We start from the raw sequence: 115,343 nt of genomic DNA, 5'->3' as shown, positions 1-115,343 counted from the left end.
ATCCCTTTTGCGTCAGAGTTATATTACAGACACTAAAATGGTTTAATGTTCAAGCAATGACTTTTGGTACACACTTGTTAAATTAGAGCATCCAAAAGAAAAATTTTTGAAGACTATTTAGCTAGGCTCTCTGTTATCAAGGTGGCGGTTTCTTCAATCGACTTGTTCGAAACATTAATAACAAGACATCCTAATTTTTTATACAAATTGTTTGCATATTCCAACTCAGCTTCAATATTATCTACATTAGAGTAGTTGGTATCCGGATTCAGACCGTATGTCAGCATACGTTCACGTCTGATATTATTAAGGATTTTGGGATCATTAGTAAGACCAATTATTTTTTGACGATCGACTTTCCAGAGTTCATCGGGCACCTTAGCTTTAGGGACAAGTGGAAGATTGGCTACCAAAAAGTTCTTATTGGCAAGATACAATGACAAGGGTGTTTTTGAGGTGCGCGAAACACCTAAAAGCACAATATCTGCTTTTAAATAACCCGACGGATCTTTACCATCATCGTAAGTGACTGCAAATTCGAGAGCTTTAATTCGATTAAAATACGTTTCATTAAGGTTGTGGTTTAGTCCGGCTTGTCCCAGTGGTTCTAAACCGGTTTTTTCTTTGATCGTATTGAGCAGAGGAGACAATGCATCTAAGACACCAAGACCATTAGTTTCGCAAAAGGAAGTAACGTATTCCGAAAGTTGAGGATCAACAAAAGTATGGATAATCAGTGCGTCAGCACGTTTGGCTTTAGCAAGAATACCACCTAAAAGCGAAATTGTTTTAGTCAGCGGAAAACGATGAAGCTTAAAATCGATATCAGGAAATTGGACAGCTGCCGCCTGAGCGAGACTATAGCCTGTTTCTCCCAAAGAATCGGAAATTATAAAGATAGATATTTGCTTAGTATTCGACATTTTTTTCCCCCACCTATTGAAATTAAAAACGCTTTATTCACCATATGTATATAATATAATGAATTATCATTTAAAACAATCAGCATTAAATTCTTTTTCCTGATTATTTTTTGAATACCGGTAAAGTTATATTGACGACTGCTTAAGGTTTGGGTATAATAATATAGAACTGTTAAAAGTTTGTGTGTTTATGCAGAATATAACGGTTACATTTTAAGCTCGGAGGGAGGGAAACAAAATGTCAAAGACAGTCGTTCGTAAAAACGAATCTCTTGATGACGCTCTTCGTCGCTTCAAACGTACCGTTTCAAAAACAGGTACTTTACAAGAATATCGTAAACGTGAATTCTACGAGAAGCCTAGTGTGAAACGCAAGAAAAAATCTGAAGCAGCAAGGAAGCGTAAGAACAAGCGTCGTTTCTAATTCCTAAGGAGGGATAGAACTGATGAGCTTACTTGATTCATTAAATAATGATTTGAAAGCTGCGATGAAGGCTCATGATAAGGAAACTTTGAGTACTGTTCGTATGTTAAAGTCCGCTGCGACAAATGAACAGATTAAAGTGGGCCATGCTTTAACTTCTGATGAAGAAATAGCTGTTCTGTCACGCGAGTTAAAACAACGCAAGGATTCTGTTGCTGAGTTTTCAGATGCTGGACGTGCCGATTTGGTTCCTAGTCTGGAAAACGAAATTAAAGTTGTTCAGCGCTATCTGCCGAAACAGCTTGGCGAAGATGAGGTAAAGACTATTGTTCAAGAAACGATGCAACGAGTTGGAGCATCATCGAAAGCTGATTTTGGTAAAGTGATGGGTGCAGTTATGCCTCAAGTCAAGGGACAAGCTGATGGAAAACTGGTAAATTCAGTTGTAAAATCATTGTTGAAATAATATTTTTGATTCAATAGCAGTATGTATTGGATTGTTAATGCAAAAGACGGATTGTCTGTGATAGACGATTCGTCTTTTGTTTTTGCAGAGGAATATTATTAAAGCCTTAGCTTTTGTTAAAGCGCCTTTTATGCTATGATTTAACCATATAATGCTTAATTAAAGGAGCAAAATGGATTGACGGAAAAACAGTTGGTTGAAAAAGAGTTCAAATTAACCGATTCTCAACAAGGTGTTGCTTTGCTGGGAACCCATGATAAATATGTTGAATTACTTGAAGAAGGCGAGAATATTGTCATTCGTCCTTTCGGAGATACGATAAGAATTACCGGAGAAGAGAACGCAGTTGCGCGCGCTTTGAAAATCCTGCAGCAGCTATCCAACTTGCTTGCACAGAATATTACAATAGGCAGTTCTGATGTCTTGTCTGCAATAAAGATGGCAGACAAAGGGACCTTGGACTATTTTCAAGATTTATATACAGATGTGCTGCTTAAAGATCAAAAAGGGAAACCAATCCGCGTAAAAAACTTCGGACAACGTCAATATGTCCAAGCTATAAAAAATAGTGATCTTGTTTTTGGAATAGGTCCCGCCGGAACCGGCAAGACCTTTTTGGCTGTTGTCATGGCGGTCGCTGCTCTAAAAAAAAATATAGTAGAGCGAATAATTCTTACCAGACCTGCTGTGGAGGCTGGTGAGTCTTTAGGCTTTCTGCCAGGAGATTTAAAGGAGAAAGTAGATCCTTACCTGCGCCCAGTATATGATGCCTTGCATGCCGTTTTGGGAAAAGAACACACTGAACGTTTACTGGATCGGGGTGTGATTGAAATTGCGCCGTTAGCATATATGCGCGGGAGAACGCTTGACAACGCTTTTGTCATATTAGATGAAGCTCAGAATACAACTAGAGCGCAAATGAAAATGTTTCTAACACGCCTTGGGTTTGGTTCCAAAATGGTTGTTAACGGCGATAAGACGCAAATTGATTTGCCTCGCGGACATAAACAAAGCGGATTAGTTGATGCAGAGAATATTTTAAAGAATCTAGCTCATGTAGAATTTGTTAATTTTGACGCAGCAGATGTTGTACGGCATCCGGTTGTCGCTGAAATTATTCAAGCTTATGCAAATGAAACTGAAAAAGAGGGGCAAAAATAGTGGATTTAGAAATCTATGATGAAACTAAACAGGTAAGTCAAGAATGGATCGAGTTAATAACAAACTTGTTGAATTTCGCTGGAAATTATATTGACTTGCCAGAAAATACTGAGATGTCGGTAACACTAATGGATAATGAAAAAATACACGCAATCAATAAGAAATATCGCGGCGTTGACAAGGCCACTGATGTTATTAGTTTTGCAATCGAAGAACAGAGTGATGACGATGTTCCAATTATCATGCCGGAAGATAGTGACTTTGTGGAACCAAAAAATATTGGAGATATTATGGTGTCAATTGAGAAGGTGAAAGAACAGGCGGCGTATCTTGGACATTCAGAAGAAAGAGAACTTGGCTTTTTGACAGTTCATGGTTTTTTGCATCTTAACGGATATGATCATATGCGCCATGAAGATGAGACGGTTATGTTTAATTTACAACGTGAGATTTTGGATGCTTATGGACTTAAAAAATAAAAAAAAGAGATGGAAACATACTAAATTTAAGCAATCATTTTATCATGCTTGTCAGGGGCTGAAAACAATGATGGGTGAAGAGCGCAATTTGCGCTTTCATTTTCTCGCAGCTGCTGCAGCTCTTATACTAGGGTGGTTTTTAAAATTAACTGCAGGTGAGTGGTTATGGCTGTGTTTAAGTATTTCATTTGTGATCATCAATGAGATTTGGAATACAGTTGCGGAGAATATTGTTGACTTGGTAACCGATTACCAATATAATCTACTCGCAAAAAAAGCGAAAGACATGGCCGCAGGCGCAGTCTTGCTGTCAGCGCTTTTTGCGCTTATTGTCGCGCTTATTATTTTTGTTCCGAAATTGTGTAATTTATTTTAGATTAAGAGGGTAGAAAATGGAGATAAAAAAACATTCAGGTTTTGTTGCTATTATTGGACGTCCTAACGTAGGCAAATCAACTTTTTTAAATCGTGCGGTTGGACAAAAAGTTGCCATTATGAGTGACAAAGCACAAACAACACGTAACAAGATTCAGGGAATATATACAACTGAGACAACACAGATTGTATTTATTGATACACCTGGAATCCATAAACCGCATAGTAGGCTTGGGGATTTTATGGTTAAAGCAGCATTATCAACTTTGAATGAAGTGGATGCTGTTTTATTTATGGTTAATGCTACACAAAAGCGGGGACGCGGAGACGATTTTATTATTAAACGCTTAAAAGAAGTCAAGAAGCCTATCTTTTTAGTGATAAATAAGATTGATCAGATACATCCAGATCAGCTTCTAGAAATTGTGGATGATTATCGTAAGGAATTGGATTTTCAGGAAGTTTATCCGATTTCTGCACTCCAGGGAAACAACTGTGAAGAATTAATAGCAGCAATCAGCACTATTTTGCCTGAAGGACCTCAATTTTATCCAGAAGATCAAGTTACGGATCATCCAGAACGTTTTATTGCAGGTGAATTAATCCGTGAAAAGGTCCTAGAGCTGACACGAGAAGAGGTTCCACATTCGGTAGCTGTAATTGTTGAACGTGTCAAAAGAGAAGATGAAGAAAAGATTCTTGTTCAAGCGACAATCATTGTTGAGCGGTCCTCTCAAAAGGGGATTTTGATTGGAAAAGGCGGGAAAATGCTGAAGACGATTGGAACAAAGGCACGCAAAGATATTGAATTGCTCTTGGGTGATAAAGTTTATTTAGAGTTATGGGTAAAAGTTCAAAACAATTGGCGAGATAAACAAACTGATTTAAAAGCTTTAGGTTACAGACAAGATGATTATTAAAATAAGCTGACGCAAAAGCAAGGCTACAACGCTGATTTTTTTGATTGCGAAAAGAAACCAGCAAAGGAGTGATAGTTTTGGGAACAACGAAAATGGCTGAGTTTTCGGGAATCGTTGTATATCGTAAGGACTATCGTGAACGTGATATGCTGGTTAAAATTTTGACTGATCGTTTTGGATTTAAGATGTTTTTCGTGCGTGGTGCTCGTAAAAAAGGTTTTCGTTTAAGTGCTGCTATTCTTCCATTTACGAAAGCAACTTACATTGGAACGATCAATGATGAGGGGTTGTCATTCATCAGTGCAGTTAAGGAAGCCAGCCAGTATCAGGCCATCTGCCAAGACATTATTTTGAACGCCTACGTTGCGTATATCTTGGGGCTTGCAGAGGCGGCCTTTAATGATAATCACCCCTTAAATGAGTGGTATATCAAGATTGAAAAGGCAATTTCATTGATCAACAATGGTCTGGATGCTGCAATTGTGACAAATATTGTTGAAATTCAGTTATTAGGGAGATTTGGAGTTAAGCCTAATTTGAGGAATTGTGTCATTTGTCATGATAATACTGGAATCTGTGATTTTTCAGAAAGCTATGGGGGCCTTTTGTGCCAAAAGCATTGGCATTTAGATCCAAACCGGCTTCGACTGGATCGTCGCACAATTTATTTTCTTCGCTTTTTTTCGCAAGTTGATATTATGAGGCTCGGGTCAATAAATGTCAAAGAGGAAACAAAAGACAAATTACGGTTAACTTTAAACCAAATTTACAATAATGATGTCGGAGTCAACATTAAAGCAAAAAAATTTCTTGATGATATAAAAAAATGGCCGCATATTGTTTTAAATGATGATAGGTAATTGACAAATAGTGTTATCTCGCTTATTCTTAATTTGATATGATAGGCAATGATGGAAAAGGGTATATTTCTGCAGTTGCAGCGAGTCTGGATAATTGGTGAGAGCAGGCACAAATGGAATATATTGGCGTTTTCGGAGTCTAGTTTAATTAAGTAGCTAGTTAATAATTACTAGAAGTAGGGTGGAACCGCGGTTAGATAAAGATCGTCCCTATGTGACTGTTCATTTGTGGTCGCATAGGTTTTTTTATGTTTCCATAAGTGAAGATTCATTCGCTAATTATGAGGAGGAAAACAATGTCGGAAAAATTGTCTTTGCAAGATATTATCTTAACGCTGCAGCATTTTTGGTCAAAACAAGGCTGTATGTTGATGCAGTCATATGATACTGAAAAAGGTGCCGGAACAATGAGTCCGTATACCTTTTTACGTGCAATTGGTCCTGAGCCTTGGAATGCAGCTTACGTAGAACCTTCAAGACGACCAGCGGATGGGCGTTACGGTGAAAATCCTAACCGCCTTTATCAGCATCACCAGTTTCAAGTCATCATGAAACCATCTCCAGCAAATATTCAAGATCTATATTTAGATAGCTTACGTGCGCTGGGTATCGATCCTAATGAACATGATATTAGGTTTGTTGAAGATAACTGGGAGAATCCATCTATGGGTTGTGCTGGTGTTGGCTGGGAAGTCTGGTTAGATGGAATGGAAATTACACAGTTTACATATTTCCAGCAGGTTGGAGGCCTGGAAGTCAAACCTGTCGCATCAGAAGTTACATATGGACTGGAACGTTTATCATCGTATATTCAAGATGTTAATTCTGTCTTTGATTTAGAATGGGCAGCAGGAGTCAAGTATGGTGATATTTTTGGTGAACCAGAGTATGAACATTCCAAATATTCGTTTGAAGAAAGCAATCAGGAAATGTTATTTAATCTGTTTGATACTTATGAACAAGAAGCAAAAAAACAGATTAAAAATGGTTTAGTTCATCCAGCCTATGACTATGTTTTAAAATGTAGCCATACGTTTAATTTGTTGGATGCGCGTGGTGCGGTATCTGTCACCGAAAGAGCTGGTTATTTAGCGAGGATTCGTAATATGGCCAAGTCTGTTGCTAAGGTTTTCGTAGCTGAACGAAAGAAATTAGGTTTCCCTTTACTAAAAGATGAAAAATTGCGGAATAAGTTATTAAAGGAGGACAAATAGGTATGAGCCATACATTCTTACTTGAAGTAGGGTTAGAAGAGATCCCTGCGCATGTTGTAACTCCGAGTGCTCGCCAATTAAAAGAGCGTGTTGAAACTTTCTTGAAAGATCAGCGTTTAGTTTTTAATAAGATAGACACTTTTTCAACACCACGCAGATTAGCTGTTAAAATTACCGGGTTGGCTGACAAGCAAAATGACATTGAAGAAGAAGCTAAAGGGCCAGCTAAGAAGATAGCGCTTGATAAGGACGGGAACTGGTCTAAAGCTGCGATCGGATTTTCACGTGGTCAAGGAATGTCCCCAGATGATATCTTTTTCAAGGAACTCAAGGGTACTGAGTATGCATATGTTAAAAAGTTTATTGTAGGCAAAACGGCAGCAGAAGTTTTGGTAGGAATTAAAGAAGCAGTTACTTCAATGATTTTTCCAACTATGATGCGTTGGGGAAATAATGATTTTAAGTATGTACGTCCTATCCGTTGGTTGGTAGCACTTTTAGATAAACAAGTGATTCCATTCAGTGTTTTAAATGTTCAAACAAACCGTGTTACGCAAGGACATCGTTTCTTGGGCAATGAAGTGGTATTGGAGAGTGCAGAGGACTATCCCCAAGCATTAGTCACGCAAAAAGTTATTGCGGATGCCGCTGAGCGTAAGCAAATGATTAAAATGCAGATAGAAAAATTAGCAGCACAAAACAATTGGAAGATTGTTGTCGATTCTGATTTACTTGAAGAAGTCAACAATTTGGTTGAATTCCCAACTGTATTTGCTGGAAGCTTTGCTGAGAAGTATCTAGATATTCCAGATGAAGTTTTGATAACTTCAATGAAAGATCATCAACGCTTTTTCTATGTTCTGGATCAGTCAGATAATTTACTACCTAATTTTGTTTCAGTGCGCAATGGTAATGATGAACATTTGGAAAATGTTGTGGCTGGAAATGAAAAAGTTTTGACGGCAAGACTTGAAGATGCGGCCTTTTTCTACCATGAGGATCAGCAAAAAACGATTGAAGACTATGCTAATCGACTCAAAAAAGTTATGTTTCATGACAAAATTGGTACAGTGTACGAAAAAATGGAACGTGTCCGTTCTTTATGCAAGCTTTTAGCTGCAGCTCTGGACAAAGAAAATAAATTGAGCAAATCTGAAGAAAAAGCATTGGATCGAGCCGCACAGATTTATAAGTTTGATTTAGTTACAGGCATGGTCGGTGAATTTTCTGAACTTCAAGGTGTGATGGGCGAAAAATATGCTCTGTTAATGGGAGAACTTCCGGAGGTTGCGACTGCGATTCGTGAGCACTATCTGCCTAATTCTTCAGATGGCGTGTTGCCAGAGTCCAAAGTCGGAGCTTTGCTAGCTATTGCTGACAAGATTGACAGTATTGGAGCATTCTTTGCATCTGGGATGATACCAACAGGATCAAATGATCCGTATGCCTTGAGAAGGCAGGCCTTAGGGATTGTTCGAATTACACTTGCACGAAATTGGAATTTTTCGGCTGATTCACTGCAAAAAATAATAGTGCAAAACTATGAAAACGAACCGATACTGTATAAGAATATTAAACCTACAGAGAACTATGATGAAATGGGTGCCTTCATAGTTGAACGTGTAAAGAAATTACTCAGTGAAAGTAAATTCGGCTTTGACGTAATTGAAACTGCTTCTGGAGTTTCGAACAATTCATTTGTTGAAATGCGTGAAGCAGCAAATATTCTGAAAAGTCATCAAAATGATAATGATTTTAAGGAAAACATCGAAGCTTTAACGCGTGTCTTGCATTTAGCTAAAAAGGCCCCAAATGATGCAACACAAAAAATCGATACGTCATTATTTGAAAACGAAGCAGAAAAGGATCTGTTTGAGGCGGTTTCAAAGATTAAAGTTAGTGGAGCTGCTACTAATTCACTTGAACAGTTATATGCTGCTCTGGGTTCGTTGCGTCCGCTAATTGATAACTATTTTGAAAAAACGATGATTATGGTTGAGGATGAAAAAGTCCGTGCTAATCGTTTAGCTCAGCTTTTAGAGCTTTCGAAATTAACACAGCGATTGGGTAAACTGGATAAGCTAAATGTTAAGTAAGTTTGAAAACTTTGATTGAAACCGCTAAAGATATGCACAGTGGTTCGGGCTTGTTGTCACTAGGGGGATTCTAGTTAGCGACAAAGCCTTTTTTGATTGAAAATTAAGGATTCCGTGATAAACTTGCAGTGATAGTTGGTTTATTTTAAGACACAATTTAATTATTTGCTTTTTGAAAACTGATATTGTATTATGAATATGATTGTAATTTTTCTGAAAAGTCGCACGTTAGCGTGCGACTTTTGTAAACATAACAACTATTAGACAAATGGGGTGATATAGTGTGAGTCGGCGAATTCCAGAAGAAGTTATCGAGACTGTACGCTCTAGTGTCAATATTGTTGATATAGTTGGGCAGTATGTCCAACTTAGAAAATCAGGGAAAAATTATTTTGGACTTTGTCCTTTTCACGAAGAAAAAACACCATCGTTTTCTGTGACAGAAGAAAAACAGATTTTTCACTGTTTCTCCTGTCATCGTGGGGGCAATGTTTTTAAATTCATTATGGAAGTTGAAAACATGTCATTTCCGGATGCTGTTGTGCGTGTCGCTGAATTAGGAAATGTACAGTTGGACAAAGAAATCACACAGAATTTATCAAGTGATAATGTTTCTGAATCATCTGAAACTACAAAACTTAAAAAGATGTATAACGATGCTGCTCACTTGTTTAATCATATTCTAGTGAATACATCGATGGGGGAACAAGCGTTAGATTATTTGCATAAACGTGGTTTAGATGATGCCATGATTGAGGAATTTAATTTGGGGTATGCACCATCTAAAGAGCTATTAGAAGCCTTCTTTAAAGAAAAAGGATTGGATCATCAACTTTTGCGTAAGTCGGGTCTTTTTGTGGAGATGCAAGATGGTTCTTTTAAAGAACGCTTTCAAAATCGAGTTCTTTTTCCAATCCGCGATCCTCGTGGTGAAACAATCGCTTTTTCTGGAAGGCTTTTGCTTAAAGATGATAAGAAACCCAAATATTTAAACAGCCCAGAAACAGTAATTTTTAATAAACGCAAGGTGCTTTTTAATTTTGACAAGGCGAAAAGTAAAATTCGCCAGTACAAGTCGGCTATCTTGTTTGAAGGATTTATGGATGTTTTAGCTGCTTATCGGGCGGGAGTTGAAAATGGACTTGCTTCAATGGGGACAAGCTTAACGAATGAACAAATTTACTTGCTTGAACGAATAACTGACCGGCTGGATATCTGCTATGATGGTGATGATCCAGGGCAGCATGCGACAGCACGAGCTTTGACTCTTTTAGAGCCCTTAACTAAAATGAAACTCGGAGTTTTGCATATTCCCGAAAAAATGGATCCAGACGAGTATGTTAAAAAATACGGTGAAGAAAAATTTAAGCAGCTAGCACAAAGTTCACATGAAACTGTCATTGCTTTTTATATGCGCTATTATGAACAGGAGCGCAACTTAGCAAACGAAGCGGATCAATTAGCTTATTTGGCTGATATTTTGCAACAGTTGGCAAAAGTCCAATCGCCAGTTGAAAGAGATATATATTTAAATCAGCTCGCTAAACGTTTTGGAATCGAGAAAATAAATCTTGAATCCCAATTGCAAACATATGTTAATAAACTAGGGCAAAATAATAGTAAACAGAAAAATAATTCGAATGAAGTACTGCGAAAAGACCGTATCGTTAAGTCTAAAAATAATCAAAGACATATCGACCGTGTGGAAAAAGCGGAGCGTTTGTTATTGTATCGTCTGTTGCATGACCATAGTGTTTGGTTGAAACTGAGAGAAATAAGCGGCTTTACTTTTGTGCATGATGTGTACCAAACGATTTATATGATCGCTGAAGGCTATTTTAACGCATATGATGAATATGATACAGCGCGTTTCCTTGATTATCTAGAAGATGAAGCTTTACGCCAAATTTTAATAGAGCTAGCTTTAGGTGCTTATGCGAAAGAAACAAGCGAAGAGGAGGTCGATGATTGTATTGACTTGATTATGCATCAATCTCCATTGGAAAATAAAATAAAAGACATTAGAAAACAGCTTTCCGATGCTAAAAGGATGAATAACAATGATTTAGTGACTGATTTGACAGTCAAGTTAGTCAGTCTATTACGCCAACAACAGGTAGAAAAGTCGACATCATTATAAGGAGGACCTCCCATGGCAGAAAATAAAAAAAGCAACGCATTGAATAAGGTAGCATATACTAAGGCTTTACGTGAACTCATTAGAAAATATAAAGCGAAAAAACAGATTAATTACGATGATTTAACAAAGAAACTTGTAACACCATTTGGTTTAGAAGCGAAACAGATGGAATCAATGATTCAAAAGGTTGAGGATTCAGGCATTTCAGTTGTTGATGAAAAAGGCGAACCTAGCGAACATAGTTTAAAGGCTGCTTCAAGCGAGGCAGAAAAAGCAACTAAAGACAGAGATGTTTCGGCGCCTGCTGGTGTTAAGATTAATGACCCGGTTAGAATGTATCTTAAGGAAATCGGTCGTGTGAATTTATTAACTGCCGATGAAGAAGTTGCTTTAGCTTTAAGAATTGAAGAAGGCGATGATGAAGCTAAACAAAGACTTGCTGAAGCCAACTTGCGTCTTGTTGTTTCGATTGCTAAACGTTATGTTGGACGCGGAATGTCATTTCTTGATTTAATCCAAGAGGGAAATATGGGATTAATGAAAGCAGTTGAGAAATTTGATTATCGTAAAGGATTTAAGTTTTCGACTTATGCAACTTGGTGGATTAGACAAGCGATTACGCGTGCAATAGCTGATCAAGCGAGAACAATCAGAATTCCTGTGCATATGGTGGAAACAATCAATAAGTTGATCAGAATTCAGCGTCAAATGTTACAAGATTTGGGTAGAGAACCTATGCCTGAAGAAATCGGTGCTGAGATGGATATGCCGACAGATAAGGTACGTGAGATTCTAAAAATTGCACAAGAACCAGTTTCGCTTGAAACACCAATAGGTGAAGAGGATGATTCACATCTGGGAGATTTCATTGAAGATCATGATGCGACTAGTCCGGCTGATCATGCAGCTTATGAGCTACTCAAAGAACAGTTGGAAAGTGTACTTGACACTTTAACTGATCGTGAAGAGAATGTCTTGCGTTTGCGCTTTGGGCTTGACGATGGCCGTACAAGGACCTTAGAAGAAGTTGGGAAAGTTTTTGGCGTCACCCGTGAACGAATTCGGCAAATTGAAGCAAAAGCTCTTCGGAAGTTACGGCACCCATCACGTTCAAAACAGCTTAAAGACTTTTTAGAATAAGTTGTGAGAAAGAAGAAGCTGATTTTTTTGGAGAGATCGCTTGATTTTTTTAATTGAATAGAGTATTCTAATCGAAAAGAAGAGGAGGAAAAAGAATGGCTGACTTTAGCATGAAAACCGCATACAACTCATGTTGCTGTCGTATTCCGCGTTTTAGCGTTGGAAATACGGCTGTTTTGAGGTATGCTGGTTTCATGTTATAGCTTGTTGAACATGAAATTGTTTGGACACAGCTGATCATTTTCTTACGTATAGGGCGCGAATCTTAAATAGATTCGCGCCCTTTTTCTTTTTTCTAAGAGGAGGTAATAAAAAGTGATATACAAAATGGTTGAAGAACTCGTCGGCAACACACCACTGATGCAGTTGAAAATTTCCACGCCAAATGGTTCACATATATTTGCCAAACTGGAAATGTTTAATCCTGGTGGGAGTATCAAAGATCGCCTTGGAAAATACATGCTGCATCAAGCTCAGAGAGAAGGATTAGTTAAAGAAGGTACAACGATAATTGAACCAACTGCAGGCAACACCGGGATCGGAATAGCTCTAGCAGCCGGACGATTAGGCCTTAAGACTATTTTAGTGGTTCCAGAGAAATTTAGTCAAGAAAAGCAAACTTTAATGAAAGCTTTGGGAGCACAACTAGTGCATACTCCTAGTGAAGAAGGCATAGTTGGAGCGATCAAAAAAGCACGTGCGCTGTCAGCTGAAATAAAAAACAGTTATGTTCCAATGCAGTTTGATAATTTAGATAACCCAGATGCTTATTATCTGTCAATTGCTCCCGAAATCGAGCACGAGATGAAGGCAAATAATCTGTCAATTGATGGTTTTGTAGCAGGAGTCGGCAGTGGTGGAACTTTTGTTGGAATGGCACGTTATTTTAAAGAACACATGACCCATATTAAAACAGCGATCGTGGAACCAGAAGGATCTATTCTTAACGGTGGAGTAGAGCATGCTCATCGAATTGAGGGTATAGGCGTGGAATTTGTACCACCATTTTTAGATAAGAAAAATGTTGATCGCATTTATACGATTAGTGATGCTGCTGCTTTTTCTTTGGTTAAGCAGATGGCCCAAGCGGAAGGGCTAATGATTGGCAGTTCCAGTGGAGCGGCTCTAGCAGCTAGTCTGAAATTGGCTGCTGAATTAGAACCAAATAGTAATATTGTTACTGTTTTTCCAGACAGCAGTGAGCGTTACCTAAGTCAAAATATTTATTCATGAAAAGGGGAAATTTATAATGAAATTTAATACAAAATTGATTCATGCAGGAATTAGTCGAGATAAGGCAACGGGTGCTGTAAATGTGCCTATTTATCAAACTTCAACTTACGCTCAGAGTGAACTTGGCGGTAAAGTTGAATACGAGTACTCAAGGACGGGAAATCCAACACGTAGAGCAGTTGAGGACTTAATCAAGGATCTCGAAAATGGTGTTGCTGGTTTTGCTTTTGCCTCAGGCTCAGCAGCTATTCACAATGTATTCTCGCTTTTTTCTGCAGGTGACCATATTATTGTCGGAAATGATGTTTACGGCGGAACGTTTCGGCTAATTAATACGGTGTTGAAACGTCAGGGCCTTGAGTTTACAGTTGTTGATACGCGTAATTTGGATGAAGTTAAGGGAGCCATTAAATACAATACTAAGGCGATCTACCTTGAGACGCCTACAAATCCATTAATGCGGATAACTGATATTACAGCAATATCTGAAATAGCTCATGAAATTGATCTACTGACAATCGTTGATAATACATTTGCAACACCTTATATTCAGCAGCCACTTAATTTAGGAGCAGATATTGTGTTGCATAGTGCATCTAAGTATTTAGGCGGGCATAGTGATTTAGTTGCTGGATTAGTTGTGGTAAAGGATTCGAAGTTAGGTGATAAAATCGGTTACCTTCAGAATGCAATTGGAGGTATTTTAGGACCGCAAGATAGCTGGTTATTGCAACGAGGTATTAAAACGCTGGCAGTCAGAATGCAGGCACATGAAAGCAATGCACGAAAAATCTTTGCTTTTCTGAATGAAAATGAAAATGTCGCTAAAATTTACTATCCCGGCGATCCAGATGCAAGGGATTTTGAAATTGTAAAAAAACAGATGAATGGTTTTGGTGGAATGTTGTCATTTGAACTTGCGAAAGGACATTCAGTTAAAAAATTTATTGAATCTTTAAAGATCATCACCTTAGCTGAAAGTTTGGGAGCAGTCGAAAGTTTGGTTGAGGTCCCTGCCATCATGACACATGGTTCTATCCCGGAAAAAATAAGATTGAAAAATGGTATTTCCAATGAATTGATTCGTTTGTCAGTTGGAATTGAACAGAGCGAAGACTTGATTGAGGATTTAGAAAAAGCATTATCTAGGGCATAGAAATAAAATTAGGAATTTGTTGTATTATTAAATAAAAATTAAAAGTTGGGATGTGACGGTCGACTTTCCTGCAAACTTAAGGTAAAAAGCATTAACTTAGGTAGAATGCGACTCAGAGTTTATCTCAACTTTTTTGTGTGCTGTTTTAAAGACTAAGGTTAGTATTCTAAAAATTTGCAATTTATTTTTAGTGTCTTGGGCTTTTTTTGTCTTTCAGAGTTAGTTATACTTGAATGTGTCCTATATTGATAAGGAGTTGTTGTGCTTTAATGGATGCAAAACATTTATCGACACGTTTATTAGCGGTGGCTAAGTATGTTCCAAGGGGAGCCCGCCTGGCAGATATTGGCTCGGATCATGCTTATTTACCTGCGTATTTGGGATTGAATAACGAACTTGATTACGCAGTTGCAGGTGAGGTAGTAAAGGGACCATATCTGAATGCTCTTCACGAAATAAAAAAAGAAGGTCTTGAAAAAAAAATCATGGTTCGCCTAGCTGATGGATTAGCCGCGGTAACAGAAAAAGATGCAATTGACACGATCACGATATGCGGAATGGGTGGTCCGCTGATATGCCATATTTTGGATGAAGGTAAAATTAAATTAAAAAAAAGGCCTAAATTGATTTTGCAGCCCAATGTTGGAGAATGGCAAGTCAGAAAATGGCTGAACGAAAACAATTACCAGATTGTAACTGAAGAGATTATTGATGAAAATGATCATATTTATGAAATAATTGTTGCTGAATGGAAGGCTGAAAAAGATGATCTGACTGATGAAGACTATCTTTTCGGTCCCATTTTAAAGAAAGAGAAAAACTCAATTTTTATAAAAAAATGGGAGCGGGAGCGGGAAAAACTGCTGCATTTGTTGAGTGAAATTAAAAAGGCCCGAAAGGTTCCGTTGGAACAAAAAAAAGCATTAGAAAATAAAATTAGAAAGATTGGCGGGGTGTTGAATGGTTAAAGTAAAAGACATTGTGAATCGTTTTGCGGAACTTGCGCCTTCTTTTATGGCGGAAGAAGGCGATCCAATAGGATTGCAACTTGGCAGCTTTGATGCTGAAGTCAAAAGAATGATGGTGACTTTGGATGTGCGTCCAGAAGTAGTGCAGGAAGCCATTGAAAAGAATATTGATTTTATTTTCGCACATCATCCAGCAATGTTCAGACCAATTAAGCGCTTCGATCTAGCTGATCCGCAAAATAAAATGTACTCTGAACTGTTAAAAAATAATATCACTGTTTTTGCTGCACATACAAATTTAGACAACGCAAATGGTGGGATGAATGATTGGCTTGCTGAAAAGATGGGTCTTAAAGAGACTTCAATTCTGTTACCTGCTCGACAAGAACAAATGTTCAAATTAGCTGTTTTCGTTCCTCAAGAAGCTGCTTCTGAAATGCGAATAGCTTTGGGAAATGCGGGTGCGGGCCAAATTGGAAATTATGATAACTGTTCTTATTCACTTAATGGTATTGGACGTTTTCGTCCAAATGATCAGGCGCATCCAACGATTGGGGAAAATGGCAAGATAACAGAAGTCAAAGAGGAGAAAGTTGAAGTTGTTTTCCCAGCTCGAAAAAAAGAGGCGATCCTTAAAACGATGCTTGCAAAGCATCCTTATGAAGAACCGGCTTTTGATTTGTTTAAGATTGAAGAAATAGGGCAGAAATATGGAATGGGACGTGTCGGATTTTTAGAGCATCCTCAAACCGTCAGAGAATACGCCAAATTTTGCAAGAAAGTTTTCAAGCTTCAATCTTTACGCATGGTTTCCAATGATCCAAATAGAAAAATCGAGCGCGTTGCTGTTCTAGGAGGCAGTGGTGGCAATTTTTATCCCGAAGCCAAACTGCAAAAAGCCCAGTTGTATGTAACAGGAGATATTTCATATCATACGGGACATGACATTTTAGCTGCTGGTTTATCGGCACTTGATCCAGGACATCACATTGAAAGTATCTGCAAGGAACAATTACATAAGTTGTTCACGAAATGGAATACTGAAAATGACTGGGGATTATCAATAGTTGAATCTAAGCTCAACACAGATCCATTTACATTTATCTAATTTTAGTTAAAGGAGTTTTTATGATGACAAAATATCCGAATCTAACTTCTCGTTTCATCAAATATGTAAAAAAAGAAACACGTTCAGATGAAAATTCTACTACAATTCCTTCAACTGAATCACAAGTTGAGTTTGCTGCTGCATTAGTTGAAGAACTGAAAGTCATAGGATTACAGGATGTGCGTCTTTCTTCTACAAGCGGTTATGTTTTTGCAACACTGCCAGGAAATCTGCCAGAGAATAAAGAAGTTAAAAAAATTGGTTTGATAGCACATATGGACACGGCTGATTTTAATGCTCGAAATATTAATCCGCAATTTGTGAGGGACTATGATGGCAAATCTGATATTACTTTAGGAGATAGTCAGTATAAATTATCCCCGAGCGAGTTTCCAAGTCTGAAAAAATATGCTGGACATGATCTTGTTACAACAGATGGCAAAACTCTTTTAGGGGCAGATGACAAAGCAGGAATTGCTGAAATTATCACAGCGGTTGAGTATTTAATTGAACATCCAGAGATAAAGCACGGTGAGTTAAGAATAGGCATCGGGCCTGATGAAGAGATAGGAACCGGGGCCGATAATTTTGATGTTGCCGATTTTGGAGCTGATATTGCTTATACGGTTGATGGTGGTCCGTTAGGTGAATTGGAATACGAAACATTTAATGCGGCTCAGGCTAAAATAGAACTAATCGGTAAAAATGTTCATCCAGCCACAGCTAAAGGCGTAATGATTAACGCGCTTCAGATTGCTTTTGATTTTCATGCTCAGCTTCCAAAAAGAGAAGTACCAGAGAAAACAGCTGGGCGGGAAGGGTTCTTTCATTTGGTGGAAATGGCTGGAAGTGTTGATAAAGCTAAGATGGTATATATTATTCGCGACCATAATCGACAAAAATTTGAAGCACGCAAATGTTTATTCCAAGAGATCGTTGCTGAGATGAATGCCAGTTACGGCACTAAAAGAGTTATACTTGATTTGAAAGATCAATATTATAACATGCGTGAAGTGATCGAAAAAGATATGACAGTTGTTGACATAGCTGAAAAGGCAATGAAAAATCTTGAGATTGAACCGGTTATTTATCCTGTACGTGGTGGAACAGATGGTTCAAAAATCTCATTTATGGGTCTACCGACACCTAACTTGTTTGCTGGCGGTGAAAATATGCACTCGCGTTTTGAATATATTTCTGTCCAAGTGATGGAACAGGCTACTTCTGTAATTTTAGAGATTGTTGCGGAAGTCGCAGGAACAAATTAGTTAACACAAACGTATGTTCATCTTATAATAGAATCGTTAAATGAGATTTAAACTGCTATTTAAGCGAAAGAAATCTTGTTTAGCGGTTTTTGACTAGAATTTTTAAATGACTGTCAACTTGATCATACTGACTGTAGTGATTAAATTATGGTGCAGCAGAGTGTAAATATGGTGGTTTTATCTTTGAAAAGCAGTTAGTTGAAAACTGACTAATAAAATGATGAAGGAGATAAAAATGCAAGAAGACAAGTTAACAAGCGCTGTGCAAGAAGCTCTTGCAGAAGCGCAACAAATCGCAGTAACGAGACATCAGCAAGAAATAGATATTCCCCAACTATTTAAGTTTTTACTTCAACCAGGAGAATTTGGAGCGGAGATCTTAAAAAAAACGGAATTAGATATTCCAGAGATCGAAAGTGAGGTTGATAAAGAGATTGATCAATTGGCGACTGTAGAGGGACAAGTGAATTACGGGCAAACACTGAGCCAGAATCTTTTCAAATTGCTGCAAGAAGCGGATAAATTACGTGAAAATTTTGGGGACGAGTATGTAGCAATCGAGACACTTTTCTTGGCATTGTTTAAATTAAAATATCATCCTTTGACCAATTATTTAAAATCAAAGGGACTTACAGAGAAAAAAATGACAAAGATTGTTAAGGATCTTCGTGGAGGTGAGCGTGTGACATCCAAAAATCAAGAGAAACAATATAAAGCATTAGAAAAGTATGGTATAGATCTGATCAAACAAGTCCGCAGTGGAAAACAGGATCCGGTAATTGGACGTGATGAAGAAATTCGGGATGTAATTCGAATTCTTTCACGTAAAACTAAAAATAATCCGGTACTGATAGGAGAACCTGGAGTTGGAAAGACGGCAATAGTCGAAGGGTTGGCCCAGCGGATAGTACGCAAGGATGTTCCTGATAACTTGAAAGATAAAACACTTTTTTCCTTAGATATGGGATCGTTAATTGCAGGTGCAAAATATCGTGGTGAATTTGAGGAACGTCTTAAAGCTGTTTTGAAGGAAATTACAAAAAGTGAAGGAAAAATCATTCTTTTTATTGATGAGATACACAATATTGTTGGAGCTGGAAAAACAGAAGGCAGTATGGATGCTGGAAATATCTTGAAACCAATGCTCGCACGCGGCGAGTTACATTTAATTGGTGCAACGACTTTGGATGAATATCGTGAATATATGGAGAAAGATAAAGCCCTTGAACGGCGATTCCAGAGGGTCCTTGTGCAGGAACCAAGTGTTGAAGATACAATTTCAATTTTGCGTGGTCTAAAAGAACGCTTTGAAATCCATCATGGGGTTAGAATTCATGATAACGCGATTGTTGCAGCGGCAACACTTTCTAATCGTTATATAACTGATCGTTTCTTGCCGGATAAAGCGATTGATTTAATAGATGAAGCGTGTGCGACAATCAGAGTTGAGATGAATTCGATGCCGACTGAGCTTGACCAAGTTACCCGCCAACTTATGCGCCAGGAAGTTGAGGAAGCAGCCTTGAAAAAGGAAAGCGACCCGGCTTCGAAGAAGAGACTCAGTGAACTACAATCTGAATTAGCCGAATCACGTCAGAAAACAAATGCTCTCAAAATGCGGTGGGAAAATGAGAAAGCGGATATTCAGAAATTAAGTTCTAAAAAAGCTGAGCTTGATCAGGCAAAACATGCTTTAGAAGAAGCAGAAAATAATTATGATCTTGAGAAAGCAGCTAAATTGCAGCATGCAACTATTCCAGCATTAGAAAGAGAGCTATCCGAGCTTGAGCATGCTGAGCGCCCAGATAACTGGTTAGTGGAAGAGTCAGTAACTGAAAATGAAATTGCACAGGTGGTCAGTCGTTCTACTGGGATACCAGTTGCGAAACTAGTTCAGGGTGAACGCGAAAAACTGCTGCATCTACCTGAAAGTCTGCACAAGCGGGTCATTGGACAGGAAGAAGCGGTCGATTCAGTTGCAAACGCAGTTATTCGTGCGCGCGCAGGTCTACAGGATCCTAATCAGCCCTTAGGAACTTTTTTGTTCCTCGGACCAACTGGAGTGGGGAAAACTGAGCTAGCTAAGGCCCTTGCCGAGAACCTATTTGATTCGGAAAAGCATATGGTGCGCATTGATATGAGTGAGTATATGGAAAAACAGTCTGTCTCGCGTTTAGTTGGAGCAGCCCCAGGCTACGTTGGATATGAAGAAGGCGGTCAACTGACAGAGGCTGTCAGAAGAAACCCATATACAATTGTTTTATTGGATGAGGTTGAAAAAGCGCATCCGGATGTCTTTAATATTCTATTGCAAGTCTTTGATGATGGACGGCTGACAGATGGTCAAGGTCGGACTGTTGATTTTAAAAATACAATTATTATTATGACTTCTAATTTAGGATCAAGCATTTTATTGGATAACGCTGCAACCAGTGGAAAGATTACAGATGAGACGCGTGAACAAGTCATGAATTTGGCACAAACACATTTCAAGCCTGAATTTTTGAATCGAATTGACGACATTATTATGTTTGCGCCCTTAAATATTCAAGCAATAACGCAAATTGTTGACAAATTTATTAGTCTTTTGTCTGCTCGTTTGTCTGAACAAGAAATCGAGCTTGAAATAACGTCAACGGCTAAAGAATGGATTGCACATGAAGGTTATGATCCTGCTTATGGAGCACGTCCGTTGCAGCGCTTCATTACGAATCATGTTGAAACACCCTTAGCCAAACAGATTATTGCGGGTAAAATCATGCCGCATTCTGTTGTTACAATCGATTTAGGAAGTCACAATGAGCTTATTTTCAAAGCTGAAGAAAGAAGTGAAGAGGTTTAGTTTAATAGAATAGCAAACGAAAAGCGGCTAGTTTTGTTGACTAGCCGCTTTTTGTTATTTGTTTGTTTTGGGTGTTTTTACGAAAAAGCTAAGGGCATTGATAGCAATGAAACCAACGATCATTGCAGTAAGACCACTGGATACTACGGAAAATTCTGTGCCTGACAAGGCTGAACTTATATAACCGATAACTTCACCATAAATAAACCCCCAAAACAAGATAGTTAATTGTTTTGACATATGAACAACACCTCGCAATACAACAGTAGTTTAGCATATTTTTTGTGTTTTTTGAACAATTTTTGAAAGTGATTGAACAGATTATTGTTTTTTTTAGCAGAAAAGTGTTGCTATAATATAAGCGTATATAAATAGAAAGGTGGGGTCAGCAGTGTTTGGAGCTTTGCAGGTCATCAGTAGCTTTAGTTTGCTTCAAAGTACAATCAAAATCCCACAATTAGTATGTGAAGCAAAGAAAAGGGGGTACTCGGCCCTAGCTCTGACAGATCTAAACGTTATGTATGGAGCAATTGACTTTTACCATGAATGCTTAGCTGCTGGTATTAAACCGATAGTAGGACTGACTTTAGAACTAGGAGCTGACGATCAGCTTTTGTTGCTTGCAAAAAATGAGCATGGTTATCAAAATTTAATGCGGATTTCCACAAGAAAAATGTTGGCCTTAGCCAAGGGCGAGAAGACTTTAAAGATAGATGATAAAAAGGAATTACAAGATCTGGCAATAATCGTACCACCTCAAAAAAATTATGTTGTCACAGCGGTCTCAAATGGTCAGTTATCAAATGCAATGAAATATCTTAAAAAATTGTGTGAAATAGTTGGAGATCCTCAAAATGTTTTTATAGGTATTAGCCTTGAGATGGAAACCGCTCTGTATTCAACACTCAATAAATTAGCTGAAGAGTCTCAGCTAAAAACCATTGCTGTTGAACCAGTAAATTATTTGAATCAAAGTGATTATTTTGAGCTACAAGTGCTTGAAGCAATAAAAAGCGGCAATCAACTGAGTTCGGAGCAGTTAAGGGCAGCCAGTAAAGTTAAGGGACCTTCATGGCTGCAGCCAGTTCCGGAACTAAAAATTGCATATCAACAGCGTGATTTACAGAGACCCTTGAGTGTGATGCAGAAACTTTGCCGAGAAATTGATTTAAAACTGCATTTTTCTGCACCTCAGCTACCGCATTTCAAAACGTTTGGAGATAAAAACCCGCAACAATTTTTGCGTGAATTATGTGAAAAAGGTTTAGCAAAAAGGCTAAAGGGAACTGATGAAAAAAAGGCAGCTGCTTATCAAAAAAGATTGGACTATGAGCTTAACGTTATTCATCGCATGGGTTTTGACGATTATTTTCTAATCGTTTGGGATGTAACTAATTATGCACATCAAGCCAAAATTATTACCGGCCCAGGACGCGGTTCTGCAGCGGGCTCGCTTGTGGCCTATTCTCTGTTCATTACGGATGTTGACCCACTTCATTATGATTTACTTTTTGAACGCTTCTTAAATGAGGAGCGAGCTCAAATGCCTGATATTGATTTGGACATTCCTGATAATCGGCGTCAACAAATTATCGAATATGTGCATCAAAGATATGGAACGGATCATATGGCCCAAATCATAACTTTTGGAACTCTTGGTGCAAAGCAGGTTTTACGTGACGTGGGACGTGTTTTAGGTGTGCCGCAGTTCGAAATGAATGTCTGGAGCAAAGCCATTCCAGCAACTTTGCATATTACATTGGTAGATGCTTATAAGAACTCACCTCGTTTGCGTGATTTGGTGGCAGATAGCGAAAAAAACAGGCTTCTTTTTAAGACGGCTCATAGTCTTGAAGGCTTACCACGTCATTTTTCGATTCATGCAGCGGGTATCATTTTAAGTGATAAGAACCTAGTGGATGTTGTTCCACTTCAAGTTGGCAATGATGAAATTCGCTTGACGCAGTTTACTAAAGATACTGTAGAAGAGCTGGGCTTGTTGAAAATTGATTTCTTAGGATTACGAAACTTGAGTATTTTAGATAATGCAACCAAGTTGGTTCAGAACGGTTATGGGCAAGTCCTTGATGTGCATAAGATTTCGTTAGATGATGTGGAAACATTGAAACTTTTTCAAAAAGCTGACACGACAGGTGTGTTCCAATTTGAATCGGCTGGAATAAAGAATGTGCTGCGGCGCTTGCAGCCTAAGTCATTCGAAGATATTGCTGCCGTCAATGCATTATATCGGCCTGGTCCGATGGAAAATATTGACCATTTTATTCGGCGGAGGCATGGTATAGAACAGAGCATCTATCCAGCTGAGTCTTTAAAACCAATTTTGGAAAAGACATATGGTATTCTTGTATACCAGGAACAAGTGATGCAAGTAGCTTCTGCAATGGGAGGATTCACCCTTGGACAAGCTGATATATTGCGACGCGCAATGAGCAAGAAAAAAGGCGCTGTAATTGAGCAGATGAAGACACAGTTTGTTTCAGGGGCTGAAGAAAAGGGATTCACCGCTGATGCAGCAGAACAGGTTTATGCGTATATTGAAAAATTTGCTGGTTATGGTTTTAATCGATCACATGCTGTTGCGTATACCAAAATGGCCTTTCAACTTGCTTACATCAAATGCCATTATCCAGCTGCTTTTTTTGCTGCCGTACTTAATACAGTGATCGGAAATAACGGTAAAATGAAAGATTATTTGTTAGAGGCAAAACAGCACAATGTAAAAATTCATGCTCCGGATGTAAATGAAAGTCAGCTTTTATTTATTTTACGTAAGCATCACATATATTTCGGATTGCAAAATATCAAAACGATTAGAAGCGATTTTGCGAAACACATTATTTCGGAAAGACATCTGCATGGAAAGTTTCGCAATTTTCAATCTTTCTTACAAAGAATAGATAACCGTTATTTGAAAAAAGAATACCTTGAGGCATTGATTTACGCAGGTGCATTTGATGGAATGACACAAAATAGAGCGACACTTTTGAAAAATCTACCAAAAATGCTTAGTAATATTGAGTTGAGTGGCAGTAATATTGAATTGTTTGAGGCTTTGGCACCGAGATATGATGCTTTCACGGAGATAGGGCTGGAAGAACGCCTGAGAAACGAAGAAAAGTATCTGGGAGTCTACCTTTCAGCACATCCCGTAGAAGAGTTCAGTAGTTTGGTAACTCCTCAAAAAGTTACCGTGATTTCAAGAATACAAGAGCAAGAGAAACCTATACACTTATTGGTTTATATTAAAAAGATAAAAGTTATCCGGACAAAAAAAGGCCAACAAATGGCGTTTATAACTGGGGAGGATCAGACTGGTCAAATTGACATCACTGTTTTTTCGGATCTTTTCAAAAAGGCTGCCAATATGCTGGAGGAAAAAAGGGTGATGCTAGTCAGTGGTGAATCAGAACAGACGAAACGAGGGCTGCAAGTAATAGCACGTCAAATAATACCAGCAAGTGAAATCCAGCAAAAGCCGCATAATGTTTATTATGTAAGGGTGCCTAAAGGAACAGCTAGGTCGGTTCAGCAAAAACTGCTTAAATTAATGCTCCAATATCATGGGGAAACACCGGTTATTTTATTTGAGGAAAATGCTGCTAAAAAAATGATGCTCCATCGTCGATATTGGCTCAAGAATGATCCCAAAGTTATTGTAGCGTTATCAAATTTGTTAGGCCAAGAGAATGTCGTTTTAAAGAATGAAAACAAATGAAAACATATTGTGATAAAGTGAATTAATTTCTATTTTTGCAAGACATACACTTATAAAAGTGATAAGATAAGCAATGGAGAATGTGTTGTTCCATAATATTTACTTGAGGTGAAAAAATGAAACGCATAGGTATTTTAACAAGTGGTGGCGATGCAGCAGGAATGAATGCATCAGTTCGTGCAATTGCACGCTCTGCAATGTCAGCAGGACTTGAAGCTTACGGTATTAATTATGGTTTTGCTGGATTAGTTGCTGGAGATATCCATAAATTAGAGTCTATTGATATGGACGGGATCATTTCACGTGGCGGTACGATATTGTATTCTGCTCGTTTCCCAGAATTTGCGGAAGAAAAAACACAGCTCAAAGGTATTGAACAACTCAAGAAATTTGGAATTGATGCTTTAGTTGTTATCGGTGGAGATGGCTCTTATCACGGAGCTGAACGCTTGACACAGCATGGCTTCAATTCTATTGGTATGCCCGGGACTATTGACAACGATATTCCTGGAACTGATTTTACTGTCGGCTTTGACACAGCCGTCAGTGTTGCACTTGATGCGCTTGATCGTGTCAACGATACGGCAACATCCCATCAAAGAACCTTTATCGTTGAAGTGATGGGACGTGGTGCTGGAGATATTGCTTTGTGGGCAGGTATAGCTGCAGATGCAGATGCAATTGTTATTCCTGAGAGAGATTATGATATTCAGGCTATTGCAGAAAAAATCAAGCAAAATCGGGCAAATGGCAAAGATCACAACTTAGTCGTTTTAGCTGAAGGAGTAATGTCTGCTGCCGAATTTAAAGAAAAGCTAGATAAGTTCGGTGCGCTTCACACACGGGCTATTACTCTGGGACATATTCAGCGTGGTGGCAGTCCAACCGCGAGAGATCGTGTTTTAGCTAGTCGTTTTGGTGATTTTGCGGTTAAACTTTTACTTGAAGGTAAAGGTGGTCTCGCAATAGGTATCAAAGATAACAAACTTGTTGCTTCAGATATCATCGATACATTGGAGAACCACAAACATGTAACGGATGTTTCACTGCAGGATTTAAACGATCGCTTGCGCTTCTAAGGACAGCGATGTAGGCAGAAACACAGTGCATTAATTAATTTGGTAAAGATTAGACATTAAAGTCATCTTTAAAATTATTCAAAGGGGAGATTTTACTCATGAAGAAAACCAAGATTGTGAGCACACTTGGTCCAGCCAGTACAGATCTAGATACAATTGTAAAATTAATCGAGGCAGGAGCTAACGTATTTCGCTTTAACTTTTCTCATGGCGACCATGAAGAACATTTAGGACGTCTGAATATTGTTCATGAAGCAGAAAAAGTTACCGGCAAGATGGTTGGTATCATGTTAGATACTAAAGGTGCCGAAATCCGTACTACGGTTCAAAAGGAAGGCAAGATCCAATATGAAATCGGCGATGAAGTTCGTATTTCAATGGATGCTTCACTTGAGGGGACTCATGATAAAATTGCCGTTACTTATCCTGGATTGATCGATGATGTCCATGAGGGCGGACATGTTTTATTTGATGATGGTTTGATTGATATGCAGATCGAAAAAATCGATCGTGAAAATAAGGAATTGGCATGTAAAGTATTGAACGCCGGAGTCCTTGGATCACGTAAGGGTGTTAACGCACCTGGCGTTTCAATCAACTTACCAGGAATTACTGAAAAAGATTCCGATGATATTCGTTTTGGATTAGATCATGAAATTAACTTCATTGCGGCTAGTTTTGTGCGTAAACCACAAGATGTTTTGGATATTCGCGAACTTCTTGAAGAAAAACATATGGAACATGTACAGATTTTTCCAAAGATTGAATCACAAGAAGGAATCGACAACTTTGATGAGATTATCAAAGTTTCAGATGGTTTGATGGTTGCCCGTGGCGATATGGGTGTTGAAATTCCAGCTGAAAATGTTCCTTTGGTTCAAAAGACATTGATTAAGAAGTGTAATGCTTTAGGCAAGCCGGTAATTACAGCTACTCAAATGCTTGATTCAATGCAAGAGAACCCACGTCCTACACGTGCTGAAGCTTCTGATGTTGCAAATGCTGTTTTTGATGGAACAGATGCAACAATGCTTTCTGGTGAAAGTGCTAATGGTGATTACCCAGTTGAATCAGTTGCAACAATGGCTCGTATTGACATTAAAGCTGAAAATGCTTTGCGTCAGCATAAGACATTTTCAATCAATGATTTCGATAAGACAGATGTTACAGAAGCAATTGGACGTGCTGTTGCAGAAACAGCAGATAACTTGGGTATCAAGACAATTGTTGCTGCAACTAAGTCCGGTCACACAGCTCGTATGATTTCGAAGTACCGTCCAGATGCAGACATTTTAGCCGTTACATTTGATGATCGTACACGTCGTGGTCTATCAGTTAACTGGGGTGTATATCCTGTTATGGCTGAAGCACCAGCTTCAACGGATGATATGTTCACACTTGCAACAGAGAAAGCTAAAGAAGCTGGTTTCGCTAAGGAAGGCGATTTGATCTTAATTACTGCCGGTGTTCCTGTTGGTGAAAAGGGAACAACTAACGTTATGAAGATTCAACTTATTGGCTCAAAATTAGTTTCTGGCCAAGGTGTTGGCGATGAAACAGTAATCGGTAAGGCAACTGTTGCATCATCAGCTGAAGAAGCTAACAAGAAAGCTGTTGAAGGTGGAATTTTAGTTACAAAGACAACAGATAAGGAATATTTACCTGCAATTGAAAAATCAAGCGCATTGATTGTTGAAAATGGTGGTTTAACATCACATGCTGCTGTAGTTGGTATTTCAATGGGAATTCCTGTTATTGTTGGTGCACAAGATGCAACAACTTCAATTTCTGATGGTGAAGTCGTAACTGTTGATTCACGTCGTGGAATCGTTTATCGTGGCGCATCAAACGCACTTTAAGATTCACGCTTATCAAGGGAAATATTTTAATTAATTAGGGAGTGTTTCATGCTTCCTTGGATTGAGACAGAAAGGTTTGTGACGACAAACTTTTCTGTTTTTTTGCATAAGGAAGTTTTTCTAGTTGTGTGCTTGTTGAGGAAAACTATCAAGTACGCAGTTTAATGTAAACAAATGATGCTTCCTGATATTAGTTAGCATTTTGAAGTCCTTTCAGTTAGAATAAAGAAGTATATAGTTTAATGAGGTGGAATGTATGGAAAGTTGGATCTTTTTAGGTTTAGTATTATTGATCGCACTAATAGTTAAAAATGCTTCGTTGTCGTTTGCGGCTGCAGTAGTTTTAGTGCTAAAAGCAATTCCATATACCAGCAAGTACTTACCTGTTATTCAAAGCCGTGGGATAAACTGGGGTGTGACAGTAATTTCAGTGGCTATTTTAGTTCCAATTGCTACTGGTGAAATCGGGTTTCGTGATTTAATAACAGTCTTTAAGTCGCCTGTGGGTATAATTGCAGTTGCTTGCGGAATTCTAGTAGCCGTTTTATCGCGTAATGGAGTGTCTTTGTTAGCAAGTTCGCCGCAAGTGACAGTAGCGTTGGTTATTGGTACAATTATAGGTGTCGTTTTCCTTCACGGCGTAGCTGCAGGACCTGTGATTGCTTCTGGAATTGCATATTGTATTATAAGTGTATTACATATCAGCTTTAATTAAGCATAGAGGAGAAACAACATGAAAAATGAGTTGAAAGAATTAATTGGTAGAACGATCACAGCTGTTGTTACAGATGAGAATGATGATTTTTATTTTGCACAACAAGACGGTTTAACCTTTAGATTTGCTAAGGATGAGTTTGAAGAACCTCTTGCTAGAGAAACAGAAGTAACTGGTTTTGCTTATGAAAATGAGGAACATGAACTACAGCTTACGAAGAAAACGCCTAAGTGTGGTTTGGATCAATACGCTTTCGGAGAAGTAGTGGCGGTTCGTCGAAATCTGGGTGTTTTTGTGGATGTTGGTTTGCCTAATAAGGATATTGTTGTGTCGCTAGATGACCTTCCAGAGATCACTAAGATATGGCCTAAAAAGGGTGATCGATTGATGATAGGGTTAAAAATTGATAATAAAGGTCGTCTCTGGGGTGAGTTAGCCTCGGAAGATATTTTCCGCGGGTTGGCTGTAAAAGCAGATGAGAAAATGCAGAATAAAAATGTTGTTGTAACGACTTATCGCATGAAAATGGCTGGAACACATGTGTTGACAGATGATTACTTTTTGGGTTTTATTCATCCCAGTGAACGTGATGAGGAGCCGCGCCTTGGACAGCGGCTGGAAGCTCGAGTTATTGGAGTCAGACCAGATGGGGTTTTAAATCTTTCATTGCGACCAAGAGCGTATGAAACTATTAGTGATGATGCACAGATGATTCTAGCTGCGTTGGAACATCAAAAAGGAGAGTTGGACTACACTGACAAAAGTTCTCCGGACGAAATCAAGGCTTTTTTTGGTATCAGTAAGGGACAATTTAAACGCGCTATCGGACATTTAATGAAAGCCGGTTTGGTTAAACAAGAAAATGGAAAACTATTTTTGAATAAGCAGTAAAATTTAGAATATAAAAAAGAGGTAACGCTGTAATGGTCTTTCAAGAGGAACGCATTACTGAAATTGGTAAAAAATTACATCAAGCAGGAATGAAACTAACACCACAACGACGAGCAACGGTTAGTACACTTTTGGAATATCAAGCAAAGCATCTCTCAGCTGAAGAATTGTTCACGCTGATTAAACAGGAAGAACCGGAAATCGGGCTTGCAACTGTTTATCGAACACTAGATCTACTGACTGAATTGCGGATTGCTGACCGTGTTACATTCGAGGACGGAGTTGCTCGTTATGATTTACGCTGTGAAAATCAGCAGCATTTTCATCATCATCTGCTCTGCAGTGTTTGTGGCAAAGTTGAGGAGATCCATGAAGATCTGCTTGTTGAAGTTGAACAAGAAGTTTTGCATAAATATGGCTTTAAGGTTCAAGATCACCGGTTGACTTTTCATGGGGTATGTTCTTCATGCAGCGAGAATACTAAGCAATCTGAGCATGGTGATTGATGTGAACTTTTTTGGGAGGTGTGAATGATTAATAATCTCATTGAGGACTATTTGCATTATCTGACAGTTGAGCGTGGTTTAGCAAAAAATACTGTGATGAGCTACCGCAACGACTTGCTGCAATTTATGGTATTTTTAAGAAAAAGAGAAATCGATAGTTTAGAGGCTGTTGAACGTCAAGTAATTATTGATTTTATGCAGCAAGAAACAGAGCAAAAAAAGGCGACTAGCTCAATTGTACGTTCGGTTACCAGCCTACGAAAATTTTTCCAATACTTGATGGAAGAAGAAAAAATTAAGAAGGATCCAATGGAACTTATCGACGCTCCTAAGCGAAAAGAACATTTGCCGGAAGTGCTTTCTACCAAAGAAGTTGAACGACTGCTTAATTCGCCAGATACCGGTAAGAAATTAGGCCTGCGTAATCGGGCAATTCTTGAGGTCATGTATGCAACTGGGCTACGAGTCAGTGAGATAGTTAATTTGCAGCTTGCCAACCTGCACTTGAGTATGGGATTAATTCAAACAATTGGAAAAGGAAACAAGGAGAGAATTGTACCTATTGGCGATCAAGCAGTTAAGTGGGTGAATCTTTACTTGAATAAGGTCAGACCAAAACTACTTGGTAAGAAAAGCAGTTCATATCTTTTTTTGAATAATCATGGGCATAAGTTAACGCGACAGGGTATTTGGAAAAACCTCAAAGCGGAAGTTAAAAAAGCTGGTATCAATAAAAATGTAACGCCCCATACTTTGCGGCATTCGTTTGCAACGCATGTTTTGGAAAATGGTGCGGATCTACGAGTTGTTCAGGAACTACTGGGACATGCTGATATAGCGACTACTCAAATTTATACACACTTATCAAAAAAGAGGTTAACAGACATCTATAATCGTTACCATCCCCGAGCATAGTCTGTTTGTGTAATAGTTAGAATTATGGTAAAGTAAGTGCAAGTTTATCATGCGATAATTTGTTGGGACCACAGGAGGTCGGACATGCTTTACAAGTATAAAAATGATTATGAAAAAATTACCATGGGTTTGTTATCATTCATACCTGACTTAAAAGAAATTTCTCACCTGAAAGCTGAATTAAAATGGTATGCCAGCGAAGAAGAGAGAAGTTTATTTTTATGGAAAAATGATGATGGTGATTTTATCGGTGTTATTGGTGTTGAAGTTAATGATGATATTTTAATGATTAGACATATAGCTGTAACGCCGACAGAGAGAAATGAAGGTGTCAGCTTTCAGATGCTTGATGCACTGTCTGAGTTGTTTCAAAGCTGCAAGATAATGGGAAGCTTTGATACCTCAAAGATCATAGCTAAATGGGAGCGGAAGAAGGACAAATGAAACATGAAAGTCGACAGTTAGAAACTTCTTCAAAATTAACTTTTAAGCTGGATGTGTTTGAAGGGCCGCTTGATTTATTGCTCCATCTTATCAAACAAAATAAAATGGATATTTATGATATCCCAATGGTCGAAATTACTTCTCAGTATATTGAGTATCTGCATAGAATGCGTGTTCTATCACTTGACATTGCTGGGGAGTATTTAGTTATGGCTGCAACTTTAATAAACATTAAGAGTAAAATGCTTTTGCCACAGCGCCCGATAATTGTTGAGCCTGAGCAGCAGGAAGATCCACGTGCGGAGCTTGTACAGCAACTTTTGACACATCAGTGCTATCAAGTTGTTTCTGAGCAACTTGATGAACTAGCACATTTGCGAGCAAAACATTATACACGTGATCAGGAAGACATTCCGCCAGAGATACAAGCAGATCATCTGCATGGGCATGGCGATGCAGAAAAAATGCAGCAGGCTTTGGTCCGTTTGTTCAATAAACGCCGGTTCCGTAAAGCTGCTTTTCGGCGTGTCAGCAAAGAAAAATACACGCTAAAAGAGGAAGTTGATAGATTAAAAAAACAGTTACAAAAGGCTGAGGAACCGATCAACTTTGAACAATTATTTGAAGGACAGTTTGAGCTTGAACACGTCGTAACAACTTTTCTGGCTTTGCTAGAATTAATGAAACGTGGTTCAGCGGCTGTTGTTCAAACAGAAGTATTGGGCCCAATTTGGGTAAGAGGTGTTGCATAAAATGTTATCAAATTTAGCCAAAATCGAAAGTTTGTTGTTCGTTAGTGGCGGTGAAGGTATTTCATTGCAGCAATTGGCTGCTTGCACTGGAATGTTGAAGCCAGCTGTAAAGGATCAATTGACACGTTTGCAAGATAAATATTGTAATGATACTGAGTGCAGTATAGAGATAATTTCGACAGAAGAACGTTATCGAATTGCAACAAAAAAAGAATTTGCCCCTTTTTTGAAAAACTATTTTGAAGAACCAGGTATGACTGCACTATCACGTGCTGCACTTGAAACACTTGCAATCGTGGCTTATTGCCAGCCGGTTACACGAGTTCAAATTGAGCAGATCAGAGGAGTGCAATCTAATGGGACTTTGCATAAGCTACTGACTTACAACTTGATTATCGAAAAAGGACGCCTTGATGCACCAGGAAAACCGATCCTGTATGTTACGACTGAGTTATTTTTGAATTACTTTAACTTGAAAAGTTTAGAAGATTTGCCACAATTACCAGAAAAGGATGAAATGCAACTTGGTGATGATGGGCAAAATCTAATGGAGCTTTTTGATCAAACTATACAAGGTGAAAAGCAAAGAAAAGAGAGTGTCTAGAAATGGAAACCGAACGTTTACAAAAGGTGATGGCTAATGCGGGCGTTGCCTCACGAAGAGCTTCTGAAAAATTGATTATAGACGGGAAGGTCAAGGTCAATGGGGGAATCGTTAAAGAACTGGGAACAAAAGTGAGCTCGGAGGATGTTATTACGGTTGCGGGCCGGTCACTTGAACGCGAGCAAAAAGTCTATTACTTATTCTATAAGCCTCGTGGGGTAATTTCAGCGGTATCCGATGATAAGGGACGTAAAGTTGTTACAGATTACTTTGCTGAGATACCTGAAAGAGTTTATCCAGTTGGGCGTCTGGATTATGACACTTCCGGTTTGCTGATTATGACCAATGATGGTGATTTGGCGAATAAATTAATGCACCCGCGTTATAAGATTGATAAAACATATTTAGCTAAAGTCAGTGGAATTCCTGATAATGAAGCACTTAAGAAATTACGCTTGGGTGTTAAGATCGATAAATATAAAGCAGCACCTGCCAAAAGCAAGATTGTTTCCAGTGATCAAAAAAAGAAAAAAGCATTAGTTTCCTTAACAATTCACGAAGGCCGCTACCATCAGGTCAAAAAAATGTTGGCAGCTGTCGGGTATCCAGTTGAAAAATTGCGGCGCGAATCGTATGGATTTTTAACTTTGCAGGGATTGACTTCTGGTGATTATCGTCCGCTGACACGTGAAGAAATTGAACGTTTAAAATCCTGATTTTGATAAGCCAGAGTTATAACTTGCAATAAAGATATGGGTATGTTAAATTTAATTGGTAAAAAATAATAGTTTGTCTTCAGGGGCAGGGTGAAACTCCCGACCGGCGGTAATAGGCCGCGACCTACAGTGATGTAGTTGAACTGGTGTGATTCCAGTGCCGACAGTATAGTCTGGATAAAGAAGATAGGGCTTATTTGACGATATTAACGCAAGTAAGACTCTGTTGGTCCTCTGATCAACAGGGTCTTTTATTTTCAATAAGTGCCGTGAAGATAAACATCAATGGGGGTTTTTTTGATGTTCTATTCTGGTTCTCGCAAATATATTCTGGCTGCTTGTCTAGCTGGAATTTCGTATTTGTTAATGTTCATTTCATTTGCTGTTATTCCAATTGTTCCATACATGAAGATCGATTTTTCTGATTTACCGATTCTTTTTGGGATGTTAATCCTAGGGCCACTTGGTGGTATAGAGGTGGCGTTGCTACGTTCAGTATTGTATTTTCTTATTTCAGGACCGTCAGTTGCTAATTTGATTGGAGTTTCGACCAATCTTATTGCTTCGTTGGCTTTTACATTACCATTATTTTATGTTCTAAGGAAAAACCAAAGTGTAACTTCATTAAACATTTTCAAGTCGATAGGTCTAGCGACGTTAAGCTTGACATTGTTACTTTCAATTGCTAACTGGCTAGTGATAACTCCTCTTTATATGTCGGTTTTAGGAATGAAACTTTCATTACCATTGGCGGAGATTGTTTTATTTGGAGTGGTACCTTTCAACTTGATCAAAGGTGTTTTGGTTGGCGGTGTCTTCTGGATAGCTTTTGCAAAAATGCGTGTATGGCTGAAAAAGCGATCGGTTATTCTTCACTAGTTATGTAAGATTATTATGCGAGTAAATTAACAAATAACAAGGCTGTTGCAGGACATTCTTCCAAAAATAGAGTTAATTTTGGAATTGTCTATGCGACGGTTTTTTTATTTAATGACAAGATCAATATTTAAGTGAATTTAACATTTTTAAGGTAAAATGGATTTAAACTATATGATAGGGGGAATATAAAAAGAATGGATGAGCTGTTGCGCTTTTTTTCAAAGACTCAACCCAGAAGACCTGCAGTTGTGAGACAAGTGCTTTCGAATAAACGAACAGTTTCAAATCTTTTTTGGGGTCTAAGATACCGAATCCTTGATTGGCTTGCAGTTTGGCCTCAACTTGAAAAAGCAAAATTCGATGATTCGATTACCGAAATGATCGAAAAAAAATATTTAGTTGAGATTAATGGAGAAGGATTCTGCCTGACAGAATTAGGCGTGAAAAGCAGAGATGTTTTTTTGAAGAATCACTATAATATCAAGAGCCCGTATTTATTTTGTCGATTCAAAATGCAATTATGGCAGGATATCCTACGACTTTTAATGCAAGTAGTCTCTGAGGCAAGTTATGAAAATAATCATTATTATGTTGTAGCTTCGTCTTTTCAAGCTCGTACATCTATAAAAATATGGTATCAAAAGTATTATGAACATGATTTAGGGCCGCTCTTAGCAGAACAATTATTTTTGTTTTTAGGGAATGAAAAAGCACAAGATGCAGATGCTTTTATGCAACTGTTTTCTGGTCACGAACTTGTTGCCAAAACAGCAGAACAAATTGCTGTCAATTCTGGCTGCTCGACGCGTGACATCGAGTTTTTGTGGAATGACTTATCTGCTCGTTTTGCAGAGTTTCTAAGCGAAGGTGCTAGCGTTTTTAAAAATTTGGTAATGCCGATTAAAAGAACAAGTTTGCTTTCAAAGAGTGCTGAGGAAACCTATCGTCTTTATAAAAATGGGATGCCGCTTTCGAAGATAGAAGCTGAACGCAGATTAAAGGGAAGTACGATTGCTGAACATTTATTGGAAGCAGCAATTTTTGTACCTAACTTCAACTTTCAACGTTTGATATCGGTGGAAGAAGCTCGTTTGTTTAAGAAACTTTTCAAGGGAGATATTGATAAGTGGCGTTATGAGGAGCTCCAAAAAAATAATTTCAAAATATCTTTTGCAAAATTCAGATTATATCAAATTGAACAGAGCAAGTTAGAAATAGCTGAAGAATAGTATCATTATTTAAACTTACTTACTCAATAAAAAATTGGGAGGGGGAAATCCATGACCATTTCTGATAAGAAATTAGAAGAACTCTTACAAAAGCACTTTGGCTTCTCGGAGTTTAGAAGCGGTCAAAAAGATGTAATTCACAGTTTATTGGAACGTAAATCAACGTTGGCAATCTTGCCAACAGGAACGGGGAAATCCCTGTGTTATCAATTGATTGGGAAAATTTGTAAAAAACCTGTAGTCATTATTTCACCGCTGATATCCTTGATGCAAGATCAAGTGGAACAATTACGTTTCGCGGGTGAAAAAAGAGTTGTCGCTTTGACATCAGTTTTGCCGTTTGAACGCAAAAAGTATGTCATTGAACATCTTGAACATTTTAATTTTATTTACCTTGCACCTGAAATGCTTAATAAAAAAGAAGTCGTGGAAAAATTGATGGGGCTTGACCTTGCCTTGCTTGTTGTGGATGAGGCACATTGTATTTCAAAGTGGGGACCGGATTTTCGACCAGACTATCTTGGATTAGGTGATTTGCGAAAAAAATTGAATTCTCCAACAACGTTAGCGTTAACTGCCACAGCTACTAAAAAGGTTGAGGAAGATATTATTAGAATTCTTTTTGACAGACAGAAGATCAAAACTATCAGACATTCAGTTGATCGGCCGAATATTTTTCTAGCTGTTGAAAACGTAGAGAATCAGAAGGAAAAAAATCAAAAACTTGTTCAGTTAGTTGAACGTTTAAAAACCCCCGGGTTAATATATTTCTCAAGCAAAAAGAAGGCTGATGAAATAGCTGATCTGCTTAGGCAAAAAAGCAAGTTGAATGTTAGTTCATATCATGCGGGACGGACCGCAATCGATCGGTATACCGTTCAACAACAATTTATGCGAGGAGAATTAGATGTGATCTGCGCTACTAGCGCTTTTGGAATGGGGGTTAACAAGAAGAACATTCGTTATGTGATTCATTATCATCTTCCTGCAGATCTTGAAAGTTATTTACAAGAAATAGGACGTGCTGGGCGCGATGGAAAGCAAAGTATTGCTATTCTTTTATACCAAGCGAGCGACGTTATTCTTCAAAGACAGCTGATAAATATGACTTTGCCTGAAGATGAAATGATTCAATATTATATGGACAATATGCAAAGATTAAAGGGGCATGCTGGAGAGCAGGGCGAATTGCTGGATTATTATTGTAAACAGGGGTTATCCAGCAGACAAGTCAAAGAATTATTCTCAAGACGCCGAGATGAAAAAAGTAAAAATTTAAACGAAATTCTAGCCTATATTAATACGGCTGAATGCCGCCGTGAGTACATAAAACGCTATTTTGGAGAAGAAGGCAGTCAGATTCATAGTGGACTTTGCTGTCAGCTAATGGGAGAAAAACTCGACCTTGCAAAATTGGGAATGGAAGAAACGGAAGAAGTAACTGCTGAAAGTTCCATTAGTAGTAATTATCAAAAAACGATTAGAAAACTTTTTAATTTATAGTCGATATAAAGATAATCCGTAGTTATTAGCAACTCAAGTACCTGGATAATTGTTCTTATGGTAAAATAAACTATAATAGTTCGGGGAGGGATAGGCATGAGTCGAAAAAATGAGGAACAACAGGGTGAACAGCCGTGGGCTAAAACATTTGAAGATGAGCGAGATGACAGTGGAAACTACTCGCGCATTGCAAACCGCAAAAAAACACGTACTAATACAGTACTGACAACATCTTTATTGATAGTTTTTATTGCAATCATAATTGGTACTGTGGCAGCGTATTTTTTATCACAAAGAAGTTCGATGCAGCCGTCTTCTGATGGGGATAATGTTAATGTGGTTGCTTCAACTTCTAAAAAGAAAGCCAAAAAAAGCAGTTCAAGTTCGCAATCAGACAAAAAGAAAGCGAGTTCTGATACTTCTAAGGCGAGTATAGGAACATCATCGAATACGAGCAGTACTTCTAGTGCGGAAACCAGTGAGTCAGAGTCTCAAACAGCTGTTAGTTCAACTTCAAGCTCGCAGGTTGAATCGTCCAGCAGTTCTCAAGCTGAAAGTTCATCTTCTTCAAGCTCCAGCAGCTCAAGTTCAGCAAGTTATGTGACAGTTGGTGCTGGTCAAGGAATGTATCGCGTTGCAGTTAACAATGGTCTGACAGTCGAAGAATTATTACAACTAAATCCAAGCTTAAGCAGTGGTTCAACACTGTCTCCTGGTCAGTCAGTACGTGTTAAGTAAAAAAATCTTATTCATATGTTGTTAGGAGAGTTTTGTTATGAATGATCTATTGCAAATTGCCATTGACGGACCTGCTTCGGCAGGTAAAAGTACTGTTGCTAAACTTGTTGCACATCAGTTAGGCTACGTTTACTGTGATACCGGAGCGATGTACCGTGCGGTCACGTGGGCAGCTCTGAAGAGAGGAGTAAAGCTTGATGATAATTTAGCGCTGGAGGAAATGGTCGCTGAGATAAAAATAAGCTTTACGCCATCTGATGAAGGTCAGAGGGTGTATGTTGATCAAGATGAGGTTACGGATGACATTAGGTTGCCTGAAATAGCCAACAATGTTTCAACTGTTGCGGCACAGCTCAGTGTTAGAGAAGCATTGACTAAGCGTCAGCAGGAGATTGCCTTTAAAGGTGGCATCGTGATGGACGGGCGTGATATCGGTACAACTGTGCTGCCTGATGCCCAAGTTAAAATCTTTTTAGTAGCTAGTGTTAAGGAAAGAGCTTTGCGCCGTTTCAAAGAAAACAAAGCTAAAGGAATAATGGCAGACTTAGAGCAACTTGAGCAGGAAATAGCGGAACGTGATCGAAAGGATTCAACTAGAGCTGTTTCACCGCTTGTCCAAGCAGCAGATGCGGTAAAAGTTGATACGACGATGTTGTCGATCGAGCAAGTTGTTGCAAAAATTATGGGAATAATACAAAAAAAGAGCAAAAAATAGCTAAAAGTGCATTTTGACTGGAATTTATTGTTAATTTCGGCTAGAATAGTAAGTAGAGTTATAGTCGTTAAGGAGGACATAGTCCATGAGTGAAGCAGATGCAAATAAGGATTTATTAGAAGCGTTAGATAGCGTCAGTGAGGTTAAAATTGGCAATGTTGTCAAAGGAGAAGTATTGGCAATTGATGATTCCAAGCAAGTTATTGTTGGAATAGAAGGTACAGGTGTTGAAGGTGTTGTGCCTTTTAAAGAATTAGTAACCAAGCCTGGCGAAGAAATTGAAGATACGGTCAAAGTCGGTGATGTTTTTGATCTTGTTGTTATCTCGAAAATTGGTTCTGACAAAGAGGGCGGCAGTTATCTTTTGTCGCAACGTCGTTTGGAAGCAAGAAAAGTTTGGGATGAGATTGAAAAAGAATTTGAGGCCGGTGAAACAATTACAGCTCCTGTAACACAAGTTGTCAAGGGTGGTTTAGTTGTAGATGCTGGTGTTAGAGGATTTATCCCTGCTTCAATGGTCGATGACCGTTTTGTTGAAGATTTAAATCAATATAAGGGTCAAACATTAGAATTGAAGATTATTGAAATTGAGCCCAGTGAAAACCGTTTAATTTTATCGCACAAAGAAATTGTTAAAGAAGAACGTGAAGCCAAAAAAGCAGAAACTATGGCCAAGCTGGTTGTTGGTGATGTTATTGAAGGTAAAATTGCTCGTTTAACAAGCTTTGGTGCTTTCATCGACCTAGGTGGCGTTGATGGTTTGGTTCATGTTTCTGAAATCGCGTATGAACGTGTTGAGAAACCATCTGACGTCTTAAAGGTGGGTGAAACAGTTAAGGTCAAGGTCTTAGCGGTTGATCCTGAAAAAGAAAGAATTTCACTTTCAATTAAACAGACTTTACCTCAGCCATGGGATGATCTTGATCAAAAGGTTGCCGAAGGTGATGTCTTAGAAGGTACTGTAAAACGTTTGACCAGCTTTGGGGCTTTTGTTGAAGTCTTTCCAGGTGTTGAAGGTTTGGTTCATATTTCACAGATTTCGCATAAACATATTGCAACGCCAAATGAAGTGTTGACTTCTGGTGAAACAGTTAAGGTTAAGGTGCTTAACGTTCATCCTGAAGAACATCGTTTAGCTTTGTCAATTAAAGCACTTGAGGAGAAACCAAGCGTTGCTTCAAGCGAACCTAAGAAGAAAAAGGTTGAAAATAATGCTAAAACAGAGGCTCCCGAAGAGAGTACTGGGTTTACACTTGGTGACCTTGTCGGCGATCTTAAAGATGACGAAGAAGATAAATAATTTTTGATTGAAACCATTCTGGCTGACTCAAAAGGATTACTTTTGGGTCAGTTTTTTGCTGAAATATTCAACTTAAATTATTCAGTTTTGAAAGTGAGGTGTTTTACTTGTCTAACCCTGTAGTTGCAATTGTAGGACGACCTAATGTTGGAAAATCAACGGTTTTTAATAGAATTGCCGGTGAACGGATTTCGATTGTCGAAGATGTTGCTGGAGTGACACGTGACCGTATCTATACACACAGTGAGTGGTTAGGTCAAAAGTTTGATTTAATCGACACGGGTGGAATTGATATTGGCGAGGAACCTTTTTTGAATCAGATAGCTGAGCAAGCTGAAATTGCTATTAATGAAGCTGACGTAATTGTTTTTGTTGTCAGTGTAAAAGAAGGTGTTACTGATGCTGATGAAAAAGTGGCACATATTTTATATCGGTCTGATAAACCAGTGATAGTTGCTGTGAATAAAGTCGATAATCCTGAATTAAAAGGGGATATATACGACTTTTACTCATTAGGCTTCGGAGAACCGGTTGCTATTTCGAGTACTCATGGAATTGGAATTGGGGATCTTTTAGATCAGGTTTGTCACTCATTCCCCGAAATGGGTGAACAAGAAGAAGATGATTCAATCAAATTCAGTTTGATCGGTCGACCAAATGTAGGCAAATCATCCTTAGTGAATGCCATTTTAGGTGAAAATCGTGTGATTGTTTCCAACATTGAGGGTACTACACGTGATGCGATTGATACACCCTTTTTAACAGATGCAGGCGATAAATTTAGTGTAATCGATACTGCTGGTATTCGAAAAAAAGGTAAAGTCTACGAAAATACCGAGAAGTATGCTGTTCTTCGGGCTTTGAGAGCAATTGACCGTTCAGATGTTGTCCTTGTCGTTTTGAATGCCGAAGAAGGTATTCGGGAACAAGATAAGAAAGTTGCTGGCTATGCACATGAGGCTGGCCGCGGAATTATCATTTTAGTTAATAAATGGGATATGGTAAAAAAAGATAATCGGACAATGCAGGAATTTGAAGAACTAATTCGGCGTGAATTCCAGTATTTAAGTTATGCGCCAATCATCTTTGTTTCTGCCATGACAAAACAGAGACTGGATAAACTTCCAGAGTTAATTAAACGTATTAATGAAAATCATGAGCGTAGAATTAGTTCATCTGTTCTAAACGACGTTATTATGGATGCAATCGCACGCAATCCTACTCCAACGGATAATGGAAAAAGGTTGCGGATCTACTATACAACACAAGTTGCTGTCAAGCCGCCGACATTTATTGTTTTTGTTAACGATACAGAACTAATGCATTTTTCGTATGAGAGGTTTATTGAAAATCAAATTAGAGAGGCATTTGATTTTGTTGGAACTCCTATACACATTATTGAAAGAAGACGTAAATAGTATTCATTTTAGAGTGTTGAAGAAGAAACTTTTTGCGTTTTAAGTTCTGATTAAAAGACAGTATTTTTTTGTGCTTTCTGGTGTAAAAAAAGCGAAAAACCTTGTTATATTAGGCTTTATATGCTATCTTAGTAGGAGAGATAATGATTTGTTAGTCATTGTTTCATCATTTTGATGCATTCAAAATGGAAGCTCACAGATTTAGTTATCTGTGTATATATCTTCGTATGAGGAGGTGAAACACATGGCAAACAAAGCACAATTGATCGAAACAGTTGCAACAAAAACTGGTTTGACTAAAAAGGATGCAACTTCAGCTGTTGATGCTGTTTTTGAAACAATTCAAGATACATTAGCAGAAGGCGAAAAAGTTCAATTAATCGGGTTTGGCAACTTTGAAGTACGCCAACGCGCAGCTCGTAAGGGCCGTAATCCACAAACGGGTAAAGAAATTCAAATTCCCGCAAGCAAAGTACCTGCTTTTAAACCAGGTAAAGCTTTAAAGGATTCTGTTAAATAGATCATGAATTATTATTCGTCTAAATGAAGTCGGGACTTGAGTCCTGACTTTTTTGTTGTAAGTGAAGAATTTTGCCATTGTTTCATCAATATATATATGTATTTTATAACAGTGATTAAAAGAGGGTGATTTTATGAGCTATTCGGCTAAAATAATTTCAATGATTGAAATGGGAAAATTTGATGATGTTCAAGCGGATTTTGAGAAAGCTTTGCAAAAAGACAATGCTGACTTAATTTATAGTTTAGCGGAGGAACTCTATTCTTTGGGCTTTTCAGAGTTGGCTCAAAAAGCATATCAGTTTCTCTTAGACAAATATCCAGAGGAAGACCAGTTGCGAACAGCATTAGCAGATATTGCAATAAGTGAAGGAAACAGTGATAAGGCACTTGACTATCTGGCAGCAGTGAAACCAGACTCAGATGCATATTTAAATTCACTTCTAGTTGCGGCAGATTTATATCAAACGCAAGGTCTATTTGAAGTTAGTGAGCAAAAATTGTTAAGTGCGCTTGAAATTGCGCCTGAAGAGCCAATCGTGCTTTTTGCTTTAGCTGAGTTATATTTTGATATTAAAAAGTATCATAATGCCATTCCTTTGTATTTAACACTAATTAAGTCTGGTATTACTGAACTTTCGCAAGTAAATCTAACACAACGGCTTGGATTTTCGTATGCAGTTAGTGGAAAATTTGAGCAAGCGCTGGGTTATTTAAAGCAGGTGCATGAAAGAGATATTGATTTTGATACGCGCTTCCAATTGGCATTTACCGAATTGCAGCTTAAACAGTATGATGAAGCAATAAAAAACTTTACAAAGCTAAAGGAAAGCAGTACTGACTATTCTACTGTTTATCCATACTTGGCTGAAGCATACGAACAACAGGGGCTTCTTCAAAAAGAATTAGAGGTACTTCAAGAAGGACTACGGGTTGATCAGTATAATATTAAATTATATCAATTAGCTAGTTCTGTAGCGCTTAAGATGCAGCAGCCAAAATTAGCAGAGGAACATTTGCGCGCGGCATTGGCTTTAGAACCCGATAATATGACATTAGTTATTCAGTTAAGCAATTTATTAGTTGAGTTAAAAAAATACCAAGAAAACATTGAATTGCTAACCGACTATTTGCAGAATGATGAAACGGATCCACAACTATATTGGAATTTGGGGAGATCATACGCACAAATTGAAGATGAGAAGCATGCGCTTGAAAATTATCAAGTAGCTGCACATACGTTTAGTAATCAACCTGAGTTTTTACGTGAAGCAAGTTTCTTTTACCGCAAGATCGGTAAATTGAAAAGTGCAGAAAAATGTGTAGCAGCGTATCTCAAGCTTATTCCAGAAGATTTGGAAATGCTTGATTTACAAGATGAGCTGCATGATCTGTAAACTCAATCAATTTTTAGTTAAAAAACCATCTTTCTTGTAGCTTATTTTCAGTCATAAAATGCATTTTGCATTTTATGGCTGATTTTTTTGTTTAAAATCAAAAACTATTCGGTCAATTTTAAATAACTTCCTACAGAGATTTTTTCTTCCAATAAGTTTGTCGATAATAGTTAAGAGAGGAAGGAGTTAGTCGCAGCTTCTGCAAGATTTCGCTATCACTTTTATGCTGATGTAGCGCAAGATAGTGAAAAATAGCATTTTGATATAACTTTTGCGGACTTAAAGAAAAAGTACATTTTTTTTCATCATACTTTAAATATTTATGAAGAGCAGGTAACGTCAACTGTGGTGTTATTGGATCAAAACGATGTTTAAGGAAAAGGTCGGCTGTTTTCTGTTTTTGCCGCAAAGGTTGAATAAAAACAAAAAAATCCTGCATAAACTCTTTCTCAAATTCCTCTAAATGTTCATGTTTGAAGACTGTATAGAAATTAGGTTGTAGAAATTCACTAACTGGATAGAAATGAGCACAAAGAAGCAGCGTTAAGCGAGTATAGAAACTTAGTTCTTTGCTTGCGAGAAGCTGGCTGAGTTCCTTAGGCCAATCAAGTAAAGAACTGTTTGTTTGCGAAAGCTTTTTTCCTGTTAATGCAAGAGTTGGAAGAGTTTGAATTAGATTTTCATGGAAAAGATATTCAAAATAGCGTTTAAGATGCGACAGAACCTTATTGTAAGTTGTATATTTGTTAGAGCGTTTTACAAGTAGCACTGCGAAATAGTCGCGAATATCGCTTTCTTGTAGCTGGCTGATGCTGGGTTTTTCCTGATAAATGGTATTGAAATGGCGAAGATAGGTAAAAAAATCGTTTAAATCATGGTCATAGCTTTTAATAGTCGAGTCTGCCAACATTTTTTTGACCAAATATTTTTCAAAAGGATGTTGATATGGATATCCCATACTAAATTCCCCTTCCTTAGTTATATGTATAATCTTACTTTAACTTATTATAAACAAAAAAAGAACGCTGCACAAATCGCAGCGTAAAACCAAAGTAACTAAAAACGTCTCCTAAAAAAGGACTTTTGCGGTTGAGCATAAGTAAATCCTTCACCAATTGCCTCATTGACAGTCAATATTGATACGAATGCATGTTTATCGATGGCTTCGACCATTCGTTTGAGTGAGGTTAGTTCACTTGGACTGACAACACAATAAATAGCTTGCCCTTGTTCTTTAGAAAATGCCCCCGTTGTTTGAATATGACTTACTCCGCGTCCTAATTCAGTAATTATTTGCTGGGTTATTTCCGGATAAGAATTACTGAAAATAATGACACCACGTGCTGCATACGCACCTTCTTGAGTGAAACTGATAATCTTCGAAAAAACATAAGAGGCCAAAAGAGTATACATCATCTGTCGAATACTGATATAGCTCAATGAGAGCCCTAAGACAACACAATCCAGTAATAACAAGGTTTTCCCCATTGCAACTCCTTTTTTCTTCTCGAATATGCGAGCAACAATATCAGTTCCGCCTGTAGTTCCGCCAAAGCGATATATAAGCCCGGAGCCGACCCCACCGAAGAAACCGGCTAACAAACCGGCAATAAACATATCATGGCTGATATTAATACTTATAGGGACACGCTGCCATAACCAGATGAAAAAAGACAAGGATATAGTTCCATGTATAGTGTAGATAAGTGCATTTTTTCCTAAGTAGCGCAATGCAATGATAATCAAAGGAATATTTATAACAAGTGTTGAATAAGCAGGATCAATATGCAACCAATATCTAATAATAAGGGTGATACCAGTAATCCCGCCTTCAGCTAAGCTATTAGCGATGTTGACTTTGACTAATCCAAACGCGTAAAAAGCACATCCAAGTGCAATCATAATAAAATCGACTAAACGTACCTGAAGTTTTTCCTTAGTTTGATACATGTTTTCATCTCCTATTCATTTAGTAAGAACTGCCATACAAATAAGGTATTATGCCTTATTTGCGAATTTGCTTTTAGAGCAGGAGAATTTAATTCTTAGCTCAAAAAAGTAATACTAAAGGATATTAATCTTGATTGTTATGGTCCATGAGATTCAACCTTTGCGTGAAAACTTGCGACAGATCCTAGGAAATAATAACATAGTTTTTAGCTTAACGTCAGTAATTGAATTTTTTAATGAACAAGAATAATTTTATAATTAACTGACTATAAAGCTTGCTATCGAGAGGTGCAAGAAAAGAAACAATCTGTTAGAATGAATAGGTATAGATTCAAATGAAAAGGATGATATAAATGATAAAAGTTATTGTAGCAGGCTTTAAGGGACGCATGGGAAATACAACTTCACATATGATAATCAATCACGATAATTTTGAGTTGGTTAGCGTGTTTGATCCAAGGGCGACGGAAAAACTTCTTAGCGAGATAAGCGAGTTTAAAGGGCAAGATGTTCCAGTTTATAACAAATTACACGATATCGACACCAGCAATATTGATGTGTGGATTGATTTCACTGCCCCATCCTCGGTTTACGGCAACGTTAAGTTTGCCATTGAACATGATATTTCACCTATTGTCGGAACAACCGGAATGACTGATGATCAGGTTGCTGAGCTTCAAAGTATTTCCAAGAATAAAAAATTGGGTGGGCTGATTGCACCTAATTTCGGTATTTCAGCAGTCCTTTTGATGCAATTTGCGCAACAGGCAGCTAAGTATTTCCCAGATGTCGAAATAATTGAAATGCATCATGACAATAAGTTAGATGCTCCAAGTGGAACCGCAATTAATACCGCAAAATTAATTTCTGAGGTCCGCACTCCAAAAAAACAGGGAAATCCGGATGAAAAAGAAACTTTGGCTGGAGCTCGTGGTGCTGACTATGAAGGAATGCACATTCATAGCGTTCGGTTACCTGGGTATGTTGCACATGAACAAGTTTTGTTTGGGAGTAAGGGCGAAGCATTGACTATTCGACAAGATTCATTTGACCGGGTTTCTTTCATGTCAGGTGTTGCAGTGGCAGTTGAAAAGATACAAGGTTATGATGAATTATTGGTTGGTCTTGAACATATTTTATGATAATTACGAATTTACCTGCTGAATTCGAAGAAGCAAAGGAAGTTCTAGGTGCTATTCAACAGGCTGGCTTTGAGGCTTACTTCGTCGGTGGAAGTGTGCGGGACACCATTTTAGGACTCAAAATCCACGATGTTGATATTGCAACAAGCGCCTATCCAGCGGAAGTAAAAAAAATTTTTAAGAAAACCATAGATACAGGTATCGAGCATGGTACGGTAACTGTTCTTGATCATAACCGCGCGTATGAAATAACAACATTTCGAACTGAATCGACATATCAGGATTTTCGTCGACCGGATCATGTTAAATTTGTACGATCTCTTAGAGAAGATTTAAAACGTCGCGATTTAACGATAAATGCTCTTGCGATGAAACCGGATGGAGAGATTATTGATCTTTTTGATGGACTCAATGATTTAAAAGAAGGAAATATACGCGCAGTTGGGGTCGCTGAAGAACGATTTCATGAGGATGCTTTGCGTATGATGCGTGCTGTGCGGTTTGCAAGTCAACTCGATTTTACAATCGAAAAAAACACGCTTGATGCAATCAAACATAATGCACATTTACTGCAAAACGTGGCCGTTGAAAGAATTCATGTTGAATGGGCGAAGTTACTGTTAGGGACGAACCCTAAAACGGGTTTGGAGAACTTTTTGGCAACCACTTTATACTATTATTGCCCGCTATTTAAGGACAAGGAGGAGGTCTTCCGAAAGATTTTAAGGCTAAGGGGTTCCGTGCAACTCAGCTCGGAAGCCTCTGCTTGGACTCTAATTTGTTATTTGAGTAGTTTGACATCCACTGCAGTAAAAAAAATGTTGCGAGCTTGGAAAAGTTCGAATGAGCTGGTTGATAGTGTTGTAATTGCGACTGAAATAGTTTCTTTGATAGAAAGAAGAAAACTGGATACGTGGTCATACTACAAAGGTGGTCTTCACTGCATTAAGTTTGCGAATGAAGTTGCTAGTATATTAGGTTTCGGCATCAATCATACAACTCTGGAAGAAAATTATGCTGCTTTACCAATAAAAAACAAGCATGAGCTTAAAATTAACGGTGGGGTTTTAATAAGTCAGTTAAAAATTAAACCAGGACCGCAATTAGGGAAGATATTAGAAAAAATTGAATATAAGGTCGTCATGGGAGAAATCGAAAATCAACCCACAGCATTGCTGAAAGCTGTATCAAGTTGGATCGAAGCCGAATAAAAGCAATTTTAAAATGAAAGAGTGAACTTATGCAAACTTTACGCGTTGAGAATTTAGCAAAAACATATGGTGAAAAAACTTTGTTTGCAGGCATTGACTTTATGATCAATGAAAACGACCGCATTGGATTAATTGGGACGAATGGTTCCGGTAAAACATCATTGTTAAACGTTTTGGCTGGATTAAGTTCAGCTGACAGCGGGAAGATAGTTAAACCAAATCAATACCGTATCAGTTATTTGAAGCAGATACCGGAATTAGATCCAAATGCTACAATTATGAATGCGATTTTTGAAGGCTCAGCACCAGTTTTTCAAACCATTCATAAGTATGAAGAGGCGCTCATGACATATGGTCAGCATCCAGAAAACACAAAGTATCAGCAACGTTATGTTGATGCTGAAAATAGAATGAATCAAGAAGATGCATGGAGTGCTGAAAGTGACGTAAAAACAATTTTAACACAGCTGCATATTAATGATTTGGATCAAAAAATCGGCAACCTGTCTGGAGGCCAAAAAAAGCGTGTGGGTTTGGCACAAGTCCTTATTCAAGCGCCTGATTTGTTGGTATTAGATGAACCGACTAATCATCTTGACTTTGACTCAATTAAATGGTTAGAAAAGTATTTAGCAAACTACAAAGGTGCGTTATTGGTCGTAACACATGATCGATATTTTTTGGATCAAGTAGCGACGACAATTATGGAATTGTCATTTGGTAAAATATATTTATACCAAGGTAATTATCAGGCTTTTGTCAGCCAAAAAGCTGAGCGGGTTGAACGAGAAGTTAGTTCTGAACATAAACAACAGCAGCTCTATAAAAAAGAATTGGCATGGATGCGGACCGGAGCTAAGGCAAGAACAACAAAGCAGCAAGCAAGAATTAACAAATTTAATGATCTTAAGAACAATCTAAATAAGTTGCAAGTCGATGATGATATCGATATCTCATTAGGACAGCAAAGGTTGGGAAAAAAGGTCATTGAGATACAAAAAGGTTCGTTGGATATTGCAGGCCATCACATACTTGAGAATTTCAGTTTGTTGGTTCAGGCGCATGATAGGATTGGAATAACTGGGATTAATGGTGCTGGAAAGTCAAGCTTGTTGAATGTTTTGGCGGGTGAGCTCCCATTAGATGAAGGAAATGTTATTATCGGTGAGACAGTTAAGTTAGCCTATTACAGGCAACAAACAGAACCGATCCCAGAAAATGAACGTATGATCAGTTATCTCAATGAAGTTGGACAGAATGTTGTGGATAAAAATGGGCAGCATATAAGTACAACTCAGTTGCTAGAACAGTTTCTGTTTCCACGTTCTATGCATGGAGTGCTTATTAGAAAGTTGTCTGGCGGTGAAAAACGTAGATTGTACTTGTTGAAGCTGTTGATGTCTCAGCCGAATGTTTTGTTGCTTGATGAACCAACTAATGACTTGGACATTGGTACTTTGACTGTTCTTGAGGATTACTTAGATAGCTTTTCCGGTACAGTTATTACGGTCTCGCATGATCGGTATTTTTTGGATAAAGTTGCTGATAAGTTGTTTATTTTTGAGGGGAATGCTCATATAAAAAGATATGCTGGTGTTTTTACTGATTATCTTCAGGAAGAAGAAAATAATTATAATCAAAAAAATACTAAGAAACTCAAGGCACATTCTGATGACAAGGGCAAAAAAATCCAAAAGAAAATAAAAACAAAATTAACTTATGCAGAGAAAATTGAATTTGGCAAGCTTGAAACAAAAATTGATCAACTTGAAAATGATAAGACCTCCTTGCAAGAAAAACTTATGCAGGTCAGCGGGTCAGACTATGAAAAACTAGCTGATCTACAAATGAAAATAGACGAAGTAGACAAAAAAATTGAAGAAAAAATGAAACGCTGGGAATACTTGAGTCAATATGACCAATAATTTTATGATGGAGTAGTGATAGCCATGGCAATTTTGGAGCAACCATATTTGCAGTTGATCGAGGATATTTTAGAAAAGGGACATTTGAAGAGTGACCGGACAGGAACAGGAACACATAGTTTATTTGGCTATCAGATGCGCTTTGACCTAAGCAAGGGGTTCCCACTGCTAACGACCAAAAAAGTTGCATTTGGTCTGGTAAAAAGCGAATTATTATGGTTTTTGCGGGGAGATACAAATATTCGTTTCTTATTGCAACACAAAAATCATATCTGGGACGAGTGGGCTTTTAAAAAATGGGTTGAAAGTTCAGATTATACTGGTCCTGATATGACTGATTTTGGTCACAAAGCTCTTAAAGATCCCGCATTTAAGACTGTTTATTTAAATGAAAAAAAAGCTTTTTGCCAAAAAATATTAAACGATGAGAGTTTTTCACAAAAATATGGCAATTTAGGTGATGTTTATGGAGCACAATGGCGTCACTGGAAAACAAGTGATGGAAAAGTGATTGATCAGATCCAAAACGTAATTGATGATATAAAAAATAAACCTGATTCAAGACGTTTGATTGTCACTGCATGGAATCCAGAAGATGTGCCTCAAAGCGCTCTCCCTCCGTGTCACACATTGTTTCAGTTTTACGTGGTTGACGGTAAATTAAGCTGCCAGCTGTATCAACGTAGTGCAGATGTTTTTCTAGGTGTTCCGTTTAACATTGCTAGTTATGCCTTGTTAACACATTTGATTGCTCGCGAGACAAATCTGGAAGTGGGCGAATTTATTCACACTTTAGGTGATGCACATATCTATAACAATCATATTGAACAAGTTAAAACACAATTGACACGAACACCTAAGGATGCACCAACGATATGGCTCAATCCGCAAAAAACGAGTGTGTTTGATTTTGAAATGGAAGATATAAAAATACAGGGATATGATCCAGCTCCCGCAATTAAGGCACCGGTGGCGGTTTAATCTTTTCAATAAAGGATAAAGGAGTGTAGATAAGTGCTTGCGTATATATGGGCCGAAGACGAAAAACGACATATTGGATATCAGGGGCGTCTTCCTTGGAGACTTCCCGCAGATTTGGCTTATTTTAAAGAAAAGACTCTCAATCATCCCATTATAATGGGGAGAAAAACTTTTGAGAGTTTCAAGGGGTTTCTACCACGACGTCATCACATTGTACTGACATCTTCAAAGGACTTTGAAGAAAAATACAATTTTGATGAGCGTTTAACGGTGGTTCATTCGATTCCCGAACTGCGGAAATTGTTTAGTAGCAGAGAAGAACTGTTGTTTGTTATCGGTGGTGCATCACTTTTTGGGGAATTACTGGATGATGTTGATTTCTTATATGTTACAAAAATTAATGCGCTTTTTAAGGCCGATACAAGTATGCCGAAAATTGATTGCGATAAATTTGAATTGATTACAAAAATTGATGGGATAAGGGATCAAAAAAACTTGTACGATCATCGATTTGAAGTTTATCAGCGTAGACGTCATTAAAAAAGGAAAGCAGTCCTAACGATTTATTAAGCAATGGTCGTTTGGGGGCTGTTTTATTTTAATTCAAACCAAATTCAAAAAATTTGCAGAAAAAATAATTATTCACTAAATTATGGTTAAGCAAAGCTCAAACAACTGAATAAAGAAAAAAAATTTGCTATACTAACATCGTTTATAGTTATTTTTGAAATACTAGTAATTATTAATCAATATACTTTTTATCAATTCATTTTAAGCAGAGGGGAAGACAAATTGCTATCTTTTAAAAAGGTTCTAACTCTTGTAGCAGTTTTTGCTGCGCTAACCTGTTTTTTTTATTTGGGATTGAGCAAATTGGCCGACAAAAAGCTCCCAAAATCCAACGATCGAACTTCTAAAATAAATCAGAGTGAGAAAAAACGGAAGAAAACACAGGTAAAATTAGTGGCTTTAGGTGACTCACTTACGCAGGGCGTTGGAGATACCACCCAAAATGGAGGATATGTTTATCTGGTTAAGCAGGTGCTGGAAAAAAGATTAGACGCTACAGTGGTGACAGAAAACTATGGCAAAGCTGGTGATCGAAGCGATCAGATCATGAAACGGTTGCAGCAGCAAGAAACTCAACAGAATGCTTTAAAAAAAGCAAATGTGATTACGATGACTGTCGGTGGAAATGATTTAATGCAGACGCTGCAGAAGAATTTTAATTCTTTATCTTCGAACCAATTAGCAAGCTTTATGCCAACTGCACAGAGAACGTATTCTCATAAATTAGATGAGTTACTGCGGACGATTCGCAGTTATAACTCACATGCACCAATTTTCTTATACACAGTTTATAATCCATTTTATGTCTATTTTCCAGCGTTAACACAGCTGCAAAAGTATACAGAGCAATGGAATATGATTGCACAACAGAAAACTGCAAAAAACAAAAACGTTTATGTTGTAAATGTCGAAAAGCGTCTTTCGGAGGGTCAGTATTACGATCATGGGAGTACGCTCAAAGAAACAACCGTTACAGATTATAATAATTTGTCTGGTCAAAAACTGTCTAAAATACTAAGTAATCAAAAAGAAAAAAACAACTATTTATCTCCTGCGGATCATTTTCACCCTAATTTGAAGGGGTATAAATATATGGCGGCAAAATTATATCAAGTTATGATAAAACATAAAGAGAAATGGTTAAAGGAGGGAGGATAATTTTATGAAGCGTTCAGTAAATGATAAACAGAAGAAAAAAGTAAATATTTGGAAATGGGCTTTTATTGTTCTTGCCGCCTTTTTAGTAGGATGTACGCTCTTTGTGTTTAAACAAGCAACCAAGCAAAATACGGTTCAAAGAGACGTTGTCACTGCAACAAAAAATAGTTCCAGCAACCACACTTCGATTAATGTCAGTATGAATAAAAAGCAATTAAATGGAACAATCAATTATTATCTAAAGCAACAGCAAAAAGGTCAGAAGATAAAATACCGTTTTTATGTTGGAGATGCAGCAATTTTAATGGGGACAACTAAAATTTTAGGTCAAAATGTCTCTTTTTCACTGTATACAATGCCTACGGTAACAAAAGATGGAAATATTCGTTTGCATGCTGAATCAGTTGCGATAGGTTCGTTGAGTGCACCTACCTCATTTATTTTAAATTACGTTCGAAATAACTATAATTTAGGCAGTGGAATAACTATCAATAGTAAGCAAAAGACGATCACGTTGAATTTAAGCAAAATGACTAATAAACAAAAAATAACGGTTAGGGCGCAAAAAATAGATTTAAAAAATGATGACTTTCGTTTTAAAGTTGATGTACCATTAGAGTAATGGTTCATAAGAGGTGAAGTAGATGTATCGTAAGAGCTTTTATCAATATTTAATGACTGAAAGAAATCCGGATAATACTGATGAAGTTGCACAATTTGCAAATAATGCATTTTATGACCAAAGTTTTCCAAAACATTCGCAAGACTACGAGGAAGTTTCGCAGTACCTTGAATTAAGCGGGGAGTATTTACCAAGTATGACAATTTTTGATCAGGCTTGGCAGATGTATCTTGAAAAAATGAATTAAAAAAATAAAAACAGTTAGAGGGATAGAGTTAATGTTTAAAAAGAAGGAAAGAGAAGATACTGTACTTGAAAAACAGAATAAGGGAAAATCTAAAAAAAGATACAGCTTACTGACAGTCGTTATTGTTGGTGTGCTGGCTTTATTAGTAGGTAGTGGTTCGATTTTTTATATAATGGATCAAAAGCTGACAGCTGCACAGCAAACCAATAGCTCAATGAGTAAAATTGAAGCTGTGTATTCAACACTGTATAATAACTATTACCAACATGTGAGTCGTAAGAAACTGGAAAATGGTGCTTTAAACGGAATGGTAAATGCTTTAGGGGATCCATTCTCTGAATACATGTCAAAATCGGAGACACAGTCTTTAAATGATACTATTTCCAGCAGCTTTACTGGAATTGGGGCAGAGGTTAGAAAAAATGGCGATGAAATTCAAATCGTGTCGCCAATTGATGGGACTCCTGCGGAGAAGGCTGGTTTAAAAGCAAATGATGTAATTCAAAAGATTGATGGTAAGTCTATGTCAGGTGTTTCTTTGAGTAAAGCTGTTTCCTATATAAGAGGTAAAAAGGGGACAAAGGTAACACTGACAATTAAACGGGGCTCCGAAACATTTACAAAAACATTAGTCCGGGATACAATACCAGTCAAAACCGTTACTGGAAAGTTAGACAGTGAGCATAAAACGGTCGGTTATATTCGAGTTTCGACTTTTTCAGAAAAAACAGCTGCAGAATTTAAGAGTGAAATTAAATCTTTGCGTAAAAAAGGTGCAAAGTCGTTTGTAATTGATATGCGAGATAATCCTGGCGGACTGATGGATCAGGCATTGGCAATGTCATCAATGTTCCTTAAAGATGGTAAAACAATTATGCAGGTTCAAACACGAGATCAATCACCAGAAGTCTTTAAGGCGGGTAAAAAGTATGACGGTGGTTTTAAAGTAAAGGAAAAAACGGTTGTTTTGATTAATGGCGGAAGTGCCAGTGCAGCTGAAATCTTTTCAGGAGCTTTGAATCAGTCAGCTAATATTAAGTTGATTGGAACAAAATCTTATGGAAAAGGAACAGTTCAGAACACTGTGCCTTTCAGTGATAAAACTGAACTAAAAGTCACGATTGCTAAATGGTTGACTCCTGATGGTTCGTGGATTCATCATAAAGGTTTGCAGCCAACTATCAAGAGAGATTTTCCAAGCTATGCATACCAGACTGCAATCAACACGAAAAAAACTTACCAAAAAGGTGAGGTTTCTGATCAAATCAAGAAAATTCAGGTGCTTTTAAAGGCTTTGGGTTATGGGCCAGACAAAGCTAACGGATATTTTGATACTGATACACAGGATGCGATCAAGAAATTCCAAGCTGATAATAAGTTAGAAGAAACAGGTACTGCCGATAAATCAACAATTGAAAAACTTGAAGGGAAGATAGCTGAGAAACTCACAAATAGTGACAATGCTTATCAAACCGCTGTTGATGAGGTAAAATAACAGGCTAATTCTAAAAAAAGTTTTAATTTCAACTATTAGATCATTAAAATTTGTAGTATCTGTTCGTTAATTCATTACCGTATATGTGCTAAGTGAAAAACACAAATTCTAATCTAAGAGATTACGACAGAAGATGTCGTGGTCTCTTTTTTTGGCTTACAAAGAAATATTTGGCCTAACTATTACTTTGCTTCTATTCAGGTAAGCACAAAATTAGTTTAAAAATGTGTTATAATTAGCCTAATTTTACAAAATGAAAGAGGGATTTTGTGTGGAAAAAATAAAAACACTTTGTCGTGTCTATATTACTGATAGTTTTGATAATAAAGTGGTGTTTTGTTATACTCTGCTATTTCCTGCACTTTATTTTGTCTATATGAACTTTAAACAGATACGCCAAGCTCATCATTATTCAATCAATGAAATTTCAAATGTATTTCAACCATACTGGGCCTACATAATTTTTATTTCATTGCTCAATACAGTGATTGTTACCACTATCGTCCAGCGAGAATCTGGTTATTATAAGGAGTTTTATTTTATTGTAGGTTCAAAATGGCTTATTTTTGTTGCAAATTTCATTATACAAGTTGCGTTTATTTTGGTTGAGCTATTATTATTTACTATTTTAGGAATGGTACTGTTACGCAGCTGGCACTTCAGTATTTTGTTTAGCAGCTTGTTGGGGGGGATTTTAGCGGTTATTCCTGTAACATTAGGATTGAGCATTCTTTTCGTTTTTCGAATCAAAGTACAGTCGCTTTCTGTTATTGGAACGTTGCTCTTTTTTGTACTTTGTTATATAGCGGCACTGCCGAGCAAGACACCGCTGTTTCACTTAATGTCATTATTGAATCCTTATAAGTATACTATAGTCTTGATAGGCCTGTCGGATAGCTTTGTTAATAATGGAAATATTAGTTTTAGTTCTTTGATCCAATTACTGATCGTAACAGTTGCCTTTTGCTTGATTGGATTGAAGGGATTTTCTAAATTTGACATTCGTCCAATATTAGACAGACTCTAGATCTGAGGGAGGAAAATTAATTATATGGAAATCACTAACTTATCTTTTTCATATCAAGAACGCTTGATTTACGATGGGCTGAATATCAAGTTTAAAGATGGCATTCCAAATATTGTTATTGGCCCTAATGGAACTGGGAAAACGACTCTTTTAGACACACTTGCACGTTTGAATCCACCAGACACCTATGCTGCACTGGTTAATGTGCCCAGTACTAAAGAAATTGGTTACCAATTGCAAAGGACGCTATTTTACCCCACGCTAACGGTGAAACAGACATTAAATATGTACCAAAAAATAGATCATGCGGGTGGGGCTGTACCAACCGAATTAATGAACAAAGTTTTCACTACGGTGTTAAAACCGCTTGAATCAATTAAGATGGGCAAGCTTTCTGGCGGCGAAAGACGAATAGTCTTAACCTACGGGACCTGTTTGCTAAATCGTAAGCTTTATTTGTTCGATGAGCCTTTAAGCGGCATTGATCCTAGCAATGCCACTTTAATTATGGACATGCTTTGTTCACTTGCTGAAAAAAGTACAGTAATAATGACGACGCATCAATTAGAGCAGTTGAAGAATAGAAGATCTCAGATTATTGGTCTTAACCAGGGACACTGTGTTTTTAGTGGAACGTATACAGATTTGCTGGAATTAGAAGACACACAAGATATTAGTGAGGCCTACAGCAACTTAATAAACAGCAGCAGAGCGAGATAAATCTGCGAAATAAAGCTGAAGATGTAATTTCAACAAAGTGAAGTGTTCAAGGTTAATAATTAATAAAACTTTCCAGAACTATGTTCTGAATGTCCTACTTACCTTGTGCTTAAATGTTATCTGAAATATTCATATTTACAGTATTGATGTTAATTACCGAAAGAGGCTTTAATTCAAACCTAGATTTTCTGCTTTTCAGAAATGAGCTAACAACAATTAGCCAAGTATTAGAATGAAGATGTATAAAGCTATATAAAGGGCTTACATAAATGGTATAATGAACTCAGCGATATACTAGGGAGGGCAGTTATGAGCAATGAAGAGCATGTTCGCAGAACAAAAATTGTGCAACAAATAAAAGAATTGCATCGAGAGATACAGGTACAGCAGTATGAGCTTGCTCATAAATATGATAGATTAGATAATCTGTATCAGCTGTTAGACAAGCCACAAGACTCGTTTTCACAAAATCATGAGGAACCTAGTGAAAAGGCTGCCAGTAAAGAAATACCTAGTGCCGGCTTTTCGGAAAAAACATTACGGGAGCTGCAAAAGTATAAGTCGCCTGAACGTATAAAATGGTGGAAATTTTTTTGGAAGTAAAGAACCGCTGGCTTTCTTGATAATTTCAGTAGGCGAAAAAGATTGTAATAATTTTATGTTGAATTTAAGTTTGTTATACTAACAGATGAAGATTTTAATATTTTTTATAGAGGAGATTGGAATTTTGTTTTTATTAGTGAATATTTTGGGCTTTTTTGTTTTCTTAGGTATAGCATTTCTATGTTCTAACGACCGTAGCTCCATTAAATGGAGATCTGTTTTCATTGTTGTTTGTTTAGAGGTTTTCCTTGCTTGGTTTTTTATGAAGTTCAGTGCAGGACGTGAGGTGGTGCATGCAGCGGCTGACGGTTTTAGCTGGTTGGTAGCTGTGGCAAACAAAGGAATTGCATTTGCTTTACCTGACTGGTTGGCTCCTACGACTGGCTCACCTAATTTTGTGACCAGCGCTCTCTTACCAATTTTGTTAGTTGTACCTTTGTTTGATATTTTGACGTACATAGGTCTGCTTCCATGGCTTGTAAAATGGATAGGTCGTGGTTTATCATTTATAACCCATCAACCGCGATTTGAAGCTTTTTTTTCTGTTGAAATGATGTTTCTGGGGAATACGGAAGTTTTGGCTGTCTCTAAGGATCAGTTGCAGCAAATGAGCGCTAAACGTAATTTTACTTTGGCGATGATGTCAATGAGCTGTGTTACTTCGGCAATTATTGGTTCATATATAAAAATGGTCCCTGGTCAGTATGTTTTAACCGCCATACCTTTGAATATCTTGGGATCAATCGCAATTGCGGCAATCTTGAACCCGGTGACTGTCCCGGCTGATGAAGATATCGTTGTTTCAATTAACAAGAACAAAGATCAAAAACGCGAACCTTTCTTTTCATTTTTGGGTGATTCAATTTTGAACGCGGGAAAGTTGATCTTGATTATAACTGCAACCGTAATTGCTTATGTCTCGCTGGCAGCGTTAATAAATCAACTATTCAGTTTGACGGGATTGAGTTGGTTGACGCTTGAAAATATTTTCGGTATTATTTTGTTCCCATTTGCCTGGTTACTAGGTTTTGACGTGAATCAAGCATTCCAGATTGCTCAATATATGGGGACCAAATTAGTTACTAATGAATTTGTTGTTATGGGTGAGATAACCAAAAATATTATGGCGCAAAAAGGTCTCTTCGCTAATGAGCATGCACGTGTTGTTTTAACTGTTTTCCTGACTAGCTTTGCTAATTTTGGGACATTAGGAATGATAATCGGTGCATTTAAGGGATTAGTTTCAAAAGAAAAAACAAATTACATTTCGAGTAGAGTTCCGCAAATGTTATTAGCAGGTGTTCTAGTTTCACTATTATCAGCGGCTAGTGCAGGATTGTTTGCTTGGTAAATTTCATTAAGGAAAAAGTAAAGGAGTTTTATTATGCCACGTTCAGTTATATTAGATATGGATCCCGGAATAGATGATGCAGCTGCCATTGCTGTTGCACTTAATAATCCTGAGCTAGATGTTAAGTTAATTACCACAGTAGCCGGAAATGTTAGTGTTGATAAGACAACAGCTAATGCCCTAAAGCTGGTAGACTTTTTTGATAAGAAAGTTTCCGTTGCAAAAGGTGCAGCCGCACCTTTAAAGAAAAAGTTTGAGGATGCTGCAGCAATTCACGGGGAAACGGGGTTGCCTGGATACACTTTTCCTGAACCCAAAAGCGTAATTAGTGATTTAACAGCAGTAGAAGCTATTGCACATGTGTTAAAACAAAATGAACAGCAGATAACATTGATTGCGACAGGAGCTTATACAAATATTGCACATTTTATTTTAAAATATCCTGAGATGCTTTCAAAAATTGATGAGTTAATTTTGATGGGTGGATCTATTTCGGGTGGTAATGCCAGTTCTGTTGCTGAATTTAATATTTTTACAGATCCAGATGCAGCAAAGATCGTTTTCGAAAGTGGTTTGAATATAACTATGATTGGGCTTGATGTTACGCTCAAAGCCTTAATCAGTAAGCAAACTTCAGATAAGCTTGCAGAGCTAGGCGAAGCTGGCAAAATGCTTCATGGTATCATTAATGCATATGGAGACATCCATGAAGGTGGAAAGCCAATGCATGATGTTATTACGATTTTATACGCATTACATCCAGAAGTTATTAAACTTCAAAAAGAATATATTGATGTTGTAACTGAAGGACCAGCGATCGGAGCAACGGTTGCGGATGTTTTGCATCGGTGGCACGCCGCAGAGGCTTATAATGCTAAGGTCGGTGTTGATATTGACGCTGCTTTTTTCAATGATTGGTTTCTTAATCAAGTTAGATTAATGAACAGAAGGTAGTTAAGAGGATCGACAAAAAATTTCAAATTTATGGTACATCTAAGGCGCCATCTCTGAATAAAGCTTTTACATTATTCTTGAGGTGGCGTCTTAAATTTTCATTAGTAGAGCTAATTAAGTTTAGCAACAATAGTTTATTGCACCATGGTTAAAGCATTAGATAACATTTTAGGTATTATCGTGGTGCTCGTGCCATCTTTTGATATGGGCCAATCGCTTTTTGAAACGATCTTCATTACCTTGCTCGCTCGGAAAATAGTATTCATGATCTTGAAGCGATGGTGGCATAGTTTTCATGGTTGTTAGTTTGTCTTTTTTTTGATGTGCATACTGATAGTTGCTGCCATATCCTAAATCATTCATTAATTTAGTGGGTGCGTTTCGAATTTGAAGAGGAACGGGCTCATTAGGGAAAGTCTTAACATCTTCGCTGGCCTTAAGCCGGGCCTTGTAGACTGAATTAGATTTAGGTGCCATTGCTAGATAAATGACTGCTTCTGTTAAATGAATATCGCATTCAGGCATCCCAAGATAGCGGCATGCTTGAAAAACATCGATCGCTAAGCTTAAAGATTTTGTGTCTGCAAGACCGATGTCTTCACTGGCAAAGCGAACTAAGCGGCGGGCGATATATATCGGATCCTCACCGGCATCAAGCATTCGGCTGAGCCAATAAATTGCTGCGTCCACATCACTATTACGCATTGATTTGTGTAATGCAGAAATGATATTATAATGTTCTTCTCCTTTTTTGTCATACAAGAGAGAAGTTCGGTTGATCAGTTGTTTTAAGCCACTAGGATTAATGATTATTCTAGAGCCCTTTTTAGAGCTATTCAAAACTGCCATTTCAAGAGTGTTGAGTGCGACTCTGCCATCGCCGTTTGAAAATGCGGCAATGGCTTCTAAGGCTTTGTCTGAAATGGAAAGGTCGATCTTACCGAATCCTTCAGGACTATTGATTGCGGACTTCAGTAATCGAATGATATCCGAACTTATTAGCGGTTTTAAGACAAAAACTTTACATCTTGATAGTAAGGCAGCGTTAATTTCAAAGGAAGGATTTTCTGTGGTTGCACCAATCAGAATGATGCTTCCGCGTTCAACATAGGGTAAGAAAACATCTTGCTGAGCTTTATTGAAACGATGGATTTCATCAATAAAAACAATTGTTTTCTGTCCGAGATCTTGGTCTAAATCTGCCCCTTTCATAATTTCACGTATTTTACGAATACTACTTGAAACGGCACTGAATTGTATGAAATGTGCCTGAGAACGGTGGGCGATAATTTCAGCTAAAGTTGTTTTACCAACTCCTGGAGGACCCCAGAAAATAAGCGATGTTAGTTGATCAGTTTCAATTAGTTCGCGCAAAATTTTTCCCTTGCCAAGAAGATGTTGCTGACCGACGAAATCTTCTAGTTTTCTAGGCCGTATTCTGCTGGCGAGTGGTTGACTATTATTTTTGTTATTTGTAAATAAAGAACCTTGCTTCATGTTATAACCTCCTCGCATTTTAAAAGCAACTTTGTGTTTAAATTGTTGCTACAATGCCCATAATATAGTACTTGTGCTAGAAAATCAGTATAATTGCCTATCTCAAGGAAGTTTTTTAACGGTTGTGCAGCCTAGCAGTGATAATGTATAGTAGTATGTAGGTTGTTAAGAATTGGTTAATTTAGTATTAAAGAATATATGAAAAAGGTGCCTATTATGGATCAAAATAAATCAAAAATTGTGTTACCGGTACAAGTTGTTGAGAAACTTAATCTAAAAAAGGGCGATAAGGTTGAAGTCTCCTTTTCAGACAAAGCCGAAAAACAGGTCGTAGTTCAACCTTTGCACCAAGCTGCAGACAGACGCTCTGTTTCGATCTTACGTTTTTTTATACCTTCTGTAGTGTCTACAATAGTTTTTTTTGCGTATTTTTTTTATCAAAGAAAATACCAAATTCCACTTGCAGGGAGCGAATCTATTGCGAGTCTGACGATTTCTTTGGGAATGCTGACCGGATCACTTTCTTTCGCATTTTTTTATCTTAAAGATCGAAAACGAATTCAGGGATGGTTTGGGAAAAAACTTTATTGGCGTAGTTTCCTGACCATTCTCTTGTCGTTTACAACTATTCTGGCGATTAGTCTGTTGTGTTTCTTTTGGTTAATTGAGATTCTCTTTAAAGGATCATCATTTGACTTATTTACTTCTACCTATATGTTCTTATTATTCAGCAATGTTATCAATTATCTTATGATTTATGCGGCGACTAACATATCTTCGTCTGTCATTTTTAAAATATTAATCGTAGTAATTGTTGGTGGAGCACTAGCTTCAATGATTACTAATAGTAATAAAAGATGGTGGGAGCACAATATAAGTTTTTTGGGGACAGATCAAGCCAGCAATAGTTGGCAATTTAATATAACACTTATTGTTTCGGCATTGTTATTGATAGCATTGGTAGACTTTATTTTTGCATCTCTAAAAGAACAGTTTCCAAACAATAGACGGTTGACATCTCTCAAAACGCTGTTAATCTTATTTTCAATCTTCTTAGCAGGTGTGGGGGTTTTCGCAAATAATGGAACGGGATTATCGCATAGATTGCATACACACTCTGCATCATTATTAGTCTATCTGCTGATTATCACTATAGCGTCTATTCATTTTTTATTACCATCTATTACTAAAGAGTTTAGAATTATTTCTTATGTGATTGGTCTAGGTTTGATGGTTAATTCTATCTTATTCCAACCCATCGGCTATTTTTCATTGACTGCTTTTGAACTAATTGCGTTCATTCTTGCGTTTAGTTGGATATTGCTTTTATTGCAAATACTTCAAGAAATGACTCAAATTGAAAAAAATGTTTTTGAAATTACGATACAATAAACTAAAAATTTAGCGAGATAAAAATTAGGTCGTGCTCTGTATACTGATTGACAATACAAAAGATAGAGGATAGCATATTCTCAAGTAAAACTGCGAATAACGAATGTTGAAACAGATTATTACGTAAACATTTGTTCAGAAGTGTAAGCGGAGAATTTAAATTAAAAGCGAAAAGGAGAAAGATACAATGACTGTCAAGTTTGTGAGAAAAGCTGTTAAAGATGATATTACTACAATTATGAGTATCCTTCAGAAAGCAAAAAAATTTCTGGCTGAGGAAAATATTCCACAGTGGCAGAATGGTTATCCAGACCTTAAGGTGGCAGAAGATGATATTAGTAAGGGTTATGCATATGTTCTGATTGTTGGAAAGTCAGTGGCTGGAGTAGCGACTTTGTTTCAAGAGGAAGATTCCAATTATCATAAAATATATGCGGGCGAATGGGCCCACCAAAAAAAGATGGAAAGATATACATCTATACATCGAATTGCAATTGATGAAAACTATCGGGGTGAGCATTTAAGCGACTTTTTCTTTAGCAATCTCTTGACAATTGCTTATCAACTTGGATTCAGACAGGTTAGGATTGACACGCATGTTTTAAATAAACGGATGCAGCATATTATTGATAAGGCTGGTTTTAACTATGCAGGGGTCGTGTATATGGATGATAATTCTGAAGATAGGAGAAATGCTTACCAGCTTTTTTTGGCAGGCTAGACAATTAACTTATTAAGACTAACTTTTTTAGAGACATACCCAGCTTATGAACGGTAAACTGGGCTGTTTTTTTACAAATTTTAGCGTTTTTTACGGAGGATAAATTTTATGAGGATAAGAAAAATTGAGAGTAGAGATGATAAAGAAATTAAACAAATAATTCAGCAGACATTAAGTGAATTTAATGATGCAAAACGTGGTTCTGCGTATTTTGATCCACAATTGAACTATTTAGCTGAATATTATGCGTCTCAGTCAGAAAGAGCGTTTTATTGGGTCATTGAAGATGAGAGAACCAACACAATATTAGGCGGTGGCGGTATCGGCCCGTTCACCGATGAAGTTGCTGAACTGCAAAAGGTGTATTTTTTGCCGGAAAGCCGCGGCTTAGGTTTAGGTAAAAAGATAATAGCGCTAGCTGAAGAAAAGGCAAAGGAATTCGGTTATAAAAAGCTTTATATAGAAACATTTGCAAATTTAGCGCGCGCGGTTCGATTATATAAGTACATGGGATTTAATCAATTAGCGAAGCCATTGGCTCAGACAGAACATAATGCATGTGATCTCTGGTTTGAAAAAAAATTAACTGACTGACTTCGAAGCAAAAATAACGGGCTTTGCAACTTTATTTTGCTGCAAAGCCCGTTATTTAATGCATTCTAAGTATATTGTTAATTCTGAATTGTGCTTCTGCTTGAATAAATTATTTTTTCGAGATCGATGTCTACGCTCAGGCTTTTGTCTTTTTTAGCGTCTAGATGTACCTTTTTTTAAGGTTAATGTACTTAATAGCTTGTTTTGATGGAGCCTGTCTTTTTTCAAAGAATTAAAATAAAAAAGATAAATGATAATTATCCAAACAGTGCAAGCCAGCACCTGCAACCAAATCTCAAACTGTTGTTTTTTGATAATGATTTTAAAAGTATTGTTTCCAGGATGAATTCTGGCTAGAAAGGTTCCGCGCATAGATTTTTTAATTTTTTGCTGATGATTGTTAATCATGAGTTTGTAGTAACCACCAGCGTAATACAGTATTGGTAAGCTGATCGTTCTGGTTTTGGTGCTGTATATTTTAAAAGTTATCTGATTTTTTTTAAATGAAACAGGGGGCATCTTTTTCTTCCAACCGTTTTTCCCTAATATTTCGTTATGAAGAATAGATGATTTATGCAGGTAACTCTTGTAGGGATAGTAATCAGTATGTGCAGCTGTATTATTCAGATTGGAAAAATAGCTGTGATAACATTTCCCAAGAAGAATGAATTGTGGTTGCTTATTTTTTTGACCAGCGTGCTTAATAAACTGATAAGTATGAATTTCTTTATAGTGACTATAATATTCTGCTCCCAGACCGGGAAGTGCAAGTGTAAAGAGTGACAAAAGCAGCAGCATATCAAAGGAAATGTATTTGATATGAACTTTACTGAAAAGAAGATATGCCAGCCATGAGCCGTTTAAAGCCATAAAAATTGCGGCAATGCTCAAGAGACGCCATGGAAACTGGATAATAGCAGCTGGTGTCTGCTGGAAGTCTTCCCATGGGAACAAGGTCGTTGTACTAATACTGAGAATGATCAGTAAGACCAAGCTTTTTTGATACAAAGGAGGAGTAATCCGCCAAAGAGCAAGTGAAACTATAATAATAATAATCAGCAAAATACCAAGGCTCATATTTAACTGATTTTTTAAGCAAAGTTGTATGAACTTTCGCAATCCAGGTAAACGGCTATCCGGGCTGCGGAGCAAGTCGTATTTTTTGGGGAAGCGAATGTGATTTTGAAGACTTATTTTGACCATCGGATAGATTTCAAAAATGGTTAGCAAAAAAATTGTAATTACTGCTTTTAAAGCATCAAAAAGACGTTGAACCTTGTTGGGTACTTTAGAAAAAAGCGCGATTATAAATAATAATGCACCAACAGAAAGAATCAAAAGTGTTGATAAAATATGACTGTATGCAATTAAGGTAACTCCAATAACGACGAGATACCAGCGACACCTGTTTCGAAAAAAGAGTTCATAAAATCCCAGCAAAGCAATTGGAAAGAAAAGCATCGCTATCCATTCACCAAGGTCGAAGCGATTAAAGATGTCTGTCAAATGATAAACAGAGAAAATGTACAGAATAGCAAAAAAACTAGCTTGTGGAACATTTCTTTTTGTAAAACTAAGCATCGAATAATAGCTTATCAGTAGTCCTATGTAGGTATATATGATTACGCCTGTGTAATATGCGAGTATTGAATTAGTAATAGCCAAACGTATTAGTGCAAAGGGAATCAAAGTTGCGTTTGGATAGAAAAATTGTGTGGCTGTTCCGACATTTCGAAAGGATGAGAAACTAAATAAATTCGAAAGGTTGTTATGATAACTAAAAGCATGCACAATTTCATTGATTCGTGATAAATGGAATTTCATGTCGCCGCCACCGTACCAATATCCCTTGGAAGCAAAGATATAAACACTTATGAAAGATAACAGAATGAAAATTAGATGCAAGCCAGCTTTTTTAGCCAGATTAGATCTTGGAATACGTAAATAATTCATATAGAGACAACTCCTACTTTTCTAGTGATAGTTGAACTTTGCTGTTTGTCAAAAGATTGTTGTTATCTCTATATTGTGAAAGACAAATAATATGGTTTTATTAAGTAGTATTAAATTATTTATTATTAAAGCATAATAGAAATTATTTTTTTCTTTCAATATGAACAAATCATAATATAAGCTTAATGTTAGTTTGCAGCCTTATTAGGGTAAAATGCTTTTTTGCGTAACGTTTAAGGCGAATTTAGCCTTAAAAAGGACAATGCATATTTTTTTTCATTAATGGTCAACAAAAAATTTTAGAAAAAAACACAATTTTGTGTTGTGGATGCTGGTCAAACCACATAAATTTCTTACAACAGTAGACAGAGTTGTGTATTTTTTTTAGAATAGTGTGGTCCTATTGAATTATATTGACAATTAAATTGAACAATGATATTTTGAACTACAGCGAGAGTTGTATTACTGGCGGAAGTGGACTGACCACACGGAGTATGACTCTATATAATGTCGACCGCCTGGGCACTTCTGCTTTCATGCTGGGGTGCCTTTTTTGTTGTATTTAGACGTTACACGCATATTAAAAAGGGGAAACGACGGAGAATGTATAAAATTAGAATCAATAATATGAGATTTCACAGTCATATTGGTGTATATCAGGAAGAAAAAAGAATAGGGCAAAGTATTGAAGTGAGTCTTGAAGTCAAACTCAATGTTGATGAGAAAAAAATTAATGATCAAGTTGAAAATACTATTAATTATGCTGATTTTTATGAAACAATTGCAAAGATCATAAAAAGGAGCAAAGCTGATTTGATTGAGACGCTTGCTCTAGAAATAATAGAAGAAGTAAAGCTAACAGACAAAGAGAAAATTGAAATGGTCAAAGTCAACTTAAGAAAAATGAGTGTTCCGATTGAAGGAATTTTTGATAATGTTGAGATAGAGATGGAGCGTTAAAATGGAAAGTATATATTTGAGTTTAGGAAGTAACATTGGTGATAGACAAAACTATTTGAAAAAAGCGCTTGAACATTTGGGCAGCGAGAGTCGGCTAATAATTGATAAAGTTTCTAATTATTATGAGACGGCTCCCGTTGGAGGAGTTGAACAGGATGCTTTTTTGAATATCGCGGCAAAGATCTATACAACTTGTACACCTGAAGAACTTCTAAACATTATTCACAAAGTGGAAGCGAAGCTAAATCGTTCACGTAAAGTTCACTGGGGTCCACGAACCTTGGATATAGATATCATTTTTTGGGGGGATAGAAGTATTAACAATGAAAAACTAATTATTCCTCATAAAGAAACATTTAAGCGATTGTTTGTTTTAATTCCATTGCTTGATATTTATGACAAGAGCTCAATTTTTTATAAAAAAATAAAACAAAGCATCACATTTTTAAAACAAACAGAAAAAGAACAAAAAGTGATTAGGGTTCCTGAAAAGGAAGAAAACACGCAGACGATTAAACGTGTTGTGAAAGAATTGCTGCTTGCAATTGGAGATGATCCACAACGAGAAGGGGTACGCGAGACACCAAGAAGAGTAGCTGAAATGTATCAGGAAATTTTTTCTTCACAAAATCAGAATGAGTTTCAAGAGTATAAAGTTTTTGAAACTCCTAAAAGAGATAACTCTCAAATGGTTTTAGTCAAAGATATTTCTTTTTATTCAATGTGCGAGCACCATATGTTGCCTTTCTTCGGTAAGGCACATGTTGCTTATATTCCCAGAAATGGCAGGATTATTGGATTGAGTAAAATACCGCGTCTGGTTGATTTTGTGTCACGGAGATTAAGTCTGCAAGAAAAAATAACAAGTGATATTGCTGATACTTTGATGGAAATCTTAGATCCTGTCGGAGTTGCGGTTGTTGTTGAGGCTCGGCATATGTGTGTTGAAATGCGTGGTGTGAAGAAAAGTAATTCATTGACAAGGACAACCTACTTCACAGGTGATTTTAATTCGAATGCTCAGTTGCGCGCTGAATTTTTGAGAGTTCTTAATTAAGTTGTGTTAGGAAGATATAAAAATTATGGTTAATAATTCAGAAAAAAAATTACCACGTTTTCTTTATGGACAGGGAGATCGAATTGCATTAATCAAAAAAGTTTTGCAACACTTTGGTCAACCAGATAAAGATTTCGCTATTATTCATGTTTGTGGGACCAACGGTAAAGGTTCCACCTGTTCGATGGTTGAGGCGTTGCTGCGGAATATGGGCTACAGAACAGGTCTGTTCACAAGTCCTTTTATCATGAATGTGACAGAAAGTATTCGAATAAACAACAAAATGCTGTCTGAAGTTAAGCTTGCAGATTATATAAGTACAATTGAAGATGCACTGGAGAAGATGGAGCTTAGTAGAACGACTCTATCTTCTTTTGAGATGCTTTTTACAGCGGCAATGCTTTGTTTTTCAGATAACAAGGTTGAGTATGTAGTTCTAGAATGTGGACTAGGTGGGGAGTTAGATGCTACTAATGCTGTCATTCAAACGGCGTACTCTGTTTTTACAAAAATCGGCTTAGACCATACTAAAATTTTAGGAGAGACAATTTCGGAGATCGCAGCGACGAAATCAAAGATTATACGTGAAAAGTCAGATGTAATCGTTGCGCCGAATCAGCGGCAGCAAGCTCTTGATATTATAAAAAAGCAAGCACAAAAACAGCGTGCGCGAATTTATCAGGCAGACAAGCTGGACTTGGTTGTTGTTAAAACAAGGAAAACTTCTCAAAGAATGCGGTTAAAATTCAACGATAATTTTTTTGAATTTGAGTACTCTTTGCTCGGCACATATCAAAAGGAAAATCTCGCGACAGTGCTGACCTGGCTTAAAGTTTTTATTTCTAAGCAAAAATGCAAAATTAATTGCCCCAACTTGCTGAAGAAAACAATGTCTAACTTAGCAATCCCCGGTAGATTTGAAAGAATCAGTGAGGAACCAGTGGTTATTCTTGATGCAGCACATAACCTTGACGGAATCAAGGCCTTTGTCAAAACTGTCAATGCTTTGTATCCGGACGTCGAGAAAAAAGTTATTGTTGGTTTCTTGAAGGATAAAGATTTCAAACATTGTTTGGCAGAACTTATTAAATTAAAGAAAGCTTCCTTTGTTTTAACTGAACCAGATAATCCTGAACGCAAGTTATCTGCGAGAAAACTACAAGAAAATTTTTGCGCACTCAGTAGCCAATGTCCGCCTGCTTTCGATGATCCAAAAGATGCACTTGCATATGCACTGAAAACGAATAATAACAAAAACTCGCTTATATTAGTCGTGGGATCATTTTATGTGTTAAAGGTGATTCGCAGTTGTTTTGTTGATAGAAAGGGGAATTACAAAGTTGATTATCAAGAAGGAAACAAGCGATTGGGAAAATAAATTTGTTGATCGAATAACTGTGGATTTTTACGGGACTTCACATGAAATAAAAAAGCTAGTTGTTTTATTGGTTGAAGAAAAAGCTCAATTCAGAGTTAGGGGGAACGAAATAAGTGTGGTGGCCACGACTGCGATATTAAAACAATTAATCTCTAAATGGCCTGCTGTTTTTGAAACAGATACTAAAATTTTGAGAAGTATACTTCAGGATAGTCGTGTTTTTTTCAAAGGAAACAATTTTTCGTTTGATGTGACAACAGATCCGCTAATTTACTCAATTTTAAACATTACACCGGATTCTTTTTATGATGGTGGAGTTAATACAGATATTGAGATGGTTTTGAGAAAAATTGAGAAAGAAAAGCAGGCAGGGGCTTCTATTTTTGAATTAGGTGGGAAATCTTCAAAGCCAAATTTTGCAGACATCAGTGCTGAAGAAGAATGGGCACGAATTGCTCCTTATATTAAGGAAATCAAAAAATCATTTCCAGATATTATCTTAGCACTTGATTCTAACACTGATGATGTTATTGAACGAGCCTTGAACGAAGGAATACAGATTATAAATGACATTGATGGGTTTGAGTCTGAGCGGAAACTTGAGTTAGTTAGTGAATACCATCCGGCTGTCGTAACAATGTTCAATGGACGCAATAATCCTGAAAATAGTCAAACCTTTCAAAAAGATCTGAAAAAGTATTTTATGAATTCAATTGCAAAATTAAGCGAATGTGGGTTGGATATGAGCAGCATTGTGATTGATCCTGGAGTTGGTTTTTCTAATGTTCGTGTGCTGAAATTTGATCTCTTGAAAATGAAAGCAATTGAATTGCTCTCAGAATTGAATGTGCCATTGATGATCGCTATTTCACGAAAAAGTTTTACGAGTAAACTATTTGATTTAAAGGAAGATGAGCGTTTAATTCCAACACTGTTATTTGAGAGTTGTATGGTTCGAGCTGGAGGACGGATTTTGCGTGTTCATGATGTTAAAGAGACGAAAGAAATGATTGAAATTCTCAAAATATTCAAATAAAAAAGGGAGTTTTTAAAGTGAGTATCAAAAATTATTTGCTAGAGTCACTTGATAGCTTGAAGGATAAGAGATTGCCATGGGTAAACACAAAAAAGTTGGAGCGGATCAGAAATAAAGTTCTGGCGGCTGACACTGGTGATTTAAGAAATCGAAAAAGTGCGCTGCATTTGTCTGCCAGTGCCGTTGTTTTTGATCAACGACGTTGTTTTTTTGTATTGCATCCCTATTTGAAAAAAGTGCTTCTCCCAGCGGGGCATGTCGAAGATAAGGAAGCCCCTTTTGACTGTGCTGTTAGAGAATTTGAAGAGGAGACAGGAAGAAAAGCTATTTTAGCAACAGAAGCAACGGAAAGTCTGATCGATATTAACTTGATCTACATCCCACGAAACCCCCTGAAAAATGAGTTGAGCCACTTTCATGTGGATTTAAGATATCATTTGTATTTCGATTCGGAGTATCTAACTGATATGGGTGCAGAATTACCAGTTTATAATCTTAGTAAAGAACAGGCGCCAGCTGAATTTCAAAAATATTATGTTCTTTTAAAAGAGCAATGAGCATCTTTGTTATAATTCAAAGAATTATGGAAATAGTTTAATTTTAGCTGTTGGTAAAATCGCAGTAGGATTTGTGCTAAGAACAACAATGATTTAACACAAAAAAACACTGTAAATCTTATCAATAAGTTAGAACAGACAAGATTTACAGTGCTCCCTTTAAAGTGGCTGACAAATTAAAAACTGGTCTTAACACAACGCTAGTATCTTCAATGGATCATGCCGGACTTGAACCGGCGACCTCCTACATGCGAAGCAGGCGCTCTCCCAACTGAGCTAATAACCCGTATACGAATAGTATTTTAACATAGTTATTTACTATACGCAAAGGGTGAAATAAATATTCCTTTTTTGTTCTCAAAATTATTTCCCAACTGAATTTAGCTGAAATAATCAAAATTTATGACTTATTTTGCTTAAATCTGAATCGAAGTAACCGATTAATAACCTTAGCAGCCGCAATATTTTTTAGGGCAGTTTATTTTAAACAAGTATCTTATTTTGCTGAGGGAGTTTTTCAAATATGGAGACTGAACAAATAGTTAAAACAGCAATTTCGACGGCATTTTCAAGTAAACTAGCAATTATTCTTTTTGATACTAGTCGAAAAGTTATTTATACAACGCCACTTTTTGCTAAAATACTGGGCTACAATGTCCAGGAACTAATGGAGCTGCATCATCAAGATCTATGTTTTTCAAGTTTTTCAAAGAGCAATGCCTATCATATTTTTTGGAATAATCTGCTAAACGGGCAAAGTTTTCAAGATCGAATTATTCGTAAAAGCAAATACAATAAAAAAGTATATCTTGAAGCAAATTATTTTCCTATTACCGATGATAAAAAACATGTTATATCAGTAATGAAAGTCTGTTTTGATATTACTGAACGTACAAAAAAATCAAATGAGGCCTTAAATGTTGTTCAAAATATTTCATCAACCTTAAATGATTTATCCAAAACGGGACAAAGCAAATTATCTTCTTTGCAACAAGATATGCATGAAATAATGGATTACTCCGAAAAAAATAAAGAAACAAGCGCAGTATTATCCAAACAAGCGGCTCAAGCAGATGGAATTATTAATGCTATTCGGGAAATTTCACGTCAAACAAATATGTTGGCAATAAATGCAGCAATTGAAGCGGCTAGAGCAGGTGAACATGGTCAAGGATTTAATGTTGTCGCAAAAGAGATTCGGGAACTGTCTTCGCAGGTTCATGAAGAGGCTATTAATATCCAGGATCGAATCGGTCATATTGCTCAACAGGTTCAAGGCATTTCGACTAGTTCTGAAAAAACATTGAATATGATATCATCCACCCATCAAATAATGGAAGAAAATAAACAATCTTATGACGTTCTGACGGATGAATCGTCAGAGCTGCGAAATTCTGTTAATGAGCTAAATAAACTATTTACTGTCAATCATGGGAATAACGATCCAGAGCTGGCTGACAAAGATTAAAATTTTTTTGAGTAATTAACTCCTAATTAAGAGTTATTCTTAATGAGATTTTCCGAAGTTGCTTAGAGGGTTATCTTTTTTCGTAAGTGCGTCAATTAGTTTCTTAATGCAAGTACAGAAATTAGACTATAATTTTGCCCCTACCTTAGGACATCATACACATCTTTTTTAAATAAAAATGTTACAATAAAGATATGAAGTATGGCATTTGCAGAGTAAAAGGACTTTTGTTGTCTAGTAAAGTAGCTGTTGTTTTGAATGTAGCCAGTCTTATTATGAGAAAGAAATTTTAAGCTGGTAAGTGTTCTATACAAGGGGGTATTTTTATGGCTTATAAACGCATTTTGGTCGGTTTAGATGGTTCAAAGCAAGCAGATCTTGCTTATGATACAGCTTGTGATTTAGCAAAAACATTTTCTTCAAAGCTCTACTTGCTTTGGGTCGTTAACCGAGATCGTGGAATGGATCTGTCTTTTAGAGTTAGTGATGATTTTTACCAAGATCAAGCTCAAAAAGCCAATCAAGAAATAAAACCGTATGTTGAGAAAGCCAAACAGTCGGGAATAGATGTCACGGGTACGGTTATTATAGGGAATACTAAGACAGTTCTTGCAACTTCTTTTCCGCAAGGAAATGAGATCGATTTGATTGTTTTGGGGGATACTGGATTGAATGCATTAGAAAAGGTAATGGTTGGTTCTCATACAAGCTATGTCCTGCGAAATGCAGATTGTGCCGTTTTAGTAGTGAAGTGATTGCAGTGGGTAATCTTAAACTTTTTGAGAGGCATTCCCATTTTTGTGCCTAGCTGTTTTTTAGTGAGAAAATTATTTCAGAAAAAAGCGAAGAGTTGCGATAAGCGTTCAATCATGTCGCAGCTCTTTTTGTTTTGCATGACTTTGCTACAGCAGCTTGAAAAGTCTTGTTAATTAGTAGTGGATAAAAATTAAGTTTGAGAATTCTTTAGGTGCATTGAACAAGCAGTTGACAAGACACCCCACGATAGTGTTTACTAAGATTACAGGTTTTGACCAGGGTGTCAAGACACTAATTTTAGGGGGTTAAAAGAATGTTACCAAAGAAGCATACACCTAAATCGTTATTAGCTATAACTGGTTTAGCGTGGCTGTTTGATGCAATGGATGTTGGGATGCTTTCATTTGTAATTGCAGCACTCAAAACAGAATGGAATCTGAGCGAAATTCAATTAGGTTGGATAGGTAGTGTGAGTTCAATCGGGATGGCTATTGGCGCCGTTTTTTTTGGAATTTTAGCAGATCGAATCGGCAGAAAAGATGTTCTAATTATAACTTTGCTGGTTTTTTCAATTGGAACGGGATTGTCCGCTTTAACTACAGGGTATCTCGCTTTTATAATCTTACGTTTTTTTGTAGGAGCTGGCTTAGGTGGAGAACTGCCAGTTGCTTCTACGTTGGTTTCTGAAAACGTTCCGGTCGAAAGCCGTGGAAGGACAGTAGTTCTACTGGAAAGTTTTTGGGCAGGCGGTTGGTTAGTTGCAGCTATTATTTCATATTTTGTTATTCCAACATGGGGGTGGCGAATTGCATTAATAATTTCTGCCTTAACAGCATTTTACGCACTTTATTTACGCTATGGTCTGCATGAATCGCAAAATTATGTTAGAAAATATGTGATTACTGAACGACCTAAAATTATTGACTCTTTGAAGGATCTTTGGAAACCTGACTATTTTCGAGCAACTTTGATGCTTTGGGTTGTCTGGTTCATGGTTGTCTTTTCATATTATGGGATGTTTTTATGGCTCCCAAGTGTTCTTGTGCTTAAAGGTCATAGTATGATTCATAGTTTTGGGTATACTTTGATTATGACTTTGGCACAGCTGCCTGGTTATTTTGTTGCTGCTTGGTTGGTCGAACGTTTGGGACGCAAATGGGTATTATCACTTTTCCTGATGGGCACGGCTGTAAGCGCACTTGGTTTTGGAAATGCCAACAGCATAAGTTCTATCTTAACTTTTGGAATATTGTTATCCTTTTTCAATTTAGGTGCCTGGGGTACGCTTTATGCTTATTCACCAGAGCAGTATCCGTTAGCAATTCGTGGTACAGGGACAGGTATAGCTGCTGGTGTTGGACGAATTGGCGGAGTATTGGGACCGATTATGGTTGGAACTCTAATCAGTAAGGGGACCTCTTTTACGGCGATTTTTGGTATTTTCTGTGCTTCAATTCTCGTAGCTGTTATCACGATCATTTTCTGGGGACAGGAAACAATGGGGAAAATCATAGACGACTAGAGATTTGAAATGCTTCGTGCTGGCATTTGGTTAATTCAATAAAATTCAGCTGCACTTACGTTTCATGATAGTGAAGAAGAAAAAAAACTGACATTGGTTTCTAAACAATTTATATGTAAATTGTTTAGAAACTGTATACAAAAAGCCGCTTTTTAGAAGTGTGAAACAGCTTTTCAAAGTTTGAAAAAATAACTTTAAAAAACTCAGCTACTCTTAAGAAACGGTTTTTTATTATATTTAAAAAATAGAATTTAATCAAATAATTGGCGATATTTGCTGTAACCTGCTTTATCCAAATCTTTTACAGAGATAAACTTTAAAGCAGCGGAATTTATACAGTAACGTAATCCGCCTTCGGCAGCAGGGCCATCTTCGAAAACATGTCCTAAGTGCGACTGAGCATTTTTACTTTTAACTTCTGTCCGTGTCATTAAGAGTGAATTATCAGTGTTCTCTGTAATGTTATCTCGATCGATTGGTTTGGTGAAGGAAGGCCATCCACAACCAGCATCATATTTATCTCTTGAACTAAAGAGGGGTTGTCCGCTCACTATATCGACATAGATTCCATCTTCATAGAAATCATCATATTTTCCAGAAAATGGTCGTTCGGTAGCTGCATGCTGAGTTACTTCATAGGCCTCCTTTGAAAGGCGTTTTTTTAACTCTTTTTTGTTTTCCATCACAGTCTCGCTCCTTTGAGGCCTCTAAAAAGTACTTATAGATATTACAATGAGTATCTTACCAGAGTATACAGTAAATTCAAGTAATCGAGCTTAAGCAACTTTGAATAAGAAGGAAACTTTACCCCCCAAGTGGTACGCACAGAATCTAAAATATGTGCAATACCGTGAGATAAAGCTAACTGCTCATCATTATGAACTGGCTCAATATAATTTTGCATATCTGCAATTTCGTAGCATAAAGCTTTGTTTTCATCACCAACTGAAAGAAGCTCAGTTTCTTGTTGGTGTGTATTCGCTGTGTATAAATCCAATCAGATTGGTTTTTTGACCATCGATAGGAAAATTTAAAATGCATAAATAAATTAATCCAAAAAGAAGACAGTTGAGTATGCTGATTTAAAAAAACATAAAAAGTATTCTTCACTAGCATATATCTTTATTAACTAGTTAGGATGATTTTTCTTATGCTAGAAACTGAAGTTTGTTTTATCGGACACTTAAAAATAAGTAAATCTAAAGTGCTCAATTTCAGAGATATTTGCTATATACAATAAAACTTTCAACTTAGTATAAATACTATTCGATTGATAGCTTTTAATTGTATGTTTGCAGTGCATAATAAAAAGTTGCATATGGCAAATAAAGCGCATTTTAATGCTTTGCTGTAAGCTTAACAGCATTTTCTAGGAAAATTAATTAGAATTTTTCTCTTTAGGGAGTAAGGAAAACCTAGCACGCACGAATGCCAAATTTCCACTAACTTTGATTTGGATTTTCGAGCAACCATTTAGGCACTTACTATACTAGTATATGAGATTCAAGTAATGCTAACGAAATGCTGGAACTAAGTGTTAATATCATACTAAGCAAACAATAAAAAGAAGCCATGGCTATTGAAGGGGTACTTACAAAGTCATGGTTTCTAAATGCGATTTTCCAAAAACGCAAAGCAAGTTAACGATTATCAGTTAGGTCTTTCCTGCGCTAAAATATCTTTGCTGACAATCAAGTAAGCTCAAGAACAAACATTCGGAAGAGAATATAGTAATTTTTTGTAGACAACAGCAAAAATGGTAGTCAATTTCTTAGAAGCTGTATCTAAAAAGACACTCAGTATCTACTGATATATCACAATGCTAATGTGACTCAATCGATAACTTACAAGACTATGGTACATAAATTAAATAGATTGTGCAATGATTATTAATCAAAAAACTTAATAATATCAATTTAAAACGTTTTTTAAACTAGACTTTGAAACTAATTGAACAATCAGAAGTGACGTAGTGACTGAATGCAAATGTTATATTTACATTAAATAATTTTTTAATGTTTAAATTTATTTAAGATTAAGGAGGAATATTTATGAACATTAATATACTTTTGTTTCAGTTTTTTGAGCCGCTAGATGGTTTCGGACCTGCTGAAGTATTTGAACATACCGTTGGCTTTGAAGTGAGATATTTTTCATTGGCTAACCAGCAGATTAAGACATACAATAAATAATCTTTCTCTTTTACCGATCTCTAAGAAAAAAATAAGCACGGATGATATATTGCTGATACCTGGAGGACCTGGGACAAGAAAACTTATTTCTGACCAAAAATTTATAGAAGAGTTAGCTGAACTTGTTAGAGGCTCCAAACATCGCCTAAACGTTTAGACAGATGCAGCATTGTTGGGACAGACGGGTTTAATTGATGGCAGAAGTGCGACTTCAAATAAACGTTCTTTTGATTGGGTTCAAAAAATGAATCCGCAAGTTAATTGGAAAAGAAAGCCCGCTGGGTAGTAGACGGCAGGTTCTATTCGTCTTCTGGAATCTCGGCAGGAATTGACGTGGTACTCGGTTTTATATCCGATAGGTTAGGAAAAGAGATAGCTGGGAAAACAGCAAGAACAATTGAATATAATTGGGATTCTAACGCATTAAATGATCCATTTAGCAACTAGTGAGATAAAGATTTCAAAAAAATTTACTATAAACAAAAGTAACTACATAAGGAGTTGATTGTTTTGATGGCTTACAAAGTAGATTCTGACTTTTTTTTAGCTATTCCAAGACCCGATAAAGATGCAGCAAGATTGTTTCAGTTAATAGATATGGATCGTGTCTCCTTTAGAAAGTTTTTACCATGGGTCGATGCAATTAAAAGTTATAAAAACGAAGAGGATTTTCTAGCGAAAGTAAATATAAATTTTGGCAAGGGTATTTCTTTAAATCTAGTCATATGGTACCAACAGGAAATAGTTGGAATGATCAGTTTTAACCATTTAAATAAACTTGATGATTCAGCAGATATCGGTTATTGGTTAGGAAAGAATTATCGCAGAAGAGGTCTTATGACAAAAGCCGTTAAGGGAATTTGTAACATTGGATTTTCTGAGTATGCTTTAAATCGAATCGTTATCCGTGCTGCAATTGATAATGTGGACAGCAATGCAGTTGCTAAAAAGGAGGGTTTTACGCATGAAGGAATTCTTAGAAAAGGGGAAAAATTATTAGATGGGTATCATGACGAGAATATATATTCGCTGCTGCAAGATGAATGGAGGAGAATGAATGCTAGAGAAACTTGAGTCAAAAAATTTTTTTGAAAATTAGATTTACGAACGAAATTTTACAAAAAATAAAATTGCCTAGGCAGAAAATGTAATTTTTTGTGCATATCTTAGGCCGTGATCATTCTTTAATATTCAGAAGAGTTAAAAAGCAAGAATACTTATGTAGAGGTATTTGGTTTTCATGCAATTGATCCTCTACTAGTTATTCAGGGAGTGTAGTGATGTATCTAACGTGTTCTAAAAGTGTATTTGACTTCACATTAGAGTTTTGGTAGTATCTAATGTGAAATATATTTCACATTAGGAAGTAGACAGGTATGGACATTATTAATCAAGTAAAAAAATATCGGAAATCATATAACTTAACTCAAGAATCGTTGGCCCAGGCTGTTGGTGTATCTCGAAGAACGATTATTTCTTTAGAAAAGGGAAGCTATACACCCTCACTTTTACTGGCTTTTCAACTAGCTGATTTTTTAGAAGTTGATATCAATGAACTTTTTTATCTTGATAAGGAGTTGGGGGAAAAGCATGAAAAAAATAATTTTTGAACAAGTAGGAAATATTGGAATGGTGTTTCTGCTCGCAGTGGCATTGGCGCAAACTGTCAGTTCCTCTACTACAGGCAATATTTTATTCGGCAGTTGCTGGTTTTTCTTTTTAGTTTGGACTATTTTATTTGGTCTTTTGAAGTGGTTATATTCAAAATTTGGGAAAAAAGAAGGATATGATTTCATGGATGGAGAATTCAGCAGCAGGGATGAGCGGGAGAAGGTTGTGTCCAACAGAGCAGTAACATTTGCTTATAAAGCTACGATAACTTTATTACTCGTGGAATGTCTTGTTTTTGCTGGGTTGGACATTGATTCTTCATATTTGAAAATTATAGGAATATTTTTTTTGAGTGGAAGTATTATTTTTGGCTTTTTGGCATATATGTTAAGCTGGATTTTTTACAATTTAAAAATATAAACAAAAGGTTTCTGCTGTTTAAAAAAGCAGGATGTAGCGAAAAGTGGTCGACGAATCGAGCATTACCGGACAATTAGCATTTAGATATTCGACTTAAAATACATGAACAATACAGTACAAGTAACAAGAATTGCCGTAGCTGACTTTTCAAACAAAACGTTTTTAAAGATAACTGCAAAATAATGGAATTAGGGTGTGGCGACGGAGCTTTTTGGTTGAAAAATAAAAAACATTGGTCTAAAACATGGTCGATCATTTTTTCTGACCTCTCAAGCGGAATGCTTGAGAATACATCTAAAAAACTGCAGAATATTATTGAAGGCTTTTATCGATTTTTTGAATTTGGAAAAAGTAAAATAGGGTGGGGCTATTAAAATAACAAAGTCTACTGGATTGTTTGTCTCTAAATTTCCAAAGGTTGAATAGTCTTGAATTTGAAGTTACGGTGAATGCAAAATAAAAGTAGATGTTTACAAAAGAGAAAAAATTAATTTCAGGAGAGACTAGGAAACATCTCACAAAGAATTTGACTCTATTATTGAAAGTCATTAAAGCAGGGTTGACTTGCTTTTATTTTTTAATTAAGAAGGACAACTGTTGTTATGATTTACGCTAAAACTCTTTTTGTTTAAGAACAAGGTTCGCGTTTTTCACGGTAAGGACTGGTGTGAAAATGAAAACTAGGCATGAAGAGATCTTAAATGATATTTATAATCTAATACTCAACCCAGCGACACGAAAATGGGAACGTTCGTTATTAATAGCAGCCAAGAATGGTCTTGAAAACGGGGAAGATTTTGGTGCTCAGATTGGAAAACTAGAATTTGATTTCAGACCATTGGCTTCGCGAAATAATCTAACCCCTGACGTTGCAGATTTTTACGAGAAAATTACTAGCAATCAAGCTGCTGCTGTTCATTTTGACATAGCTAAACATTCTGCTGACGAATTGCCGCACCAAGAACGTGCGGTGTTTGCTGGCGGATGTTTTTGGTGTATGGTCGAGCCGTTTGAGACTAAAAAAGGTGTTGTTTCGGTATTATCTGGATATACAGGCGGTCATACTAATAATCCGACATACGAGCAGGTGCTGGGCGGATATACGGGGCATGTCGAGGCAGTTGAGATTATTTTTGATACAAGAGTTATGAGTTACGAAGATTTGGTTGAGCTCTATTGGAAACTGACTGATCCGACTGATGAATTCGGACAAATTGCCGATCGTGGCAATAATTATCGTCCCATTATTTTTGTTCGAAACGCAGAGCAACGAAAGATCGCAGAAAGATCAAAAAAGCGTTTAGTAGAGTCCGGTAAGTACAAACGACCGATTGTTACAACAATTGAAACCGCAGGAGTGTTCTGGCCAGCGGAAAATTATCATCAGCAATTCTATAAAAAGAACCGCAAAAGATATAAAAGTATAAAAAGAACTCGGCAGCAATATTTAGCATTCCAAAAATTTAAAGGTAAAATTCGAAGTAGTTTAAGATGGATCAAAAAGAAAAACTAAAGCTGGTTTTGAAATACTCATATAATAACCAGCTTGTTACTAGTTCGAAGTTTAATTAGAATAATTTCTGCTGGACTCAAAGTGATCCTTTGGTTTATCCATTGTATTCAAACCCATTGAATTGTTAACAAATACTATGAATGCTGATGATCATATCGACCATTAGCGTTTTTTTTGTTACAGTATAATGTGGAGTTTGTTAGGCTTGTTAACGATCGTAAGCCTTATTGAGGGAAGGAGAAAATAAAATGAGCAGACTAAAAAGTATTCATTGGGGCTATTGGATACCATTGGTTTTCTTAGCTGCCTTTTGTGCACTTTTTGTAAGATCATTTTTAATTGTTCCGCTTGAGATCGATGGTAATTCAATGGAGCCAACTCTATATTCGAAACAAAAGGTTCTTGTTCAAAATTTCGGCAGAATTCGGCGTTTTGACGTGGTCATTATTAAAATGCCAGATGGTAGTACTTTTATTAAAAGGGTAATTGGTATGCCTGGAGATGAATTATCCTATCGCAATGATAAACTTTATATAAATGGGCAGCATATAAGAGAAAATTTTCTTAAAAGAGTGATAAGACAAAATCCAAATCAAACATACACATCTGATTTTTCACTAAAAGAATTAACTGGGGTGAAACGTGTTCCATATAAACAGTATTTCGTCTTAGGGGATAACAGAAGAATAAGTAAAGACTCACGAACTTTTGGAACGGTCAAGGCTAGCTGGATAACGGGGAAAGCTATCATTGTTTATTGGCCGCTGGCAGATTTTAAGTGGGTAGGAAAGAATAATTAGGAGGATGCAAAAATATGACAGTTATACAGTGGTTTCCAGGTCACATGGCCAAGGCACTACGCCAAGTTAAGGAAAATATTAAAAAAGTTGATATTGTTCTAGAATTAGTTGATGCACGTCTCCCGGAATCTTCACGTAATCCACAGCTTTCTGAGATTCTTCAAAATAAACCCAGTATCATTGTTCTGACAAAAAAGGATTTAGCTGATGCTGTAAAAACAAGAGAATGGGTTAATTACTATGAGGAGAATAGCGTTCCAGCATTAGCAGTTAACAGCCTAAAAGACAGCTTAAAGAGCATAGAGCGAAAGATTATGCAGGTGTTGAGCGAAAAAATAGCAACACAGAAAGAACGTGGAATTGTCCATAAAAGAATACGTGTGATGTGTATTGGGATTCCTAATGTAGGCAAATCAACACTCTTGAATCATTTAGTAAAGAAAAATGTTGCCCAAGTTGGCAATAAGCCTGGGGTAACTAAGGCGCAGCAATGGTTGAAGGCTGGAAAAAATCTAGTTTTGCTGGACACACCTGGAATTCTCTGGCCAAAATTTGAAGATCCGCTCATAGGGAAAAAACTTGCCTTAACAGGTGCAATCAAGGACACGCTGTATGCGAAAGATGACGTTGCTCTGTATGCGATCGAGCATTTTCTAAAGGCTGGCCCAGCGCAGTTGCAGGAACGTTATCGTCTTGAAGAGAGCGATATGGAAGGATCCACGATTGACCTTCTATTGGCAATTACTCAGAAAATGGGTTTTCGCGATGATTATGATCGTGCAAGTGAAAGGCTTATCCTAGAATGCCGAAAGGGAAAGCTAGGAAATTACACATTGGATGAAATTCCACAGAAGATTGAGTGACTATCCACCTAGATAGGCGATGAATACGATATGCGAGAGTGAAAATGATGACAAGTAAACTAACAATTTCAATGATAAAGGAAATTTTAGAGCGGGAACCGGATGAAGACTTTGTTAAAAGACTGCGAAAGGATCCGCGCAAGGGTGTGCAAACACAGTTAAACAATTATTCAAAGCGTTTGGCTAAGACAGAAGAAAAGAAAATTTTATTTGAGAAACGTTTTTCTTTTGAAAAAAAGTTCTGGAATGACGGTCAAACTTATGTTGCTGGCATTGATGAAGCTGGGCGGGGACCGTTGGCAGGACCAGTTATTGCAGCGGCGGTTATTTTACCACACAATTTTGATTTGTTGGAAGTAAATGATTCGAAACAACTCTCGGCTCAAAAAAGAGAGAATCTTTATGTTAAAATATTGGAGAGAGCTCTTGCGGTAGGGGTCGGGTTTGCCGACAGTGCCCTAATTGATGAGATAAATATCTATCAGGCAGCACGCTCAGCTATGAAAGAGGCAGTGGAAGCATTAACGATTCGGCCACAGCAGCTGATAATAGATGCGATGCAGATTGATACGAAAATTCCGCAGTTAAAACTTATCAAAGCAGATGCAAGAAGTATCAGTGTAGCCGCGGCAAGTATTGTCGCTAAGGTCAGCCGTGATCATTTGATGGAGTATTATGATTCTCTTTACCCAGTTTATGATTTTAAGGATAATAATGGGTATGGAACGGCTAAGCATCTTAAAGCACTTGAGACTTATGGGGTAACACCTATTCATCGTAAAACCTTTGAACCGATCAAGTCACAATTTCTAAATTAAGCCTATCTCAACCTTTTGCGTATTTCTAATTAACATATGCATAGGATGGGGTTAATTTATATGAAGATTAAGGAATTTATTGTCGCGCTGCATTTGTGTAACTATATTGGAAATAGAGATGTCCGCCGTATTTGTCAATGGATAACTAAAAATGATCTGCAGCTTCCTGATGAAAGTAAGCTTGACGAGTTGCTGAGCTATCCAACTGCAAAAAAAGAACTTTTCTGGCGGGATTTTACCAGTACCAGTCTGCATAAAAAGCTTGCGCAAAACTTGTATTATAGTAATGCAGTTACTATTATTGATGAAAAGTATCCCAAACAGCTCTTGGAAATCTATGATCCACCAAGTGTCCTTTTCTACCAGGGAGATATTTCCTTGTGCAGCTACGATACATTGCTGGCGATTGTGGGGGCACGTCAGAACAGCTCATATGCTGTGACTGTTTTAAAACGATTATTGCCAGAAATCATTTCTTCTGGTATTGTAACTCTGAGTGGTTTGGCACAAGGTGTTGACAGCCTTACACACCGCCTGACGCTGAGTTGTCAAGGTAAAACTGTTGCTGTTATTGGTACAGGGATTGATGTAGCCTACCCGAAGTTTAATGCTGCTTTACAGCGGAAAATTGGAAGCAGTCATTTATTGATAACCGAGTATGGCTTGGGGCAAGCACCTAGGCGGTATCATTTTCCGGCACGGAATAGAATCATTGCTGGGTTATGCCGTACGACGCTAGTTGTTGAAGCACGGCAGCATAGTGGCAGTTTAATAACTGCTAATCTTGCGCTTCAAGAAAACCGTAACGTTTTGGCCGTGCCAGGGGCAATTAATGCTCCTTTGTCAGCAGGAACGAATGCACTGCTGTTGGCGGGCGCAAAACCTGTTTTGGGAGCAGAACAGGTTATAGAGGAATTTTATTATACTTGACAAATGTTAAGTACTTGCTCTAAGATAATTAGCGATTTTTACAATTTGAAAAAGTGAATAAAGGAGTTTGGTAAATGCCAAAAGTCCAGAGAAAAAAAGCGAAGAGAAAAACAAAGAAAAAACTAGTAATTGTTGAATCCCCTTCAAAAGCAAAAACAATTGAAAAATATTTAGGCTCGCGCTATAAGGTAATGGCGAGCTTAGGCCATATTCGTGATCTGCCTAAGAGTACTATGGGAGTTGATGTGGAGGAGAATTATGCACCACATTATATTTCCATTCGTGGCAAAGGTGATGTTATAAAAGAGTTGCGCAAAGAGGCCAAAAAAGCTGACAGCGTTTATCTTGCAGCCGATCCTGATCGTGAAGGAGAAGCTATCGCATGGCATTTGTCGTATTTATTAGGCCTGGATACGAGCGATAAGAATCGTGTTGTCTTTAACGAGATAACCAAGGATGCTGTAAAGAATGCCTTTAAGACTCCGCGTTCGATTGATATGAATCTTGTTGATGCACAGCAAGCACGGCGTATTTTGGATCGTCTGGTCGGATACTCAATTAGTCCATTATTATGGTCAAAAATAAAAAAAGGATTGAGTGCAGGACGTGTTCAGTCGATCGCTTTGAATCTGATTATAAAGCGTGAAAAAGAGATTCGTGAATTCAAGCCCGAGGAGTATTGGACAATCGATTCACAATTTAAAGCCGGAAGAACCAAGTTTGATGCAAGCTTTTATGGATATAAAGGTAAAAAGGTTGCACTGCACAATAATGATGATGTTGTCAATATTATGCAGAAATTAGATCAAAAGAAACCTTTCAAAATTACACGTGTTGAGCGTAAGGAGCGTAAGCGATTCCCAGCGTTGCCTTTTACAACAAGTACAATGCAACAGGTTGCCAATAACTCGTTGCGTTTTAGAACGCAGAAGACAATGATGGTCGCACAGCAGCTTTATGAAGGTATCAACATCGGTAAAGGCGGAGTAGTAGGCCTAATTACCTATATGCGTACTGATTCAACGCGGATATCTTCTCTTGCTAAGCATGAAACTGCAACTTTTATCCATGAAAAATATGGGGATGAGTACGCAGCAGTCAAGCCCCGCAAGGGTAAGCTACCTGAAGGAGCACAGGATGCTCATGAAGCAATTCGACCATCATCTGTTTTGCGGACACCGGATTCTTTAAAAGATTATTTAAATAAGGATCAGCTTAAACTTTACTCGTTGATATGGTCGCGTTTTGTAGCTAGTCAGATGACACCTGCTGTCTTAGACACAATGGGTGTTGATATTGTGCAGAACGAAGTTATTTATCGTGCAAAGGGTTCAAAAATGAAATTCCCGGGTTTTACGAAAGTTTACGCTGAGAGTAAAAGAAAAGATAACGAATTGCCGGACCTTAATGAAAACGATGAAGTGACAATGGTTAAGAATCAGCCCAATCAGCATTTTACCTTGCCGCCTGCTCGCTATAGTGAAGCATCTTTAATAAAAACACTGGAAGAAAATGGTGTTGGCCGTCCCTCAACATACGCACCAACGCTGGCAACTATCCAAAAACGTTATTATGTTAAACTTGTTTCACGAAAATTTGAACCAACTGAGCTGGGAGAAATTGTCAATGAAATGATTGAAAAATGTTTTCCTGATATCTTAAATGTTGATTTCACTGCACAGTTGGAAGATCATTTAGATGAAATTGAGGAAGGAAAACAAAAGTGGGTCAAGGTCGTTGATAGTTTTTATCAGCCTTTTTCAAAAGAAGTTGCAGCCGCAGATGATAAGATGGCCAAAGTGCGCATAAAGGATGAACCAGCAGGGATTAATTGCGATATTTGCGGCGCTCCCTTGGTTATTAAACTTGGTCGGTACGGAAAATTCTATGCATGCAGCCGCTTCCCAGATTGTCGTAATACTAAGCCAATCACTAAAGAAATTGGCGTTACGTGCCCGATATGTGGACAAGGCGAAGTAGTTGAACGTAAATCAAAAAAGAATCGAATTTTTTATGGTTGTTCGAGGTATCCAGAGTGCGACTTTGTTTCTTGGGATAAACCAGTCGGGCGAGCTTGTCCTAAATGTAACCATTTTCTAATTGAAAAAAAGACCAAAAAAGGGAAACAGGTCAAGTGCAGCAATTGCGACTACGAAGAAGAAATTCAAAAGTAGATGTTGTAAAAAAGAACTGACTGGAAATCTTTTATTTCTTTCTAAGATTGGTGCTAATAGTATACTGACCTCTATTTTTTATGCTAAAGTTAAAGCATTAGGGTGGAGGTTTTTTGATGGAACAAAATTGGATCAAAGAATTTAAGCAATATTTAGTAATTGAGAGGCAGTACTCAATTGAGACTCTAAAAGCATATTCTGAAGATATTCGAATGTTTTGTGATTTTCTACAGGAAAGTGGCGGTAGTACATCCTTTGGTGAAATTAAAAGGCTTGATGTACATGCCTACATGAACTTTCTTTACGATAAGCAGTATCAGACCACAACGATCTCGCGTATGATTTCGAGTTTGCGTTCGTTTTATCATTTTTTAGAAAAGAATGGGCATGTAGATAACAATCCTTTTTCTTATGTTCAATTGAAAAGACATCCGCGCGCGCTTCCACGCTTTTTTTATGAAAAAGAGATGCAGGCACTTTTTAATGCAACGCAAGGCGACGATCTGATGCGTATTCGAGATAATGCTCTGCTGGAGACGCTTTATGCGACAGGAATGCGAGTCAGTGAGTGCACAGGGTTGAAGCTAAATGCAATTGATAGTGAAGTTCGGGCAATGCTATTGCATGGTAAAGGCGGTAAAGACCGTTACGTACCTTATGGCAAATATTGTCAACGAGCGCTTGAACGATATTTTAAAAATACTAGAACACCGCTTATTCAAAAATTTCATAAGGAGCACGATTATGTTTTTGTTAACCATTATGGTGATCCATTGACCGCAGCGGGAGTCACTTACATCTTAAAGCAAATCGTTAAGCGAAGCAGTTTGACAACAGAAATTCATCCCCATGAGCTGCGGCATACATTTGCGACTCATCTGATGAGTAATGGGGCTGATTTAAGAGCAGTTCAAGAGTTATTGGGACACAGCAGTTTATCAACAACTCAAATATATACGCATGTGACTAAAGAGCACTTACAAAATGATTATCGAAAGTTTTTCCCGCGTGCATAAGCGGAATCAATTATCTGATTCTTGGTTAACGCAATCAGATAATTGAACTGAAGGAGGATATATATAATGGCAGGAGTATCATTTCACGCAACAACAATATGTGCAGTTCGTCATAATGGACACATGGCTATGGCTGGTGACGGTCAGGTTACAATGGGTGAAAAAGTTATTATGAAGGGAACAGCGCGCAAAGTAAGGCGGATTTATAACGATCAAGTTGTTGTTGGTTTCGCAGGAAGCGTTGCCGATGCATTTAATCTTGAAGAACGTTTTGAAAAAAAGTTAAATGAGTACAGCGGCAATCTACCACGTGCAGCGGTCGAACTCGCACAAGAATGGCGTAGTGATCAAGCCTTACAGAAACTTGAAGCCTTACTAATAGTAATGGACAAAAAAGACCTTCTGATGGTCTCAGGTAGTGGTGAAGTAATTGAACCGGATGATGATATTTTAGCAATTGGTTCAGGCGGAAATTATGCGTTATCTGCCGCAAAGGCGATGAAGGCACATGCTGAGGAAATGTCCGCTGTGGAGATCGCTAAGGCAGCTATTAATATTGCTGGTGATATTGATATTTTCACAAACCACAACGTTATTGCTGAAGAGCTATAAATTCCTAAACTAGAAAGGACTTTTTAAATGAATCCAAGTGATAAAACACCAAAAAAAATTGTCTCAGAATTAGATAATTATGTAATTGGACAGGATAAAGCCAAAAAAGCGATTGCGGTCGCATTAAGAAACCGCTATAGAAGGATGCAACTTTCCGGTGAGATGCAAGAAGAAATAACACCTAAAAATGTTCTGATGATTGGGCCAACCGGAGTCGGGAAAACTGAAATTGCACGGAGACTTGCCAAAATCGTTGATGCTCCGTTTATAAAAGTTGAAGCGACGAAGTTTACCGAAGTTGGTTATGTTGGACGTGATGTTGAGTCGATGGTCCGAGATCTTGTAGAAGTTGCATACAAGATGGAAGAAGATGAGCAGTTTGAACAAGTTAAGTCACAAGCTGCGCAAAGAGCAAATAAGCGTCTAGTAAAGCTGCTGGTCCCAGCTAAGAGAAAAGAGCAGCGCAAGAATAATGAACAGCAGAATTTTATGAAAATGCTTCAAGACATGCAAAGTGGGAAAATGCCTAATTTGGGCGATAAAGCACCAGTTGAGGAAGAAGTTACAGATAAAATTCGTGAAGAGAGACTTTCAGTTAGCGAACAGTTGAATCGCGGTTTGCTCGAAAATCAAGAAGTTACTGTCACGGTTGACGATCCAACACAAAAAACAAAATATCAGAATAACATGTTAGGACAGATGGGAATAGATCTCAATGATACTTTGGGTGCATTGACACCTAAGAAACGGGTTAAAAGAACGATGACTGTGGCAGAAGCTCGTGAAGTATTGATTCGTGAAGAGTCTGCAAAATTAGTCAATGAAGCTGACACAGCTGACCTAGCTTTAAAACGCGCTGAGAATACAGGTATCATTTTTATTGACGAGATCGATAAGATTACTTCTAAATCACAAAAGAACAGTGGTGAAGTCTCACGTGAAGGTGTTCAACGAGATATTTTGCCAATTGTCGAGGGTTCTCAAATACAAACTAAATATGGTCTTTTGGATACAGATCATATTCTTTTCATTGCTTCTGGGGCTTTTCATGAAAGCAAGCCTAGTGATCTGATAGCTGAGTTGCAAGGGAGATTTCCAATTAGAGTTGAATTAGATGATCTCAAGGTTGAAGATTTTGTTAAGATTTTGACTGAACCAAGCAATGCCCTTATTAAGCAGTATATTGCTTTGATTGGGACAGATAACATTGAAGTGACGTTTACGATAGAAGCCATCCAAAGAATCTCTGAAATCGCTTTTCAAGTAAATCACGAAACGGAAAATATTGGTGCTCGACGACTGCACACCATTTTGGAGAAACTGCTTGAGGACCTGCTTTATGAAGGCCCAGATATGCAGATGGGAGATATCACAATTACTGAAGCTTATGTTGATCAGAAGATTGGTAACATCGTCAAGAACAAGGATCTTAGTCAATATATTCTGTAGAATAACAGGGGATCAGTTCGGTGCCTTTTTTCAGAATGTTGCGGCTGAATAAACACTGTAATTGATGTTTCAAAAATAAAAAAGCAGCGAACGAATTTGTCGTTTCACTGCTTTTTATATGCTCGTTATTCTTTTATTTTCGTTTTTTTCTTGCGTAAACGAGTCCAAAAGGAACTAAGTTTTCAGTGCCCTTTCGGATACGATCTAAGTTTCCTTTATGTCGGAAGAAGACAAAAATTGTCAAAATAAGCGCAATGATTGTCAAAACAGGATCGTGAAAATAGAGCGATAAGAGTGTGATCAGAGTCATACCGACCATACTAGCAACACTTACCATGCTGGAAAGATAAAGTGAAGTTAAGAAAATGATCCATGCGACAACAAAGAAAAGCGGACTATAAGCGAGTAAGATGCCTGCGCTGGTTGCCACGGCTTTTCCACCTCTGAAATGAGCAAAGATTGGGAATACATGCCCAATAACGGCTGCGCACCCAATCAGAAGTACATTGATATGGATGTCAAAAATATAAGGTTGACAAGCGGCAATTGTCCCCTTTAACATATCCATTAGCAGAACGATAAAGCCGGCTTTTTTCCCGAGTACACGGAAGGTATTCGTTGTGCCGGTGTTTCCACTGCCAAATTCACGAATATCTACTTTGTAAAAGAGCTTACCGATCCAAACACCAGATGGAATTGAGCCTAGCAAATAGGCAATCACTAACATTGTGATAATAGTAGGGTTCACACTGGATTGACCTCCTTAGGTTAATACGATTTATTTTAGCACTGTTCATACCATCGCTTCAAATCATTTTTTTGTGCTAAGCTTATTAATGGTACCAAACAGGAAGATAATTGATACTTTACATTTTTTTATTTGTTGGGTTATGATATTGAAGTTGTAATTTAAAACATAAAATAAAAATTTATTTAATTAATACTCCAAGAATAGAAGGGGTTTAAATTCATGGTAAAAGAAAAATATAATGATGAATCTATCCAAGTATTAAAGGGATTAGAGGCGGTACGAAAAAGGCCTGGGATGTATATTGGTTCAACTGACAGCAAAGGACTTCACCATCTTGTTTATGAAATTGTTGACAATGCAGTTGATGAAGCTCTATCAGGCTTTGGAAATGAAATAAATGTTATCTTGCACAAAGAGGACGGCATAACTGTAATTGATCATGGGCGTGGTTTGCCGGTAGGAATGCATGCACTTGGAATACCTACCGTTGAGGTTATTTTTACAGTGCTGCATGCAGGTGGAAAGTTTGGTCAAGGTGAATATAAGACGTCAGGAGGTCTCCATGGAGTCGGTGCCAGTGTCGTCAATGCGTTATCCACCAAAATGAGTGTTAACACAGTCCGAGATGGCATTGAATATGAAGAAGATTTTGAAAACGGTGGTCATCCGGTTGGAACTTTGCGGAAATTGGGGAAAACACGCAAACCTACGGGTACTCGAGTGACTTTCTATCCAGATCCTGAAATCTTTACGACGACGCATTATAATTATGCTACTTTAGCGGAGCGGCTGCGTGAGTCGGCCTTTTTACTAAAGGGTGTCAAAATAACTTTGACGGATGAACGAACGGCTCAAGAAGATATCTTTAAGTTTGACGAGGGAATCAAAGAATTTGTAGCTTATCTAAATGAAGACAAAGATACTTTGGGAAACATTATGTATTTTGACGGTTTCAAAAGCGGTGTTGAAGTCGAGGTCGCTGCACAGTACAACGATGGGTATTCTGAGAATATCATGTCATTTGTCAATAATGTGCGTACTAAAGATGGTGGGACACATGAAGCTGGGATGAGGTCAGCATGGACCAAGGCTTTTAATGAATATGCACGCAAGGTTGATCTGCTGAAAGAAAAAGATAAGAACTTAGAAGGCAGTGATGTCAGAGAAGGATTGGCAGCGATTGTGTCAGTTCGCATACCTGAAGAACTTCTTCAGTTTGAAGGACAAACAAAGAGCAAGCTTGGAACACCAGAAGCACGCTCAATTGTTGACAGCGTGGTTAGTGAACAACTTGGGTTCTACCTGATGGAGAATGGCGAGTTTGCGCAAGATTTAGTTCGTAAATCACTTAAAGCAAGAGAAGCACGTGAAGCTGCACGCAAAGCACGAGATGAAAGCCGAAGTGGAAAAAAGAAGCATAAAAAAGAACGCCTTCTTTCAGGAAAACTAACACCTGCTCAATCTAAAAACGCTAAGAGAAATGAGCTCTTTTTGGTCGAGGGTGATTCGGCTGGTGGCTCGGCTAAACAAGGCCGTGATCGAAAGTTTCAGGCGATCTTGCCTTTGCGTGGAAAAGTACTAAATACCGAAAAAGCTAAACTCCCAGAAATCTTAAAAAATGAAGAGATCAATACTATGATTTACACTATTGGTGCAGGTGTTGGTACTGATTTTGATATTAAAGATGCAAATTACGATAAAGTAATAATAATGACCGATGCAGATACAGATGGAGCTCATATCCAAACTTTATTGTTAACATTTTTTTACAAGTACATGCGTCCAATGATTAATGCCGGAAAAATTTATATTGCATTGCCACCTTTATATAAATTGCAAAAGAAGGTCAAAAATAAAAATGTTATCAAGTATGCTTGGACAGACGATGAATTGCAGTATGCAATCGCAAAAATGAAAAAAGGATATGGGCTTCAGCGTTTCAAAGGTCTAGGTGAAATGAATGCTGATCAATTATGGGAAACCACGATGAATCCTGAGACGCGTACGTTGGTGCGTGTCAAAATTGAGGATGATACATTAGCTGAAAAAAGAGTTACAACTTTGATGGGCGATAAAGTTGAGCCCCGCCGCAAATGGATTGAGAAAAATGTCAAATTCACTCTTGAAGAAGATGGAAGCTTACTTGATAATGCGGTTGTTGAAGGTGCGCATGGAGAGGAAGCAGTAAAAAATTCTGGTTTAGGAGATGAAAGTTAATGGTTGAGAACTCGGGAGACAACAGCAATATTCAAGAACTATCACTCGAGGCCGTTATGGGCGAACGCTTTGGTCGGTATTCAAAGTACATTATTCAAGAAAGAGCTTTACCTGATATTCGTGATGGTTTGAAACCTGTGCAGCGGCGTATTTTATATGCAATGAATCAGGATGGGAATACATACGACAAGGCTTTTCGTAAATCAGCTAAGTCTGTCGGAAATGTGATGGGTAATTTCCATCCCCATGGAGATAGTTCTATTTATGAAGCGATGGTTCGTTTAAGCCAATCGTGGAAACTACGTGAACCTTTAATTGAAATGCATGGTAACAACGGGTCGATGGATGGAGATCCTCCGGCTGCGATGAGGTATACTGAAGCACGTTTAAGCAAGATCTCGGGCGAAATGTTGCGTGATATTGAAAAAGAGACAGTCGATTTTGTTCCTAACTTTGATGACACCGAGAATGAACCGACAGTTTTGCCAGCTCGTTTTCCTAATCTGCTTGTCAATGGAGCAACAGGGATTTCAGCGGGCTATGCTACAGAAATTCCACCGCATAATCTTCATGAAGCGATTCAAGCGGTGATTTATCTCATGGAGCATCCTAAAGCCAAGTTGGAAAAGTTAATGGAATTTGTTAAAGGCCCGGACTTCCCGACAGGTGGAATTGCTCAAGGCATAGATGGAATTATCAAAGCCTATACTACTGGACGTGGCCGAGTTATGCTGCGTTCAAAAACTGAGATTGAGCAGCTAAAAGCAAATAAAGAACAGATTATTGTAACCGAGGTACCATATGAGGTTAATAAAGCTTTACTGGTTAAAAAGATTGATGAAATTCGCTTGTTAAAAAAAGTTGAGGGAATCGCTGAGGTAAGGGATGAGAGCGATCGCGAAGGCTTGCGCATTGTTATCGAACTCAAACGCAATGCATCAGGACAAGGTATTTTAAACTATTTGTTCAAAAATACAGATTTACAGATATCATACAATTTTAACATGGTTGCAATTAACAATAAGCGGCCAGAACATGTGGGCCTTAAGGCAATCTTGAGTGCATACTTGGAACATCAAAGAACGGTTACAACTAAACGGACTGAATTTGATCTGAGAAAAGCGCAAGAAAGAAAGCATATTGTTAGTGGCTTGATAAAGGCATTATCTATTTTAGATCAAGTTATTAAAACAATACGTGCTAGCAAGAATAAAAAAGATGCTAAGAGCAATTTGGTTGAGCAGTATAGTTTTACTGAAGCACAAGCCGAGGCAATTGTTTCCTTACAATTGTATCGTTTAACTAATACTGACGTCACAGCTCTTCAGGCGGAGTTTGATGACTTGCAGCAAAAAGTGCAGAATTATCAGGCAATTTTATCTGATCCGACCAAACTTGATAAGATAATAAAAAAAGAGTTACGCGCCATCGATAAACAATATACGTCACCACGCAAAACGACTATCCAAGACCAAGTACAACAGCTTAAAATCGAAACTGAGGTTCTTGTTGCACCAGAAGATGTGGTTGTGATGGTTAGTCGAGATGGTTATTTAAAACGAAGTTCTTTAAGATCGTTTAAAGCTTCTGGGGATGAAAATAATGGTCTTAAAAGCGATGACTTGGTGGTTTTTCAGGATACAATTAACACACTCGATCATCTTTTCATATTTACAGATAAGGGAAATGTTATTTATCGGCCGGTACATGAAGTTCCTGAATACAAATGGAAAGAAACGGGGAAGCATTTATCGCAAACGGTCAGCTTAGATAATGATGAAAAAATTATTCAAGCTTTCTACTTTCACGATCTTAAGCAAAAAGGTAATTTTATCCTTGCCTCCAAGGAAGGGTTTATTAAGCAGACGGCCTTGACCGATTTACGACCAGGCCGCACCTACAAGAGCAGAGCTGCACAATGTATGAAGCTTAAGACAGATAGTGACCGTTTGTTGATGGTAAAATACCTCTCTGAAGATATTGGAAATGATTTGTTATTTGTTCTGGCGATAACGCATGGTGGTTATGGTCTCAGATATAAGCTGAATGAAGTACCTGTTAATGGAGCTAAAGCAGCAGGTGTCAAAGCGATTGATTTACGCGAAGATGTGCTGGCTTCGGTGCTTATTGTCCAAGAAAAAGCACAGATTGGAATTTTGACTCAACGTGGAGCGTTCAAACGAATGAAGGTTTCTGAAATAACGCCAACGGCCCGCGCAAGACGTGGTGTTCAGGTATTGAGAGAACTGAAACGTAATCCTCATCGCATCGTTGCAGCAAAAGCTTTGGAACCAGATGGAGTACTGAGTGTTACAACAGAAAAAATGAGGATAATTACCATTGATCCGTTTGAACACCCTAGTGTAGATCGTTATTCAAATGGTTCATTTGTTATAGATGTTGATGAATTCGGCATACCCATGTGGGTTAAACCATCTATAAATGAAAAAAAGGATTAAAGAAAAGGTTTAAAGTTTGAGAACATAGATAAAATATTTGGTTACGGGTCCACAGATATTGTAAAATAACGCAAAGGGATAGGCCACAAAACGTACGTTTTGTGGCCTATCCCTTTGTGTTAACTATAGTTGGTAAAGTTCTAATTATTCTTCAAAGAGTCAACTAATTGTCTTTGAGGAGTTACAAAAAGTGTTTTTTGCCCTTCATAAATAACAAATCCTGGTCTTGCACCATTTGGTTTGCGAATTTTTTTGACCTGAACATAGTCGACTGGAACAGTTGCAGAAGTGCGTGATTTTGAGAAATACGCAGCTAAATTAGCGGCTTCAAGTAATGTTTGTTGACTAGGGTCATTTGAGTAAACAATGACGTGAGACCCGGGAATATTTTTAGCATGCAGCCAGATATAATCCTTATGCGCGGTTTTCAAAGTCAATCGGTCATTTTGAAGATTGTTTTTTCCAACAGCAATTTTGGTATTGTCGCTTGAAAAATAGGTGGTAGGCTGACTGATTTTTTCCTTTCGTGCTTTGCCATGTTTAGTACGTTTCTGAGCTTTAAGGTAACCTTGCTGCTGTAATTCAATTTTAATATCTGGAAGATCCTGAGGCTCTGCTAGCTCGATTTGGGTTTGCAATTCTTCTAGATAATCAATTTCTGATTGTGTCAACTTGATCTGTTGGTTAAGGAAAGAGACCGCATTTTTTAGTTTTTGATACTTTTTGAAATATTTCTGGGCGTTTTGGGAAGGTGTTAACTGGTTAGAAAGAGAAATTTTAACCAATTTATCCGCATCATAATAATTAGGTAACTCAATTGCAGTCATTCCACGCTCTATTTTGAAAAGATAGGTTGTCAGCAACTCACCTTTAATGCGATATTGATCTGCCTTGGCAGTCGAGTCTAATTCCTTTTTTAATTTTTGGAGTTTTTTCCGATTCTTTTGCAGGTTATTTTTGATGACATGAATTAATTGACTTCCTTGTTGTTGGACTCGATCAGAAGTTGCCTTATCCCGATAGAAGACATCAAGGAGTTCACTTAAGGTTGAAAAAGTCTTTTTGGTTACTTCGTCAGAATATGCCAAAAAAGTAAAAAATATTTTTTTATCACCCACAAGACTAGGAACGGGATTAACAGTCTGCTGCAAGGTATTTTGCCATCCAGAAACGGGATCCTTAGCATGTAGATGTAATTGTTCTGCAAGATATAAAGCATGCTCTTTTGCTATTCCTTGATAGGCTTTACTTAATTGGGTTGCAAGAACCTCCCGATTCGGAAATTCCTTAACCAGATCCGAGTAGTAAGCAGAATTATCTTCAAAAGGATTTAGACGTTTCTGCTTTGGAGGCTTATTGTAGGTAGCATTCGGCAAAAGTGTTCTGAATCGATTTTGATCAGGGCCAATATGTTTGATAGTATCAATAATCACATTTTGGGTCTGATTAATCAAAATAACATTACTGTAACGGCCCATTATTTCAATACTCAATAGTAAAGGCAATCGGTCGCCAAGTTCATTTCGCGTTTCAAAGCTTAGATAAACTACACGATCATTTTCAAGCTGTTCGACTTTGGTTAATTTTGCGCCCTCAAGATACTTCCGGAGAGTCATCGTAAAATTAGTTGGGACAGGAGGATTTTTAAAAGGCATATCTGATATTTGGATACGGGCATAACTAGGATGTGCTGATAAAAGCAATGGATAATTATGTCGCTGAGCTCGGATGGTAACTATCACTTCGTTAGGAAAAGGCTGTGAAATGCGCCCAACTCTTCCAGAAACCAGCTTTTGGAGCTCATGAACCATTGCATGTGTAAATAAACCATCAAATGGCATGGAGACCAACTCGCTTTCTTAACAATTATGTTACTGATATTCCTTATTTGCCGTTTATAATTGTACCTTTTATGCAGACAAAGAGCAAAAAGCTAACTTAAGGGTGCTTTCGTGAAGAAGGAGAGTTTTTAAGTTGCGATTAGAACTTAAATATAACATAATGATTTTGTGGATTAAATTTGCATACTGCATATTAAGTCAATATACTCAATTTGAGGGGGGCAATAATTATGCGATCATCTCTAGATAGTCTATGGGTACTTGAAAAAAAACATCATAATATTTTAATTAATGCGGCTAAGCGTCATGGCTTAACGATTGCAGAATAGCAGTTGCTTATTAAAATAAATAACGGTTTGCAGACACAAGAACAGCTTGCACATGTAACAAAACTTAATATTTCAACCTTAAGTCGTCAATTAGCACGTTTAGATGCAAAAAAATTTATTACAAAAACTTCAACGACAGGAAAACGAGGACGGGGATATTTTACATATTCAAGCACTGAAAAAGGTAAGGTGACTGAGCAGAAAATGGAAATAGATCTTAAACAACTGGAGCAGAAGCTTTTTGTGCGCTGGTCTGATGAAGAGACGGCTTTGCTACAGGTATTATTGAACAGGCTTGTCCAAAGTATGAAGCGGCTTGATTAGGTAGCTCACAATGTAAGTATGCTGGATGAAAAAAATTTTTTGTGTTATGATTGTTTTCGTAAGAATTTCCCAAAAAGTAGGTGTAGGATTCATGAAAATTGCTGTTGTTACCGACAGTACTGCTTATTTAACGGATAAGCAGATCAACGATTACAATATTCACGTAGTTCCAATGCCTGTGATTATAGACGAGAAAGTGTATAAAGAAGGTATAGATATCTCCACTGAGGATTTCTATCACAAACTCAGAACGGCTGGTTCTTTTCCAAGTACATCTCAGCCTCCTGTAGGTGAACTGATGTCTTTGTATGAGTCTTTGGGCAATCAAGGTTATGATGCTGTGATAAGTATTCATCTATCAAGTACAATTTCTGGTTTTGTTCAGACGCTGACTAATATTGCTGGGGAGATTCATAACATTAAAGTAATCCCTTTTGATTCTCAGATTACGGTCATGTTGATGGGGAATATGGTAATTGCAGCAGCACGAATGGCTATAGCAGGTGCAAGTGTTGATGAAATCTTAGTAAAATTAAGAGAATTAAGAGCTACGACTAACGAGTATTTTATTGTTGATGATCTGCAAAACCTCGTTCGTGGCGGTCGCTTATCTAATGCATCAGCTTTTATCGGTAGTGTTTTAAAGATAAAGCCCTTGTTGACGTTTGATCGTGAAACTCATAGAATTGTAGCTTTCGATAAGGTTCGTTCTACCAAAAAGGCAATCAAGCGTGTTGAAAAGCTCTTTGCTAAAGAGTGTGAGAAAATTGATTATCCACTTCGTTTAATTGTTATTCATGCGAACAACGAAGAAGCTGCAATTACTTGGAAAGATGAGCTAACAGAACAGTATCCGGATTATCCGATCGATATCAGCTATTTCGGTCCTGTTATTGGAACGCATTTGGGTGAGAAAGCTTTAGCTTTAGCATGGATGAAAGATATTGATAAAGAATAAACGATAATTTGATTCAAGAGACTGGAGGCTAATTATAACAGTCTCTTTTTTATTTATTTTTGAAGGAGGGGTAATGAATGATCAATAGTATGAAGCCATTATTGGGACTTAAAGCGGGAACAGAACCTAGGCAAGTGAGTGATCGTTTGAAATACTCTCCTGATGTTTTCGAGTTTTTTACAAATGAGAATGATTTTACCCCAGAAGGTCTGAAAAGGTTGGAATATGATATCCAATGGGTCAAAGCAGATGCGACATCTAAAATTGTACTGCATCATCCAATGCGTTATAAGAATGAATTTACGGAATTGGTAGCGCCAGAAAAAAAGTTTCCAAAATTACACAAGTTTATTTATCAAAGCGCGGAAAATCTTTTACAATTTGCCTTCGATTATAATATTCAAGTGTTAGTACATGGTTCGTATGCGCGGCACACTCAGTTTTTCATTGATATGTATCCGAACTTGGAGAACGCGCGGCAAAGTGTTTTTGACCAACTTGATGAACTAGCAAGTTGGGGCCAGGAACATATTATGTTTGAAAACTCAATCTCTCCGATTTTTTATTATGGAAATACATCTGAAGAAAATGACATTCTGGAGCGTGGTTACCGTTTGGCCTTTGACACAAGTCATTGTTTTATTAAATGCAGAGGAGACAACAAGCTTTTTCAAAACTCTCTTGAACATTTAAAAGATAAAGTCGTTCATTATCACTTAGTAGACTCAATGGGGGGTAAAAAGCACGATAGTTTACCTTTAGGTCAGGGTAGAATAGATTGGGCGGAAGCTTTGCCCTTATTAAATCCCAAAGCGACAAGTATTTACGAAATAAATCTCAGTAATCAAGCGGATGCCAAGGAGCAGGTCGAAAGCCACAAATTTTTAAGTAATTTGTATGAACGCTCTAAGTAAACATCAACAAATAGAAAATAATTTTAAAATTAATTTAAAAAGGTCGACTGAAGCCTTATTCTTCTGTTCCTTGACCAGACTGTGAGTTATAATAAACATCGGGTTCAATACATCTATTTTTAAAAATCGATATTTGGCTTAAAACTATGTGCAGAGTTGTATAATTTAATGATAAGCCACGAGTATGAGGGATGGTAAAGTTTGAATAAGGTTTTAAATATTTCAGTGGGATCACTGGGTGTTTTATATGTTCTTAACGATATCTTTTTTAGAATAATGATCGGATTATATCATCGGCAAGGATATACTTTTCAAACTGCAGATAAAATTGCTAGCAGTGTAAATATTTTTTCTATTGTTGTTGTAATAACGATTCTTTTGGTTTTAGTTGGTATTTTTTCAATAATTAGCAACATGATTTTATTTGCTCGCAGCAATTTTATATTGAGAGTTACTATGAATGCTACTAACATACTTATGCCTTTTTTATATGATAACAGAATTTGGTTTTTGCTTTATGAACTACTTTCCTGCAGCTTATTTTTCGCATATCTTTATATATTAAGTATTAATCACAATAATGAGGATGTCGAATTCAACATCTTTTGATGCTTTGACTGGTTTTAGACGGTAAAGCAATTTTAATAAGCTTGGGGGTTATTGAAATAATTAGCAGTATAATGTTATATTAAGATCAGAATAAAATAAGTTTTAAGTTTGAAGGAGAAAAAATGAAAGCTTTTAAGGAAATAATGAGTTGGATCCTTCCCGTTATTATTGGCTTGGTGATTGCATTGCTTGTAAAACAGTTTTTCTTTTCATTAGTAAGAGTTGATGGTACCTCAATGTATCCTAATCTTCAAAATAATGAACGTGTGATGATGTTGAAACAATCCAAGATACAACGCAACACGGTGATTGTTTTCAACGCTCATGGAGTTGATAAGAACTCGCCTTCGGTTACGGAGAGCACCAAGTATGTAAAACGAGTTATTGGGTTACCTGGTGATAAGATCGAGTATCGTAATGATGGCCGTGTTTTTGTAAACGGACATGAACAATCCCAAAGCTATATAACAGTTTCACAGCGACGAGAGGGAACATTGATGCTTAGTTCCAGTTTATCTGAAGCACCAGGAGTGACTTTGGGAACTGGAAAAACTTTTACAGTTCCCAAGGGTAAATATTTTGTGCTCGGAGATAATCGTAAAAACTCCAATGATAGCAGATACTATGGCTTTGTCCCAAAGAGTAAAATAGATGGTGTTGTCAAAGTAACTTTTTGGAATGCCAAGAGTAATATGATTAATTCTTACGGGAAAAAATAGAAACAAGAGGCAGCTGCGTTTACTAAAAATAAATGTTAAGCTGTTTTTTTATTTCTATTGGCATGATATAGAATCATATTATAATGAAATACAATTGGAAAATTATTTTTACCGTAAGTATCAAAAAAAGTATAAAAAGATATTATTTTATTAAGAAATTGGTGAATTACCATAAAATGCTTTAAAATTCTTAGAATACAAGAATGATTAGTATTTTTACTCCAGACGCTACTTTCGATAATATATATTATGTAAACTAGATAAAAAGTGGAAATTGTCAAGTCCGAATTTTAACGGTCTCTCTCTCTTCGATTTATACAGCTTTTAAAATGCTGTTAAAACAACGTTTTAACGCATGAAAAAACAAAAAATAAATTTGAAAAAGAAAAATAAATTCAAAAAAATTGCAAAAAGTTACGAAAAAAATCAGTCACATAAATTTATGACCGGCAAAATTTGTTCAAATTGCTGGTAAAATTTTTGTGGCTGATTTTGATTTTCAAGTTTAAATTTGTCATTTTATTAGTTTATTCAGTGATTTTGCTTGATTTACGGCTGATTTTTGCTTAAATTATATCAATTAGTAATAATCATGTATTTTCAAAATAATTAAAGTTTTGCTATTGAATTCGCTTAAGAATCAACGTTTCGAAGTGTTTTTGGAGCTTCTTAAATGTCGTTTATAGCCGTATGTACGGTCAATTTCTTGTAATTTACGTCTAAAGACATCTCTCGGCGTCTTATAATTCAAAACGGCTTTAGGTCTGCTATTGATTTTATGCAAAGCACGCCTTAAATCATCATTTGTAACGTGTTCAAAGTGTGTTTTTTTTGGAAAATACTCGCGCAGCATGCGATTGGCATTTTCATTAGAGTCACGTTCCTCAGGACTATACGGATGCGCAAAGTACGCCATGATTCGAAATTCTTTTTGCACTTTGTTGATCACAAAATGATTGGTAAATTCAAATCCATTATCAAATGTGAATGATTGAACAACATACTTGGAACGTTCCCCAAAAAGATGCATAAACTGATCCAAAACTTTACAGACTGCTTTTCCTGATTGTGAATCCGCTTTTAGAGCAATGTAGTAACGCGTTTTACGTTCACAAAACGTCACAAAAATTTTTTTATAGCCCTTCTTTGGCAAAACGCAGTCAATTCTCAGATGTTGCCGTATCTTGGTCTTGTGTCACATTTGTATCAGCAGTGGTTGGTACAGCGTTTTTTTCAGCAGTTGATGAAGCCGTTAATTAATTAAACTTGTTTATCATTCATTTTGAGTGGCATCAGTCGTTGAAACTTATCAGCACTTACATGTGTGGCATTAACACTCATAGCGACACCAGCAACGGCAACAGCTCCAACAACCCATAGCTTGCCAGATTTGTATAACTTGTATTTTTTTGAATTTTGCATGATAATTTATTTGTGAGATTATTATCAACCCCATTCTTTCTTATTTTATTAAATCTGATATATCGAGGTAAAAGTTATGAAAAAGTTTGAAGGGTTTTTAAATATAGCAAAACAACTAAACTCTATTCATATAGTTCCCTTATTATTGGGATCTTGTGGACTTGAATATTTAACAGGTAAAGATTTTGGGTCAGAAGACATTGATATTCATGTTCCGGGAGACCCTCGTGGTTGGGCGGCTCCCGATGAAACCAGAATTTATCATTGGAATCTTATTGCAGTAATCATGGAAGAAATTGGTTATCGACTTCAAGACTTGCATGAACATTCTTTTAGTAATGGCATCTACAATATCGAATTCGGCACAATGAATTCATTACCTGACTTTACAAGTATAGAATTAAAAGACCTCGTAAAACAAAATTACAGAGGAGTATACTTTTTAATACCAACATTTGAACAATATTTGAAAATCTATCAAAGTTCAGCTATTGACCCATATAGAAATAAAATTGACTCCAGTAAAGATAATTTGAAAATTAACTACTTGAAATCAATTGTTGATTGGCTCAAACTCATAAAGAGTAACAATATAGGGAAACTAAACCCAACATAGACTAGCCAAACTCCAACCATAAAGCTAAAATAAATCATTTTTTGTGTCATTGTAACTACCAAAAAAGACCGATTGTTTAATCAGTCTTTAACCTTTTGTTTTGTCAGTTTGATTAGTAGCTGACTTGTTTTGATTTGATCATTAAAAAAATAAATTGGATACAAATCTATTTTTTTAATAAGATTAATTTCTTGATTTAAGATGTAAAAAATTTCCGTATTTCCCCAAGGACCATTTATTTGAAATGCCAAAGTATCATTGGTTCGATCTATACAAAAACAATTCAAGCTATTGACATAGAAACACCGGGACTAAACAATATTGACCATACAAAATTTAATAATCAGTTGACGATGTTATAGAACGATTTTTTTTAAAGCTTTTTTGCATGGTATCAAGTTTTTCTATTGCTCGTTCATACGCATCAGATCCTAACAATAGACGAAATGGTTTGTCTTTTTTTTGATGCATTTCGTAAACTACTTTTGCAAATTTTTTAGGATCTCCGGGTTGGTTTCCAGAAAGGTTCCGTAAATTTTGAATGTTTACTCCGGCAGTACCTTCATATGGAATCTCTACTTGTTTATTTGCAACAGCAGATCTACCAGCAAAATCTGTTTTAAAATCTCCCGGCTCCAATAAGGTTATATCAATTCCTAGTGGTTTTACCTCTAATGCCAAACTTTCTGTAATACCCTCTAATGCAAATTTTGTTGCATGATAATATCCAAAACCCGCAAACGCACGTAGCCCCCCTAAAGATGAAACGTTCATAATATGACCATGATGCTGCTTACGCATTACAGGGAGTATACTATCTAGCACGTTTTTTACACCCCAAAAATTAACATCAAACATTTTTCGTGCTTCTTCATTGTTTGCAAATTCAACAGAAGAAAAGTAGGCATAACCCGCATTATTGACTAGTACATCAACTTTATTCCATTTCTTTAAAACAATTTTTACAGTATTTTGTATTTCTTTGATATTAGTTACATCTAGTGGTAGCACCAATAAATTGTCTTGAACTACATCCTTAGGAATATATTTTATAATATCACTAGGATTTCTTGAAGTTGCTACAACCCTACAGTTTTGTTTAAGCAAATATTGTACTAATTCCTTTCCTAATCCCGTTGAAGCTCCTGTGATAAACCATACATCTTTAAACATTGCAATTTCTCCTTTATTCAATTAGTATTTTGAGTATACAGCATGATAGTAACTATCAGTCAAGGAGTAAAAATGTATACAATTAATGATGTAGCAAATATTTTTTCGGTTTCTCCATACACCCTAAGATTTTATGCTAAAAAAAATCTTTTTCCCAAAATAACTAGAAACAGACACAATGTACGTCTATTTTCCGATAAAGATCTTGAATATGTGGAAATGGTTTTGGCACTTCGCCACACCGGTATGAGTCTTAAATCAATCAAAAATTATATTGATCTTTGTAATTTAGGGGACAATAGCGTAAATGAACGTTTGGATATTATCAAAGCAGAATTGAATAAAGCTGAAGAAAAAGTAAATGACAGTATCAAACAACGTGACGTTTTAAAAGAAAAACTTGAATACTACAGACAAGCGATAAAAGTTGGTGAAAAGAATGTTATTTGGGGAACAAAAAGGAAATTTAAACAGTAAATTAATTGTTATTTGCAGCATAAATTTACTGTTTCCAAATATAACAAATTTATTTGTTGCTTTTAAAGCTGTAGTTAGTTTAGCCCCCCCTTATCAACTAAAACAATATCTTTAGCAGTAACTCGAATTCCAGCATCAACGTAATGTTTATTGGGAATAGCATAACGCCGATTTTTGATTTCACCATTAGGTTCACCATCTTCACCTAAGATTAATGATGGAGACTTTTTATCCAAAAATTTCAATTTTTCTAGTGACTTCTCTTCATCAATTCCACTTTAGTATCTCTTTATTCACTCTATTCCCGCTTTGTATCACTTATCTTCATTTTTTTAATTTATTTTTCAAAGGCACACATGAAAGAAGACTAAATAAGGTAATTATTATGGCGGTTACAGCAAATTTCAATAATTCAGATAAAACTAAATTTGAACTAATAACTTGGGTATACAAATTGTTAAGCGCTTCACCAGATAAATTAGGATTATATGTTAAATATATATAAATAATAAACTAAAGGAAGCAATTATTAATTGATAGAATATAAATCAAATATATATTTGATTTCGCTTCATACCCAGTAGAAATCTTAGGTAAATTTCCTTTAAAAAATCGTTGTAAAATTGTTTTAAATTCCATGTGGTAAACATGAGGGAAATTATAGCAATTACTAAGGCCCCCAAAATATAACTTGTGCTCTCTTATTAGATTTTTGTATTTTTTTGCGCTGGAATCTATGTTTGCCTGTGCAGGCGTTGCCTGATTATTCCCCATATACACTTTTACTTGTCTGAGCTTATCTAAGCTTTTATATCCACTCATGACTTTAAAAGATGAATTTACAATTAAATATATATTCAAAGAAAGCACTATCCACAGAACAAGTGTTAAAAGAGTATATATTTTGCGTGAAAAAAACGTATTTTTTAAAAACTCTTTATACATTCAATACCCCCTCTTTACCAAAAAGCGCCAATATGTTTGCAAACTCAACATAAATACAATCAAAGGTATAAAGAAAGTAGAACGAATTTTCAAATTCTGTATAATATTAAAGTTAATAAGTATTTGCAATATCCCTATTTCAATGATGCTAATTGAACACAAAATAGTCACGTTTACAGTAAAAAAACAGTTTTAATTTTTTTGACCGTACTTCCTACAAAGATTCTTAAATATATTTCGTTTTTACGTTGTTCAAAAAAATGATAAATATATATATTGCCGTTATAAGAAATATTGTAACTAATATTTTAAAATCTACAAATTCACCCTCATATCCATTGGAAGCTTTTTGGGAGATGCTGCTAAACATTATAATAAATGAACTAATCAAAAATACATATAACGTTGAGAGTTCAAATAAAGTTTTTTTTGAAATAAAATTGCGCATTTTTTAATATATGTGATTGTAATGGAACGTAGTAGTTTGTGATCTTCCGCTTATTAAACTATCTGTACATCTTACAGTAGTAGTGGACGCTCTAACAGATTTGCTCAGTCTGTATGGCCTAGAGTAAGTACCCGTTGATGAATATACAACTGTCCTAGAGCCTCTTATATATTTAACCCATGCCCTGTGAACTCCTGTGCGCGCTGGATAAAACAAAACCCTACCTGTAGACATACTGTCCTGCTTCATTGCTTGCTGCTCCCTTAAAGCTGTTCCCATAGTTTAAATTCCGATTGAGATAACTCGCACTCTTTGTTGTAACAGATAAAGTAAACAAAGCCACGACTATACATGCAATTACTATATGTAATTTTTTCATAAAAATTCCTTCTTAGTTGATATGCTTTTTAACGTAACATAAGGCTTTTTTATGTCAATAAACAATTTTCTGTATAATTATAGCTGTAAAAAAATTACGTGTTTTCATGTTTTTCTGAAAATAAATTAATTAATTTGATATATAAAATTTATTTATTTCCCCGATTTAAATTTTTGTTACTGAAATTTGCTTTAAATCAATGCCTGTTGTTACGTTTAGACTTGTCTTAAATTTCGTTTATAGTCGTATGTATGGTCAATTTCGTGCAGTTTTTGGCTGAACATATTTCTGGATATTTTATAATTCAAAACAGCTTTTAATCTATGTGATACTTGCCGAACATCATTATTGCTAACCGCAGATAGACATCCTTGAATTTGGTGTTTAATTAATCCAATCCCCCCTTTTTTGTTGGTTCACCCTCCTCTGCCGTATTTTTAATTCGACAGCTCAGTATTGTTTATTGATCATTTCAAATTTTTTGATAACGTAAGTTACTTTCGGAAGTACCCAGAATCACACCTTAAAAAACTTCAGTGCCTGTGTATGTTGTAATTGATTTGCATATAAATCATGTAATCACTTGTTTTACACTTGGAACTATGTTAGTCAGCTCTAGAGCACTTTTTGTAATAAACAATGTTGAATTTTTTTAAAAACATTTGAATAATCATTAATAATATCGAGTTCTTTTTTATTTAAATGTGTACATACACTTGTTTTAGTATTATAATAAATTAAATCTTAGTACTAAGTATAAATTAAGGAGGTTATCAGATGTCAGATAGGCATACATTTTACAGCACATGTCCATATTTTACGGCAGCTAAATATATGAGGGAAATGGAAAAATTAGCGCAAAAGAATTATGCCCCCACTGGTATGGCTCCGGCTTACTCATATATTATGATGACTTTGCAAGATGAAAATCCGCAAACAATTAATGATTTATCTAGTAAATTGGGGTATGATCACTCTACAATTTCTAGAATGGCAAAAAAGCTGGCTGATAAAGAGTTAATTTTGCAAAGTTTTAGTGGTCGTACGACCTTACTTCAATTGACAAAAGAGGGAGAAAACTTTTTAAAGGTTGCTAATGTATGTTCTAAGAAAATTGAACAGACAACTGCTACAGTTTTTGGAAAGGACGGGAAAAAGCAATTAGTACAGGATTTAATTAAAGCATATAGTGGATTAAAAAAAAATAACACTAATAATAGTTAATTATATTTTTTTGAATTATATGTGTATGTACACATATAATTTGATGATTGTCCATGTAAAGAACATTCAAATTAAAAAGTGAGGTATTTGGAATCATGTTTGAAATCATACTTGGTATTACAACAGGAATTATTTTACCCTTACAAACAGCAATAAGTGTTAAACTTCGTAAAACATTAGGAACACCACTTCGCGCGGCTTTGGCAACCTTTTTTGTTGCTGCAATTTTTTTAGGACTTGTTCTTGTCATGTCTGATCATACTCTATTAATTTCTTCTACTATTATTAGTAAACAACCTTGGTGGATCTGGATTGGTGGTTTCTTAGGGGTAATCTATGTGACTGGAAATATCATTTTATTTCCTCGATTAGGAAGTGTACAAACTGTTATTATGCCAGTTTTTGGTCAAATTATAATGAGCATGTTTATTGATAATTTTGGATGGTATGGATTGGCTCAACACAGTTTTGATTGGATACGTGCCATTTCTTCTTTGTTAATTCTTAGTGGTATTAGTCTTACTGTTCTGGTAGATCGACGGTTAGAAAAAAAGCAAAACAGAAAAATTAGTGAAAAGATTCCTTGGCAGTTATGTGGTGTTTTGCTCGGGATGTGTAATACTACTCAAACTGGAATTAATGGACATTTGGGCTCAGTAATAGGTTCACCTATACAAGCTACCTTTATTTCATTTGTTCTTGGTATACTTACATTACTGATGCTAACTCTTATAAAAGATGGATCTCTAGGTATAAAGAATGGTTTAAAATCTGGACAACCTTGGTGGGTTTGGACCAGTGGATTATTTGGATCAATGTTTATATTAGGTAACACATTCTTATCTCCTAAAATTGGAACAGGACTCACAGTTTCAGTTGTTCTTTTTGGGCAGATTGCTGGTAGTTTACTTATCGAAAAATTTGGTTGGTTAGAAGCACAAAAAAAAAGCTATATCTAAAACTAAGGTTTTGGGATTAGCTATTATGTTTATTGGTGTTATTTTGATTAAGCTTGTATAGAGCAACAATCTTTATAAATAAAATTGATAGAAAACCCGTGCGAGATGACAAGCAGGGACCAATAACAAAATTTCTTCAAAAGAAATATATTGAAGTCAAACTACAAATTTGAACACAATAAATAACAAGAAATTTCAAATGTTAACTACAAGTAAATACTAGATATTGCAATAGGGACTGGATTCAAAAGTTAACTTTTGAATCCAGTCCCTCTATTTATTCCAGATAAAAGTGTTCCATAAGTTAAAATCCCCTGTCTAATTTTGATACTAATATCAAAGAGGAATTCGCGATGTTCGTAATTTCGAGTTAGTAATCAAATTTTATCGACTTATGTCATACGTCCATTTTTATTGTACTACCACTTTTGTACCATGAAGTTAACCTCCTCTTTATCTGCTCCCTGATCTTCTTCTTCCGCCTTAGCAATTAATTTGCAAATATTAGCAAATAATTTTTTTTGTGCATCCTGGGACAGTTCCATTGTGCTAAATACACCACTTGTTTTTATCTTGTCAAAGTAAGAAGGATCTTTCTTATATTCGTTAATTTCTTTCGTGAATGAATCGATAAATAACTGAGTTCTATATAAGAACATTTTTACCAGTTCTTCAGTATGCTCAGCGACCCAGTCAGCCGACATATTTAATTCCTTGAGTTTGTCATCATCAATGATACTTGAAGTAATATTATCATCGTTCAATTTGAAACTCGAATAATAATATTCTTGCAAATTTTTAATGTGTTCACTTCTAACTATTTCAATCAAATCCAAGTCAATCAATTTTTTTATCGGATAATACAATTGACTCGTAGGAATTCCTGTCTTCTTTGAAATTTCTTTGATATTTATGCCACTTTTTACATTCGTAATTTTTATAATTTTAATATTTTTTTCATCTGCTAAAGCTTTTGCTAGCTGAGAAACGATATTTGTAGCCATCTAATCACCTCAAACTAATCATAATGTATTGACAAAATTAAATCAAACATTTATATTTTATTTATCATTAAAATATATTTTATCGAAAAATAAAATTTAATTATGAGGTATTTTAAAAATGGAAAAACCAAAAAACATTTTTATCACGGACAAAGAATCAAATATTCAAATCGGCAAAGATATCATTAGCAACTTAATTAGTTCCCTTACAGGTAACATGTTCTCATTTTCTCTGGGATTAATGCTGTTAAATATTACCAATTCGCCACTTAGCTTCGGGTTAGAAATGATTATTATGCCTTTGGTCAATCTATTGTTTGTTGTTCCTATTGGCAATATTGTTGATTCAGTAGCACATAAAAAAATAATTATTTCATCACTGCTGTTCCGACTATTAGCGCTTTTTATTTTGTCAGCAACAATTGGTTTCTTCAAAGATGATTACCTATTCATCCCTATTACCATTTTTGTCACTATCAACACTATCTGTAGTAATTTCAATTCAACTGCCTATTCTGCATCAATCCATGAAGTTGTCAATCAAAGTCATATTCAGAAACTTAGTTCATTCACACAAGCTGCGAATTCCTTATCCGCAATCATTGCACCTCCACTTGGAATGACTCTTTATAGTCTCCTGGGTTTTAAATGGATGATCTTTCTTGAAATTTTTGCTTCATTAATTTCTTTTGCAATTGTATTGAGTATGCATTTCCATTATCCACCGAGAAAAACACAGTTCAATTCTATCCCAAAAGAAAATACAAGATTAACATCTCAGATAAAAAAATTCTCAAGCGGACTCAAATACATCCACAAGCAAAAACTAATTATGGAAATAATCACAATTGGTGTCTTCGTAAATTTTATATTTACTTCACTAACAATCGGAATGCCCTATATAATATTAAGTAATCTCCACTTGGGAAATGGTCCGATTAGTCTCCTTGAAAGTGGAAGTTCACTTGGAATGCTGTTTGGTAGCTTAATAATTGGAATAATTCCAGATAAATTATCAATGAAAACAAAACTCGTTTATTCTTTGATCCCAACTATTTTGTCATTTATTTGTTTAGGTCTCATTCTTGCATACGTAAAAGGATACCTAGCCATAACTATATTAGGAACATTATTAATGGTCATTCTTGGATTCTCAGTTATCAGATTGAATGTGACCACACAAGTATTTTTACAAAAAAGTGTTCCTATAGACTTGTTAGGACGAGTTATGTCTTCAATTACAACAATAAATACGTCTGTTATGCCAATAGGGACATTGATTTTTACATTCATGTTCGCTCATATTCATGAAGGTGCCTGGATATTAATCCTAAACGGCATCATAATGCTTGCCTATAGTCTTTGGAGGATGACAAAAATATAAAAGCATGATCAACGTTGTAGTATGTCTGTGCATATTTAAGATGCTACAATATTTCCCAACGCTTGAATCATTGCCCTGCTTTGTGAATTGGATACACCTTCATTCAGCATCAAGATCATATTGGCATGTTCGTTTTTATCATTATAAGAAAAATTATTGAAAAATTTAACTTTGGATGAACAAAAAGAATTACTTCGATTGTTAGACAAATGTAGCAATAATGTATAGGATTATTATCCGCAAAATACAATTTTCAGCAAAATTTTTTTGTTTAGCAATTAATTTCATTGAGACAATATAGTGACAACCCAAACAAATTTAAATAATCAAGAGCCATGACAGTATCAAGTCATGGCTCTTAGTTGAACTTATGAAGATTCAAGATTCAATAAATACTTTTTCCGTTCCTTTCCTCCCCCGTAACCTCCAATCTCTCCATTACTATTTATAACCCTATGACAAGGAATAATAATAGCAATTTTGTTAGCTCCATTTGCGTTTCCCACTGCTTGTGATTTCTTTACATTTCCGAGAAGTGCAGCGATTTTTTTGTAAGTTAGTACATCACCGCTTTGGCTTTCGAGCAATATGTTCCAAACATTTTTTTGAAATTGAGAACCATCTAAAAACACTGGAACAGTGAATTTATCGAGTTTTTTTTCAAAATAAAGATGAATTTCCTTCGATGTTAGCTCATAGATCTTTGTAGAGCCATAGATTAACCTTGCGCTATGTCTTTTTCTAAAATTTGAAATTTCCGTCTCAAGACCTCTTCTATTTTCAAATTCTAAGAGATATAAATAATTGTCATCCGAGATTGATATCATTCTACCAATTGGAGTTTCAATAAAGTTGGTATTCAATACTTTCATATTTTTTATTTTGGAGGGGCTTCCCATTATTCTCGTGAACGCATCGTTGAAACCACTAGCTGATTCGAATCCAGATGCGATTTGTTGGTCAATGACTTTACTGCCATTTTGTATTTCCTTGAATGCAATACCAATTCGTCGTGATCTTGCATATTGAACAAATGTCATGCCATAAACTTTTTTGAATTTACGTCGAGCGCTTGCGGAATGTATTCCTAGTAATTTAAAATCGTAGTCTTTCCATTCCTTTTCAGGGTTTTGTTCAACTGCATCCACTAATACTTTTACCTCGGGTGGTAGTTCTTGTGGAAATGACAGTGGATGGCAAAATACCCCTGTTGTTTTAATTCCAGCAAAAAAAATACCATCAAATTCCGTATTCTTTTTTACCAGGGCATCATAATAAATCTCTTTTTGTTGCTCAGATTCAATCACTGTATTATCTCCTTTCGATGCTTTTTTTGTTCGATTGTTTCTTCAAAATATTTTTTGTGTTAATTCATTTTGTAAAGTATTGCTTCGTAACATCTAATAGTGTTAAGAATCTAATGAAAATACGCTGTTTCTTGTTGGCCTCTTCCTTGTTATTTTATTGGTGTACTTAAAGTATAAACAAACACTTTAAATAATACTTACGAAAAATGAACAACTATATTTTAACAATTTAGCTTCTTATTAAGTCTGATAATAATTTACCATAATCTTATAAAACTGATTTTCAGTTGATAATACGGTTAGATATTTTGATCAAGCACCATATTAAAATTTGCTTTCTAGATAATTTTAATATTGAAATACAAAAAAAGCACTCCTATTTGAGGGCGATTAATATTATATTTATTTAATTAAAGATTTTAGTGATACGTGTTGTAATCAAATTAGTATTCTATAGAAAGAGCCGAATCAAAAGCTAATACAGCGCCATCAATGATTGTTCTCCTCTTTGTTCACGTAAACCTAAGTTGATGTAAATTCAAATATATCAATAGTTCCAGAAAAGTTGGTCAAAATAAAAGTTTCTTCTAAAAGAAAAATTTCTATTGTAGAATAAACATTTGTGAATTATGAATTGAAATTATTTTGCAGAATTTTATAATGCGTGTATCAAATACAAATATACTTGAATTTATTATGGCACTTCTAATGTATGAAAAATATTATCTTCTAGGTATTACTGTAATTGGAACATCATTTGCATACTGCCTATTCCCTTATTTCATCAATCAAAATAAATGGGAACGGAATGCAAATTAGAAATGACCAATCCCTATATCCTAAAGGAGCAGAATGTTTGGCAAGACAACACAGTCTATCTTTATATCCCCCCAAAAAATAGATTATTTATTTCTTGTTGATTTTTTGTTGATGACAGATCAACGAAATATTGTAATTGCCATCTTTGTGTTCTTTCAGCTGCTTTATTTAAGTTATTTACCCAACTTGGATAAACAAGCAGTGCCATTTTCCCTTTACTTGTCTCTGTTTTTAAAATATTTTGCTCAATTAAGACCTTTTTCGGGAAAATAAATTGTCCGCTACGCAACCCGTCTAAAACAGTTATAACTAATTTATCTTTTGTATTTTGCTGGTTAAATGGTTCATTATTATTAATATTATTTTTTTGCCAGAAAGTCACAAAATAGCCATGTTTTAGAGGAGTTTTTTTGGCTAGTCGGCTTTTGAAAGATAGGCCTTCTAAATTAAAGTTAAATGCTTCATATTTTTGATTGAAAGTTTCTAATTCAATATTTGATATAGGAAACATTTTTTGAATTAAGGATAAAGATTTATAAAATTGTTGCGACAAAATAAGCCCTCCAGTATCAATCATTTTAAAGTTATTATATTGTTTTAGGTGCTCTCTAATTAGCTCGCAATACATTAATTATTAAAAAAAGTCACGAAACTTGTTATAAAATAAACTCCAAGCCATTCCCAAGATTATTCCCGTTCTATTTTTTTATTATCATGCCACAAAGTCTAATAAATTTCGTGTTAAAAATCAGTAAAGTAGCAGAGTACCCAGTAGAATGCGGTAATAGTCGTTTAATTCATATATTCTGTATATAAATTAAAACTATCAATAACTTTTTGAGCTAGTGCTTCTGGCTCACTAGCATTATTTAAATTTAGATTATATAAGAATACATTCCATATTCCTCCAATGATGAGCAAGTCAATAATGGTCTCATCTTTGCGTAGATTATGCCAGGACAAATTTTGCCAAGGCAACTTGTCTAGTAGTTCTTCTCGTTGAATATCAAACATAAAACTCAGTAGATCATTATTTTGAAGTATTTTAAGATAATTACTCTGAGATTTCCAAAAAGAAAAATAAAATGTTAATAATTCCTGAAATGATTTTATGTCTTTGTTACTTACTTGTTCCAAATACTTAGCAATGATTTCCTGAGTATAAAACTTTATTATGTCTAATTTGCCAGTAAAATTGCGATAAAAGGTCTTTCTGGAGACCCCAGCGTCCGAAGCAATTTCAGAGATCGTAACTACTTCAATTTTTTCCGTAGCCAATTTTTTTAAAAGTACATCCATTATTCTTTTTTTAGATCTTAATGCAGTTTTGTTCATACTGTTTCATCCTTTCAGAAGGGTAACATAACAATCAATATGTGACATTTGGGGAAAATATATTGTGTTTCTATAAATTTTATCTTACTCTATAAAAGGTAACATATGCAACCTTTTTGAAGGAGGAGAGAAAATGACTATATTTTTAAATTTTTGGGTACTACCAGTATTATTTATTTTGCATGATTTTGAAGAAGTGATTTGTGTTCCTTTATGGAAGATACGGCATCGATCAATGCTAGATAAAATGGATAAGCCCTTTTTTGGTCGTGTGATGAATGGACAAGCATTCGCAATTGGGGTGTTGGAGGAAATGTTGATTTTGGTTATCGCTTCAATAATTTGCAGCATAAGTCATAATTACACACTGTACTTAGCGTTTCTAGTTGTGTATACTTTACATTTTGCTATGCACTATAAAATGTGTTTTTCTATAAAAAATTATGTTCCTGGTGTTGTCACAGCGACATTGCAACTTCCATTTATGATATGGTTAATTATTTCATATTGGATATTAAGTGAAACTTCAATTATGAGGTTTTTAATGTATTTTATTCCTGTGTTTTTTATTGTATTTGTTAATCTGTTTATAGTTCACAAAATGATGCCAGTAATTCAGAAAAAGTTACTAGCATACGCAAGATAAACAAAATAACACCGTAACCTAAAAAGTTGCGGTGTTATTTTCTATGTATAAGCTCTAAAAGAAGAATGTAGATGCTATAAAAATACGAATTCGTTTTTAATTTGCTAAGTAAGGATTACTATATGTATCGCAGTATTTATAGAATCCGAGTTCGTGCAAGGCTATTGTTTTGTCAATTTCGGGTTCTGGAAAAAAATCAAGTAGTTTTAAAACGAGTTTGGTAAATTCTAATGAAGCAGTGCCATTGGCTGTCACTAAATTAAGATCTTTAACTGCTTGTGTCTCAACAAAGTCATCGTGGTTAGTATAATTTGAGTAACTTTGCCAAAGATATTGAGCGTTTCCTGTGTGCTTATAGCGAGTCAATAATCTGTTTTGTGCTAAAAAGTCTACAGCTCCACAGATAGCAGCAACTGGTCGTTTACTACGAAGTTGTTTTGTGATTAACTCCCTTAAGTATTCATTTTTGATGGACCAGAAGTTCCCACCGATCAGTACTAATAAATCGATTTTTACTGGAATTTCTGAGATAAGATAGTCTACGATAGTTTTGAAACCACCGATTGAAATCACTTCTGAATTTGTTGAAGCAGTTTTGACTTCTAATTTGAACTCTGGTTAAGCTCGCTGGTAAGATATGCACCCTCCCAATCAGCATATTCATCCAAAATGAAAAAAAGCAGTTTTCAATCTAGCCCCTCCTTTTAGCAGAACATAAATTTTCACTGGAACGTATAATAACATATTAAAATGCCGAACACAAGTTCTGCGTTTTTTGGGAATTACGCCAAATAAAAAGCGCTCCTTTTCGAGCGCAAATTGTTTATATATTTAATCAGTTCCTAATCAGTTCCTAATCAGTTCCTAATCAGTTTTAACCCTGTATTGTTTTTAACTTTTGGAGATAAAGAATAATCTGTACTATCCATATCCATAGAATAAGTTCCAATATAAGGACCACTTTCAATTTTTAAGTTATCATTTGAATCTACACTATAGTTGTTTTTTAGACTTCGATTATTCTTTTTAACAATCATTTTATCTTTAGTAAATGTGACAGAACCCAGAGTACTATTGGATGTTTTAGATTTTAAAGTCCAATTAAATTTTTGCAGCACTTCTTGGGTAGTTAAAGAATGTGGACTGCTTATAATCTTATTTCCAATGTGAATACCTAGCATAATGATGATAGCAATCACTACAATAACACTAATAATTTTTTTCACAGTTAATTTCCCCGATTAATTTATTTTATACAACTAATGCATCTTGTAAACATTAACTTGTTTACACATAGTTATAAGCTTAACTAAATCGTTAGATAAGGTCAATTCAATGGAACTAATTCTCATCGATTTTTCTAAATATTAGAGATCATGTGTGAATATCTTCTTAGCCACTGGGTAATGTTAGAGGTTAGGGTATCTGGATCATTTATTGTTGAGAATTCTGGTTTCATGATACTGCTCTTTTATGTTGCTGTTTTAATTTTAGATGCTTGATATAATGAGATGAAATACAATTTTTAAATAAGGGGTAGATATTTTGAAAAATATGATTAAATTTCATCATATTGGTAAACCTGTTTCATTGAATACAATAAAAGATAATCCTAAGACAAAATATAGTGAATTATATGATATGTATTCTCTAGATATGAATAATAACTTAAGCTTGCCAATAGAATTGCTCCTAAGTCAATATTTGGCACATGTTTTTCTAGACACTTGTTCTGATTCTTTCAGTGTTGAACCAATTAATATAATTTGAGATTCTGAGAATTAAGTCCTCAAAGCTTGAGAAGTGCGTTTGAAAAACGAATTCTCGTTTTAATAATGAATGAAAAGCTTCTATTTGGCTATTATCGTAAGGATATCCTTGCTTAGAATACGAATGGAAGATTTGATGTCGTCTAAGCAAGTTTTCAACATCACAGCTCGTATATTCCATATCTGAATGAAAATATGCTGGCCTTTTATGATGTTCAAGTGCTTGGTTAACTGTATCTACTACTAGTTTGGCATTCATCTGTCGTCCTATCTTATATGCGAGTATCTTATGAACTTTTGGCTAATATACTGAACTAAGATATACCCAAGTTCCAGGTCGTAGCTCAAGATAAGTAATATCAGCTCGCCAAGTACTAGCTTT

Annotated in this window: 110 protein-coding genes, 1 tRNA gene, 3 pseudogenes and 2 riboswitches; of the genes and pseudogenes, 90 read left to right on the top strand and 24 right to left on the bottom strand. The window is 36.4% G+C overall.

The annotated features are described in order from the left end of the window. Positions 1-113 precede the first annotated feature (113 nt). Entirely contained in the window at positions 114-923 is an 810-nt protein-coding gene (locus FC19_RS03940) for a pyruvate, water dikinase regulatory protein (protein ID WP_057875692.1), read from the bottom strand. Positions 924-1,161: 238 nt separating this feature from the next. On the opposite strand from FC19_RS03940, the gene rpsU reads away from it, so the two are divergent. The 17 genes from rpsU to clpB all read left to right on the top strand — a co-directional run bounded on the left by rpsU (position 1,162) and on the right by clpB (position 20,773). Further along, the gene (gene rpsU / locus FC19_RS03935; protein WP_003690207.1) at positions 1,162-1,347 is read left to right on the top strand and encodes a 30S ribosomal protein S21; all 186 of its coding nucleotides are present in this window, start codon (positions 1,162-1,164) and stop codon (positions 1,345-1,347) included. 22 nt (positions 1,348-1,369) lie between these two features. Continuing rightward, positions 1,370-1,813: a GatB/YqeY domain-containing protein gene (locus tag FC19_RS03930; RefSeq protein ID WP_057875691.1), complete on the top strand. Its 444-nt coding sequence runs from the start codon at positions 1,370-1,372 to the stop codon at positions 1,811-1,813. A 177-nt stretch (positions 1,814-1,990) separates the two neighbouring features. Continuing rightward, a complete protein-coding gene (locus FC19_RS03925; RefSeq protein ID WP_057875690.1) occupies positions 1,991-2,974 on the top strand; it encodes a PhoH family protein in 984 nt (327 codons plus the stop codon). Then, entirely contained in the window at positions 2,974-3,453 is a 480-nt protein-coding gene (gene ybeY, locus FC19_RS03920) for an rRNA maturation RNase YbeY (protein WP_057875689.1), read from the top strand. Before FC19_RS03925 ends, ybeY begins: the two co-directional genes overlap by 1 nt. Continuing rightward, positions 3,347-3,829: a diacylglycerol kinase family protein gene (locus FC19_RS03915; protein ID WP_338037337.1), complete on the top strand. Its 483-nt coding sequence runs from the start codon at positions 3,347-3,349 to the stop codon at positions 3,827-3,829. The genes ybeY and FC19_RS03915 overlap by 107 nt, the downstream gene beginning before the upstream one ends. Before the next feature lie 16 nt (positions 3,830-3,845). Further along, complete coding sequence (gene era, locus FC19_RS03910) at positions 3,846-4,748, top strand: GTPase Era (protein ID WP_057875688.1); 903 nt, start codon at positions 3,846-3,848, stop codon at positions 4,746-4,748. Between the two features lie 77 nt (positions 4,749-4,825). After that, a complete protein-coding gene (gene recO, locus FC19_RS03905; protein ID WP_057875687.1) occupies positions 4,826-5,608 on the top strand; it encodes a DNA repair protein RecO in 783 nt (260 codons plus the stop codon). A 296-nt stretch (positions 5,609-5,904) separates the two neighbouring features. After that, complete coding sequence (gene glyQ, locus FC19_RS03900) at positions 5,905-6,822, top strand: glycine--tRNA ligase subunit alpha (protein ID WP_057875686.1); 918 nt, start codon at positions 5,905-5,907, stop codon at positions 6,820-6,822. A 2-nt stretch (positions 6,823-6,824) separates the two neighbouring features. Continuing rightward, positions 6,825-8,918 carry a glycine--tRNA ligase subunit beta gene (gene glyS / locus FC19_RS03895; RefSeq protein WP_057875685.1) on the top strand — a complete coding sequence of 698 codons (2,094 nt, stop codon included), beginning with the start codon at positions 6,825-6,827 and terminating at the stop codon, positions 8,916-8,918. 283 nt (positions 8,919-9,201) lie between these two features. Further along, complete coding sequence (gene dnaG / locus FC19_RS03890; RefSeq protein WP_057875684.1) at positions 9,202-11,058, top strand: DNA primase; 1,857 nt, start codon at positions 9,202-9,204, stop codon at positions 11,056-11,058. Positions 11,059-11,070: 12 nt separating this feature from the next. Continuing rightward, positions 11,071-12,198: an RNA polymerase sigma factor RpoD gene (gene rpoD / locus FC19_RS03885; protein ID WP_057875683.1), complete on the top strand. Its 1,128-nt coding sequence runs from the start codon at positions 11,071-11,073 to the stop codon at positions 12,196-12,198. Positions 12,199-12,513: 315 nt separating this feature from the next. Next, positions 12,514-13,431 (top strand): PLP-dependent cysteine synthase family protein, encoded by a 918-nt coding sequence (locus FC19_RS03880; RefSeq protein WP_057875682.1) that lies wholly within the window; start codon positions 12,514-12,516, stop codon positions 13,429-13,431. Positions 13,432-13,447: 16 nt separating this feature from the next. Next, on the top strand, positions 13,448-14,587 hold the full coding sequence (locus FC19_RS03875) for a trans-sulfuration enzyme family protein (protein ID WP_057875681.1): 1,140 nt from the start codon (positions 13,448-13,450) through the stop codon (positions 14,585-14,587). A 269-nt stretch (positions 14,588-14,856) separates the two neighbouring features. Beyond that, positions 14,857-15,555, top strand: a complete 699-nt coding sequence (locus tag FC19_RS03870; protein WP_057875680.1) for a tRNA (adenine(22)-N(1))-methyltransferase — start codon at positions 14,857-14,859, stop codon at positions 15,553-15,555. Continuing rightward, entirely contained in the window at positions 15,548-16,663 is a 1,116-nt protein-coding gene (locus FC19_RS03865) for a Nif3-like dinuclear metal center hexameric protein (RefSeq protein ID WP_057875679.1), read from the top strand. Before FC19_RS03870 ends, FC19_RS03865 begins: the two co-directional genes overlap by 8 nt. Positions 16,664-16,686: 23 nt before the next feature. Next, positions 16,687-17,931, top strand: a complete 1,245-nt coding sequence (gene pepT / locus FC19_RS03860; RefSeq protein ID WP_057875678.1) for a peptidase T — start codon at positions 16,687-16,689, stop codon at positions 17,929-17,931. A gap of 235 nt (positions 17,932-18,166) precedes the next feature. Continuing rightward, a complete protein-coding gene (gene clpB / locus FC19_RS03855; RefSeq protein ID WP_057875677.1) occupies positions 18,167-20,773 on the top strand; it encodes an ATP-dependent chaperone ClpB in 2,607 nt (868 codons plus the stop codon). Positions 20,774-20,827: 54 nt separating this feature from the next. Here clpB and FC19_RS03850 read toward each other — a convergent pair whose 3' ends face one another. Beyond that, positions 20,828-21,013, bottom strand: a complete 186-nt coding sequence (locus tag FC19_RS03850) for a DUF2929 family protein (RefSeq protein WP_057875676.1) — start codon at positions 21,011-21,013, stop codon at positions 20,828-20,830. A gap of 151 nt (positions 21,014-21,164) precedes the next feature. Here FC19_RS03850 and dnaE point away from each other — a divergent pair, with 151 nt between their 5' ends. The 20 genes from dnaE to FC19_RS03750 all read left to right on the top strand — a co-directional run bounded on the left by dnaE (position 21,165) and on the right by FC19_RS03750 (position 42,688). Next, positions 21,165-24,509 (top strand): DNA polymerase III subunit alpha, encoded by a 3,345-nt coding sequence (gene dnaE, locus FC19_RS03845; protein WP_083488343.1) that lies wholly within the window; start codon positions 21,165-21,167, stop codon positions 24,507-24,509. A 116-nt stretch (positions 24,510-24,625) separates the two neighbouring features. Next, positions 24,626-25,588, top strand: coding sequence for a 6-phosphofructokinase (gene pfkA, locus FC19_RS03840; protein WP_057875674.1), 963 nt, complete (start codon positions 24,626-24,628; stop codon positions 25,586-25,588). A gap of 98 nt (positions 25,589-25,686) precedes the next feature. Continuing rightward, positions 25,687-27,447, top strand: coding sequence for a pyruvate kinase (gene pyk, locus FC19_RS03835; protein ID WP_057875673.1), 1,761 nt, complete (start codon positions 25,687-25,689; stop codon positions 27,445-27,447). Positions 27,448-27,703: 256 nt separating this feature from the next. Further along, entirely contained in the window at positions 27,704-28,162 is a 459-nt protein-coding gene (locus FC19_RS03830; protein ID WP_057875672.1) for a DUF441 domain-containing protein, read from the top strand. Positions 28,163-28,180: 18 nt separating this feature from the next. Beyond that, a complete protein-coding gene (locus tag FC19_RS03825; protein ID WP_057875671.1) occupies positions 28,181-29,053 on the top strand; it encodes a CvfB family protein in 873 nt (290 codons plus the stop codon). A gap of 32 nt (positions 29,054-29,085) precedes the next feature. Beyond that, positions 29,086-29,559: a ferric iron uptake transcriptional regulator gene (gene fur, locus FC19_RS03820; protein ID WP_057875670.1), complete on the top strand. Its 474-nt coding sequence runs from the start codon at positions 29,086-29,088 to the stop codon at positions 29,557-29,559. Positions 29,560-29,583: 24 nt separating this feature from the next. After that, a complete protein-coding gene (xerD, locus tag FC19_RS03815; protein WP_057875669.1) occupies positions 29,584-30,474 on the top strand; it encodes a site-specific tyrosine recombinase XerD in 891 nt (296 codons plus the stop codon). An 84-nt stretch (positions 30,475-30,558) separates the two neighbouring features. Next, positions 30,559-30,918, top strand: a complete 360-nt coding sequence (locus tag FC19_RS03810) for a GNAT family N-acetyltransferase (protein WP_057875668.1) — start codon at positions 30,559-30,561, stop codon at positions 30,916-30,918. Further along, positions 30,915-31,670 (top strand): segregation and condensation protein A, encoded by a 756-nt coding sequence (locus tag FC19_RS03805; protein WP_057875667.1) that lies wholly within the window; start codon positions 30,915-30,917, stop codon positions 31,668-31,670. Before FC19_RS03810 ends, FC19_RS03805 begins: the two co-directional genes overlap by 4 nt. A gap of 1 nt (position 31,671) precedes the next feature. Continuing rightward, positions 31,672-32,274, top strand: a complete 603-nt coding sequence (gene scpB, locus FC19_RS03800; protein WP_057875666.1) for an SMC-Scp complex subunit ScpB — start codon at positions 31,672-31,674, stop codon at positions 32,272-32,274. A gap of 2 nt (positions 32,275-32,276) precedes the next feature. Continuing rightward, positions 32,277-32,990: a pseudouridine synthase gene (locus tag FC19_RS03795; RefSeq protein ID WP_057875665.1), complete on the top strand. Its 714-nt coding sequence runs from the start codon at positions 32,277-32,279 to the stop codon at positions 32,988-32,990. A gap of 71 nt (positions 32,991-33,061) precedes the next feature. Further along, positions 33,062-33,182: riboswitch (FMN riboswitch) on the top strand. A gap of 108 nt (positions 33,183-33,290) precedes the next feature. Next, positions 33,291-33,869 carry an ECF transporter S component gene (locus FC19_RS03790; RefSeq protein ID WP_057875664.1) on the top strand — a complete coding sequence of 193 codons (579 nt, stop codon included), beginning with the start codon at positions 33,291-33,293 and terminating at the stop codon, positions 33,867-33,869. Positions 33,870-34,063: 194 nt separating this feature from the next. Beyond that, entirely contained in the window at positions 34,064-35,098 is a 1,035-nt protein-coding gene (locus tag FC19_RS03785) for a helix-turn-helix domain-containing protein (protein ID WP_057875663.1), read from the top strand. Positions 35,099-35,149: 51 nt separating this feature from the next. Then, positions 35,150-36,601 (top strand): RecQ family ATP-dependent DNA helicase, encoded by a 1,452-nt coding sequence (locus FC19_RS03780; protein WP_057875662.1) that lies wholly within the window; start codon positions 35,150-35,152, stop codon positions 36,599-36,601. Between the two features lie 96 nt (positions 36,602-36,697). Continuing rightward, positions 36,698-37,339 carry a LysM peptidoglycan-binding domain-containing protein gene (locus tag FC19_RS03775; protein WP_057875661.1) on the top strand — a complete coding sequence of 214 codons (642 nt, stop codon included), beginning with the start codon at positions 36,698-36,700 and terminating at the stop codon, positions 37,337-37,339. Positions 37,340-37,376: 37 nt separating this feature from the next. After that, the gene (cmk, locus tag FC19_RS03770; protein WP_057875660.1) at positions 37,377-38,054 is read left to right on the top strand and encodes a (d)CMP kinase; all 678 of its coding nucleotides are present in this window, start codon (positions 37,377-37,379) and stop codon (positions 38,052-38,054) included. An 85-nt stretch (positions 38,055-38,139) separates the two neighbouring features. Further along, complete coding sequence (gene rpsA, locus FC19_RS03765) at positions 38,140-39,354, top strand: 30S ribosomal protein S1 (protein WP_057875659.1); 1,215 nt, start codon at positions 38,140-38,142, stop codon at positions 39,352-39,354. Positions 39,355-39,461: 107 nt separating this feature from the next. Then, the gene (der, locus tag FC19_RS03760; RefSeq protein ID WP_057875658.1) at positions 39,462-40,772 is read left to right on the top strand and encodes a ribosome biogenesis GTPase Der; all 1,311 of its coding nucleotides are present in this window, start codon (positions 39,462-39,464) and stop codon (positions 40,770-40,772) included. 244 nt (positions 40,773-41,016) lie between these two features. Continuing rightward, entirely contained in the window at positions 41,017-41,292 is a 276-nt protein-coding gene (locus FC19_RS03755; RefSeq protein ID WP_034986956.1) for an HU family DNA-binding protein, read from the top strand. A 133-nt stretch (positions 41,293-41,425) separates the two neighbouring features. Next, positions 41,426-42,688 carry a tetratricopeptide repeat protein gene (locus tag FC19_RS03750; protein WP_057875657.1) on the top strand — a complete coding sequence of 421 codons (1,263 nt, stop codon included), beginning with the start codon at positions 41,426-41,428 and terminating at the stop codon, positions 42,686-42,688. Between the two features lie 130 nt (positions 42,689-42,818). Here FC19_RS03750 and FC19_RS03745 read toward each other — a convergent pair whose 3' ends face one another. After that, positions 42,819-43,646 carry a site-specific integrase gene (locus tag FC19_RS03745; RefSeq protein ID WP_057875656.1) on the bottom strand — a complete coding sequence of 276 codons (828 nt, stop codon included), beginning with the start codon at positions 43,644-43,646 and terminating at the stop codon, positions 42,819-42,821. A 98-nt stretch (positions 43,647-43,744) separates the two neighbouring features. Further along, positions 43,745-44,638, bottom strand: coding sequence for a YitT family protein (locus FC19_RS03740; RefSeq protein ID WP_057875655.1), 894 nt, complete (start codon positions 44,636-44,638; stop codon positions 43,745-43,747). 353 nt (positions 44,639-44,991) lie between these two features. On the opposite strand from FC19_RS03740, the gene dapB reads away from it, so the two are divergent. From dapB to rihC, 14 genes are all read left to right on the top strand, one after another. Then, entirely contained in the window at positions 44,992-45,780 is a 789-nt protein-coding gene (dapB, locus tag FC19_RS03735) for a 4-hydroxy-tetrahydrodipicolinate reductase (RefSeq protein ID WP_057875654.1), read from the top strand. Further along, a complete protein-coding gene (locus FC19_RS03730; protein WP_057875653.1) occupies positions 45,777-46,991 on the top strand; it encodes a CCA tRNA nucleotidyltransferase in 1,215 nt (404 codons plus the stop codon). The genes dapB and FC19_RS03730 overlap by 4 nt, the downstream gene beginning before the upstream one ends. A 29-nt stretch (positions 46,992-47,020) precedes the next feature. Next, positions 47,021-48,916 carry an ABC-F family ATP-binding cassette domain-containing protein gene (locus FC19_RS03725; RefSeq protein WP_057875652.1) on the top strand — a complete coding sequence of 632 codons (1,896 nt, stop codon included), beginning with the start codon at positions 47,021-47,023 and terminating at the stop codon, positions 48,914-48,916. Between the two features lie 24 nt (positions 48,917-48,940). Further along, on the top strand, positions 48,941-49,897 hold the full coding sequence (locus tag FC19_RS03720; protein WP_057875651.1) for a thymidylate synthase: 957 nt from the start codon (positions 48,941-48,943) through the stop codon (positions 49,895-49,897). A gap of 33 nt (positions 49,898-49,930) precedes the next feature. Further along, the gene (locus FC19_RS03715) at positions 49,931-50,437 is read left to right on the top strand and encodes a dihydrofolate reductase (protein WP_057875650.1); all 507 of its coding nucleotides are present in this window, start codon (positions 49,931-49,933) and stop codon (positions 50,435-50,437) included. 252 nt (positions 50,438-50,689) lie between these two features. Further along, complete coding sequence (locus FC19_RS03710) at positions 50,690-51,625, top strand: SGNH/GDSL hydrolase family protein (RefSeq protein WP_057875649.1); 936 nt, start codon at positions 50,690-50,692, stop codon at positions 51,623-51,625. A 4-nt stretch (positions 51,626-51,629) separates the two neighbouring features. Beyond that, positions 51,630-52,247 carry a YpmS family protein gene (locus FC19_RS03705; protein WP_057875648.1) on the top strand — a complete coding sequence of 206 codons (618 nt, stop codon included), beginning with the start codon at positions 51,630-51,632 and terminating at the stop codon, positions 52,245-52,247. 22 nt (positions 52,248-52,269) lie between these two features. Then, a complete protein-coding gene (locus tag FC19_RS03700) occupies positions 52,270-52,494 on the top strand; it encodes a YozE family protein (protein WP_057875647.1) in 225 nt (74 codons plus the stop codon). A gap of 31 nt (positions 52,495-52,525) precedes the next feature. Next, positions 52,526-53,989 carry a S41 family peptidase gene (locus tag FC19_RS03695; protein WP_057875646.1) on the top strand — a complete coding sequence of 488 codons (1,464 nt, stop codon included), beginning with the start codon at positions 52,526-52,528 and terminating at the stop codon, positions 53,987-53,989. 271 nt (positions 53,990-54,260) lie between these two features. Further along, a complete protein-coding gene (locus FC19_RS03690; protein WP_057875645.1) occupies positions 54,261-55,016 on the top strand; it encodes a hypothetical protein in 756 nt (251 codons plus the stop codon). A gap of 24 nt (positions 55,017-55,040) precedes the next feature. Continuing rightward, positions 55,041-55,736, top strand: coding sequence for an AAA family ATPase (locus tag FC19_RS03685; RefSeq protein WP_057875644.1), 696 nt, complete (start codon positions 55,041-55,043; stop codon positions 55,734-55,736). A 309-nt stretch (positions 55,737-56,045) separates the two neighbouring features. Continuing rightward, on the top strand, positions 56,046-56,339 hold the full coding sequence (locus tag FC19_RS03680; protein ID WP_057875643.1) for a hypothetical protein: 294 nt from the start codon (positions 56,046-56,048) through the stop codon (positions 56,337-56,339). Positions 56,340-56,463: 124 nt separating this feature from the next. Further along, the gene (locus FC19_RS03675) at positions 56,464-57,690 is read left to right on the top strand and encodes a NupC/NupG family nucleoside CNT transporter (RefSeq protein WP_057875642.1); all 1,227 of its coding nucleotides are present in this window, start codon (positions 56,464-56,466) and stop codon (positions 57,688-57,690) included. A 33-nt stretch (positions 57,691-57,723) separates the two neighbouring features. Beyond that, positions 57,724-58,644 carry a ribonucleoside hydrolase RihC gene (gene rihC, locus FC19_RS03670; RefSeq protein WP_057875641.1) on the top strand — a complete coding sequence of 307 codons (921 nt, stop codon included), beginning with the start codon at positions 57,724-57,726 and terminating at the stop codon, positions 58,642-58,644. 168 nt (positions 58,645-58,812) lie between these two features. On the opposite strand, the gene FC19_RS03665 is transcribed toward rihC, so the two are convergent. Beyond that, positions 58,813-60,141: a replication-associated recombination protein A gene (locus FC19_RS03665; RefSeq protein WP_057875640.1), complete on the bottom strand. Its 1,329-nt coding sequence runs from the start codon at positions 60,139-60,141 to the stop codon at positions 58,813-58,815. A 216-nt stretch (positions 60,142-60,357) separates the two neighbouring features. Here FC19_RS03665 and FC19_RS03660 point away from each other — a divergent pair, with 216 nt between their 5' ends. The 3 genes from FC19_RS03660 (at position 60,358) to FC19_RS03650 (ending at position 62,848) form a co-directional block, all read left to right on the top strand. Next, complete coding sequence (locus tag FC19_RS03660; RefSeq protein ID WP_057875639.1) at positions 60,358-61,533, top strand: DUF998 domain-containing protein; 1,176 nt, start codon at positions 60,358-60,360, stop codon at positions 61,531-61,533. Positions 61,534-61,720: 187 nt separating this feature from the next. Beyond that, on the top strand, positions 61,721-62,254 hold the full coding sequence (locus FC19_RS03655; RefSeq protein ID WP_057875638.1) for a GNAT family N-acetyltransferase: 534 nt from the start codon (positions 61,721-61,723) through the stop codon (positions 62,252-62,254). A 108-nt stretch (positions 62,255-62,362) separates the two neighbouring features. Then, a complete protein-coding gene (locus tag FC19_RS03650) occupies positions 62,363-62,848 on the top strand; it encodes a GNAT family N-acetyltransferase (RefSeq protein ID WP_057875637.1) in 486 nt (161 codons plus the stop codon). A 153-nt stretch (positions 62,849-63,001) separates the two neighbouring features. On the opposite strand, the gene FC19_RS03645 is transcribed toward FC19_RS03650, so the two are convergent. Next, entirely contained in the window at positions 63,002-64,801 is a 1,800-nt protein-coding gene (locus FC19_RS03645) for a hypothetical protein (protein ID WP_057875636.1), read from the bottom strand. A 451-nt stretch (positions 64,802-65,252) separates the two neighbouring features. Continuing rightward, positions 65,253-65,332: riboswitch (ZMP/ZTP riboswitch) on the top strand. A gap of 72 nt (positions 65,333-65,404) precedes the next feature. Between FC19_RS03645 and folB the strand changes: the two genes are divergently transcribed. From folB to FC19_RS03620, 5 genes are read left to right on the top strand one after another with little or no spacing between them, the layout of a single operon-like run. Further along, the gene (folB, locus tag FC19_RS03640) at positions 65,405-65,761 is read left to right on the top strand and encodes a dihydroneopterin aldolase (protein ID WP_057875635.1); all 357 of its coding nucleotides are present in this window, start codon (positions 65,405-65,407) and stop codon (positions 65,759-65,761) included. A gap of 1 nt (position 65,762) precedes the next feature. Beyond that, positions 65,763-66,818, top strand: a complete 1,056-nt coding sequence (gene folE / locus FC19_RS03635; protein ID WP_057875634.1) for a GTP cyclohydrolase I FolE — start codon at positions 65,763-65,765, stop codon at positions 66,816-66,818. A gap of 25 nt (positions 66,819-66,843) precedes the next feature. After that, positions 66,844-68,196 carry a bifunctional folylpolyglutamate synthase/dihydrofolate synthase gene (locus FC19_RS03630; protein ID WP_057875633.1) on the top strand — a complete coding sequence of 451 codons (1,353 nt, stop codon included), beginning with the start codon at positions 66,844-66,846 and terminating at the stop codon, positions 68,194-68,196. After that, a complete protein-coding gene (gene folP, locus FC19_RS03625) occupies positions 68,159-69,232 on the top strand; it encodes a dihydropteroate synthase (protein WP_057875632.1) in 1,074 nt (357 codons plus the stop codon). The genes FC19_RS03630 and folP overlap by 38 nt, the downstream gene beginning before the upstream one ends. A 17-nt stretch (positions 69,233-69,249) precedes the next feature. Continuing rightward, a complete protein-coding gene (locus FC19_RS03620; RefSeq protein WP_083488339.1) occupies positions 69,250-69,789 on the top strand; it encodes an NUDIX domain-containing protein in 540 nt (179 codons plus the stop codon). A 213-nt stretch (positions 69,790-70,002) separates the two neighbouring features. Here the strand turns inward: FC19_RS03620 and FC19_RS03615 are convergent. Next, positions 70,003-70,075: transfer RNA gene (locus FC19_RS03615), tRNA-Ala, on the bottom strand. Between the two features lie 237 nt (positions 70,076-70,312). Here FC19_RS03615 and FC19_RS03610 point away from each other — a divergent pair. The 3 genes from FC19_RS03610 to FC19_RS03600 all read left to right on the top strand — a co-directional run bounded on the left by FC19_RS03610 (position 70,313) and on the right by FC19_RS03600 (position 73,535). Continuing rightward, entirely contained in the window at positions 70,313-71,257 is a 945-nt protein-coding gene (locus FC19_RS03610; RefSeq protein ID WP_057875631.1) for a methyl-accepting chemotaxis protein, read from the top strand. 326 nt (positions 71,258-71,583) lie between these two features. Then, positions 71,584-72,012, top strand: a complete 429-nt coding sequence (locus tag FC19_RS03605; protein WP_057875630.1) for a universal stress protein — start codon at positions 71,584-71,586, stop codon at positions 72,010-72,012. Positions 72,013-72,326: 314 nt separating this feature from the next. Beyond that, a complete protein-coding gene (locus FC19_RS03600; RefSeq protein WP_057875629.1) occupies positions 72,327-73,535 on the top strand; it encodes an MFS transporter in 1,209 nt (402 codons plus the stop codon). 251 nt (positions 73,536-73,786) lie between these two features. Here FC19_RS03600 and msrB read toward each other — a convergent pair whose 3' ends face one another. Together msrB and FC19_RS11675 are read right to left on the bottom strand one after the other, a co-directional pair. Beyond that, complete coding sequence (gene msrB / locus FC19_RS03595; RefSeq protein WP_057875628.1) at positions 73,787-74,218, bottom strand: peptide-methionine (R)-S-oxide reductase MsrB; 432 nt, start codon at positions 74,216-74,218, stop codon at positions 73,787-73,789. A 44-nt stretch (positions 74,219-74,262) separates the two neighbouring features. Beyond that, positions 74,263-74,532 (bottom strand): hypothetical protein, encoded by a 270-nt coding sequence (locus FC19_RS11675; protein ID WP_057875627.1) that lies wholly within the window; start codon positions 74,530-74,532, stop codon positions 74,263-74,265. 1,054 nt (positions 74,533-75,586) lie between these two features. On the opposite strand from FC19_RS11675, the gene FC19_RS11670 reads away from it, so the two are divergent. The 14 genes from FC19_RS11670 (at position 75,587) to hslU (ending at position 87,933) form a co-directional block, all read left to right on the top strand. Further along, positions 75,587-75,727 carry a type 1 glutamine amidotransferase family protein gene (locus FC19_RS11670; RefSeq protein WP_201782308.1) on the top strand — a complete coding sequence of 47 codons (141 nt, stop codon included), beginning with the start codon at positions 75,587-75,589 and terminating at the stop codon, positions 75,725-75,727. Between the two features lie 510 nt (positions 75,728-76,237). Then, a complete protein-coding gene (locus FC19_RS03585; protein ID WP_057875626.1) occupies positions 76,238-76,801 on the top strand; it encodes a GNAT family N-acetyltransferase in 564 nt (187 codons plus the stop codon). Between the two features lie 302 nt (positions 76,802-77,103). After that, positions 77,104-77,337: a helix-turn-helix transcriptional regulator gene (locus FC19_RS03580; protein WP_057875625.1), complete on the top strand. Its 234-nt coding sequence runs from the start codon at positions 77,104-77,106 to the stop codon at positions 77,335-77,337. Beyond that, positions 77,318-77,758, top strand: a complete 441-nt coding sequence (locus tag FC19_RS03575; RefSeq protein WP_057875624.1) for a DUF2178 domain-containing protein — start codon at positions 77,318-77,320, stop codon at positions 77,756-77,758. Before FC19_RS03580 ends, FC19_RS03575 begins: the two co-directional genes overlap by 20 nt. Positions 77,759-77,973: 215 nt before the next feature. Beyond that, the gene (locus FC19_RS11455; RefSeq protein ID WP_157061252.1) at positions 77,974-78,132 is read left to right on the top strand and encodes a hypothetical protein; all 159 of its coding nucleotides are present in this window, start codon (positions 77,974-77,976) and stop codon (positions 78,130-78,132) included. A gap of 299 nt (positions 78,133-78,431) precedes the next feature. Further along, positions 78,432-79,271, top strand: coding sequence for a peptide-methionine (S)-S-oxide reductase MsrA (gene msrA, locus FC19_RS03570; protein ID WP_057875623.1), 840 nt, complete (start codon positions 78,432-78,434; stop codon positions 79,269-79,271). Between the two features lie 248 nt (positions 79,272-79,519). Then, positions 79,520-80,071: a signal peptidase I gene (gene lepB, locus FC19_RS03565; protein WP_057875622.1), complete on the top strand. Its 552-nt coding sequence runs from the start codon at positions 79,520-79,522 to the stop codon at positions 80,069-80,071. A gap of 14 nt (positions 80,072-80,085) precedes the next feature. Further along, a complete protein-coding gene (gene ylqF, locus FC19_RS03560; protein WP_057875621.1) occupies positions 80,086-80,934 on the top strand; it encodes a ribosome biogenesis GTPase YlqF in 849 nt (282 codons plus the stop codon). Between the two features lie 47 nt (positions 80,935-80,981). After that, on the top strand, positions 80,982-81,752 hold the full coding sequence (locus tag FC19_RS03555; RefSeq protein ID WP_083488337.1) for a ribonuclease HII: 771 nt from the start codon (positions 80,982-80,984) through the stop codon (positions 81,750-81,752). Positions 81,753-81,812: 60 nt separating this feature from the next. Further along, positions 81,813-82,682 carry a DNA-processing protein DprA gene (gene dprA / locus FC19_RS03550; protein ID WP_057875619.1) on the top strand — a complete coding sequence of 290 codons (870 nt, stop codon included), beginning with the start codon at positions 81,813-81,815 and terminating at the stop codon, positions 82,680-82,682. 74 nt (positions 82,683-82,756) lie between these two features. Then, positions 82,757-84,856, top strand: coding sequence for a type I DNA topoisomerase (gene topA / locus FC19_RS03545; RefSeq protein ID WP_057875618.1), 2,100 nt, complete (start codon positions 82,757-82,759; stop codon positions 84,854-84,856). Positions 84,857-84,972: 116 nt separating this feature from the next. After that, the gene (gene xerC / locus FC19_RS03540; protein ID WP_057875617.1) at positions 84,973-85,872 is read left to right on the top strand and encodes a tyrosine recombinase XerC; all 900 of its coding nucleotides are present in this window, start codon (positions 84,973-84,975) and stop codon (positions 85,870-85,872) included. A 66-nt stretch (positions 85,873-85,938) separates the two neighbouring features. Next, positions 85,939-86,484: an ATP-dependent protease subunit HslV gene (gene hslV / locus FC19_RS03535; protein WP_057875616.1), complete on the top strand. Its 546-nt coding sequence runs from the start codon at positions 85,939-85,941 to the stop codon at positions 86,482-86,484. 27 nt (positions 86,485-86,511) lie between these two features. Then, a complete protein-coding gene (gene hslU / locus FC19_RS03530; protein ID WP_057875615.1) occupies positions 86,512-87,933 on the top strand; it encodes an ATP-dependent protease ATPase subunit HslU in 1,422 nt (473 codons plus the stop codon). A 133-nt stretch (positions 87,934-88,066) separates the two neighbouring features. Here hslU and plsY read toward each other — a convergent pair whose 3' ends face one another. Further along, complete coding sequence (gene plsY / locus FC19_RS03525; protein ID WP_420805488.1) at positions 88,067-88,660, bottom strand: glycerol-3-phosphate 1-O-acyltransferase PlsY; 594 nt, start codon at positions 88,658-88,660, stop codon at positions 88,067-88,069. 243 nt (positions 88,661-88,903) lie between these two features. On the opposite strand from plsY, the gene parE reads away from it, so the two are divergent. Both parE and parC read left to right on the top strand, forming a co-directional pair. Beyond that, positions 88,904-90,901: a DNA topoisomerase IV subunit B gene (parE, locus tag FC19_RS03520; RefSeq protein ID WP_057875613.1), complete on the top strand. Its 1,998-nt coding sequence runs from the start codon at positions 88,904-88,906 to the stop codon at positions 90,899-90,901. Beyond that, on the top strand, positions 90,901-93,360 hold the full coding sequence (gene parC / locus FC19_RS03515; protein ID WP_057875612.1) for a DNA topoisomerase IV subunit A: 2,460 nt from the start codon (positions 90,901-90,903) through the stop codon (positions 93,358-93,360). The genes parE and parC overlap by 1 nt, the downstream gene beginning before the upstream one ends. A 140-nt stretch (positions 93,361-93,500) precedes the next feature. Here parC and FC19_RS03510 read toward each other — a convergent pair whose 3' ends face one another. Continuing rightward, a complete protein-coding gene (locus FC19_RS03510) occupies positions 93,501-95,201 on the bottom strand; it encodes an Rqc2 family fibronectin-binding protein (RefSeq protein WP_057875611.1) in 1,701 nt (566 codons plus the stop codon). A gap of 332 nt (positions 95,202-95,533) precedes the next feature. On the opposite strand from FC19_RS03510, the gene FC19_RS03505 reads away from it, so the two are divergent. From FC19_RS03505 to lepB (FC19_RS03485), 5 genes are all read left to right on the top strand, one after another. Then, positions 95,534-95,854, top strand: a complete 321-nt coding sequence (locus FC19_RS03505) for a MarR family winged helix-turn-helix transcriptional regulator (RefSeq protein WP_057875610.1) — start codon at positions 95,534-95,536, stop codon at positions 95,852-95,854. A 91-nt stretch (positions 95,855-95,945) separates the two neighbouring features. Next, the gene (locus tag FC19_RS03500; protein WP_057875609.1) at positions 95,946-96,812 is read left to right on the top strand and encodes a DegV family protein; all 867 of its coding nucleotides are present in this window, start codon (positions 95,946-95,948) and stop codon (positions 96,810-96,812) included. Positions 96,813-96,889: 77 nt separating this feature from the next. Continuing rightward, a complete protein-coding gene (locus FC19_RS03495; RefSeq protein WP_235809313.1) occupies positions 96,890-97,726 on the top strand; it encodes a TIM barrel protein in 837 nt (278 codons plus the stop codon). A 201-nt stretch (positions 97,727-97,927) separates the two neighbouring features. Further along, positions 97,928-98,335, top strand: coding sequence for a hypothetical protein (locus tag FC19_RS11665; RefSeq protein WP_057875608.1), 408 nt, complete (start codon positions 97,928-97,930; stop codon positions 98,333-98,335). A 122-nt stretch (positions 98,336-98,457) separates the two neighbouring features. After that, positions 98,458-99,054, top strand: a complete 597-nt coding sequence (gene lepB, locus FC19_RS03485) for a signal peptidase I (protein WP_057875607.1) — start codon at positions 98,458-98,460, stop codon at positions 99,052-99,054. A gap of 640 nt (positions 99,055-99,694) precedes the next feature. Here the strand turns inward: lepB (FC19_RS03485) and FC19_RS03480 are convergent. Beyond that, positions 99,695-100,228, bottom strand: a pseudogene (locus FC19_RS03480) (IS30 family transposase); the annotation flags it as partial. An 86-nt stretch (positions 100,229-100,314) separates the two neighbouring features. Then, complete coding sequence (locus tag FC19_RS11305) at positions 100,315-100,476, bottom strand: KxYKxGKxW signal peptide domain-containing protein (RefSeq protein ID WP_235809311.1); 162 nt, start codon at positions 100,474-100,476, stop codon at positions 100,315-100,317. Between the two features lie 76 nt (positions 100,477-100,552). On the opposite strand from FC19_RS11305, the gene FC19_RS03475 reads away from it, so the two are divergent. Beyond that, complete coding sequence (locus FC19_RS03475; protein WP_057875605.1) at positions 100,553-101,092, top strand: hypothetical protein; 540 nt, start codon at positions 100,553-100,555, stop codon at positions 101,090-101,092. Positions 101,093-101,428: 336 nt separating this feature from the next. Here the strand turns inward: FC19_RS03475 and FC19_RS03465 are convergent, their stop codons facing one another. Continuing rightward, positions 101,429-102,265, bottom strand: coding sequence for an oxidoreductase (locus FC19_RS03465; protein ID WP_057875603.1), 837 nt, complete (start codon positions 102,263-102,265; stop codon positions 101,429-101,431). Positions 102,266-102,307: 42 nt separating this feature from the next. On the opposite strand from FC19_RS03465, the gene FC19_RS03460 reads away from it, so the two are divergent. After that, the gene (locus FC19_RS03460; RefSeq protein WP_235809310.1) at positions 102,308-102,742 is read left to right on the top strand and encodes a MerR family transcriptional regulator; all 435 of its coding nucleotides are present in this window, start codon (positions 102,308-102,310) and stop codon (positions 102,740-102,742) included. Between the two features lie 74 nt (positions 102,743-102,816). On the opposite strand, the gene FC19_RS11450 is transcribed toward FC19_RS03460, so the two are convergent. The 3 genes from FC19_RS11450 to FC19_RS11445 form a co-directional block, all read right to left on the bottom strand. Then, positions 102,817-102,978, bottom strand: coding sequence for a hypothetical protein (locus FC19_RS11450; protein ID WP_157061251.1), 162 nt, complete (start codon positions 102,976-102,978; stop codon positions 102,817-102,819). 277 nt (positions 102,979-103,255) lie between these two features. Continuing rightward, entirely contained in the window at positions 103,256-103,687 is a 432-nt protein-coding gene (locus FC19_RS03455) for a hypothetical protein (RefSeq protein ID WP_057875601.1), read from the bottom strand. Between the two features lie 668 nt (positions 103,688-104,355). Next, a complete protein-coding gene (locus FC19_RS11445) occupies positions 104,356-104,514 on the bottom strand; it encodes a hypothetical protein (protein WP_157061250.1) in 159 nt (52 codons plus the stop codon). A 777-nt stretch (positions 104,515-105,291) separates the two neighbouring features. Between FC19_RS11445 and FC19_RS03450 the strand changes: the two genes are divergently transcribed. Continuing rightward, positions 105,292-105,738 carry a MarR family winged helix-turn-helix transcriptional regulator gene (locus FC19_RS03450; protein WP_057875600.1) on the top strand — a complete coding sequence of 149 codons (447 nt, stop codon included), beginning with the start codon at positions 105,292-105,294 and terminating at the stop codon, positions 105,736-105,738. Between the two features lie 95 nt (positions 105,739-105,833). Further along, on the top strand, positions 105,834-106,697 hold the full coding sequence (locus tag FC19_RS03445) for a DMT family transporter (RefSeq protein ID WP_057875599.1): 864 nt from the start codon (positions 105,834-105,836) through the stop codon (positions 106,695-106,697). A 419-nt stretch (positions 106,698-107,116) separates the two neighbouring features. Here the strand turns inward: FC19_RS03445 and FC19_RS03440 are convergent, their stop codons facing one another. After that, positions 107,117-107,701, bottom strand: a complete 585-nt coding sequence (locus tag FC19_RS03440) for a winged helix-turn-helix domain-containing protein (protein ID WP_057875598.1) — start codon at positions 107,699-107,701, stop codon at positions 107,117-107,119. Positions 107,702-107,819: 118 nt separating this feature from the next. Here FC19_RS03440 and FC19_RS03435 point away from each other — a divergent pair, with 118 nt between their 5' ends. Further along, the gene (locus tag FC19_RS03435; protein ID WP_057875597.1) at positions 107,820-109,085 is read left to right on the top strand and encodes an MFS transporter; all 1,266 of its coding nucleotides are present in this window, start codon (positions 107,820-107,822) and stop codon (positions 109,083-109,085) included. Positions 109,086-109,453: 368 nt separating this feature from the next. On the opposite strand, the gene FC19_RS03430 is transcribed toward FC19_RS03435, so the two are convergent. Next, positions 109,454-110,392: a bifunctional transcriptional activator/DNA repair enzyme AdaA gene (locus tag FC19_RS03430; RefSeq protein ID WP_057875596.1), complete on the bottom strand. Its 939-nt coding sequence runs from the start codon at positions 110,390-110,392 to the stop codon at positions 109,454-109,456. 660 nt (positions 110,393-111,052) lie between these two features. On the opposite strand from FC19_RS03430, the gene FC19_RS11660 reads away from it, so the two are divergent. Further along, on the top strand, positions 111,053-111,211 hold the full coding sequence (locus FC19_RS11660) for a hypothetical protein (RefSeq protein WP_157061249.1): 159 nt from the start codon (positions 111,053-111,055) through the stop codon (positions 111,209-111,211). Positions 111,212-111,272: 61 nt separating this feature from the next. Here the strand turns inward: FC19_RS11660 and FC19_RS03425 are convergent, their stop codons facing one another. Together FC19_RS03425 and FC19_RS03420 are read right to left on the bottom strand one after the other, a co-directional pair. Then, positions 111,273-111,764, bottom strand: a complete 492-nt coding sequence (locus FC19_RS03425; RefSeq protein WP_235809309.1) for a MepB family protein — start codon at positions 111,762-111,764, stop codon at positions 111,273-111,275. A 239-nt stretch (positions 111,765-112,003) separates the two neighbouring features. Beyond that, a complete protein-coding gene (locus FC19_RS03420; RefSeq protein WP_057875595.1) occupies positions 112,004-112,546 on the bottom strand; it encodes a TetR/AcrR family transcriptional regulator in 543 nt (180 codons plus the stop codon). Between the two features lie 133 nt (positions 112,547-112,679). Between FC19_RS03420 and FC19_RS03415 the strand changes: the two genes are divergently transcribed. After that, entirely contained in the window at positions 112,680-113,192 is a 513-nt protein-coding gene (locus FC19_RS03415; protein WP_057875594.1) for an HXXEE domain-containing protein, read from the top strand. A 96-nt stretch (positions 113,193-113,288) separates the two neighbouring features. On the opposite strand, the pseudogene FC19_RS03410 reads toward FC19_RS03415, so the two are convergent. The 3 genes and pseudogenes from FC19_RS03410 to FC19_RS03400 all read right to left on the bottom strand — a co-directional run. Then, a pseudogene (locus tag FC19_RS03410) lies at positions 113,289-113,875 on the bottom strand (type 1 glutamine amidotransferase family protein). A 174-nt stretch (positions 113,876-114,049) separates the two neighbouring features. Next, entirely contained in the window at positions 114,050-114,418 is a 369-nt protein-coding gene (locus tag FC19_RS03405) for a hypothetical protein (RefSeq protein WP_057875593.1), read from the bottom strand. Between the two features lie 493 nt (positions 114,419-114,911). Continuing rightward, positions 114,912-115,343 (bottom strand): annotated as a pseudogene (locus FC19_RS03400) (DDE-type integrase/transposase/recombinase); the annotation flags it as partial.

This window comes from Liquorilactobacillus aquaticus DSM 21051 (assembly GCF_001436755.1).
Taxonomy (GTDB): Bacteria; Bacillota; Bacilli; order Lactobacillales; family Lactobacillaceae; genus Liquorilactobacillus; species Liquorilactobacillus aquaticus.
This window is presented reverse-complemented; position numbering and strand designations above follow the sequence as displayed.

Excerpts from the sequence above, each read along its gene's own strand:
- folE (WP_057875634.1), top strand. The coding sequence starts at position 65,763 with ATGGAAAGTATATATTTGAGTTTAGGAAGTAACATTGGTGATAGACAA.
- FC19_RS03780 (WP_057875662.1), top strand. The coding sequence starts at position 35,150 with ATGACCATTTCTGATAAGAAATTAGAAGAACTCTTACAAAAGCACTTT.
- FC19_RS03600 (WP_057875629.1), top strand. The coding sequence starts at position 72,327 with ATGTTACCAAAGAAGCATACACCTAAATCGTTATTAGCTATAACTGGT.
- msrA (WP_057875623.1), top strand. The coding sequence starts at position 78,432 with ATGAAAACTAGGCATGAAGAGATCTTAAATGATATTTATAATCTAATA.
- FC19_RS03580 (WP_057875625.1), top strand. The coding sequence starts at position 77,104 with ATGGACATTATTAATCAAGTAAAAAAATATCGGAAATCATATAACTTA.
- FC19_RS03555 (WP_083488337.1), top strand. The coding sequence starts at position 80,982 with ATGACAAGTAAACTAACAATTTCAATGATAAAGGAAATTTTAGAGCGG.
- cmk (WP_057875660.1), top strand. The coding sequence starts at position 37,377 with ATGAATGATCTATTGCAAATTGCCATTGACGGACCTGCTTCGGCAGGT.
- FC19_RS03740 (WP_057875655.1), bottom strand. The coding sequence starts at position 44,638 with ATGTATCAAACTAAGGAAAAACTTCAGGTACGTTTAGTCGATTTTATT.
- FC19_RS03825 (WP_057875671.1), top strand. The coding sequence starts at position 28,181 with ATGAAAAATGAGTTGAAAGAATTAATTGGTAGAACGATCACAGCTGTT.
- FC19_RS03650 (WP_057875637.1), top strand. The coding sequence starts at position 62,363 with ATGAGGATAAGAAAAATTGAGAGTAGAGATGATAAAGAAATTAAACAA.
- hslU (WP_057875615.1), top strand. The coding sequence starts at position 86,512 with ATGAATCCAAGTGATAAAACACCAAAAAAAATTGTCTCAGAATTAGAT.
- FC19_RS03420 (WP_057875595.1), bottom strand. The coding sequence starts at position 112,546 with ATGAACAAAACTGCATTAAGATCTAAAAAAAGAATAATGGATGTACTT.
- FC19_RS03755 (WP_034986956.1), top strand. The coding sequence starts at position 41,017 with ATGGCAAACAAAGCACAATTGATCGAAACAGTTGCAACAAAAACTGGT.
- FC19_RS03440 (WP_057875598.1), bottom strand. The coding sequence starts at position 107,701 with ATGGCTACAAATATCGTTTCTCAGCTAGCAAAAGCTTTAGCAGATGAA.
- parE (WP_057875613.1), top strand. The coding sequence starts at position 88,904 with ATGGTAAAAGAAAAATATAATGATGAATCTATCCAAGTATTAAAGGGA.
- FC19_RS03930 (WP_057875691.1), top strand. The coding sequence starts at position 1,370 with ATGAGCTTACTTGATTCATTAAATAATGATTTGAAAGCTGCGATGAAG.
- lepB (WP_057875607.1), top strand. The coding sequence starts at position 98,458 with ATGAAAGCTTTTAAGGAAATAATGAGTTGGATCCTTCCCGTTATTATT.
- FC19_RS03415 (WP_057875594.1), top strand. The coding sequence starts at position 112,680 with ATGACTATATTTTTAAATTTTTGGGTACTACCAGTATTATTTATTTTG.
- FC19_RS03720 (WP_057875651.1), top strand. The coding sequence starts at position 48,941 with ATGGCAATTTTGGAGCAACCATATTTGCAGTTGATCGAGGATATTTTA.
- rpoD (WP_057875683.1), top strand. The coding sequence starts at position 11,071 with ATGGCAGAAAATAAAAAAAGCAACGCATTGAATAAGGTAGCATATACT.
- FC19_RS03605 (WP_057875630.1), top strand. The coding sequence starts at position 71,584 with ATGGCTTATAAACGCATTTTGGTCGGTTTAGATGGTTCAAAGCAAGCA.
- FC19_RS03465 (WP_057875603.1), bottom strand. The coding sequence starts at position 102,265 with ATGTTTAAAGATGTATGGTTTATCACAGGAGCTTCAACGGGATTAGGA.
- rpsU (WP_003690207.1), top strand. The coding sequence starts at position 1,162 with ATGTCAAAGACAGTCGTTCGTAAAAACGAATCTCTTGATGACGCTCTT.
- dprA (WP_057875619.1), top strand. The coding sequence starts at position 81,813 with ATGAAGATTAAGGAATTTATTGTCGCGCTGCATTTGTGTAACTATATT.
- FC19_RS03445 (WP_057875599.1), top strand. The coding sequence starts at position 105,834 with ATGTTTGAAATCATACTTGGTATTACAACAGGAATTATTTTACCCTTA.
- FC19_RS03645 (WP_057875636.1), bottom strand. The coding sequence starts at position 64,801 with ATGAATTATTTACGTATTCCAAGATCTAATCTGGCTAAAAAAGCTGGC.
- FC19_RS03695 (WP_057875646.1), top strand. The coding sequence starts at position 52,526 with ATGTTTAAAAAGAAGGAAAGAGAAGATACTGTACTTGAAAAACAGAAT.
- FC19_RS03875 (WP_057875681.1), top strand. The coding sequence starts at position 13,448 with ATGAAATTTAATACAAAATTGATTCATGCAGGAATTAGTCGAGATAAG.
- parC (WP_057875612.1), top strand. The coding sequence starts at position 90,901 with ATGGTTGAGAACTCGGGAGACAACAGCAATATTCAAGAACTATCACTC.
- FC19_RS03630 (WP_057875633.1), top strand. The coding sequence starts at position 66,844 with ATGGTTAATAATTCAGAAAAAAAATTACCACGTTTTCTTTATGGACAG.
- FC19_RS11670 (WP_201782308.1), top strand. The coding sequence starts at position 75,587 with ATGAACATTAATATACTTTTGTTTCAGTTTTTTGAGCCGCTAGATGGT.
- xerD (WP_057875669.1), top strand. The coding sequence starts at position 29,584 with ATGATTAATAATCTCATTGAGGACTATTTGCATTATCTGACAGTTGAG.
- FC19_RS03500 (WP_057875609.1), top strand. The coding sequence starts at position 95,946 with ATGAAAATTGCTGTTGTTACCGACAGTACTGCTTATTTAACGGATAAG.
- FC19_RS03795 (WP_057875665.1), top strand. The coding sequence starts at position 32,277 with ATGGAAACCGAACGTTTACAAAAGGTGATGGCTAATGCGGGCGTTGCC.
- FC19_RS11660 (WP_157061249.1), top strand. The coding sequence starts at position 111,053 with ATGCGTGTATCAAATACAAATATACTTGAATTTATTATGGCACTTCTA.
- FC19_RS11445 (WP_157061250.1), bottom strand. The coding sequence starts at position 104,514 with ATGAAAAAATTACATATAGTAATTGCATGTATAGTCGTGGCTTTGTTT.
- FC19_RS03725 (WP_057875652.1), top strand. The coding sequence starts at position 47,021 with ATGCAAACTTTACGCGTTGAGAATTTAGCAAAAACATATGGTGAAAAA.
- folB (WP_057875635.1), top strand. The coding sequence starts at position 65,405 with ATGTATAAAATTAGAATCAATAATATGAGATTTCACAGTCATATTGGT.
- fur (WP_057875670.1), top strand. The coding sequence starts at position 29,086 with ATGGTCTTTCAAGAGGAACGCATTACTGAAATTGGTAAAAAATTACAT.
- FC19_RS03660 (WP_057875639.1), top strand. The coding sequence starts at position 60,358 with ATGGATCAAAATAAATCAAAAATTGTGTTACCGGTACAAGTTGTTGAG.
- FC19_RS03730 (WP_057875653.1), top strand. The coding sequence starts at position 45,777 with ATGATAATTACGAATTTACCTGCTGAATTCGAAGAAGCAAAGGAAGTT.
- xerC (WP_057875617.1), top strand. The coding sequence starts at position 84,973 with ATGGAACAAAATTGGATCAAAGAATTTAAGCAATATTTAGTAATTGAG.
- FC19_RS03460 (WP_235809310.1), top strand. The coding sequence starts at position 102,308 with ATGATAGTAACTATCAGTCAAGGAGTAAAAATGTATACAATTAATGAT.
- pfkA (WP_057875674.1), top strand. The coding sequence starts at position 24,626 with ATGAAACGCATAGGTATTTTAACAAGTGGTGGCGATGCAGCAGGAATG.
- FC19_RS03750 (WP_057875657.1), top strand. The coding sequence starts at position 41,426 with ATGAGCTATTCGGCTAAAATAATTTCAATGATTGAAATGGGAAAATTT.
- FC19_RS03455 (WP_057875601.1), bottom strand. The coding sequence starts at position 103,687 with ATGTATAAAGAGTTTTTAAAAAATACGTTTTTTTCACGCAAAATATAT.
- FC19_RS03700 (WP_057875647.1), top strand. The coding sequence starts at position 52,270 with ATGTATCGTAAGAGCTTTTATCAATATTTAATGACTGAAAGAAATCCG.
- FC19_RS03510 (WP_057875611.1), bottom strand. The coding sequence starts at position 95,201 with ATGCCATTTGATGGTTTATTTACACATGCAATGGTTCATGAGCTCCAA.
- lepB (WP_057875622.1), top strand. The coding sequence starts at position 79,520 with ATGAGCAGACTAAAAAGTATTCATTGGGGCTATTGGATACCATTGGTT.
- FC19_RS03915 (WP_338037337.1), top strand. The coding sequence starts at position 3,347 with ATGGTTTTTTGCATCTTAACGGATATGATCATATGCGCCATGAAGATG.
- hslV (WP_057875616.1), top strand. The coding sequence starts at position 85,939 with ATGGCAGGAGTATCATTTCACGCAACAACAATATGTGCAGTTCGTCAT.
- FC19_RS03870 (WP_057875680.1), top strand. The coding sequence starts at position 14,857 with ATGGATGCAAAACATTTATCGACACGTTTATTAGCGGTGGCTAAGTAT.
- FC19_RS03680 (WP_057875643.1), top strand. The coding sequence starts at position 56,046 with ATGAGCAATGAAGAGCATGTTCGCAGAACAAAAATTGTGCAACAAATA.
- glyQ (WP_057875686.1), top strand. The coding sequence starts at position 5,905 with ATGTCGGAAAAATTGTCTTTGCAAGATATTATCTTAACGCTGCAGCAT.
- FC19_RS11305 (WP_235809311.1), bottom strand. The coding sequence starts at position 100,476 with ATGCAAAATTCAAAAAAATACAAGTTATACAAATCTGGCAAGCTATGG.
- FC19_RS03665 (WP_057875640.1), bottom strand. The coding sequence starts at position 60,141 with ATGAAGCAAGGTTCTTTATTTACAAATAACAAAAATAATAGTCAACCA.
- FC19_RS03805 (WP_057875667.1), top strand. The coding sequence starts at position 30,915 with ATGAAACATGAAAGTCGACAGTTAGAAACTTCTTCAAAATTAACTTTT.
- FC19_RS03450 (WP_057875600.1), top strand. The coding sequence starts at position 105,292 with ATGTCAGATAGGCATACATTTTACAGCACATGTCCATATTTTACGGCA.
- dapB (WP_057875654.1), top strand. The coding sequence starts at position 44,992 with ATGATAAAAGTTATTGTAGCAGGCTTTAAGGGACGCATGGGAAATACA.
- topA (WP_057875618.1), top strand. The coding sequence starts at position 82,757 with ATGCCAAAAGTCCAGAGAAAAAAAGCGAAGAGAAAAACAAAGAAAAAA.
- FC19_RS03850 (WP_057875676.1), bottom strand. The coding sequence starts at position 21,013 with ATGTCAAAACAATTAACTATCTTGTTTTGGGGGTTTATTTATGGTGAA.
- FC19_RS03575 (WP_057875624.1), top strand. The coding sequence starts at position 77,318 with ATGAAAAAAATAATTTTTGAACAAGTAGGAAATATTGGAATGGTGTTT.
- glyS (WP_057875685.1), top strand. The coding sequence starts at position 6,825 with ATGAGCCATACATTCTTACTTGAAGTAGGGTTAGAAGAGATCCCTGCG.
- FC19_RS03830 (WP_057875672.1), top strand. The coding sequence starts at position 27,704 with ATGGAAAGTTGGATCTTTTTAGGTTTAGTATTATTGATCGCACTAATA.
- FC19_RS03810 (WP_057875668.1), top strand. The coding sequence starts at position 30,559 with ATGCTTTACAAGTATAAAAATGATTATGAAAAAATTACCATGGGTTTG.
- pyk (WP_057875673.1), top strand. The coding sequence starts at position 25,687 with ATGAAGAAAACCAAGATTGTGAGCACACTTGGTCCAGCCAGTACAGAT.
- FC19_RS03785 (WP_057875663.1), top strand. The coding sequence starts at position 34,064 with ATGGATGAGCTGTTGCGCTTTTTTTCAAAGACTCAACCCAGAAGACCT.
- FC19_RS03775 (WP_057875661.1), top strand. The coding sequence starts at position 36,698 with ATGAGTCGAAAAAATGAGGAACAACAGGGTGAACAGCCGTGGGCTAAA.
- FC19_RS03435 (WP_057875597.1), top strand. The coding sequence starts at position 107,820 with ATGGAAAAACCAAAAAACATTTTTATCACGGACAAAGAATCAAATATT.
- FC19_RS03745 (WP_057875656.1), bottom strand. The coding sequence starts at position 43,646 with ATGGGATATCCATATCAACATCCTTTTGAAAAATATTTGGTCAAAAAA.
- FC19_RS03475 (WP_057875605.1), top strand. The coding sequence starts at position 100,553 with ATGAAAAAGTTTGAAGGGTTTTTAAATATAGCAAAACAACTAAACTCT.
- FC19_RS03705 (WP_057875648.1), top strand. The coding sequence starts at position 51,630 with ATGAAGCGTTCAGTAAATGATAAACAGAAGAAAAAAGTAAATATTTGG.
- ylqF (WP_057875621.1), top strand. The coding sequence starts at position 80,086 with ATGACAGTTATACAGTGGTTTCCAGGTCACATGGCCAAGGCACTACGC.
- pepT (WP_057875678.1), top strand. The coding sequence starts at position 16,687 with ATGACAAAATATCCGAATCTAACTTCTCGTTTCATCAAATATGTAAAA.
- FC19_RS03655 (WP_057875638.1), top strand. The coding sequence starts at position 61,721 with ATGACTGTCAAGTTTGTGAGAAAAGCTGTTAAAGATGATATTACTACA.
- FC19_RS03610 (WP_057875631.1), top strand. The coding sequence starts at position 70,313 with ATGGAGACTGAACAAATAGTTAAAACAGCAATTTCGACGGCATTTTCA.
- FC19_RS03495 (WP_235809313.1), top strand. The coding sequence starts at position 96,890 with ATGATCAATAGTATGAAGCCATTATTGGGACTTAAAGCGGGAACAGAA.
- FC19_RS03865 (WP_057875679.1), top strand. The coding sequence starts at position 15,548 with ATGGTTAAAGTAAAAGACATTGTGAATCGTTTTGCGGAACTTGCGCCT.
- FC19_RS03940 (WP_057875692.1), bottom strand. The coding sequence starts at position 923 with ATGTCGAATACTAAGCAAATATCTATCTTTATAATTTCCGATTCTTTG.
- clpB (WP_057875677.1), top strand. The coding sequence starts at position 18,167 with ATGCAAGAAGACAAGTTAACAAGCGCTGTGCAAGAAGCTCTTGCAGAA.
- scpB (WP_057875666.1), top strand. The coding sequence starts at position 31,672 with ATGTTATCAAATTTAGCCAAAATCGAAAGTTTGTTGTTCGTTAGTGGC.
- FC19_RS03790 (WP_057875664.1), top strand. The coding sequence starts at position 33,291 with ATGTTCTATTCTGGTTCTCGCAAATATATTCTGGCTGCTTGTCTAGCT.
- era (WP_057875688.1), top strand. The coding sequence starts at position 3,846 with ATGGAGATAAAAAAACATTCAGGTTTTGTTGCTATTATTGGACGTCCT.
- FC19_RS03685 (WP_057875644.1), top strand. The coding sequence starts at position 55,041 with ATGGAAATCACTAACTTATCTTTTTCATATCAAGAACGCTTGATTTAC.
- msrB (WP_057875628.1), bottom strand. The coding sequence starts at position 74,218 with ATGGAAAACAAAAAAGAGTTAAAAAAACGCCTTTCAAAGGAGGCCTAT.
- rihC (WP_057875641.1), top strand. The coding sequence starts at position 57,724 with ATGCCACGTTCAGTTATATTAGATATGGATCCCGGAATAGATGATGCA.
- rpsA (WP_057875659.1), top strand. The coding sequence starts at position 38,140 with ATGAGTGAAGCAGATGCAAATAAGGATTTATTAGAAGCGTTAGATAGC.
- plsY (WP_420805488.1), bottom strand. The coding sequence starts at position 88,660 with ATGTTAGTGATTGCCTATTTGCTAGGCTCAATTCCATCTGGTGTTTGG.